The sequence below is a fragment of the Robbsia andropogonis genome (genome assembly GCF_000970345.1).
In the GTDB taxonomy this organism is placed as follows: domain Bacteria; phylum Pseudomonadota; class Gammaproteobacteria; order Burkholderiales; family Burkholderiaceae; genus Robbsia; species Robbsia andropogonis.
On record NZ_LAQU01000003.1, the window covers coordinates 230,560 to 339,306 of the forward strand.

Genomic DNA, 108,747 nt, shown 5'->3' on the forward strand with positions numbered 1-108,747 from the left:
ATCAACACTTCGTCCAGGATCACTAGCGCCCCATGCCGATGCGCGCAATCCGCGACATATTTCAGATAGCCAGGGGCGGGCTCGATGCACCCGGCGTTGGCGAGTACGGGCTCGATCAGCACCGCCGCCAAGTCGGCATTTTCCGCGAATAGACGATCGACATCGGCAAAATCATTATAGCGAAGCAGTGCCATGCCGTCGCGGACAGGACGCTCATCGCTTGCCATGACCGCATCCGCCGAGCCGGCATTCCCGAAAGCCACCTGGTCGTACCACCCGTCGTACCCCGCGGCGAATTTCGCGATGCCGGTTTTGCCCGTCGCAGCGCGCGCCGTACGGCACGCCAGATGTACCGCCTCGCTACCGGTATTGACAAAGATGACCTTGCTCAAAGGCCCCGTACATGCGGCCAGTGCCGCCGCCGCGTCCTCTTCCAAGGCATGTGCGAACGCGGGCATCATCATGCGTTGCTGGGTACGGGCGACCGCTTCCACGACTTCCGGCACGTTATGGCCCAACATCGTCGCGCCGAATCCCACGGCGGTGTCAATGTACCGATCCCCGCTGTCGGTCCACAGATACGGACCCGCGGCGCGGTCGATCAACATCGACTGATTACCGAATTGGGGCAATGCCCGTCCCGCGCTGGAAATACCACCAACCAGATGCCGCATTAAAAACCTCCCATCCGAAGCCATACGCACCATCAATATGCGATGCGCTTTTCGATTTAGCGTGGAGCCCCGTTCGCGATGAAGCCAGCCGCGCAAGGCCCACCTTAGTTCGTAAAAAAAGCGGGTAAATACCCGGTCAACGCGGGAATAAACACCACGAGCGCAATCGTGATCGCGGTGGCGATCCAAAACGGCACGAGCCGCTTCGACACAGCCGCGATACTCACTTTGGCAACGTTGCAGACGACGAAGATATTGGTACCAATCGGTGGCGTAAATAAACCCCAGCCCAGCGTCATCGTAAAAATCAAGCCAATCTGGTAAGGATCGAAGCCTGCAAGCTTCGCCACGGGAACAAGGATCGGCGCCATGATGATGAGCGCGGGCCCGAGATCCAACCAGAAGCCCATGATCTTCAGCACCAGCACAATGATGCCGATCGTGCCGTACGGTCCTGCATGCAGGCCGGTAATCCACGAGGCCACGGCTTGGGGAACTTGTTCGACCGTCAAGATCCATCCGAAGGGCGTGGCCGCGGCCATGATGATCATCACCGAACCAGTGGTGATGACCGTATCCCGGATGGCCGGATAGATATCCCGCCAGGAAAGCGCGCGATAGAACAGGCATCCGACCAATAAGGCATACACGACAGAGAGCGATGCCGCCTCGGTCGGTGTGGCAATGCCGCCAATGATGGCGCCCAGCACGGCGACGGGCATCAATAAAGCCGGAAACGCCTTGCCGATATCGCGAATCACGGCGCCGGTCACGAACGCATGGGTCGCACGTGGAAATCCGTTGCGCCGCCCCACGACGTAAGCCGTTACCATGAAAGCCAACGCCAGCAATATCCCAGGAAGAATGCCGGCCATGAAAAGACCGCCAATGGAGGTGTTGGTGATCACGCCATACAGAATCAGAATCACGCTGGGTGGCACGACGATACCCAACGTACCGGATGCGGCGGTGATGGCGGCGGAGAAATCGCGCGGATAGCCACGCCGCTCCATTTCCGGAATCATCACTTTCGCGACAGTACCGGTATCGGCCGTCGCGGAGCCTGTCAAACCACCATAAACAAGCGCCGTTACGACATTCACCAATCCAAGCCCACCGGTCAAACGACCAAGAAAGTGCTCTGCAATATGCATGATCCGCGTCGTCAGCCCTCCCCGATTCATCAGTTCACCGGCGAAAAGGAAGAGTGGGATAGCCGCAAGCGTTTGCGAATCCGCGCCACGGATGGTTTGCTGCGCAAACCAGGCCAGCGGCATGCCCAGATCGCCAAAGGTCAACGCGGCCAGACTGGCTCCGAACATCGACCAGACTATCGGCAGCCCGAGAATCAGCAATAGAAAAAATACCAGGAAAAGTATCGCGACCGTCATCAGCTATGGTGTCCGTCCGATGCCGTGGAAGAAAATGCGACGCGCCATTGTGCAAACAAACGCAGCAGCGCAAAGATTGCTAGCGCGATAGCAGATACCAGTAGCGCGGTAATCGTCACCCAGCCGGGCAATCCCAGCACCGACGTATGTACGCTCCCAGCACGTTGGCCAAAGGCGATGCCACTGGCCACCAGCCAAACACTGACCAGTAAGAGCATCAGTGCGCCGACAATGGCAAGACGACGTTGCCAACTTGCGCTGAACTGCGACAACACGCCATCGAAATGGACGTTCTGATTATTTTTCTCGGCAACGGCTGCACCGATGAATGTCACCCAGATAAAAGCAATGCCTGCCACCTCGAACGACCACTCGAAACCGGGCACATGAAAATATCGCGCGATCACGCCACACAGCGTCGAACCCAACGTGACGAGAAACGCGATCACGCCGATAACGGACAGCACGCGGTCAATTCCCCCGCCCGACTCGGGCGTCGGCCGCGCGGCAGGATCATCCGGCGAGATAATCGGCAAAGGATTGACGGGTACCAGCGCGCTATCTGGCGATGGGTTATTTTCCATTGGCATCGTGTTGTAGCGTGCTGATGAGCGCGCTGCCCCATGTCTTGGAAAACTGCGCATAGATCGGCAGCACGGCTTTCTGGAAGGCGGCGGTATCCACGTCGTTGAACTTGACGCCCTTGGCTTTCAGCGTAGCGTCCAGTTTCTGATAGCTCTGTTCAAGTTGTGCGCGATACCAGGCCGTTGTGTCGATCACGGCTTTATCAAGCGCCGCACGATCCGCCGCTGGCAATGCGTCGTACTTGTCTTTATTCATGTACCAGTAGTTTGCCGTCCAAACATAGTTCGACATGCTGACGTACTTGGCGACCTCATACCATTTCTCGTCTGAGTAGTCCCGCAGCTCCGGCTCGGCCCCATCCACCACACCTGACTGCAGTGAGGTGTACACCGTACCCAATGGCAGCGATTGCGCCAATGCGCCAAGTTGCTTGATCGTCGCCAGAATAACGGGATTCGCTGGCGTTCGAATTTTAAGACCCACCATATCGGCAGGCTTGTAGATAGGCCGCTTCGTGTTCGCGAACTGCCGGAAACCGGAATCCAGTGCGCCCAGCATTTGATAACCGCGCGGTGCGCCAATGCTCAAGAACGTCTTGCCAGCAGCACTGTCCAGATAGTGGTGTACTTGTGTGGCGTTTGAAAACAGGAAGGGTAAAGACAGCGCGTTCAACCGGGGATCAATTGCATCAACCGCCCCGCCAAGTCCGATGTCGATCGAGCCATTGCCCACACCGTCGGCAATGGCAACCTCATCCCCTAATTGCTCGCTCGGAAAGTCCTTGATGATCAAGGAACCGTGGGTGCTGTCCTTCACCTCCGCGGCAAATCTTTGAATGGCTTGATCGATCAGACTTCCAGGTACGGAAGCATGTGCGAGTCGAAGCGTCTGCGCCGCAACAACCGGCGATACGATGCTCACATTGGCACTGACGAATGCTGCAGTGCACATCAAACGCAGCAGACGCAACTTCGACGATTGGTGAAAAGACATCGCAACCTCTCCGGCAAACATATAGGAACGGGTAATATCGCGAAGTCTACTTTGTCAAAATCTAACACCTCACGACAAGTAGCTATCGTCCAACAACAAAATGTTATGCTTTCCACGCGCCCCGACGCGTGTGTTTAAGGCGCATGGATTCAGCTCCCTGTTTGCCCCGTGCTTTTTTGCCGCGTTCTTCAGCCGGACCTCTTGCCGCCATGCGCCACCTTGATACAGACGCCCTTGCAACCTTTATTGCCGTTCATGATTTGGGCGGATTCACGGTTGCCGCAAATCATCTTTTCAAGACGCAGGCTGCCGTCAGCCTGACCATACGGCGATTCGAAGAGCGGCTGGGCCAAACGCTCATCGACCGAACCCAGCGCGGCATTGTCTTGACCAAGGCCGGCGAAACGTTACTGACGTATGCGCGTCGGATACGTAAGTTGGAAGACGAAGCCTTGCGTGCCTTGCACAACCACCATGTTTCCGTGCCGGTACGGGTAGGAATGCCGGACGACTATCTGGAACGATTCAGCAACCAGGTGATTCGGCGCTTTGGCGGTGTGTCTGTCTTCCCACGCGTGGAAATCGTGTGTGACTTTTCCACTACGCTGGAAACGCTTCTCGCAGAAGGCGCGCTGGATCTCGCGATTGTCACCCGCGATGAAAAACACACCATCGGTGATTTTCTGTTCAGCGAGCCACGACATTGGTGTTGTGCCAACGGTTATTTCCCGGAGCGGCAGAAAACTATTCCGCTGGCGTTGTTCACGGAACAGTGCCGTGCCAGACCATTAATCCTGCGCGATCTGGATGCCGCGCAGGTGCCCTGGCACATTTCCTATACGGCGAGTCACTTGCCAGGCGTGCTGAGTGCGGTGCGGCTAGGGGGCGCATTGACCGCGCTTCCGGCGTCGGCGGTACCCAAGGACTTCCGTGTCTTGGGCGCGGATGACGGCTTACCCGTGCTCAGTGATATTGAGATGGCACTGGTCCACGCGCGGAGCGAACGTGCCGATCATGTCGGCGTTCAGGAAGTGGCGGCGTTTATCCATCAGGTCGCGCCGATCGTGATGGCCTCGGCTTGATTGTAGCGCTTCAACCAGATCGGTATTGAAACAGCACTAGGACCACATCAGACGATAATCTGGCGCAATGCGCGCTTCACCGCGACATAACCGATATGCTCCTGCTCCAAACGCAGGTAAACGCCAGGACGTAAGCGCTGATGGCGCAAGTCATCGTAAAGCCGTCCTTCTTCAAACGTCAATCGTTGCAAATCTGCCGTCAATGGCGAGGCCTCGACACCCCACGAGTCGGCATACGCATCGAACGTCAGGCGATCCATTAAGATCGAGGATACCGCGTGAAAATGGCGACGCAGCTGATTCAGGATTGCAAAACCATGGGTATCGATATCACCCCAATAATGCATGGCGCACCGATCCAACCAACGCGCTTGCGCCAAGGCATCCCACCTATATCCAGCGCCAAAGACCACGATACTCTCTGGCACAGGCGGAAAAATAAGTAAAAGTGAAAATATGCAACGACGCAGGCTCTTTCGTGAGCCTTTGTTAAAACCCGTGCGTCTGGTGGGGCGGATTGTTAGATTGGTTTCATGGACGAGTGGCATCTGGTCCTCGTCGGCCTTAACAAAAAAGGAGCCAATGCATGAAGAAGATCGTTGCTGCGGTCACCCTAGCCGCTTTGAGTGCCTTGCCGATTTTGGCCCGGGCGCAGTATGCACCGCCTCCTCCGGACGTCCCACCGCCGCCGCCACCCCATCATCGGCATTGGGAGCCGCCGCCACCGCCGCCTCCTGGATACGGGTATGAGCGCCGCGATGCGCCGGTTCCGCCGCCTCCCGGCTATTGATGTGACAATGTACATGCAGGATCTGTGGGCCTGAGCATTTACACAAGAACCATCTTGAAGAGGAGAGCACATGAAGAAGATGCTGATTGCCGTTGGTTTGGTAGCGGCGTGGATCGGCGCGCCGTTCGCCGCGTCTGCCCAGGACGCGCCGCCACCGCCGCACCACGCAAAGCCGCCGCCGCCTCCCCCGCCACCGCATCACCATCGGCCGCGCCATCGGAAACCGCCGCCGCCGCCTCCGCCCGGTCCGAATTCGTAATGCCTGGTGCACAGATCACGATCCGTGACCTGTGTGCAACGACACATTGATTTTGGAGAACACCGCATGAAAAAGATCCTCACCGTGCTGGGCTTGTCCATTGCTATCGGCGGCTTACCAATGCTTGCCGCGGCGCAAGACGCGCCTCCGCCCCCGCACAAATCGGCGCGACACAAGCCGGCGCCGCCGCCTCCGCATCATCACAAAAAAGCGCCACCGCCGGTAAACCCGTGATATAGCACGGACTCGTGGTGAAAAAGTAAGCATTGCATCAAAGCCTCTTTCATCACGATATCAATGTGGTCGCGCTGTCGAATTTCCAGTGACCGCAGACGATAGAAGGCAAGCCGGTTCGGATGCGTTGCCCATGCATCCGAACCGGCGATTTAGGCTATGCCGGCCGAACATCCGCCTGAAAACGTGCCGCCGACATCATTTTCCTTGATAATCCCGAGTCCATATCGGTTCATCTCGATGTCGACGATCATCCTGGGCCATCACTTCCCGCGGCCAACAAAGGCACGATCACATCGCTGATTGGCGTCGGCACGCCGTGCGTTTGCCCGACCCGGCGAATGATGTTGTTTCGGATGTCCCATTCGAGAGGACGCCCGGCCAGCCGGTCGGCCAGGATCGACGTCCCCAAGTCAGGAGGCGCGTTTCGGAACCCCTCCACCACTTCTTGCGCGGTTTGATCGCTTAACTTTGCACCTGCCGCTTGTGCAACCTCAAGGCATTCTCGTGCGTAAGCGAGCGCTAATGCCGCGATGTCTGGTCGAGAGAACATCCCGGCTCGCCTCCCAGTTAGAACCATCAAGCCAGCGACCGCGTTTTGCAGCAGCTTGCGCCACGCTACAGTCGGGAAGTCGGAAACCGCCTCGACAGCGCATCGTGTCCCATGCAACGCCGCACGTACGATCCCTGCTGCCGGATCGTCTGGCACAACCAGTCGCGGTGCATTCCTTAGCCATACAGATCCATCAGATTCGCGTTGCGCAGGGAACCAAACGACAGATGGCACGATGGGATTGCGAGGCAAACGCGCGTGAAAAAGCGTCGTCTGCTCCACACCATTTTGCAATACGCAGACAACTGTATCGGCGTGACACAATGCGGGAAGCCAAGCGGCAGCCGCGTCGATTTGCGTGGCTTTGACTGCAATGAAGACCAGATCAAATCGGGTCTTTACGTTTGCCGGATCGGTCAGCACAGGTCCGGGGATAACGACGCGTTCGCTGTCGAAGCGAAGGATCAACTGCTCATGGGCCGTGCGCCCGCAGATCACCGGCGTGCGTCCAACCTCGTGGAGCGCTGCCGCTACGGTGACGCCGATCGCCCCCGGGCCGACGAGTGCAATGCTAAGGTTTTCGGAAATTGTCATGGTCGTTATTCGTTCTTAGAGATCGTTTCAAAAAGACCGCCAGGGGGCTGTTAACCTTTTCGGCAAACTGTTAACCTTGGTCGTCTGAACAAGTGGAACCAAGGTCTTGAGCCACGCATGCGGCGCTCCCGCTTTCGGGCCAGGTTTTGGCGATACGGCCGGTGATCTTTGCATGTGCGGCAAACAGGGCCCCGAATTTATCGCACCACCGCCGTATTGATTCGTAGCTGACGATCACGTCTCGCTCGAGCAATAATTCTTCGATGTCGCGCAAGCGCAGCAAGAAGCGAAAGTACCAGCGCACCGCTAGGCTGATGATGGCAGGTGGGAAACGATGGCCGCGGTAAATAGACGAGGTTTTCATTTGTCAAGCTTACCCGAACGCCTCGACAACGTGACAATGCCCATCCGAAAGCGCCATTGACCGGAGAAGGTTTCCGAATGGTGCGCCGCCGACGCCGAGCGCGGTGACTGCCAGTCCTGTCCCGCCGATCTGGCGTGACTCTATCGATATCGCCATGGAGGGATCTCCGTATGTTGGATAGCGACCTCTTGATCGGTATCCGACATTGCGATCCAGAGGCCGACCGAGGCGCCGCAAAAGCGCCGAAAGGACTCGAAGTCGTCCGGCGTCATCGATTGGCTGGCTGCAGTTGCGCCCGCCTGCGTGCTACTGGTCAATCGGGCAACTTCATGAACTCGACGGTGTGCCCTTCAGGCCCGCGAACATAGACCACTCGCATTCCATTGGGCATGGTTTGCGGCGCGCCAAGTCGCATCCATCCTGCGTCCTCGACGCGGCGAAGCGTCTCGTCCAGATCCGAGACCGCGAAGGTCAGGTGTGCCGACCCGACGTCACAACTGCGAGGCTGGTGGATCTTGCGATCGACCGGTCCCCTGTACTCGAGCAATTCAATCTGATAGCCGTCCGGAGCGGTAACGATAGCGATTTCGATATCGGCACCGGGTACGCCAACGACGTTCTCGATCGAGGGACCTGCTCCAAGCGTCTTCCGTGCCGTGAACTCGAAGTCCAGTGCGCCGCACCAGAACGCAATTGCATCGTCAAGAGACGACACGGTGAGACCGGTGTGGACCGTGCGAAGCACGGTCGTCTTCTGTGTAGTTGACATGGTTCTACTCAAGCAATCAGTTGACCACCGCTCGCATCAAGCACGGTTCCCGTCAGATAACCGCACTGCATCGCGAAGATGTACGCGAGCGCAATTTCTTCAGGCCCGGCAATTCGCTTCAGCGGCACGACCGCCGCAATGCGCTGCACGAACTGCGACTTGAGCTCGGGTTGCATGGCATCGTAAGTGGTGGTTGCGGTAACTCCGGGTGCCACCACATTGATCCGCCGTGGAGCAAGCTCGCTGGCCAGTTGCCGCGCACAGGCCTCGATTGCGGCATTGACGGATGAAATCGCCGAATGGTTGGCCATGGTTCCGCGGCTCGCAACCCCGGAGGTCAGTGTGAGGGTACCGTCTTCTGCCAGGTGCGGAAGCGCCGCCTTGATGATTCGGTACTGGCTCAGATATTTGCCGTTGAAGTACTCGATGACCGCATCGAGACTCATCTTGTCTGCTGTGGTATCGATGCCCAGTCGCGCGGCCGACTCATGCACCGTGATCGCGACATGGTCAACCTTTCCAACGGCGTTGAAAAGCTCGACCAACGACGCTTCCGATTTTGCGTCGGTGGCCAGGTATGTCGCGCCGCGTAGCTCAGCGTTCACTGGCGTTTTGCCACGCGAGGCAATGAAGACCGATGCGCCAAGATCCTGGGCGATTCGCGCTACGTCGAAGCCGATACCGGCGCTACCACCGATGACGAGAACACGTTTGTCTTTAAGGCTGGTTGAGGTCACGGGGAAACTCCATGTTGATATTTACTGCGCTGTATAGCGCCCATTGGCGACGTACCAGTCGCGGGTGCTGAGCCTTGATTTGTCACCGTACCGCCGGACGATCGTCGCGAGCATTTCGTTGATATGCGCCGTACGTCCGGACAGATGCAACAGCCTGTATTCCTTACCAACCTCTGATGGTTCCGAGGCCAGAAGGGTTTTGTCGTCACAGTCCGGGCCGAACGTATTGGTACCGATTGCATGGGCATTCACCTCGAGGAACTCACCTCGCGAGATGGAGCGCAGGTGACTCACAAGCCTACGCCGTCAGTACTGTCAGCCAAGGCGATACCAAATCCGGCGACCCAAGCCCGTACCTCGTGTGCGGAATTGCCCGCTACCTGGCTGATGTAGTCGTCGTCGCTCTGCTCCAGCTCGGCCCAGCGCTGTCCGCTCACCCGTTCCAGGAATCGCCGATCCCATTCCGGGTTAAGAGGCTTCACGTCCGCATTCCCAGCGGCGAGGCGACGGGCTGCATCCATCAGGCGACGCAATCTCGCCTCGGTGAAGGGGCGCTCAAAAGCTGTATCAGACACGATGCTCCTTCGGGAGATTGGATTCGGCTCAGGACAAAGAGCCCACTTCGAAAGGGTGATATGTCCTTCCACAATAAATCAGCGCACGCACTCGAAAGGCCCGAATGCTTGTTGTCTGCCAAGGTCACGAGTAAGTGCCGGAGTAATCTGGCGCTCAGTGTGCGCGAGTCTGCGCTTGGCGGCCTACCTATTTTTCGGTACTGTGCACAGAGTGCACAGTACCGAAAAATGATGTCTGGCTAGACAAACGACGGAGACCCATGTTGGAAGCAGATTCTTCGACCTACAAGCAGGTGCAGGGTCTGTCCCGAGGGTTGGCGGTCCTGAAGGCGTTGAGCGACAGTTCTCATGGGCGAGCGCCTCTGGCTGACATCAGTGCGGCAACCGACTTGCACCGAACCACGGTACGTCGCCTGCTGGAAACCTTGCGGCTTGAGGGCTTTGTCGAACGCTCAACAGAAGACGGTATGTTTCAGTTGACCCTCAAGATAAAGCGCTTGGCTGACGGGTTTAGCGTCTACGACAAGGTGGCCGAAGCGGCCGAACCGATCCTTCGTGATCTCTCGGCAGAGGTGACCTGGCCCTGTGCGTTGGCTACGCCGGATGAGGACTGCATGGTGATCCGGCAGTCGACTCACAGCCAGAGCCCGCTGTCCTTTCATCGCGGCGCGCTTGGCCGCCGGCTGCCGATGTTGATGACCTCAATGGGCCGTGCATACCTTGCCTTCTCGAAGAAAACGACACGCGAGCACACCCTGTCTCTGATCGCTGCAAAATATGAGCAGGGGGAAGTCCCGATGATGTCTCTCGCGACGTTCCGACAGATATTGAACAAGACCCAGGCGGACGGCTATGGTTCTAACTATGGTGAATGGCAGGACGACAGGAAAGTAGCGGCAATCGCCGTTCCGGTGATGAGCAGACATGGTGCGGTAGTAGCTTGCGTGAACGTTGTCGCGATTACCCGCGCGTTGAAGCCAACGCAGTTGGGGGATCGATTCCTGGCGCCATTGCGAGCTGCGGCGGCCGCACTGGAGAGGGTCATTGAATAATGGAGAATCCGGTGTCGGGTCGTGTCAGATCGCCAACAACCTCGGGCCAATCCATCAAGCCATTCGACAAGCCAGCAGCCCAGTAACTCGAACGGGCCAGCCAATTTGTATTTTCTCGCCACTCATAAAAACTGGCGATTAAGCGCAATCGTGGTCATTGCTAGCGTCGCCCTGCGTGGCTTCGACGCGGTGTCCGGATAATTTGGCCCTTGTTTTTTGCACGATCGTGCGGCGCACCCCCGGTTGAGCCTGGAAACACATTACGCCAGCGAATGGGCGCGTGTTACAAGTGCGGGAGTTACGTGAGAGCCTGGAAAATGGCATTGTCACGTTGATGATGATTGAGCGAAAAAGAGGCGCTTCACGGCCATTGTTTAAAACGCAGACGGATTTTGGCCCTGGAGCGTCAAGTGATGCCACGATTCCAATCGGAGCGTAAGCTCGCGACGATGTTCGGCTGCACAAATCAGGTGTCGTTTCAGAGCAAAATGCTGTCGAATCGGGCCGAAATTCGAAAGGAAGCGCTGTGCTCGTCGCAAATCTCTTAAGAGACCGTTTCAAAAAGACCGCCAGGGGGCTGTTAACCTTTTCGGCAAGCTGTTAGCCTTGGTCGTCTGAACAACTGGAACCAAGGAGATGGGCGCACCGATAATAGTACGTCCCCTTTACGCGAGATAAAGTAGTTATACATGGCATGCAAAAATTGAACGGGTGTATGTTACACCGGCCACAATCGTTTCACATGTCATTGAATTTGTTGAATTTCGAGTGAATTCAACGAGGTATTTTGGTGGAGAGGAGGAGGATCGAACTCCCGACCTCCGCATTGCGAACGCGGCGCTCTCCCAGCTGAGCTACCCCCCCAAGCAAGCGATCAGTTTAGCACAACGCTTATCCATTTCAAGTAAGCGACGGGCGCGTAGCGCACCGCAAAATCAGCCGTTGGATACCCGTCATACAAACCTTCTCGCCAAGGCAATCAAGTCAATCCTCCCGGCGAACGGCCCATTGCCAATCACACGCCGTCCCTCTGGAACATCACTTACTCGGCGCCCCTTCCAGCACCCATTGCACGATCGTATGGGCATCGGCCTGACTCAGCCCAGGATGGGAAGGCATCGGCACCATACCCCACACCCCCGCCCCGCCCTTGATCACCTTGGTGACCAGTTTGTCCTCGGCCGAGGCATCGCCTTGATACTTCTTCGCGATGTCTTTGAAAGACGGCCCGACAAGCTTCCGATCGATAGCATGGCACCCCATGCACGAGTTCTCCATTGCCAACATCATCGCGGTACTGGCATTCGCTGCCGCCATCGCCGGCATCGCCGCCATCACCACAACCGCGGCGGCGATCCATTTCACAAGCATCTTCTTCATGGCCGACTGATTCTGAATTTATAGGGGACAACGGCACGGCGTGTGTCTCATGGCAAGATTGCCGTCACAATTACGTAACGGTAATCTTGCCAGGACGCGACTTCTTTTACGGTAACTTGGTCGACTTTGGATTACCCGCAACTGGAGAATGTGCGTCCCCCACTGGGGCCGGCGACTGTAGTTGCTCCGACGTCACACCGGCGCTCGGAATCGCCCCGGTGGTCACGCCCGCCGTATCGGCGTTGCTCACACCGGCACTCGGATCCCCGCCTGGGGTCGCTGACGTACTGTCCGGACTGGCGTTACGTTCCGGCGAGGTTGCCATGAACGCATCGTCGGTGGTCTTCGACGGCAATATGTATTGATACGTCTTCACCACCTGCACCACGCCCGGTACGCGGCTCGCGATATCCGCGGCGCGGGCACCCTCGGCCCGCGTGACCAACCCCATCAGATAAACGACCCCGCGCTCGGTCACCACCTTGAAATTATTCGCCGACAGATGCTTGTCCGCGATCAGGGATGACTTCACCTTGCTCGTGATGAATGTATCGTTCGAGCGCACGCTGACCGTGCTGGCCGGCTGCACCGACAGTTCGTTCACGATACTTTCGACATCGGCAACATTGCGAATAATGGCCGTCGCATAGTCCTTGGCCTCAGGCGTAGGCACTTCACCCACGACCAGTACGCGACGATTGAACACCGCGACGTCGACATGCGAACCTTGCGGCAAGTCACCGGCCAACTGGGCTGCCGACCGGATCTGGATTTCACGATCGTCGGCCTGCGTTCCCACCGTTCTACGGTCCGTTGCCACCAACGCGCCACCGCCAGCACCAGCCGCCGCGCCGATCAACAACAGCGGGCATCCCTGCAAAGTCGCGGCGATACCGAACGCGACGAACGCACTTGCCACCCCTCGAACCACCCATCCGCGTCTGCCGCGTGTTGCCGTCATCTGTGCATTACTCCCGTTTCGTTTGTGTATCCCATTGCCTGATGCCATCCGACACTACCGCGTCAGAACCCGCAGAATCACGCCTCGCCCAACAGCATCTCGTCAATACCGTCGCACAGGCAGTGGATCGTCAGCAAATGTATCTCGTGCACGCGGGCAAGCCGCTGCGTACTGACGCTCAGATGAATATCGGTGTCGCTCAACAAGTCCAGCATCGCGCCACCGTCGCAGCCGGTCAATGCCACCACCAGCATGCCACGCTCATGTGCCGCCACGACCGATGCCATCACGCTGTCCGCGTTACCGTCCGCACTGATCGCCAACAGCACGTCCCCCGGCTGCCCGAGCGCCTGCACCTGCTTGGCGAACAGTTGATCGATGTCGCTCAGCCCGCCCACCGTCTGCAGCAATGACGCACTGGTCGACAACGACAGCGCGGCCAGGCCGGGGCGCTCGCGCTCATAGCGGTCCACCAGTTGCCGCGCGAAATGGTCCGCCAGCGCGGCCGATCCGCCGTCACCGCACACCAGCACCTTATGGCTGTTGACCAGTGCTGTAAACAGTGTGTCGACGGCAGCGCAAATGCCGTGCGCCAACACGTCCAGCGCCGCCCGCTGCGCAGTCGCGCTTTCACTGAATTGATTCTGTATGCTTTCTATCGACATGCCGCCACAATTCCCGCATAGCACACGTGCGCGGTCCTGCTTCCGGCGGCAACGTTGACGTGTCCGGGCGACTTCCGCCACCCGCGCCATCACGTCCGCGCCCCCCTCGGATTCGAACCGTCGTATTCCGCAAGTCGCCGCGCCATGCATACGCGCCGCGCCCCGGGCATTCGCCGTGCGTTTCTTGTCCGATGCAACGTTGCATCGGTTATGTCCCGCGTCACGGGGATACGGCGCAGCATACTGCATGCATTCATGCCGCGCGCAGACCGAGCGCCAATTTTTACGAAACTTTGCGCGCTGTTTTGTATCAGCCCGTAACCAGGGGCGCCGCCCGCAGCTGTACGACCGCACCGGAAGCGCGCTGGAGAACACGCATCCGAACACGTCCCCCATCCCGCAGCCGCCGATACACACGCCCCGTGAGTGTACCGCACCTGTTCAATCAGTTTCGTCAAATGCGGCCGCCAGCCACTGCACCCGATCCGCATCGATTGCGACGACGTCGAAACGGCAGGGCGGCGTGCTGGTCGGCCAGCGCATCATCCACGCGGCGGCGGCACGCCGAATCCGCTGCCGCTTGCGCCAATCGATGCTGGCCGCCGCGCCGCCAAAACGCATGCTCGCCCGCGCACGTACCTCGACGAACACCACCTCGCCGCGCCGATCGTCGGCCATGATCAGGTCGATTTCACCACCGCACAGCCGGACGTTGCGGGCCAAGAGGCGTAGACCCCGGGCAGTCAAATGATCACACGCCCGTGTCTCGAACATTGTCCCGCGCGCCGTTTTCGACATCGGCACCTCGGTAGCGCCCGCGCGGGCCTTGGCGCGCGCCACGGCTGCAGCCTCCGCCTGCTTCAGCACCTCCGCCGCCGCCTCTGCCCTTGACAACCCGGCCACCGGCCCGGCTCTTGTGGATGCGGTCCCCTTGATCGCTGCCGTTACCGTTACCTCGATCGATTGCCCGCCCTTGTCGTCCATTCATCGCTCCCTGTCGAACCCACCGTCCGCCCGCAACGCCATGCGACAATACGCAGGCAATATCGCACTCGCGCCCACGCGCCCCACAGGAATCCACCCCGGTGCCCGATCTCCGCCAATCCGCTTCCCACCACCCCGCCCCACAAGAGACCGTCGGCGCGACAGCCCCCGGGACGGCTCACACACGCTCATCCGGCGACCCCGCGGCACCCACGAATACGACGGCACTCGGCGACTCGGCCGGAGGCGACGCCCAGCGTGCCGCTCCCACGCCGTCCGCGTCGCTGTCCGACGTGAGCCGCTTGGCGCAGGGCCAGGACTACCCCGCGCCGGCGCTGTATATCGTGGCGACGCCGATCGGCAATGCGGCCGACATCACTTTCCGCGCGCATTACCTGCTAGGACTGTGCGATCGCATTGCCGCAGAAGACACGCGCAACACGGGACAGCTACTGACCCGCTACGGCATCAGCAAACCGCTGATCCCCGCACACCAGCACAACGAGCACGAAGCAGCCGAACGCATCCTGTCCCATCTCGCGGCCGGGGAACGCGTGGCTTTCGTTTCGGATGCCGGCACCCCCGGCATCTCGGACCCCGGCGCCCGCCTCGTCGACGCGGCACGTGCCGCAGGCTATCCGATCGTGCCACTGCCCGGCCCCAGTGCGGCCATCACCGCGCTCAGTGCCGCCGGCGCCTGGGCGGAAACGTTCACCTTCATCGGGTTCCTGCCATCCAAGCCCAAACAACGCGCGACGGCCCTGCAAGCACTGGCTGGTCATATGCACGCCCTGGTTTGCTACGAAGCACCGCACCGCATTGACGACACGCTCGCTGCCGCCCGGGAAGCGCTGGGAGGCAACCGCCGCGTATTGATCGGCCGCGAACTGACAAAACTACATGAGAGCGTGCACCAGTGCACCCTGGCCGAAGGGCCGGAGTGGATCGCCGCCGATCCGAATCGACGTCGCGGCGAGTTCGTGCTGGTCATCGAAGGTGCCCCGGCGAGCGACGGCGCGACTGGCGTGGAGACACACGATCCATTACTGCGCGCACTGCTCGAGGCATTACCGGTCAGCGCCGCGGCGCGCGTTGCCGCCAAGATCACCGGCGCATCGCGGACCGCGTTATACACACGGGCGCTGTCCTGGGCCGGGGACGCGGGGGAAGACGAAGAAGAAAGAGACGAGGCAGCGGGCTCGGCCGGTTAAGTCACTGTGCACGCAAAAAAAGGTCCGTGATATCGCGAGCGATGCTGTTGCACCTCCCGCGGTATCACGGACCTTTGCGTTCCGGTATCCGACGCTACGCGATCAATTGTTCGATGCCAGTACCGATTGCGACAATGCCGCGCGCGCTTCGGATGGAGACATACCGATGATCTCCACATGCTGCGTGCCGCGATCGCGCATACCGAGCGCCTTTGCCGCCGCCGCCGACAGATCCAGTACGCGGCGCCCACTGAACGGGCCGCGATCGTTGATCTTGACGATTACCGCACGGTGGTTCTGCGTATTGACGACACGAACGTAGCTCATCAGCGGCAGGCTACGATGCGCCGCAGTGAATTCGTGCATGTCATAGCGTTCGCCGCTGGCCGTCCGGCGACCGTGGAACCGCATGCCATACCATGACGCATTGCCGCTTTGATGGAAATTCGACGTATCCGGAATGTCGGCCGTGATCGGTGCCGCGTGGGACAACGCGCCGTCGGTCTGCACCGTATCGTCGGACGCGGTGACCAGGTCTTCATCGTCGTCGTCGCTGTTCGCACGCTTCGCCGAATCGGCCAGGTCCGCTAATTGCTCTGCAATGGATGCCTGCTGGCCGGGCACGGCACAGTTGGGATGAGGGCGGCGTGCGGGCTGATCGACGGTGGAGACGCATGACGTCATCGCATATCGCGCTTTCATGCCTGCGGTCATCGGCGCCATCTTCATATCAGCCAGCGAACGGCGTAGCGAATCCGACAGCAGCGCGGCGCGCGTACCGGCGGCTGGCGCGGCAATCGCGGCATGATCCGTGCGAGTCGCATCCAGCCGGAGCGAATTCTGGCTGATCGTGTCGCCATCGTGCTGCGTGGCGCAACCGGCAACCAATAGGGTCACCAGCGTGCCCGCGGCGACCTGTACCCAAGGGGACATGCCGGCGCGGCGGGTCAGTCGTGCGTTCATAGACGTGCTGTTCACCTATGGCTGGACGGTCCGCGAAGCTAGGGCGGGACGTCCAGGGTGGCCGGCACGGCAACAGAAAACCGGGGCGATACGTCCGGAATAGGATGGACGAGACCGCCACGGCCAGCAAACGCACGACGCGCGCCACGAAGGAGCGCGCCGCAGACAAGACAATGCTTTACCAATGCGACGCAATGCGCCGGGAAGGCATGCCATGCACGTTCGACTTCTCTGCTGAAGCACCGGGAACGGCGCAATACCGTCTCCACCCGGTTAATTTCACGTCTGGCGCAACCGCATTCGGTCGTTATCACCAGACTCCAACGCGTTGTCTCCAGGGAAACCGCGGCGGCGCGGCCTACGCGACACTCGACTCCCCCTGGCGGCACGGACAACCGGCTGACGCAAACCGCGAACGAGCACCTTGAAAAGACGCATGCCGCACTCAGCCGCCGCCGCATCAGCGACAACGCTTGGCTCCCCCGGAGGACGTGCCTGGTAGGCACGATATCTCTCGCCGATCCTCAACAAGCATGCAACGATGCGACGAGTCCGGGCGGAACGTGTTGCACCAGCCCAAGGCCGGTACGGGATATTCATTGCCATCGGCAGTAGTGCTGGAGACCGAATCTGCCTAATGTCGCTAGGCTACAAACGCGACAGCAGGCCGAAACGGTATCCGTCTGCCCGACGGCAACTGATGCTTGGCTGACCACCATCCGGCACGCTCGTTCGCGCCGGATGCAGGACAAAAAGGAAACACGCACGCAGCGTGTGCACTGATTATACCCGATCTGCTTTTTCAGTCGCTTTTGGCCACTGATTCCGCTCTAATCTGGCAATTGTTACCCGCTTATTTGCCACAAATGCAGCAAAAATAGCAAAAATTTCCACAAATAACCGTTGTTTGTACCATTCTTCCCGCGTGCGCGCGGATATCGGGCCATTCTGGCAACGATCGAAGGCCCTACTTTAAGGCAGTCGGGTCAGGTCTCGTGTTGTCGTTACAATGATTTGCAGTTCCCGCTATTTTTGAAAGATGCGGTAAACCCCGCGGTCACTTTGAGAACCGCAACCGATGGAGCATTGCCGATGAGCGAAGAGATCTATGTCAGCACCGACGTGGAGGCGGACGGTCCCATTCCCGGCCCGCACTCGATGCTGAGCTTCGCGTCGGCCGCTTACACAGCCGATAAGCAACTGATCGCCACGTTTTCCGCGAACCTTGAGACCTTGCCCGGCGCCGACGCCCACCCGACGCAGGCGGCCTGGTGGAAAACCCAGCCGGATGCCTGGGCCGCGTGCCGGACCGATCTGCGCAAGCCCGAAGACGTCATGCCGGCCTATGTAGAATGGGTCGAAGCGCTGCCCGGAAAACCGGTATTCGTCGCATTCCCGGCGGGCTTCGACTTTACGTACATGTTTTGGTACATGATGCGCTTTGTGGATCGGTGCCCGTTTTCCTGGTCCGCACTCGACATCAAGACACTTGCGTTCGCGATGACCGGTCTGCCATTCCGGAAAAGCATCAAGCCGCGCTTTCCACGCCACTGGTTCGACGATCTGCCGCATACACATGTCGCGCTGGATGACGCGATAGAGCAAGGGGCGTTGTTCTGTAACATGCTGGCCGATCTGAGGAAGGACCGCGTGGCGCGTGAATTACGTGAGCCGCCCCTCGCCGACCCGCTGGATGCGCCTCGGGACGGGGATGGCCGCACCGGTCCGATTGCGCGATATTGAACCGTCGATCAACGACATCGCGTGATCCGCGACATCATCGGCGTCTCGCAGTGAGACCCCGCGATCCATCAAAGCGAGAGGGAGAAGCCTGATGGCCTCCGAGTACATCACGATCCAGTCGAAGGACAGCGGCCATTTCCGCGCCTATCTCGCGCTGCCGCCGCGCGGAATCGGCCCAGGCCTCGTACTCTGCCATGAAATCTTCGGCGCCAACGCCACCATGCGTGAACTGGCACACATCTACGCGGAAGAAGGCTATGTCGTGGCGGTCCCGGATCTGTACTGGCGCGAAGAGCCGGGACTCGAATTCGACTACACCAGTAGCGACTGGCAACACGCCTATCGTCTGGGCGAGGCGTTTGACTTCGACCTCGGCGTCGAGGACGTGGGCGCGACGCTGGATGCATTGCGTGAAAGACCGGAGGTGCGCACGGAGACCACCGCCTCGATGGCCGGACGCCGCGAGCGGCCCGATACCCCGGTCTCGGCACCGCGTGAACCGGGCCGCGGCCTCTTTGGTGGCGCCGGCGGAGTATTCTGGCGCGGACGACGCAGCGCCAAGGAGAGCGGGGGCGCGGGCCTGGGCAGCCGGGAGGGCCCCCATGATGCCGGACTGACAGGGCCGAGCGAACGAGAAGCGCCCGGCGGCTTGTCGGTGGTCGGCTTTTCGCTTGGAGGCCGTCTGGCCTATCTGGCGGCATGCCGGTTGGAAGGCGTAAGCTGCGGTGTGTCCTATTACGGGACCGGGATCGAAGACCATCTCGACGAAGCGAATCACCTGTCGGGGCGCTTGGTCGTCCATCTGCCCGAGAACGACAAATTCGTTCCGGAAACGGGGCGGGAAGCCATCGCGTCACATTTTGCGGAATCGCGAAATGTGGAGGTTTACCGCTACCCCCGTGCCGAGCGGGGCTTCGCACGACGCGGCACGGACTCCTACAATCGGCCGGCGGCAACGATTGCCTACCAGCGCACGCTCGGTGCGTTGAAACGTGAGATGGGGCCGTACTTCGATCTATCGCGCCTGTGGGATACCCACTTGATGCATACGATGGCCGATAAAAACGTCGATGCCATCATGAAGGGGCTGGTGGAGGCCCCCTATCTCAACCACGTGCCCACCCGGACCGGCGGTGCGGGCAAGGAAAAGGTGGCGGCGTTTTATCGCGACCATTTCATCGGCCAAATGCCGCCGGATACGCGTTTGCTGCCATTGTCACGGACGGTGGGAGCAACGCAACTGGTCGAGGAAGCCCTGCTGTCCTTCACCCATAGCAATGTGATCGACTGGCTGCTGCCCGGCGTCGCACCGACGCACCGCTATATCGAAATTCCCCTTGTCTGCGTTGCCACGTTTCGCGGCGAAAAGATTCATCGGCTGCAGACGTACTGGGATCAGGCGAGCGTGCTGGTGCAGATCGGCCGGATGACGGCCGATGCGCAGCCGGTGGCGGGCATCGAGTGCGCCCGGAAGATCGTCAACGAGGATCTGCCTTCCAACGAATTGATCGAGCGCACGCCGACGTGACGGCCATCAATGCCCCAGTATGGCGATACAGCCGGTTGCGACACCCAGCAGCGCGACGCCCACCGACATGATCCGCATCCAGCGCCGGCGCGTCAGCAGCGCGACCGCGGCCAGACCGATTGAAATCTGCACCGCCGTGGTCGCCTGCGCCCAACGATGATGCTGATGCATCAAGGCCTCGCTCTTCTCGTCGTCGAGCTTCACGACCTTCTCGATCGCTTCCGCGTTTGCGCGGATAGGCTGCTTTTCGGCACGGTATTTCTGCACATCGGACTCGAACTTTGCCTGCATCTGCGGATTCGTCGTCATCAGGGCCGCGCCCAGTTCGGCGAGATTTTGTTTCTCGCCCTTCGCCTGGTAATACGCCCACTGGTTCGCGGCTTCGGTCTTGCGGATCGCGGCTTCGTTCTTGAAATACAACGCCTGGTTTTCATTCGCGCCGCTTTGATACGAAAAAATCGCCCCAATGCTGGCGAGCACCGCCGTCATGACCGCCATCCATGCCGCGCCATTATCCGGCTCGTGCCCCCCGGCGTGCCCATGACCGGCGTGTTGGACCGCATGATCATGCGGCCCGTGAATCTCATACTCTTCAGACATGACGTTTTCGATGGAAAAAATGATGGCGGACCTCGTCCGGCCGCCCACTGCCGACACTGAGGTAGGCGGCGTCTTAAATGGGCTATCCGCATAATCTCAAAATTTCTGCCCGCACAACGCGCCGTGGCAAAAACCCGTTGACATCGATTTGACGGAAATTGTCGACCGCCCGTGCGAAACGGTCATGCGAACCGTTTCGCTTGCGCGGGCCGATACCACGATAAACTCGTTGCCGCCCAATCATTTGCACACCAGCATGCCAAGAAATAAAGCTATCGGGATCGTGATGCCTCACGCGATCGGAGATTCGATGTACCTGATGGTGCTGCTGCGGGCGCTGTTGCGGCAGGGCGACGATTTGACGCTGATCGGCGGCGTGATTTATCCCCTGCGGGCATGGTTCCCCGAGGTGCCTGTCGCGCGCTGGGTTCCGGACCCCTGTGACCACGCGGCACGCGAGGCGCTGCTGCGCGGCTTCGATCAGATCGTGCAGATGTTTCCGCGACCAATGGCGGACCGCTTGCTGGCCGACGACCCGCTGGTGGCTCCCCGCTTATTGCGGCTGGTCGACTTGCCCGGCTTCTATAATCGCGCGCATGTGCTGCACGCACTGATGGCGGCAGGAAGGCAGCATCTTGGTTTGCATGCCAGCGAAAGCGATGTGCCACTCGACAATGGCATGCGGCCACCGTCCCCGCTGCTGCATCGCGAGCACGACAAACGCGTGGTGATCCATCCGGTGGCGAGCAATACGTTCAAGACATGGGATGCCGCCAAATTCGTGCGTCTTGCGCATGGCCTGCGTCACCGTGGATTGCAGCCATGCCTCGCCGTACCACCCGACGAAGCGAGCGCATGGCATCAACGCGCACCGGGCATCGATGTCGTCGCTTTTGCCGCACTGCCGGATCTGGCGGCTTTCCTATACACGTCCGGCTGGTTTATTGGCAATGATTCGGGCATCGGCCATCTTGCCTCGGCACTCGACATCCCGACGGTGTCGGTGTTCCCACGCAAAGGTCTCGCGCAGCGCTGGCATCCGCGCCGTCATCGGCAAAACCCTACACGGGTTGCTATCCGGACAGAGGCCGGGGACCAGCCTGATGCCGATCGCGCTGGCAGTGCCGACGTCACCGCCAGCGACGCGCCTGGTGCCGGCAGCGGCAACGACACCCGCGCGCACCCGTATTCGAGGCAGGGTGCCTATAACGTCGTGGTCCTACCCATGCCGTTTCTGCCCATCACCAAATTGAAAGAACGGTATTGGCGCGGTCTGATGCCGGTATCCCGGGTCCTGGCGGCGTTCGATCGCCAACGGCGTACAATCGAAACCCCTGACGGACCACCATGAGTCGGCCCGCGCCGCGTGCGCGCACGGTGCCAACGCCCCACCGGCGCGCGGGGGCCGGCCGATCGACGCCACCGATCGCTTGCCCGGTCGACCGGTCCGCCGTGGTATTTCGCCTATTGTCCTGATGTCGTCATGAACGATTCACGCATGCCTTCCTCCGCTGCCCCGCACACCCCGCCCATCGATGCCGCGTCGCATCTCGCGGAACCGAACATCGGTTTTCTGACCTGCCTCGTCGACGCCCTGGGCAGCGATATCGTGACGACCGATCCTGCATTGCTGGAACCTTGGCAAAGCGACTGGCGTGGCCTCTACCGTGGCACGGCGCAAGCACTCGTCCGCCCACGCACGACGGCGGAAGTCTCCACCTGCCTGCGTCTGTGCAACGCGGCGCAGGTCCCGGTCGTGCCACGTGGCGGCAATACCGGCCTTTGCGGCGGGGCCACGCCGGAAAGCGCGGCCAAGGCCGGTGCGGGCGGTCGCCAGCTCAGCGTGATCCTAAGCCTGGACCGGATGAATGCCGTGCGCGGCGTGGATACGATCGCCAACGTCATCACGGCGGAGGCCGGCTGCATTCTGGCGGACCTGCAGCGCATTGCCTCGGAGGCCGAGCGCTTGTTGCCGTTAAGCCTGGCGGCCGAAGGCTCCTGCCAGCTCGGTGGTAACCTGTCGACGAATGCGGGTGGGGTCAACGTGGTCCGCTATGGGATGACGCGTGAACTGGTCCTCGGCGTGGAAGCGGTCCTGCCGAATGGCGAGATATTCGAAGGCCTGCGCACACTGCGCAAGGACAACACGGGCTATGACCTGAAACAGTTGCTGATCGGCGCCGAAGGCACCCTCGGCATCATCACGGCGGCGTCGCTGCGACTGTATCCACGCAATGGCGTTCGCACGGTGGTCCTGGCCGCGGTCGAGGCGCCACAACAGGCGCTGGACCTGTATTCACTGGTGTTCAAACGCTGTGGCCAGCGTGTCCAGGCGTTTGAATATTTCACGCACGCCTGCCTCGAACTGGTGCTGCGCGAGGTCGATGGCCTGCGCGCCCCCTTCAGTGAAGCCCATGATGGCTATGTGCTGCTCGAACTTGCCGATACCGCCGATGAAGGCGCGCTGATCGCATTGGTCGAGGATGTGGTCGGCCAGGCGTTGGAAGACGGCTTGTGCCGGGACGCCGCGATGTCCACCACGCTGGCGCAGTTGGCTGCGTTCTGGCGCTTGCGCGAGGAGATTTCGGAAGCGCAAAAGCGCGACGGTCCGCACCTGAAACATGATGTGTCGGTGCCCATCGAAGCGCTTCCCGCCTTCCTCGACGCAGTCGGCGCACGCCTGTCACACACGGTGCCCGACCTGCGTCTGTTCGTCTTCGGCCACTTTGGTGATGGCAATCTGCACTACAACGTGTCGCGACCGGCCGGTGCGCCGTCGGACTTCTTTACACAGGCAGCGCCGGCCGACTCGCCTGCCGACGCCGCCACAGGTAGCACCAACAGCACACGGCCGGATAGCAAAGGGGATCTCGTTACCGATGCCGTGCTCGACGAAGTGGCCCGTTTCAACGGCAGCATCAGTGCTGAACATGGGATCGGCCAATTGAAGCGGTCGCACTTCCTGCGGCACAAGTCGGCATTGGAACAGCGGCTCATGCGGGATATCAAGACGCTGTTCGACCCGAACGGCATCATGAACCCCGGCAAACTGCTGTAACGACTTTCTCGGACGATTTCGGCATCTGATACTTGACGTTTCATCTCCATCGATTAATATACGCATCGCGTACAGACGATCGGAGACCTTCATGAGCGTGCCGCAACAAACCTTCCTGCGCGATGCCATGCGCCGCCTGAACATGACGCGCGAGGCATTCGCCAGCCGTATCGGTGTTTCTCGTCGCGCGTTGGATACCTGGTTATTGCCGGCCGAATCGGCGGAGTCGCGCGGCATGCCGGAAATCGTCGAACGTTTCGTCAATGAAATCCTGACCCGGCCAGCCGATGGCCTGGCTGCGCAAAGCGCATACCCTGGACAGACCCCAGGTTGCCCGATCCAGTTCGAGGGGCGGCCGCAATTGCTGTCGGTCGATCAGTTCTCGCGCGACACCGTCGAGGACCTCTTCCGTCTCGCGGACATCATGCAACCCATCGCGCGCCGCCAGAAGATCAGCCGCGTGCTGGAAGGCGCCGTGCTGGGGAATTTGTTCTTCGAAGCCAGTACCCGAACCCGCGTCAGCTTCGGCGCTGCATTCGCCCGGCTGGGCGGCTCGGTATGCGACACGACCGGCTTCACGTTTTCGTCGATGGCAAAGGGCGAGTCGATCTATGACACCAGCCGGGTGATGGCGGGTTATGTCGACGCGATGGTGGTACGCCATCCGGAACGCGGCTCGGTGGAAGAGTTCGCGCGCGCAACCAACATTCCGGTGATCAATGCCGGAGATGGTCCCGGCGAGCATCCAAGCCAGGCGTTGCTGGATTTGTACACGATCCAGCGCGAGTTTTCGCGCATCGGGAAAATCGTGGATGGTGCGCACATCGCAATGGTCGGCGACTTGAAATACGGCCGCACCGTACACTCGCTGAGCAAGCTGCTGGCGCTATACAAGAATCTGCGCTTCACGCTGATCTCGCCGCAGACGCTGGAAATGCCAGCCTATATCGTCGAGAAACTGGGCCAACGCGATCACACCGTGGTGCAGACCAACAACTTGCGCGAGGGACTGCGTGGCGTTGATGTCGTGTACGCCACACGCATTCAAAAAGAGCGCTTCACCGACGAATCGTTCGAAGGTTATACACCGGACTTCCAGATCAATCAGGCACTGGTCGACGCCGTCTGCGGGCCGGATACCATGATCATGCACCCCCTGCCTCGCGATGGCCGGCCGGGCGCCAATGATCTGAGCACGGACCTGAATCATGATTCGCGTCTGGCGATCTTCCGTCAAACCGATAACGGCATCCCGGTACGGATGGCAATCTTCGCGACGTTGATGGGCGTGGAGAATCTGGTGGGACGGTCCATGCGCGATGCGAACTGGCAGTCGCCGCCGTATATCGGCGTGGACGACGCGGTGTTCCACGGCATCGACTGACGTACGGCACAGGCCGGTTCATACGGCACGCCGATCCAATGGACCGGCGGCGGCCTGATGTAAATGCGGATGCGACAGGGCGCCTCAGCTGTTCAAGCCCGCTTCTATCGATTCGCCGACAGCCAGGATCTCGGCATCCTGCCCGTGCAGGCCTGCCACCATCAGACCCACTGGTGCATCGTCATACGCCGGGGCCGGAATCGATAGCGCGCAACCATCGATGAAATTGATGATGCTCGGATTGCGCAGCGCGCGACCGTTCGCCGCGAAAAACGCCGCGTCCGACTTCAGGTCATCGATCTGCGGTGGCAGCATCGGCGCCGTCGGCATCAGGATCGCATCGTACCCCGCGAACGCCTGCGCCGCCTCGGCGATCACCGCCCGTCGCGCCGCCAGCAGATCGAGGTAGTCGGCGGCACTCGCCGTCTCACCAATGCGGATACGCGCTAAGACGCGTGCATCATAGGACGCCGCCCGCGTGGCCACCCAGTCGCGGTGATACCACCAGGCCTCTATCGGCGAAAAACCAAACTTGTTGATCGATGTCAGCCGGTCCAGTGCGTCAAAGCGCATATCCACCAAGTCCGCGCCGAGATTGCTCAAGCGCGCGAGCGCAGCTTCGAACGCCCGCTCGACCTCAGGCTCGACGCCTTCCATGACGACATTCGTTACGATCGCAAAACGACGACCCGCGATGTCCGCGGCGCGCGCCCCCGCATTGCCGCGCTTTTTCCCCGACGGGATGGGCTCCTGCAATGCCAGCGCGGCTGCCCGCTCGGGCGCACCAGCCAATACCTGATCGATAATCGCGCAGCATTGCACCGTGGGGGCAATCGCGCCAAACGAATCCAGTGTCATCGACAGCGGGATAGCGCCTTGCCCCGGAATGCGGTTCGCACTCGGCTTGAAGCCGGTCACACCACAGAACGCCGCCGGAATGCGCAGCGAGCCCCCCGTATCAGTGCCTAATCCATAGGCAGCCATCCCTTCCGCGACAGACACGGCCGCCCCGGAGGACGATCCGCCGGAAACGCGTCGCTCATGCGGACGCCAGGGCGATGCCGGTGAACCGAAGTGCGGATTCATGCCCAGCCCCGAAAAAGCGAACTCGCTCATGTTCGAGCGGCCGATCAACACGGCCCCGGCCGCACGCAGCCGCGAGACGACCTCCGCATCGCTCGTGGCCGGTGCCGCATCGGCCAACACCGCCGAACCGGCGCGTGTAGGCTGACCCGCAACGTCGAACAGGTCCTTGACCGATACGGGCAAGCCCGCGAGGGGCGACAGCAACCGACCGGCCTTGCGCTGCGTATCGATGGCATCGGCTTGCGCGCGGGCGCCGTCCGCATCCACGGAGACAAAGGCATGGGCACCGTTGCCGCCTGCGGCGGCAATGCGTTCCAAGGCGATTTCGGTCAGTGCGCGGCTCGTGGTGTCACCACGTGCAAGCGCATTTGCCAGTTCGGCAATAGGCGTCTTGGGATCGAAGGCGGTTGTCATTGAGTTTTCGTTCGGCAAATCAGAAATACGACGTCATCGGCAGCGCGGATGCCAGGATTCTCCCCATGGTAATCGAGATCCCAGACCATATCGGGAAGATTGGGCCAGACCATCGTGCCATCCACCGCGCCACATGATAGCAAGTCAGAACGGCAGATCGGTAGCGGCGTTGCATCGCGTGATCGCGCGCTGTCGAACCGTTGCTATCCGCTTAAAGGAGGGAGAGGCGTCGGAGCGGGGGCGTCCGTCATGCCTGAATGATTACGTCGGCGACCCAGGTGCCGAAGGCGACCACCATCCAAAGATTGGTCAGCAGCAACGCATCATCGCGACGGCGGTGCACCGATCTGCGCGCGTCGCTGACGCGACGAAAGAACGATGCGGGCAACAGGCAGGCGATGCCCGTCAACAAACGCGCGGCAAGTGATATCCAGGCAGCCATGGCAAGCATGTGCTCCATGCGACGCTCCGCGCGTTTGAAGCCCTCTCCATGAGGAGGGCTGGGTCAAATAAACAAGGCGTAGACCATGGATGCGCCTAGGACGAGCGCCGCGGCGAGCGCTACACGCCGCAGCAACATCAATAACCGCAGGCTACGTGGCGCCCAGTCGCCGAACGACCGCAACAACGGCGTGCCCGCCTCCTGCAGAACAAACGGCTCGCCGCGACGATGCGCGAAAGCCGCCATGCCAAACGAGTACATCGCGTACAGCAAGATCACCAGCACTGCCAAGCTCTGAACGTACTCCACGGCGCCCCCCGCTTGTTTTCCGGCAAATGCACGCCATGCCCCCATGCGCGGCATTTCCTCGGCCCGATTGTCGTGTGGTTCTTGCGTATTGCCGCGCAAACTACAGAAATCGATTATTTATTGATATGTCATTGATACAAAGGCGGAACGAATACGATTGCCATCCATACCACCAGCCCTGCCACTGCCGCCCACCGCAAGCCAATCAAGCGACGATATTGTCGCGGCGCCCATTCCCCAAAGCTGCGCCACTTCTTGCCGGCAAATTCCACATGCACATAGCGGCTATGTACAAAGTACATCCGCAACGCCGAGCACACCGAAACCACAACATAGGTCATTACGACCAAAGCCGCCAATCGCCCAATAACATCAATCATCACCGTTCTCCGTATTTAAATGTCATGACGGCAATGGCTATGTCCCACCCGAAAATGGTTCCCGGTTCGACCAGTATCTGGATATGCCGCGAGCGCACGGCGGCGCGTTGGCGGCAAGCATTCCCAACCCGTTACTCCTTGGCCATTTTCACGGCGCATACCCTGCCGTGCGGTCCGGTTTTCTCGCCCGTTGCCCATGCACGAAACACGATGCTTCTTGCTTAGGAACGCACTACCGCGAGGTGTTCCGAACTCTTTTCACGCAAAACCCAACAATGTCATCCGCACCGGAAAAAGGACCCGAGGCGATGGCGGATCATGTAATAAGACAGGGAATTATTCCCGATCAATCGTCCGCATAAGTTTAAAAATTCTATCAAATAGTTAATAATTGCCAACCGATAAATTGTAACGACTTCGATACACTTACAAATCAAAAGAAATGAATGACTAGTGCTTTTTGCTATGGCAAACCCCAGTACGTACCTGGGGAAGCGAGTTGATACATGCATTTGTTTCTACATTCGATCGTACCTTTGTACCAGTTAGTATTTTTGTCACGACCTGTATCAGCTGCAACAAATCATGTCCATGCGACAAATCGGTAATACCAAACCGTATTACATAGAAAAAGCCATGGGAATCGGCCGATTTTTCCGTAATTTCAGACGACATGTCTTACGCATATTGAATCGAAAGCACTTCTCTGGCATGAAATCTGCGCCGCACAAATGCATATACAAACGTTTGTTTTTGAAATGATGCGTTAGACGGGAAATGCCATCCGACCATCTCTGGATCGATAGAAGTTGTGTCGGCGCGCAACGTCGGGACATGACGTCGTACCAACTCGATCGGTATCGAAAACAGGAGCGGACGATATCCATGGTTTCTGCCCTCACGAAAGGCGGCCGACGGGACGATTCGTAACAGCGTCTTCCTGAAGATGCCGCTACCAGTGACCGGCGAAACGGGCCCTTCTCGAACCGTATCATCTGATGCTCGCATTGCTCCGCGACGGGAGCCAGCGCCTTCACGCCGCATTCTGTGATGGCCGATTGCCCTTCTGTCACTGGGCCGTCACACGGTGCCGCTTTTTTCGTGCGCCTGCTTACATTCGGTAAAAACCCCGATGCTGTTTCTTTGTTATATTTTTTTAAGACAAAGATATATCGACCCATCCGGGCGCATCGATGCCGCCGTGACACCGGATCCAACGGACAATTGACGATGCCTACTATGCCGAAGACACCAAACGCCCCGTCGGACGACGATCGCAAGAAAATATTGGTACTCGACCAGAGCGGCGTCATGGGCGGGGCCGAATTGTCACTGCTCGAAGTCTGCAAACGCGTGCGTGGCGCATGCGATGTCGTATTGTTCGCCGATGGTCCATTCCGCGAACGGCTTCAAGAAGTGGGCGTCAGCGTCTCGATCCTTGGTGACAGCACGCTGAACAATATGAAAAAGGAAGGCGGCCGCGCGTTGTCATTCGGCACCGTCAAGTCGGCATTGCGCCTTTCCTGGCAATTGGTCAAGCAGGCGCGTACGCGTCAGCTCGTGTACGCAAACACGCAAAAAGCCATGGTCATCGGTTCAGTGGTGGGTTTTCTTGCGCGTCGACCGGTGGTTTGGCATCTGCGCGACATCGTCTCGGCCGATCATTTCGGCCCTGACCGGCTGCGCGTGATTCAGTTGTGCTCGAAGCTGTTCCTGACGCATGTCATCGCCAATTCCAAAGCCTCCGCCGACGCCTGGCTCGGCTTGACGAAGCTGCCGCGCGACCGCGTCAGCGTGGTTTATAACGGCATCGATGCCGCGCCGTTCGATACCGTCGACGCCACGCCACGTGCGGAATTGCGCGCACGCTTCGACCTGCCCCCGGATGCGTTCCTGGTAGGAACGTTTAGCCGATTGGCACAATGGAAGGGGCAGCATGTGCTGCTTGACGCCGTGGCACGCACGCCGAATGCACACGCCGTGCTCGTGGGCGCCGCGCTGTTCGGTGAGGATGCGTACGAAGCCCAGTTAAAGGCACAAGCGCAACGTCTCGGCATTGCCGACCGTGTGCACTTCCTCGGTTTCCAGCGCGACGTACCGGCGCTGATGAGTGCGATGGACGTCATTGCGCATACCTCGATTGCACCGGAGCCTTTCGGCCGCGTGATCGTGGAAGCGATGTTGGCGCGGCGGCCGATCGTGGCGGCAGCGGCAGGAGGCGCACTCGAGATCATTACCCAAGGCCAGGACGGCATTCTGATAGAACCCAATCGCGCCGATCTGCTCGCGGAGCAGATCGAAAAGCTTCGCACGGCACCGGAACTGTCCCACGACCTGGTCGCTCGGGCCTACACCAGCGCACGCGCGCGATTTGATCCCGATGTGTATTGCCGGAATGTCATGAAAAAGCTGGAAGTGGTAGGAGGCTTTCTGCTCCCCGAAGACCCGTTGCCAGCGGCGACATCCATGGCCGCACAGGCGACCCATGCCGCGTCTGCGGCACAGTCGTCGCCATCGTCCTTCGCGACGGCGGGTGCCACGTTGCACGGCGCGACCTTTGCACCAAATGGCGGGCAGCCGGCGCGGCCAGCCACGCAAGCAGTCAATGCGGCCGGAACAGACACGACGCCGGTCAATGCGGGGAAGGCCGCTACTCGGCGATGATCGGACTCGCGCGATGGATACGGCGACCGCTGACGCAGCGACAGTGCGCCATCGTGCCGAGTCAGGCAGGCGCCTACAGCGCCATACACGGTGACGCCGGACCGGCCCCCCGCCCCGCCACCACGCACAAGCACACGACCACGGACGCCGCCCCGGCAAAGGTGGCCTCTGCAGGTTCCCGCATACCGTCGCTGGACGGTCTGCGCGCCATCTCGATCTGCCTTGTGCTGATTGGCCATTTCATGGGCACGGTGCACGCGGACGGCTCACTCATCCGCCTATTCACGCGGCTATTCGGTAACGATGGTTTCGGTGTGCTGGTGTTTTTCGTGATCAGCGGCTTCCTGATCACGCGTCTGCTGATCGCGGAAGACGATCGAGGCCATGTGTCGATGAGCGATTTCTATCGCCGTCGCTTCTTCCGCATTGCGCCCGTTGCATTGCTATATATCGCTGTCGTGGCGATCTTACGCATCGCCGATGTGATCGATATCACCTGGGCGTCCCTGTTGCGAGGCTTGTTTTTCCTCAAGGATTACGATTCGCTGTTTGCCGATGCGCGCTTGAAAGCGGGCAATTGGTTCGTAGGCCATATGTGGTCACTGAGCATCGAAGAACAGTTCTACCTGATCTGGCCATTTATTTTTCTTGCGTTGAACCGCCGCCATGCAAAGTGGTTCGCCCTCGCCGTCATCGTCACCGGCCCATTCATCCGGGTGGCGCAATATGCCGCGTTCGACCATCTGCATCTGTTCGTCTATTTCATGCTCCACACACGGATGGACAGCTTGATGATGGGATGTTTCATCGCACTCTGCTATCACGAGACGTGGTTCGAACGTGCGCTCGAAACCGCGTTCCGCTGGCGCCTGCCGATTGTGGCCATCGTCTACGCGTTCCTGATCTCGCCGTTCATCACCGCTTATCTGGGCGGTAAATACCAACTCACAGTGGGTTGGTCGCTGGAGAACCTGTGCGTGGCCATGATGCTGTTGTGGGTCGTGCGTCGCCCCGAGACGCCACTGGGGCGATTCCTGAACCTCCGATGGATAGCCGGGCTAGGCGCGTTGTCGTACAGCCTCTACATCTGGCAGCAGATGTTCCTAACCCCCAACAACCACACATGGAGTGGTCAGGCGCCGATCAACCTCATCGTGGTCTTTATCGTGGCGCTGTGTTCGTATCACGGGTTCGAGAAACCCATGATACGTCTCGGCCGTGCCCTGGGTCGCCGGCATCATGCGCCACAAGTCGCGCCAAATACGGTGGACAGGTAAAGAAAGAAGGCGCCACCACCAAGCGGTCGTGGCGCCTTCTTGCCGCGTCCAACGCGGCATCCTTCATCCATCCCATCAAGCGAACGTTTCCGCCTCGCCGAGCGTTTTGCCGGCCTGGTCCTTCGCCGCCAGCAACGGCGTGACGCCTTCCGGTAACGGCCATTTCACGCCCACGCTCGCATCGCTCCACAGCAGGCTGCGTTCGAATTCCGGGTACCAATAATCGGTCGTCTTGTATAGAAACTCGGCCGACTCCGACACCACGACAAAGCCGTGCGCGAAACCTTCCGGAACCCATAGCTGCCGCTTGTTCTCGGCCGACAGCGTAACGCCTGCCCACTTGCCGAAGGTCGGCGACCCCCGACGCATATCGACGGCAACGTCGAATACCTCGCCCGCCACCACCCTTACCAGCTTGCCTTGCGGATGCTGAATCTGGTAATGCAAGCCACGCAGCACATGCTGCGCCGACTTCGAATGATTGTCCTGGACGAACTGCACGTCACGCCCGATCGCCTCGACGAACTCGCGATGATTGAAGCTCTCGTAGAAAAAACCACGCGCATCACCGAACGACTTCGGCTCGATGATCTTGACGTCCGGGATCTCGGTCTGGGTTACGGTGATCGGCATATCAGAATTGCTCCGTCAGCAACGATTTGAGGTACTTGCCATAGGCGTTCTTCATCAACGGCTTGGCCAGCGCTTCGAGTTTGCCGGCGTCGATCCACTTCGCACGGAAGGCGATCTCCTCCGGACACGCGACCACCGTACCTTGCCGCTTCTGCAGCGTTGCGATAAACGCGCCGGCATCCAGCAAGGAGTCGTGCGTGCCCGTATCGAGCCAGGCAAAACCACGTCCCATGATCTGCACGTTCAGCTTGCCGTCGGCCAGGTAACGCGAGTTGACATCGGTGATTTCCAGCTCGCCACGCGGCGATGGTTTGATATCGGCTGCAATATCGCAGACTTGGTTATCGTAGAAATACAAGCCCGTCACCGCATAGTTCGACTTCGGATGCGTCGGCTTCTCTTCGATCGACAGCGCCTTGAATTGCTCGTCGAAAGCGACCACGCCGTAACGTTCCGGGTCGGTCACGCGATAGGCGAAAACCGTCGCGCCGTCGTCCTGCTTATTCGACGCCACCAATTGCTTGACCAGGTCGTGACCGTAGAAGATGTTGTCCCCCAGGATCAGCGCCGATGGGTCGTTGCCGATGAAATCCTTGCCGATGATGAACGCTTGCGCCAGGCCGTCCGGCGATGGCTGCACCGCATATTGCAGGTTCAGCCCCCACTGGCTGCCGTCGCCGAGCATGGACGCGAAACGCGGTGTGTCTTGCGGCGTCGAGATGATCAGGATGTCGCGGATGCCACCGAGCATCAGCGTCGACAACGGATAATAGATCATCGGTTTGTCGTAGACCGGCAGCAACTGCTTCGATACGACGTGCGTGATGGGGTGCAGCCGGGTACCCGAGCCGCCTGCCAGAATGATGCCTTTACGTGCCATCGCGGCCTCCTTGTGGGCGCTGTGTCGCTTCCGCGCGCCGCGTCTTCGATCGCGGCCGCGGTAGGTGTGGGGTTTCGCAGGGTGCTACTGCCTTACATGCGTGCGGGGCAAGGCGCCTTTACCAGACGCCCTGCCGCGATGTCACGACCGGACGGCGTAGTTCGTTTCCACCCAGTTCCGATACTCGCCGGACATCACGTTCTCGACCCACGGTTGATTGTCGAGATACCACCGTACGGTCGCTTCGATACCGGTCTCGAACGTCTGTGCCGGACGCCAGCCCAGCTCACGCTCGATCTTGCGTGCATCAATGGCATAACGGCGATCGTGCCCCGGACGATCCTTGACGAAGGTAACCTGATCCTTATATGAACCCGACGCCTTCGGCTTGATCTTGTCCAGCAACGTGCAGATCGTCTGGACAACATCCAGATTCGTCTTCTCGTTCCAGCCACCCACGTTGTACACCTCGCCCGGCGTGCCTTTCTCCACCACGGCACGGATTGCCGAACAATGATCGCCCACATACAGCCAGTCGCGGATGTTGCTGCCGTCACCGTAGATCGGCAGCGGCTTGCCGGCCAACGCGTTCGCGATGATCAGCGGGATCAGCTTCTCCGGGAACTGATACGGACCATAATTGTTCGAACAGTTCGTCGTCAACACGGGCATGCCGTACGTGTGATGGTAGGCCCGCACCAGATGATCGGAGCCTGCCTTCGAAGCCGAGTAAGGACTGTTCGGCTGGTACGGCGTGGTTTCGGTGAACGCCGGATCCGTCGGGCTTAACGAGCCATAGACTTCGTCGGTGGACACATGCAGGAAGCGGAAATCAGTCTTGGCATCGCCTTCCAGCGTGGACCAGTACGCACGTGCCGCTTCCAGGAGCGTGAACGTCCCGACGACATTGGTCTGAACGAACGCGCCGGGGCCGTGGATCGATCGATCCACGTGGCTTTCCGCAGCAAAATGCACGACCGCGCGCGGCCGGTGTTCGGCGAATAACGTGTCCAGCGCTTCGCGATTCAGGATATCCGTGTGCGAGAACACGTGCGCCGGATTGCCCTGCAGCGACGCCAAGGTCGCCGGATTACCCGCATAGGTCAACGCGTCGACGTTGACGATCGGTTCGCTGGAGGCCTTGAACCAGTCAAGGACGAAATTGGCGCCGATGAAGCCGGCTCCGCCGGTGACGAGAAGCATAGCGAATCCTTAATGTAAGGGCTTTAGGATATTCAAGAAAAAACCACGACCGCGGCGATGTCACGCATCGCACGCATTGCACTTTCAGGGCTCGGTGGCATGGTGCGCGGCAAACAGACAGACATACATGTCTTTCAGAAAAGCGCGTCCACCCAGCCCCGCTTGCTGCTTCGATCGATAGCCACGCGTCAGCACCATCGTGCCAACGCTCGCCAATCGCTGCCAACGCGGTACGGCGGCGCTATAGACTGCGGCGCGACGCGTGAGACTGGCGGACAACCGCCGATAATAGTCGGCGGCACGTTGCGCATTATCGCGCAATTCAGGCACTGTCACGGAGTCGAACACGGCCGCTCGTTGTGCCGAGCATTTGGCCATCAACAGATACTGCGCCTGGCCCGCCGATAATGTCCGCTTCATGTTTTCGCGTCGGTTGCGGGTCGCTGGCGCGCCAACGGTATTGGTCTCATGCTGCCGATAGAGCGCCAGCTTCTGCGGGACCGCAACCAGCCGTCCTAACGCGGTACCCATCGCCCAGGCCCATTCGTCATGTGACATCGTCTCGGTCGGCCAAGTATGGTCGGTGGGGCGCTCGGTCACGTCGAAGGCGGTAAAGACCACGCGACGGACCAGCGCACACATGCCGAATAGCAAGTACCAGGGATCGGGCTGCATCGCCTCGTACGTGCCTTCGTAGGCCCAATGCTTGGCGTTGGCGGCCGGCAACGGTGCCAGCGCCTGATTCACCACCTCCACATTATGCATGGCCACCATGACGGTTGGATCGTCGAACACCGGCGCCATTACCGCCAGCTTGTCCTCGGTCCACACGTCGTCCTGGTCGCAGAACGCGATAACCTCGCCGCGGCACAAGCTGATCGCCTTGAAGAAGTTGCCCCGATAGCCCAGCCGCGCGACATTTTTCTCATAACGCACCTCGAACGGCGCGGTTTCCGCGAACCGCGCGACCACGCCACCGGTCAGATCGTCCGGACTGTCATCGGTGACCACCACCTCGCGTGGCAACATCGTCTGCCGGGCGATGCTTTCAAGCTGCTCGAGAATGTACTGCTCGCCCTTGTACGCGGCCAACGCCACCGAAATGTCGGCGGTCTGCTTTAAGGTGTTCATTGCTTGGTCCATTGCATTCCCCTCAACCGGCGCCTCTTGCACGCCAACCCAGGCGACCCGCGATCTTCGACGTCACCGTGCGCAACCGCTCCTCGACATACCAGGCCCACACCAGCGAAATCACGGTCAACACCACCCCGGTTACCGCCGTCAGCACCAACGAATGCACGGTCAAATCCGCCACCACATAGGACACGATCAACAATGCAATGGCCGGGAGAATCTTCCGTACCATTTCCCAACTGGTTTTTGCCGCCCAGAACAGCAGCATCCCATCAATCAGCACGCGCAGGCTCCATGCAGTCGCGGCACCCGTCAGGCCGAAGTAGTGCGTGAACGCATACAGAATACCGAGGAACGGCAACAACTCGACCACGTGAAAAATCGCGATCACATTCGGCCTGCCCACTGCCTGCAGATAGGTGGACGGGATAAATGCCAGGCTGTTGATCCAGACACCCAACATGATGATCCGACCGATCGGGGCCGACGCCATCGCGAAATCCGGGTTGACCCATACCGACATGAACGGCTCCAGCACGAACAGTCCGAACACGACGCAAGGCGTCATGAACGCCGACAAGGCTTGCGCCGTCTGCACGAAAAAGCGCGCCGAATCCGTCTGCTGCAGCGCCGACATTCGCGGGAAAATCGTTCGTGCGACAACCCCGGGAATGATCCGCAAACGAATCGCCAACGTGTATGGCACGTTGTAATAGGCAACGGATTTCGTGCCGAGCAAACTGCCGATCAGGAAGCGATCAGACGACTCCAGCAGCGGACTGGCCAGGTTGGTCAACGTCACCCACGCGCCATACCCGAACAGTTCACGCCCGAGCTTCATGCTCGGCCGACCGCGCAACCGCAGCGGAAATTGAAAGATGTTCGTGATGAACAACAGCACGATGGCTGTCGACCCGGCAATGATTGTCGCCGGAATCATATAGTTCATCTTGACGCCGAAGGCAAACGACGCCGCCAGCGGCAAGGTCTGGAACAGGAAGGTATTGAACACCTGCACCCCGTTCAACACTCCGAATCGTTCGCGGCCCTCCAGGCAACCGGTCAAGGCACCGCTGATCGTCGTGACCGGCACCGATGCCGCGATCCACGGCATCACCGCCATCACTTCGCTCTTCAACTCCGGGTCTATCTTGAAAAACCGCACCATCAAGGTCTCGCCGAGGATATAAAGGACGACCGCCCCCACCAATCCGAACAGCGTGTTCAACAGCAGGGCCGTCCAGAAGACCGATTCGCGCTCCTTGTCGGTCGCGTCACCCAGCTTCGCGACCTGGTTCGCCGTTGCCCGCGACAAGCCAAAATCAAAGAACCCAAAATAGCCCTGCAACATCCAGACGATAGTCAGCAAGCCATAGCGGGCGCTGCCCACATGGTGCAGATACATTGGGACCGTGATCAACGAGACCGCGATGGGGAGCACGCTTCCCATCAAGTTGTACAGCGAGTTGCGTCTCAGATTCCCTGCCATGCTCTGTATTCTCCGGATGCCCGCGTGCGGCGCACGTCAGTCCTGTTTCCTCATTGCTGCGCCGGGCGCGCGTCCCCATCAGGGGCGTCAGGGGTGCCAGCGATACATCATTACCTTGCTACGCGCGTCTTCCTCGACAAACACCACATACTCGCCGTTCGCCCGCTTCGTCGCGCTGATCCCTTGTGTCAGGTCGACCCAGCCGGAGACGTTCCCCACGTCCGCGCCAGGTCCCATCGTTCCCACTTCCTTGCCGCTGCGCAGATCGAACACATGCACCTTCGCCGTCACCGATTCCGCGGTGAACAGGTAATCGCCCGCCACCGACATCGCGATGGTGGAGACCAGCGGCTTGGCCGCGGGGCTCCACGGCAAGTCGATGGTGAAACGCGCCTTGCGATTTCCTTTCGACCAGTTGTCGTACCGGGCGAACACGGTTCCCGCTTCCTTCCACAACTTCGGATCGGCTGGCTTGTCCGCCGTGTAGCCGGTCACATACAGCGTGTCACCGACGGCGTCGTACTGCACCCGCTGAATCCGCGTGAACGGTGCGGGGACAGCCACGTTCTGCGCGTGATCGTATTGATAGATCGGCGCGCCATGGGCATCCAGGCCGCCGTAGGCATAGCGCCGGACACCATCGGGCCCCATCGCCGCCCAGACGTCCCCTTTTTCGTCGATCCACCATCCGGCACAGCCGGCGCGGTCATTGCCGGGGTCACTCTGATATTCGTCGGCGCTGAAATGCCCGTCACCGTTCGCGTCGCGCCAGATCCAGCCGCCGCTCTTGCCGCCCGAGCCCTTGGCCGGCTGACCCGGTGGCGCACCGTTGTTGGCATGCCCACGGGAAATGACCGTGGCGGGCGTCGCGATGATGCCACCGTCCTGACCCAATCGATACACCGACAATTGCGACGAGTACATGTCCGTCAGCGCGAGGAAGGGCTTACCGCCGAGGCGCACCACTTCCATTGCGGTCATGAACGGATGCTTTGCCTGCAAGCGCGGGTCATCGGTGTACTTGAAACGGTCGACGGTGATGCCGTCGAAGCGCCCTTCCTTCCCGGACGGCCGGTCATAGTCCATCTCGTAACGCCCGGACTGCGTGTAGACGTGCGTCTGATCGTTGGGATCGGCTACCGCCACGTCGGCGAAGGTAAGCCCTTGCACCTGCCAGTTCTGCTTCTGCCACCCATTACCCGATGGCGCATAGCTTTGGAGTTGCGACCCCAGCGTTGCCGCACCGTCCGGTCCCCGGCCGTTCATCGACACATAGAGATTGCCTTTCGCATCAGTCGATACACCGGTCAAACCATTGAACCGCAACGGGCCGGCCTGCCCGGCCGGGGCGGACAGCATGCCGCCCTTCACGCCGACCGGTGCCATCGCCTCATACTTGCCGTCGTCTCCCTTCCCATAGACAAGAATCTGCTGGGCCGGGCCGTTGTCGGCCAACAGCAAGCGATGCTGCTGGTCCACGTGCAGATCCACCGGCTCGACGTCATCGGCCAGCGACGGGATGGTTGGCAACGGTTTCCCGTCGGCAGTGAAATGCAGCACCGTGGGATCACCCAGCACTTCCGGTGTCGGCGATGTCGCGTTCGGCGCTACACCACCCGACTCGCCATCACCTGCCGTCCTTTGTCGTGCCGCCAGCGCCATCATCCGTGGACGGCGCACGTGTGGCGGATTCGAGCCGGTCCACTGCTTGCCAGCCTCGGTGATAACCCAGACACTGTTGTCCGACGGATCAACGGCAATGCGCCCCGGACTATCGACATGCCACTCGCGCTGCTTCGCCATTGTCTCGGCATCCAGCGCGATAATCTTGTTGTCGGTTGCATCCGAGACAAACAGCGTTGATTCCGTTGCGGCAAGACCGGTGACGTTGCCGCTCTGATCCGTCGTCTCGCTGATCAAGGCAAAACTGTTCTGCATTGCGCTGAGCCGATTGCCACGACCAGTGGCAAACGCCGCACCGGTGTTCAATTGCCTTAGCGGACGACGCGTGACGCCGTACCAGAAATGTCCCTTCTGCGGAAAGTTGCCCAGCGTCGGCCCCGACCCCGGACTGCCGATGCCGGCGCCGGTGTAGAGATAGCGGCTGTTTCCGGCAATCGCGATACCGCCCGCATTACCCGATCCATGGGTATGGTCCCCACTCATCACGACGCGGCCATCGCGATAAGCGGTCACCTCTCTGCCACCCTCATCCCAGATCGTATTGGAATAGACCGTGCCATCCGGCGAGACATAGATCGAGGCGATATTGTTTTGCACCCAACCGTCGCGCCCCGGAAACGTATTGCCGATCCACGATGTCTTTACCTTCAACGTCCCGCCCGCGCCATCACCCGCCGCGGATTGCGAAAACGCGTTCGGCATGCCGCTGACCCCGAAGACGGTGGCCAAGGCCATGGACAGCAGGGTAGGCACGACAAAGCGCGTCGTCGACGCGCTCCGGCGAAGCGTGGTCGTGTGTTTCGGTGTCGGCAACGTCATAGACGGTTCTTCTCCATGCAGGCTGGCGCGGTGATTCGACGACGCATCAGCCGGTCGCCGAGTCGCCGGTTTCTTCAAATCCACCACCACGGTGTCACAACACGCAGCGTCTTGCGCAACATGAATTTGTAGCGGTTCTTGCCCGAGTGATATCCCTTCGCGTCGGCGCCGCGTACCCCGATCAATTCCGGGGTCGCACGCAAACGGCACGGTCCCTTGAAGCCGCGGGCATCCAGGCGGCGGCGGACAAGATGCTCGGCCACCACCAACCCATCGGGGCTATCGATCAGTTCGTGATAAACCTGATCAAGATACTGGTCCCAGCCCTGCGGCGTCCAGGCCACGAGATACAGATCCATCCAACCCTTCTTCGGATAGTCGCGATAGTTGCAATAGACCTTGAACTCATTCGGTGCACTGTCGATGATCTGACGCAGATTCGCGACGATATAGCGCCCGGTGATTTTCCATATGGCGGTTTGCGTTGGCGAGGTACCGCGAATGAAGCGTGAATTCTCCATAGCGTACTGGATAAGCTTGAACTCGCCATAGCCGCGGCCATTGGAGGGTGGAAAGTCGTTGCCGAAGAAACTCAGAAACTCGACATTGTCCTGCGCGCCGTGCTCGGCAACCACTTTCTGCAACTCGGTCAAGTCGGACCCCGAGTTCTCGCAGAACACCAGGCGCTCGTTCGACTTCATCTGCGACAAGTAGAACGACAATGCCTTCGCATATTCGCGCAGGCGCGCCTCGGGATCGATGTGCCGCAGGTTGTCGATGCCACGCAGCGGATTGATCGTCGCGGTCAACAACAAGATCTGTTCGTTATGCTTGTCTTTCATCGTCCCAATCCTTTTGCCAATGATGCAAACAGCGATAGCTGCTGCACCGCTATACGCTGCCAAGAGAAACGCTCGCATGTCTGCAGGGCTGCAAGATGGAGACGTTGCCAGAGCGCATCGTCCTCTATAAGCCGGGTGAATGCCGCCACGAGCTGCGCCGTGTTACGCGCCTCCACCAGCAAGCCATTCCGTTCATCGGAGATGTATTCGGTAGGCCCCGGTATTCGCGAGCAGACCGGCACCAGACCACTTGCCATTGCCTCCACGCCCACGAGGGAAAAGCCCTCGCTGATCGACGTCAGTCCCAGAATGCCATAACCATCCAATAACTCCGGCAACGCATGATTCTGATACCTCGGGATAACCGCTATTCGCGCATGAAGGGCAGCGGGGTAATCTTTCAGTATGCCGTCGATGCCGGTCTTGTCACCGGTGCCGATAAAAGCAATACGTATGTCTGGATAACGTTGCATCACCTGCAAGGTTGCCGCTTTGAAATACGTGATGCCTTTACGAAAAATATTACTGCCGATGAAGGCGATATGGCGCGGTGCCACGTCCTTCATTGCCGGATCGGTGGACGACGCGGCGCTATCCACGTGCATGGCGGTCGAAGTTACCGCCGCTTTCGTCTGCAATGCGGTAAGCGTTGCAGCGGCGCGTTGCACGAACACCGTGTCCACGCCATTTTCCACCAGAATCGCACGGTCGCGCCGCACGCCCAGTTTCGTGACGGCATACTCGCGATCGGCCTGATTCAGAAACAGCCCCGCATCCGCATGACGGAACGACATCGCGACTTCCCATAAGCGATATCCTCCATGATAGATAGGATACTTCCAGGATTTTTTCTGTTCGCCCTTTTTACAATTTTCAACAAATTGCTCGTGTACCACATGCTCCAGACCGTGACTGCGCGTGACGCTGACGGTGTGTTTGCGCCAGCCGAAACGCTTCAGCATATTGACGATCCAGCCATCACCGGACGAGAGGTCCAGCACCTCGTATTCCGGATGCCGCATCACATGAAACAGGACATGCCAGGGAAATAAAATCGCACCGAATCGCGAAGCATGTTTTCCCAGGCTATCGAACGTGAAGAGGTCGACCTCGTGACCTTGTTCGCGAAACGCCTCCGCGAGCTTCCAGGTGACGCCGGCAGCACCCGCATGCTTGTCCAGCGTGTGATGGATCGACATCAGGATTTTCATACCAATGCATCCGACGGATGGCTGGTCGCGGATCTACCGCCCCCTCCACCGTGGTTCGGCTCCTGTCCCGCAATCAATGATGCTTCCTTCGAGACGGATGCCCGCGTCGACGCCGCGTCGATCTCCGGCGCGTCCGGTGTCGAGGTTGCCGCGCGCATCATGGCGCTGCCCTCGGGAGCGCCATGGCCCTGCACGGCGGAACGTTGCAACACCACCGGCACACCCTGGCGTAATGCCGTGGCCGCCGCGCGCCGTGCGGCCCAGGCCTCTTCCACCGCGGCAGTGAACTGCGTACGGAAGGCATCGTTCGAGAACCGCAACGCGTTGTCGCGGCACACGTTCGGATCGAATCGTTCTCGATTGGTCTCGAAACGCTCGACCGCGGCCACGATGCTTTCGACCGATTGCTCATCGAAGAACACGCCGGTAGGCAATCGTGGCGCGGGCGCATCCAGATCGACCACGGTCTCCAACGCGCCGCCCTTGCCGAAAGCGATCACGGGCGTGCCTGACGCCTGCGCTTCCACCGGCGTGATACCAAAGTCCTCTTCCGCCGCGAAGACAAATGCTTGCGCACTGCCCATCTGACGCTTTAATTCGCTAAACGGTTGATATCCCATGACTTCGACATTCGGTCCGGCCTGTGCCCGTATTTTTTCGAGATCGGGACCATCACCAATGACTTTCAGCTTGCGTTGCGGCATCGCCGAGAATGCAGCGACGATCAGATCCATCTTCTTGTACGGGACCATTCGCGACGCCGTCAGGTAGAACGGTTCCTTGTCCGTCTGCAGCGAGAATGCATCGACATCGACAGGGGGATAAAGCACGTCGGCTTCTCGGCGATACACTTTCCAGATACGCCGGCGAATGAAATCGGAGTTGCAGAGGAAGTAGTCGACGCCATTGGCGGTACGGACATCCCAGTTGCGCATGTAGTGCAGGATTGCACGCGCGATCCAGCCGCTCTTCTTTTTATCGAGTCCACTCTCGCGCAGGTATTGATGCTGCAGATCCCACGCATAGCGAATCGGCGAATGCACATAGCTCAGGTGCACCTGATCCGGCCCGGTGATGACGCCTTTGGCAACCGCATAGCTGCTCGATACGATGACATCGTACGAGGACAGATCCAATTGCTCGATGGCAAGGGGCATCAACGGCAGGTATGCGCGGTACTTCGACTTCGACATCGGTAGATTCTGCACGAATGTCGTGGTCGCACGTTTTCCCTTGAGGAAACCGCGCTTCTCGTCGTCAAGGTGATCGACGGTACTGAAAATATCGGCGTCCGGAAAGCAGTTGATCATCTGCTCCAGCACTTTCTCGGCGCCGGCATATACCACCAGCCAGTCATGAATGATCGCGATCTTCAACGCGGCACCTCCGGCTGTTGCGTCGCATGAGGCGGATTGGTCGGCCCCGATACGTTGTCGCGCATCGCATCGGCCGCGCCCTGGCGCGTCGCGCGGAAGCGCGTCATGATGTGCTTGTCTCCACGCAGCCACTGCCGCACCAGTTGAACATATCCAGGCACGTCACGCGTGCCTACCAGGCGATACCACTGGCACACTTGCGGTCCACGGGGGCCGAAATGATCTAGCATGATCCGATGCAGGTTGTACGCCGCATTGGTCAACGCGACAACGCTGGGGGCGTTCCGTCCGTCTTCATCGAAGCGTTCGGCCGGGTAGTGATTGACTTGTACCTGCGGATCGTAAATCAGCTTCCATCCGGCGCGACGCACCGCCAGGCTCATCGCGAGGTCGTTATGCACCTGCGCGCCAGTGCCACGCAGACGACGGTCGAAACCGATCTCCTTGATGATCGCGGTGCGATAACTCATATTCGCGCCTTTGAGCACGTCCACCTCGCGTGCGGCACCGGCACCCAAATGATGATTGCCGATCACGCGTCCGGTGGGCTCCACCACCCCCACGCGCTCACGCGTACCGGTCATCGGCTGGCCTCGATGGTGGACCCAATCCCGTCCGCCCACCCCCCCGACCTTCGAATCCGCGGTGAAATGCCCGACAATGCGCGCAATCCAATCAGGATGCGGGGTAGCATCGTCGTCGGTGATGCAGGTGATGTCGAACTGGCTGGCTGCAAGACCGGCATTCAGCGCCGCTACCTGGCCTCCCACGTGCACATCGACGATGCGCAACGGGAAGGACTCGGGGAATGCGGTGCGGGCCACTGCATCTCGGGTCTCGTGATCGTCGGTACGCGCTACCACGAGCACCTCGTCCGCCGGTCGTTGTTGTGCCTGTAAAGCATTCAGGCACTTCAACAGGTCTGCCGGACGGCGATAACTGGGAACTAGGACCGTGACTTTCATAAAGGGTTCTCTCATTCTTGCGCGGACGCCGTTGCCGGCGTGCACCGCTTACGCAGCCGCGCGTTCATATACTTCGCGCGTGCGCCGGGCAATCACTTGTACGTCGAAATGCGTACGGGCATAGGTACGACATGCTTCACTGTCCGGAAGCGTCATTCGACCGCTCATCACATCGTCGATGGCCGTGGCGATGGCGCTGCTTCCGGTGGATGGCAGAACGAGATCCGGGGACAAACCACTGACCGCATCGGGCAATCCCCCCACGGGCGTTACCATTACCGGTGTACCGCACGCCAGGGACTCGATGGTGATGAGGCCGAAGCCCTCCAGCGCCACGGTCGGCACGATGCTCAAATTCGCCGATTGATACACCAGCGGCAGATCTGCATCGGGCACATAGCCGAGCAGTTTCAATTGTGCGCCGATCCCTTTCGACTCCGCCCGCGCCTTCAGTTCGTCGGACAAGGGACCCTTGCCGGCAATCACCAGCAACAGGTCGGGCCATTTCTCCCGCAATTGCGCCACGGCATCGACGAGATCCTCCAGCCCCATGCGCCGGACCAGGCGCCGGACCGCGACGATGATCGGACGATCGGTCGGCAGCCCCAGCTTCTCGCGCGCCTGCCGCTGCGTCAGTCCCGTTTCGTACGACTGCGTATGGATGCAACCCGGCACGATTTCGATCTTGTCGCGCGCCATCCCGTACTGTTCCTCCAACACCTTCGCAAACGCCCGCGACAGCACGATCTGCCGTTGCGTGCGCTTGTAGACGGATTTTTCGAGATGCGCCTTGATGCCGTGCGTCAGGCCGGTCGGGTTTTCGAAGCCACTTTCGCTGGCCCAGGGGCCGTGAAAGTGCATCACCGTGGGCGTGTCCGCCAGCGCCTTCATGCCAGGCATCGCATACAACGCAAAATGGATAGCAACGTTATCCGGCTTGAATGCCCGTACTTCCTCACGAATGGCGGTACGGCTCGCAAGCAGACGTCGCGCCAGCGACTCGTCCTTACCGGCGAAGCTGCGAACACGGCCACCGGTATCGCGTTCCGCCTGGCCATTGCCGGCCACTAGGCCATGCACGGTGACTCCCGCGTCCGGCAGGGCGTTGAACAACGTGTAGTACATGCGATCCAGGCCACCCGGTCTTTCCGGGAACCAGTGCATGCCAAGTTGAAGTGATTTCATCTGGACTCTCGATTCGTTACACGTCAGCCTTGGGTCAAGACCGACCGTTCAGTCCACGAATTCAGCCAGCCGTGGCCCCTACGGGGACGTACCCGCTCACACGGACACTGGTTGATTCGCCTGCTTGCAATCGCTACTCAGCGAGCGGGCTGAGGCTCGCCGCGCTGCTTCTCCGCCAGCGTGCGTTCATAGACGGCCAAATAGCGCTCGGCCATCGCCTGCCAGGAATTTCGCTTGACGGCTTCACGGCCTCTCACCCGCATGGCTTCGCGCAGCGACGGGTCGGCTTGTATCGTCTTCACTGCCCGAACCATGCCGTCGACGTCGTCGGGGTCCTGCAGTACCACGCCGGCATTGCCGAGCAATTCCGATGCACCGGCACGCGCCGAGGCGATCACCGGCAGGCCCGCGGCCATCGCCTCTGGAATCACCAACGCCCATGGGTCATAGCGCGACGGAAAGACAAACGCGTCACAGGAGGCCATCAACTGCGGCGTGGCCTTTACATGACCCAGGAAGTGGACACGATCGGCGATGCCGAGATCCTGCGCCATCTTCGGATGCACGCTGCCCCGCGCCTCTCCGCCCACCGCGAGTTCGATCTCCGGTGGCAGTTTCGCCAACGCCTTCAGCACCGTATCCAGGTTCTTGCGTGAATTCCGGATATCGCCGACAAACAGCAGCAGAAACTTGTCCTCCGGCAGCTTGAACCGGGCGCGGTCACGTGGCACGTCCGTAAAGCTCTCCACCGATGCGCCATTGAAGATCACATCCGCGCCCCCTTCGATACCGGCCTGCTTCAACTCATCGCCAACGCGCTTCGACACGGCGATGATCGTCCGTGCACGTTTCAATGCAACCCGTTCGAGGCACATGTTCAAGCGCGTATAGAAATACTGATAGGCCGAGCGCAGGCCACCGAATGGTGAAAACGGATAGAAGCCGCTGCGATACCAGCCGCGATGCACGAAGTGCACCGCGTTGACATCCGCGGCGGCCCACGTGATGAAGCCATTCACGTGCAGGATATCGAATTCACCTCGGTGCTTTCGGATGGCCTGCAAGCTGCGCCACGCGAACACCTGGTAGCGCAACATATAGGTCGGTAATGTGCCGTAGTCGATCTTGATCCAGGTCAGGTTCGGATGATCCGCGAAATCGGTCTTCAATTCCGCGGCGAACAGCAACACCTTCCAGCCGCGTGCCAGCGCGGCCCGGATCACTTCGAGGTTCACGCGCCCCTGTCCGTCGTTTTCCCGGATGACATGCTGGACGACCGCTAATCTCATATCGCCCCCTTTTTCCCGATAATGCGTTGATGCACACCGCCGATTGGTCGTGAACCGCGATTGACGATCACCCCGGTACCGGTACGCCGCACCGGTTCTGCGGGCGGCGTCGGTTCGCTACGCCGCGTCGTAACCGCGCGCGGTGCCGGGTTAGCAGAAGGCGGTGGCGCCGCGCGCTCCGCCGAAGCACCCGTGCGACGGCTTGCGTCGGGCGTTGGCGTACCGCCTTGGACGCCAACCTGCGGCAATGCCCGACGACGCTCGTAATACCGTGCCGCCATCAGCGGGATCGTCACGCCTGTCATGTACAACAGGCCGTCCAACGCAACCAGTGTATTAACGAAGACGAGCTGCGCCAACACGCCGATGGCAATCGCGTACCACACCATCACGAAACGGTCTTGCCGATACTTGATGGCGAGCCGCGTGGCCCGCGCCAGCGAACTGAACAGGCCGATCAGGAACAGCAACACACCGGGCCAACCCAGCGTGTAGGGCAACTCCATCACGCCGCTGTCGAACGATGCGGTCAGCGCGGCATTCCCATCACTGCCGCCGCTCAGCCGGGCGCCGGTGCCCACCGCGCCCATTCCTTGTCCGGCCACGTCGCCGAGCGCCGTGGAAAGAAAACTCGAATAAAACTGTGTCCGGGCCTCAAAGCTGTTGTCGCTGCTGATGTCGCCGACGGTGTTCACCCGCTTGCTCAACTGATCGGAAACCAGACTACTGGTGAAGACCGGAACCGACAACATCGCCACGATCAGTACACCGAAAATCACGCGAATCTTGGTCTTTGCGTCGAGCACCGTCAGCAACAGCAGGATCGACAACACCATGCCCCCCCAGGCCGAGCGCACCAGTGTCAAACCCAGGCAAATCACGCCAAGCGACGCGGTCAGCCAGCGCCACTTGTAGCCGGGCACCAGTGACAGCAACAATCCCGCCGAGATCATGCCGGCGAATGGGCCGGTCGAATTCAACGGTCCGAACATCCGTGACGCGAACGGCGCCGGATCGCCCAGCGAACTGGTCAGACCGGACAATGTCATCCACAGCGCATCCCATGGCGGCATGATCGCGTACTGGATCACGCCGTAGATACCCATGAAGATCGTGCCCGATAACCATGTACGCATCATCATCCGCTGGAACTGCGGAAAACGTTCGGATAACGAATACGCGTGCAAGGCCATCAAGATGGGATATAGCCATCCTGAAAAAGCATACGTCGCCGAAAATAAACCATTGGTGACAATACCCACCAGGAAACTGTAAATCGTGCCGGCGAGCATCAGTAAATACGGCAAGCCGCTCTTCGTACCCAGGAAACGACCGTGCCGCATCAGGCTAAACAGTGACAGCATCGCCACCGCCAGCGGCGCGACCTGGATCGGACTGGTGGGATTGAAGGTGCCATGGAAGAAGTCGGTCAATCGGCGTATTTCGGACGAGACGAACCACAACCACAAGGAATAACCGATGTAGTAGACCGGATAGCGCTTCAGAAACCAGGCGCCTATCCCCACCGACATCACGGGAAAGGCGAATTCGAGCAGCGTTCCCTGATGCGCGACGATCAGCAACAGCGTGATGACGATCTGCGCGACCGGGAGCGCCCAGAACTCCTTCGAACTGGTGCGGCGCGCGCCCCCCTGCCGCGTGACAGTGCCGGCCGCTTGCGCGGAACCGGCCGCGGGGCGCGGAGGCAGGGAGGAGGGAGAACTGAGCGAACTCATCGGCGCACTCAATGCGATTCGCTATCGTACTGATAGACGTAGTGGTAATTGCCGCCGCCGTACTTGCCGTACTTTGCAACGCGGCTCGGGATCGCATTGAAGATGGCGCCCACGACACGGCCACCGGACTGCGTCAGCTTCTTGATGGAACCGGACACCTCGCGCTCGGCATGCATGCCATGGCGGAACACGAGGAAGGAACTGCCGGCAAAGCTGCCGATGATCGTGGCATCGGTCACCGCCAGCACCGGTGGCGTGTCGATAATGACGATATCGTATGCGTTGCTCAACGTCTCAAAAACATTGCGCGTTTCCGGCGACATCAGCAACTCGGCAGGGTTGTCCGGAATCGCACCTGTCCAGATCGTGCTCAGGCCGGCGATATCGGTCTGGTTCACGACCTGCTCGACCGGCAGCGTCCCTGTCAACGCTTCGGACAAACCTGGGAAGCGAGGCTGATTGAAGTACTCGTTCAAATGACCACGGCGCATGTCGGCGTCCACCAGCAGCACGCGCTTGCCGGCTTCGGCAAGTAGCGTTGCGATGTTGACCGAGACAAAGCTCTTGCCGGTACCCGGCACGGGACCCGACATCGCCAGCAAGTTGTTCGGCGCATCGGCGAGCGCGAACTGCAACGAGGTGCGGAAGCTGCGCAACGATTCCACCGACGGATCCTTCGGCAGCGACTTCGCCAGAATCGCGCGGCGGCCGTCGCGAGCGCGCTTGTAGCTCTCGTCCCAGCGCACCTGCACCGCGTTCAGGGGCACTGCACCCATGACCGGCAATCCCATCGACCGTTCGATGACATCCGGATCCTCGATACCGCTAGACATCTGCTTGCGACCGAATACGAGCAAGGCCCCCAGAATGATCCCGAGGAACACCGATGCGGCAACAATCATCCCCTTCTTCGGTTTGATCGGCGTTGCCGGAGGCATGGCGCGATCCAGTATCCGCACATTCCCCGTCGTACCCGCGCGCTGGATCTGCAATTCCTGAACGCGGTTCAACAGCAGCACATAAATGTCTTCTGAAACCTTCGCATCCCGTTGCAGGCTCAATGCATTGGCCTCATCGATCGGCATGCTCTTGAAGCGCTCCTGGAACTTGTCGCGTGCCGCGGTGATCTGCGCGATCTGTTCCTCGATCGACTTTACGACCGGATGTTCGCGCGTGTAGCGCTGCAACAGGTCGGCTTCCTGCAACTTCAGCGTGTCGATCTGGCGTTCATAGTCGATCGCCCCCTGCAAGTAGACATTCGCTTCCTCGGACGGCTTGAACGTACCCGACTTTTGCTGGAAGGCGCTCAACCGCTGCTCGGCCGCCTGCAGCTCTGCCTTGCGGCCCGGCAGTTCTTCGTTCAGGAAGTTCAGCATCAGGCTGGCATCTTCCTGCTTGCGCTGTATGTGCTGCTTCAGGTACGAGTCCGCCACGGCGTTCGTCAGTGCCGTGATACGGTCCGGACTGGCACCGGTCATCGAAATCTGAATGACGCCGGTTTGCTTGCCTTGCTCCGCAACCGCCACACCGGCACCAAATCCCTCGATCGTTTCCAGTTCGTTCTGGCGCGTCACGGTGAAACGGCAACCCGGATTCGCAACCAGTTGCTTGATCAACATCGTTACGCCATTGCCATGCGCCGTCTGACCGACCGCGCCTTTCAGCAACAGATTGCCATTCGGGTCCCGCAGTTCATACGTATCGTTCTCACCCACCGTCAGCAACAGCGGCACGTTCTCCAGCTGCTGCGGCACCGTGATGTCATCGATGTCGACACTCTCACCGCCCCAGGCATACCCTTTCAGGCCGAACCAGGGACGCGACAGATGGCCTTTCCCGCCAAGCAGGTGCGCCAGCGAGCCGAGCACCGGGAACGTCTTTGGTTCAACGCCGAATTGCATCTTGAACTGATGCACGACCGGCCCGAGCACGTCACGGCTCTCGATCACCTGTATCTCGGCCGCCGTCGGCAGCGTCGTGCCGGACAGGCTGCTCAGGGCATTGGCTTGCTGCGCGAGCGGCGACGAGGTGTTGTCCGGTTGCTCGACCTGCACCAGGGCGTCCACCGAATAGATCGGCGTGGCGATCTCGACATAGACCAAGGCCGCGACGACGACAACGACGGTGATGCCAACGATCCACCAAATCTGCTCGATGAACAGACGGATCAGGTCTCCTAGTACGAGACCCTCCTGCTCGCCACCCTGGGCCGTCGGCCCGACATTATTAGCTGGGGTATTCAAATTCTCTCTGCCGGTCGATTCAACATTCCGCCCGTCCTGCATTGCAACGGGCCCCGAAGCGCGCATTCTCCAGCCGGTGGCAAGAAAATGCGCGAGGCATGATATGGGCATTACGCAAAGTAGTGCCACGGAACCGGCACCGAAACCACTGGTGCCAGTCTGCCAGACATTACTTCGACAACTGCTTCAGGTAGAACAGTGACGACAAGGTCGGCGTCACGAGACTCAAGACGCGGTTGAAACGTACGCCCTTCGCCGTGCCCACATAGACAACGTCCAGCGGATCCATCTGGAACTGCGACGCCAGCAACAACGAACCCGGCTGCGTCATGTCCAACTGGTAGATCTGCGGCTCGGTCGGGTTGTCCCGGCCGCCGCGGAACACGAACACCTCGCGCACGTTGGCCGCGGTATTGTCCACGCCCTGAGCGCCGGTGACGGCGTCGGCCAATGTCAGGCGTCCTTTGTTCATATACAGCGTTGTCGGTTTGATGACTTCACCAAGCACGAAGACGCGACTGTCGATCTGGTCCGGCACGTTCAATACATCACCGCCTTGCAACAGCACGTTCTGGGACACATCGCCCTTGTCGAGCAGTGCATAGGCGTTGATGATCGTCGTCTTGCCGTCACGAATCAACCGCACGCGTTGCAAGTCGCCCGTGTCGCTGGCACCGCCGGAACGCGCGATGGCGTCGGCCAACGTCAATGGACGGTCAGTGATCGGCAGCGTGCCGTTGGCCTTGAACTGGCCTGTCAACTGCACTTGCTGGCTGCGGTACGCCAGAATGCGGACAGTCACCTGCGGATGATTGATATAGCGCGACAGCGCGCCTTCCAGCGCTCTCTGTACCTGGTCGGTGGTCTTGTCACCTACCATCACCGTGCCCGCGTAAGGGAAGAAGATCGTGCCGTTCGGCTGCACGGTATAGCCGGTCGGATCGTTCTGCATGCCGCCACTCGCCGTTTGCGAGAACGGTGTCGCCAAGCTCGTGCCCCCGGTCGGACTGCTCATCGTCGAACCCAGCGAGCTACCGCCGGACATCGACAATTCAGGGTGATCCCAGACCGTGACCGCCAGAATGTCCTGTGGCTCGATTTTATATTCGTAATGCTTGGGCACGCCGACGGGAACACCCAACGTCGCATCAGCGGCCTTTGCCGCCTGTTTCTGTGCCAGTCCTTGCCGCAATACCACTTCAGGAGTGATGGGCTGCACCAGATAGGACTCGTCTTCCGTGTTGACGACGTTCGCCTTCGTCATGCTGGACGTGTCCAGGTAGCTACCTGGCGCCCACATGCAGCCACCTAACGTAGCCATTCCGAGACAAGAAATAAGCACTGCGCGACTTAGCATATTTTTTTGATCCAGTTTTCGACTGACTGCTCCACAAGTTCGGCACTGCCGCGATATACCGACTCTGCTTGTCTGTACGGGTCGTAGATTTCAACGTTGAGCCACTTGCCCAGCAAGTGCACCTTCCCACGGGAGGAGGGGTCCAGATCTGACACTTCCCGAATCTGCCGCTCTTCCATCACGAGCACCAATTGGGCGTCCTGCACCATTTCCGTGGTAATGCGGCGTGAGCGGTGCGCGCTCACATCGATGTCTCGCTCGGCGAGCAAGCGGGCCACCACGTGATCGGCCTCCTGGCCATCACGGGCATGCAGCCCCGCCGAATGCACGACGATCCCTCGCGTCCGGACCTGCTCGCTCGCTTGAAAGAGCGCCTCCGCCATGGGGCTTCGGCAAATGTTCGCATGGCAAACGATCAGTATCTTATTAAACATCGTCGGATCGTCTGAAGTTCAGGCCGTCTTTGGCGAGGACTGACCCTTCACACCAGATGCCGGTATGAAAGGGCGTCCGATCGCTTCATAGCGAAAGCCCAGTTCCGCCATTGACGCCGGCTCGTATAAATTGCGTCCGTCGAAAATCGCGCGCGCGTGCAGTTGCTTGATCAGCTTACCAAAGTCCGGACTTTTGAATGCGGTCCACTCTGTAACAATGATTAACGCGTCGGCGCCTTCGGTCGCATCGTATTGCGCATCCACGAATTCGAGGCGGGCCTGCGCATCGGCATTGCCTTCGAAATCAAGCGCGAACACGCGTTTGGCTTCTGTCTGCGCGACCGGATCATACGCTTTCACCTTCGCGCCACGCGACAGCAGCTCGGCCACCAGCGGGCGGCTTGGCGCCTCGCGCATGTCATCGGTGTTCGGCTTGAATGCCAAGCCCCAGACCGCGAACGTCTTGCCGCCCAAGTCCTCGCCGAAGTGTTTGGTCACCTTGTCCACCAGCACGCTCTTTTGCGCGTTGTTGACGGACTCCACCGCGTTCAGGATCTTCAGATCATGTCCGTATTCGGAACCGGTGCGAATCAGCGCCTGCACATCCTTCGGAAAACACGAGCCGCCGTATCCGGTACCCGCATACAGAAAGCTATAACCGATACGCGGATCAGAACCGATTCCACGACGAACCGCCTCGATGTCCGCACCGACTCTATCCGCCAGGTTCGCCATTTCGTTCATGAAAGAAATGCGCGTGGCCAACATCGCGTTCGCTGCATACTTCGTGAACTCCGCGGAACGCACATCCATATAACGGGTGCGTTCGTGGTTTCGATTGAACGGCGCATACAGGTTCTTCATCATTTCTCGCGCGCGCTCGCCCGTTGCGTCATCGTCGACGCCCAGCACGATCCGGTCGGGACGCATGAAGTCCTCCACCGCAGCGCCTTCCTTCAGGAACTCAGGATTCGAAACAACGGAAAAGCCGTATTTGCCGCCTTCGCTGTCGACACCGCGCGCGGCCAATGCCGCCCGAATGGTATCGGCCACCCGGCTTGCGGTGCCCACCGGCACCGTCGACTTGTCGACGATGACCTTGAAGCCTTCCATGTGTTCGCCGATCTTCTTGGCCGCGGCCAGCACATATTTCAAATCCGCCGAGCCATCTTCATCCGGCGGCGTACCTACCGCGATGAACTGCACGTCACCATGTGCCACGCTCGCCGCGACATCGGTTGAGAACTGCAGACGACCCGCGGCACGATTGCGCGCGATGATTTCCTTCAGTCCCGGCTCATGGATCGGGACACCACCATCGTTCAGGATCGCGATCTTGCGCGGGTCCACGTCAAGGCAGAAGACGTCATTGCCGATCTCCGCCAGGCAGGCGCCCGTGACCAAGCCTACGTAACCAGTGCCAATAATGGTGATTTTCATAATGTTTTATCTATCGTGTTGCGGTTATCAGGCAAGTGCATTCGACGAAGCTGCACAGGCAGCAAGGCGCTTCGCCAACGTCACCCGGATGGGCCGTTGAACGCTTTCAGGGTGCGCCATGAAAGACAACGACCCTCCGTTCTACATCAGTACGCGTTGCTGCCGATAAAGCCCTTGACGATTGTCAGCAGGACAATCTTCATATCGAACCAAAAGCTCCAGTGCTGAATATAGTACAGGTCGAATTTGACACGTGCCTCCATCTTCTCCACGCGATCCGTTTCACCGCGGAAGCCGTTGACCTGCGCCCACCCCGTAATACCGGGTTTGATCCGATACCGGTACATATATCCATCCACCTGGTCCTTATAGAGATCGTCATGGGCGATCGCATGCGGGCGCGGCCCCACCACGGACATTTCGCCGCGCAGCACATTGATGAACTGCGGCAGTTCGTCCAGGCTCGTTCGACGCAGGAACGCGCCCACCTTCGTAATCCGAGGGTCCACCTTTTTCGCCTGCGTGATGACCCCGGCCGCCTCGGTATGCACCTTCATCGAACGGAACTTATATATTTCGAACTCACGCCCGTCAACGCCCTTGCGCCACTGCTTGAAGAAAACCGGCCCACGCGACGATACCTTGACTGCAATAGCAATCGAAATCAGCAGCGGCGACAGCATCAACAGCACTACCGCGGCGAAAAGGCGGTCGAAGACCAGCTTCGGCAAGACCTGTAGTTCCGCCACTTCATTGCCGGTCAGGTTGATGGCAGGCAGACCAAGCAGATCGATGATCGAATGATTGAACAAGCTGAGACTGCGGACATCGGGGATGAATCGGATATTGACGAAGTCATTCCGAAACTCTCGCATGTACCGCATGATGTTGCGCTCCTCCGAAAGCGGCAATGCCAGCCAGATTTCGTGCACCCGACGCTGCCGCACCATGCGCACCAGTTCGTCGAAGCTCGACAGCACCGGCACGCCCGCGATCTGTTGCGGTGGTTGCAATGCCTCCGGCACGGTCGCATATGTGGCATCGATCGGCGTGAACTCCGCACTATAGATATCGCGTGAGGGATCTTCCTCCAGCACACACACCGCGCGGAAGCCTGCCTGCGGCGCTGTGCGAATGCGCGACAACACAGCCCGGCAATAACCGCCCGAACCGACGATTACCACCGCACGCTGGTTCAAGCCCTGGCGCCGGATGTTCTTCAGTAACGCATAGAAGAAGGACTTCGACAGCACAAGCAGGATGCCGCACGTCACTACCCACGCGCCCACCCATTCCCGGGATAGCGAATGCGTCCGTTGCAGGCCGAAGACCACTGCAAGGGCAAACACCATCACTACAAGCCACGCACAGATAACGCGAACCAGCAACTCGCCTATTTGCTTGCCGCGCCAGGACTGATAAATATTCAGCCCAGGAAACAGCAGTACCACGCCCAAACTGTTGAAGACCACCATGAAGTAGTCGACGTCCGACCACCGGTGGTGCGCCCCCCCACCAAAAACGAAATGCGTCCCGATGCCGCTCAACGCGACAACGAGTATATCGATCAGCCTGGCCATTAATGGAAGCATCTTTTCTTTCTCCTCCCAGGGGCTAAGAGCAATCCAACGCAGACGTGAATGTCGTTCCCGATGGATCGCATTGCCGCCCGCACCGTCGCCGGACCACCATCACCGGCCATTGGCATCCACGCCGGGTTGATACCAAAGGCTCTTCGGACTCCGCTCATCCGTCAGGTCATACAACTGGAACTGTCGATCAAGCTTCGCACCACCATCCCGTGTCAGCGGTTCCCAATTCAGGTTCGCCACACCACCGGTCGATCGACTGAGCAATGCATCGAACGGGATTTGCACATAAATACCCTTGTCAAAACTACCTTCTCCAAATTGCGCCGATGAGACGTTCGTCTTTGTTGCATAGGCGCCCATCAACACACCATTACGGAAGCGTCGCGATACATCCAGCGTCACGCCTTTATCCTTCGCCAAGTACTGGCCGACGCTGGCCTTGACTAGCACGTCGTGCCAACCTGTATCCCAATAAGCCGTCAGATGACCGGTGAAAGCTTTGTAATCGCGCATGCTGAAGTCCTGATTGAATGCGCGCTGCCTGACCTCATTGACGTCCACGCCCACCGCCAACGGGCTATTCGACGGACGATAGAGCCATTCGGCGCCGACCCCCGCATACATCGGCTCCAGCAGGCCGCCATAGACGCTGTAGTACTGGTTCGCCGTCAACTTGCCGACATGCGTCATCTGCAGGTAGGGGATCGTCAACCGGGACGTCGTCATGTACTCCCGCGCATACGTGCGGACCCGTGGCAGCGAACTGGGTGCGTCATACGTGAAGTTCGAATAGTTGTCGAACAGGCGGTAGCTGAGCCCGCCCGCGATCCACGTGTCCGATCGCAGCCGGAAGGCCGCATTCATCGTCGCGGAAATGCTGTACAACACAAAGCCATTCGGACCGCCCAGGGATTGGGAATAGCCCGGACCGAACGCGTAATAGAAGCGCTGGATCGGGGCCTTGTAAAGCGTTGGGCCTTCGTCCACCTGCGCGTTCGGTGGCGGCGCGCCTTCGAGAATCACCGGCGTCTGATCCGTGACCGGCACCGCCTGTGTCTTGCTTTGCACCCATGCCGTACGACGGACTGTGTAGGAGCGCATCGTCTGTCCGTGCACAACGGTAACGATCCGGAACGTATCGATATCGGCCGGCGCATCGCGATGCAGCACCGCCGAGATCTGATCCAGCAAACGGCGGCGATAGAAGGCCTGCGGACTGTCGAATACAATGACGAGTACATGACCATGCGACTGGATATCCAGCACTTTCCAACCGGTCTGGGCCTGGACGTCCGCCGCGGTCTTTTTCCAATCCGGCGGTGGCGCATCGGCGGCCGGGCGTTGTGGCTGCACCGGCAGCGACGGCACCTCGCTCAGCTTGCGGGTACCAAGGTTCGACAGGTTGCCGTGTAGCGTCGCGCCGAACATCAAACGATTGCCGCGCTCGAAACCCGCGCTTAAGTCGAGGTTGCGATTCAAGCGATACGTAAAACCAACATTGATCGGCAGTTTGGCGTGTGCGTTATATCCGAACGGTTCCTGCTTATAGTCATTGCCGTCGTACTCCAGCTTCAACACCAACGGAATGCTCGACAGCTGGTACTGAACGCCACCGAACAAAGAGGTACGGCCACGGAAGAATGAGTCACCGAGACCACCCGCTTCCGATGAACCCGAACCGGACCCATCCGGACGGGTGTTGAATTTACTGCTGAATATCGACAATGGATTGCTCAGGTTGCCGCGTCCGCCGATATAGCCCCACCCGAGTCCCAGCGACCAGTCAAAACCACCAGTACGCTTGCTGGCCACCAGATACTCACCAGAGAAAAGGCCGGTACCCCCAATATCCATCGCCCCGACGGAAAATTCCGGGATATACGCGGATTCCTTCCACAGCCGAACCTTCACATCGATCGATTTGTCCTTGTATGACTGGTCTCCGCTCAAAGCCTCCGCGCCGTACAAGTGATTCATGATGCTGGTGTAGCGGAACCCGAATTCGAACCAGTCGAGGGGGTGCAGCATCACATTTACACGCTGATACGGATTCACTTCGGTGAAACTGATCGACGCTTCACCGGCACGTCCCATCCGTGCGGACGGTGTCTGCAACAACCCTTCGCTGCCCCAATCATTGGCGGTGATTTGCAGGTCGGTCCCGCGGTCGTCGGCCCATCGGCTAGCCGCCGCCAGATTCGCTGCGCTGACGTTTGGCTTGATCAGTTCGTCCGGCGTCGCCGACTGCTTCAACGCCATGCTATTCGCCGTGACGGACGCCTCAGACGACGTCATCGGAGCAGCGGCACGCGCGTTATCGGCTTTGGGCACCGCATTCTGAGCAACCGTCGTCACCGCCACGGGCGCCGTACGGCGGTCATTGCCACTCGCCGAATTCACCGTATCCGCCTGGATCGATGCGCCGTTCAGCGCCGTCGCGTTCTCCGAGCCAATGACCGGGTCTACTGTCGACGACGTGGCGGCGGCAGGCGTACGTATGCCGGACGGCGGCTGTGTCGCGAGGAATTCAGCAATCTTGTCAGACACGCTTTCGGGCCAGCCACTACGGCGGCTGGGTGCCCAGATCCACGCACCGGGCGCGACGGTAACTTGTTTTTGTTCGTTCCAGATCGCGATGCCGGCCTTTGCAACGGTCCCGTCAGGCTGGGCTACCCAGGCGATTTCGGCGCGGATTCGCGGCGTGCAGGCACGTATGTAGTAGCTGGCTTCCGAATCCGGGTGATAGGGCACCGTGCAAACGTCACCATTTTCCAGGATCACGCTAACAGTATCGGGCCGTAACGGAATCGTCACCGTGTCACCCGGCGACAGCATCGGGTCGAGCGGCGGATTGACTTGCAGCCAGCGGCCATCGCCGGAAGGCACCGGCAGTCGGCCGGTAGGCTGCATGCCGGACAATCGCGCGTACAGGCCGTCACGGGTAGCTGCCTTGATGCGACGCGTGCCGGGACGATAACGAATCTGCGTGAGCAACGCGCGCCAGCGCGCCTCCTGGATCAATCGGTCTAGCGGACGCGTCCAAATCAGGGCGTGCGTGTACAGCGGCGCCGGTGCGGAACCGCCCGCGCCATTGCTGTCCAACCCCGCCTCTTCAATATGACGTTGCACGAGCCAATCACCCAGATATGTGGACTGATCAATCGTCGCCGATACTTGCGACCATGCCCGCATCGGCACACCGCAAAGCAACAGACACGACAATAGATACCGTGCGCTTTGGCCACGTGTACGTCGCACGCCACGTGCTCCATGCGCTCCCCGCGCCCCCCATTTATGCATCGACGCTTGCCCTTATGTTCAATTCGGCCAGCGCTGCCAGGAGAAGCACAGGCTCCTCGACAGACACTGCTCCCCATAAACCACTTCGCTGGTTTGTCCATCAAAACGCACCGCATAGCGCGACGCGGGCAACGCGTTTTCTCCCGACGATGTTTCACGGAACCAATGCAGCGACGGGTCCGGCACACCGTAGAAGCCGCTACGATGTGGTGCAGCAATGGGCGTAACCGTCAACTGGTCCATCAAGCCGAAGTGATAACCGGGCGACTCATCCCGCCGGCGCTGCAGCGTTGCGTCCGCGCCTATCGACTGCCAGTCGGGCTGCGCGGAAAGCCGCACGTCGGTCCATTCCACCGGCGTCCCACTTGCCGCCAATACACGGCCATTCTGCAAACGCAACACTTCGCCCGCACCGCTGTACCACACATCCACCGTACCGCCCGGCGCCGACTCCTGCGCACCGCGCGCCATCAGGAACGACTTGCCCTGCACCGTCACCAGCAGGTAGGCATACCCTTTGGTCAAGGGCGTACGCGCCACCGAGGCCTGCGAAGAACTGCGCTTGAACTTGATGTAATCCGAGACAGCGGTCACCGGCGCCGAACAGGCACCCAACAACACGGTCGCACAAACGAGAAGACGCGCAATCTGCATAGCTTGTTTTTCAACGCCCCGAGAATCCTGCTGCGCGAGCTCCCTGCCCACGCACGATGTGCCGCATGCACTGATAACAAAGGCTCCCACGCAGACAACGCGAGGAGCCCATGACATCTCAAAAAACTTTCAAACCGACGCGGCGATTTCGCCTCGCACGGCATGCCCTCCTCGCGATACCGGACGGTCAAGGCATGCGATGCGGACGTATTGCCGCCATACCCGAGCATGAAGGAGACAACCTTGTCTTCATGCGATTTGCAGTGCAGACAAAACGTGATCCTTACCCCGCACGCCCCTTCTACTCGGCAAAAGCCGGGCTGCCGCAACGCCAAGTCAGCTCGCCGGCATCTCGCTACGGACAGCATACGGAATCGATACCGCTGGAAAACGGCGCGCTTGGCGGCACATCGCGGTTCAGTCATGTCACGACGGCGTAATGCGCTACCGTCGCGTCGATAGACAACGCCGTTCGGTCCAACTGACCGCTCACAACGTTGCTCAGGCCTCGTTACCGCTGCCTGCTACCCCGACATGACCGAAAGACGGTCTGCGATCGGCAACATCAGCGGCAATCGTTGCCGCGCAGCGTGAGGACCGAACACATTCTAGTGGCGAAAAATCGTCGTCTCAACACCCAGCTTGTATCCAGACGTTTCGAAATCCCACTTTCCGATTATTACCTCGCCCTCGATTGACCGTTTTTACCATTCAATATCGCACGCCATTTTGAAATCCGCGAGACCAGTACGTGCGCCGTTTCGATGCCCCATATTGAAAGTCGACATCACCCTGTCATACGTACGCGTCACACCGTATCCCATTTCATCCAAATACCGGCCTTGGCATCTGTCGAATATCGCCCACATCCCTCGCCATACATCACCGGACCGAAGGCTGGCAACGTCATCGCCCTGGTTCGAAAGCCGCGCCGGACAATGGGCTAAGCGTCGAACATACGGTGCCGGGTCCTGCCATCGCGACATGACGCTAAAACATTAAAGCATGCTCTGGGTGAACGCGTACGCCTGCCCCGCGCAAACAACCGAAACCGGCGCATGCGTCATTAAATGGCAGACATCGCTAACGTAGGAATCCTCTGACAAGACAATGGTCATGGTGCCAATATCGCTGCCATAATGATCACGGTGATAGCATTGAAATACCCAATCGACACGCAGTTGGTCGCCAACCAAAAATAAAGAGCGATGCGCGCCCGGATGACCAATTCGTAAAAGTTGTTTTCTTCCCCAGCCGCGACAATATCCATCTGATAGCATGATGGGTCGCGTCTAATACATTATTTGCCGCCTCGCCCGCATGCGCGCCGGATCATCGGGACCGGTGCGGGCACGATCCGCACCGTATGGTGTTCGGCGGCGCAACGGCTTTGGAGCATTCATGAACCAGATTATCGATTCCGTCTCCGTGACCGCTCCGGCTGTCGGGGATACGACCAGCATTCAGCAGGTCATCCTCGCCGGCGGTTCCGGGTCGCGCTTATGGCCCCTGTCGCGCGAGCATTACCCGAAGCAATTGATCGGTTTGTTAGGAGAGCAGTCGCTGCTCGAATCGACATTGGGCCGGATCGACGGTCTTCGCACGACAAATCGCGTCGCAGCCGAGACATTGCTGGTGTGCGGAGAGGATCATCGGTTTCTGACCGCGGAACAACTTCGGGCGAACGGTCGCGCGGCGCGCATCATCCTCGAACCCATCGGGCGCAATACGGCCCCCGCATTGACCGTTGCGGCGCTTGCCGCGACGACCGATAACAATGATCCGGTCATGGTTGTGATGCCGGCGGATCATGCCGTGGCGGACCAGGACGCATTTGAAAAAGCGGTTGCCCGTGCAGCGGTATACGCACAGGAAGGAGCAGTAGTGGCGCTGGGCATCGTGCCGAATCGTGCGGAAACGGGCTATGGCTACATCAAGGCCGGCGCGAACGTCGGCGAGCACGGCGGCCATGCGCTCGAACGCTTTGTCGAAAAGCCACACCGTGAATTGGCCGAGCAGTACCTGGCCTCCGGTGAATATTGGTGGAACAGCGGCATCTTTATTGTTCGTGCCTCCACATGGCTGCGCGCGATTGCCGCCTATCAGCCGGAAATTCATGCAGCGGTGTCGGACGCGTTCGCACGCGGCAAGGACGATGGCGACTTCTATCGCTTGAATAAAACCGCCTTTACGGCGTGTCCGACGGATTCGATCGATTACGCAGTGATGGAACGGCTAGGCGACGATAGCGGCCTGACTGATATCAAGGCGGTGGTCGTGCCGTTGAACGCCGGATGGTCTGACGTTGGTTCCTGGGACGCGGTCTGGGACATATCGGAAAAGGACACGAACGGCAACGTCGCCCGGGGTCGCGTGATGTTCGAGGGCACGACGTCCACTTTTGCTCATTCCGATGGACGCCTGATTGCCTGCGTCGGCCTGACCGACACGATCGTGGTCGAAACGCCGGACGCCATCCTGGTTGCGGACAAGCAGCATGTGCAGCACGTCAAATCGATCGTCAATCAGTTGAAAAGCAACGGCGATCCGGAAGCGCAAAACCATCGCAAGGTTCATCGCCCGTGGGGTTATTACGATTCGATCGACATGGGCGGACGCTTTCAGGTCAAGCGGATCGTGGTCAACCCAGGGGCGAAGTTGTCACTGCAGATGCACTACCATCGCGCCGAACATTGGATTGTTGTAAGCGGCACGGCGGAAGTAACATGTGGTGACAATGTGATGTTGCTATCGGAAAATCAATCCACCTACATTCCGCTGGGTTACAAGCACCGCTTGGCCAATCCAGGCCGCGTGCCGCTCGAAATCATCGAAGTGCAATCCGGCTCGTATTTGGGCGAGGACGATATCGTTCGCTTCGATGACACCTACGGCCGTGCCTGAGCAGCGCGGAAAAAAGGGAGCTTTTTCTCACTAATAGAAACTCCCTCCCCGTTCACGTGGTAGCCTCTCCACGTTGCTGCCCACGCCCTCACGCCGGCAACGCCGAAATAAAGCGTGAGGCGAGGCGCATTTCACTACTTCTCGCCCCTACCCAGGGACGGCGCCGCAGGGTTACATCTATTTCATCCAGATACACTCTAATGCATCTTTGTGCGCATTAACCCCGAACAGTGTATTAATGTCGACATACCCAGAGATCGGGCACCGAATTTCAAAATTCGTCTTATTAAAGAGAACGTTTGATGCAATGACATGCAGCAATTAACATATGACGAAACAACAATCAGATTTCGGCCGATTTTTTAAATCGCTTGCGCGCCATTATGGCTTAATCAGACGTTCACTCGACATCAACTGATTTGATTCGTCGTAGTTTTATAGGCATGCGAGGACGCGCTGGCATTCATTTAGGTACATCTTAGTGGATTTATCGTCCAAAAATGAAATGATACGCATCACGCGCCCAAAAAATTACACAACGGCGATACGGCAAATCACGTGGAAAAATCAATCGGCATCCGGTGCAAATTGGCGTCCGCTACCGTATTACCAGTGAATGCCATGCCCAATACCGGACCGCCCCATGTCGCCCGGCAGGCGGCCTGGGGCCCATCTCACCACGCGGTACGTGATCGCGCGGTGTAATGCCTGGATCAGATCAAGAATCGTGTGCGATCTTCTGTAAATGCGATCCACTTTGGCGGTTTTCCACGGCCGGACCAGGTTGCGCCGGTTTCCGGATCGCGGTATTTCGGCGCAACGCTTGCACGTGTTGCTTGCTGTTTAGGCTGGCGGCCTGGCTTTCCGCCAAATCCGAGATCGGCCGCGGTAAGCTGAAAAAGCGCAATCTTCTTGAGTACGGTCTCCAGAGCACCCGCCCTGTCGCGCTCTTTCATCTCATTGATTAAACGATCCAACTCGTCCCGCTGGGCGGTCAATGCACCCAATGTATTGTCGGCTTCTTGCGCCATCGCACTCTCCTTTTACGAACGCTCATTCGTTGCCATGCGCACCACCTTTCTCATCAATAATCACATGATGTAGATGACCAATTTTTGGATTGCATGATCTGAAACTGAAACGCACTCGAATACTACATGAGAATGTTCCTTTCGATAAGAAGTCATTTATCGCTTCGTTTCAATTATGTAAACGTTCTTTTGCGAACCACCTTAAAATCGCCGCAAATGTTCATGTATTTTACTACGTCATGGCATCAAATGCCTGTATTGCCAGTATAGATAATCAGTAATAATTGCTTCCGAAGGAAATCGCGTTACGCCAACCTCATTTGAAAAATCTCCTGCCTACCTGATAGTTCACGTCACCGCTAGCAAGGTCGAACGGGTTCATACCGGGTCTCGCCAAATTTGGTAAGGTAAAAGATCGCTGCCCTTGTACGACGACAACGGACGATAAAAGGAGCAACACAATGAATGCATTCGACAAGACCACAGATGCACTGGCAGATGCCGCATCGGAAGGTGCCAAGACGGGCCGTCGGTTTAGCCGGCAGGTTGCCGCGGCTGGCGATGCGGCCGGGTCCGATATTCGCGCGCTGCTAAAAGACCTAGAATCCGCCCTGAAGGAAGGCAAGGATGACGACGTCGGCGCACTGCGATCGCGTTTGGAAGCACGTCTGGCTGACGCCAGAGCAACCTACGACGACGCGCAATATACGATTCGCCAAAAGTTGCAAGCGGCGGCAGAGACCACAGACGACTTCGTTCGGGGCCGGCCATGGGAAACCATTGGCGCAGCAGCAGGGATCGCATTCCTGCTTGGCGTGATCATCGGCCGCGGCTAGGCACTATTTCGCCGGCGAAAAAAAACATCGCGTAGCTTCGCGATGTTTTTTGGGTGTGCTGCTTGGCAGCGGCGGCACGCCGGGCCGGACAAAGAAGGCACACACTACCTTCCGTACCTTCCAGCAAGCTCAGTGCAGTGACCGCCCGGGATCAGCGAGCGGGCAGCCAATCTGACGCGGTATTAGGACGGCGCCTTCATCGACACGCTGTCGAGCAGCGTCTTCTTGCCAGCCTTGTAGTCGTACAGCGAGATCACCGGGTTTTGCACGTCCCCGTTCTTCGTGAACTGGATACGACCCAATACGCCGGTGTAATCCGTCGCGGGCATGGCCGCCAGGATCTTCGCCTTGTCGACCGAGTTGGCGCGCTTCATCGCGTCTACGATTACGTACACCGCGTCATACGTGAACGGCGCGTAGATCTGGATCGGCTGGCCGAAGCGGGCTTGATAGCGCTTCGCGAAATCCGCACCGCCAGGCATCTTTTCCAACGACATGCCGGCTTCCGAGCAGATCACGTTGTCGGTCGCATCGCCCGCCAGTTGCGACAGCTGCTCCGTACACACGCCGTCGCCGGCGAGGATTTTCGAGCGGATGGCCAATTGGCGTGCTTGCTTGGCGAACGGGCCGCCGGTAGCATCCATGCCGCCGAACATGATCACGTCCGGACGTTCTGACTTGATCTTCGTCAGAATGGCGCGGAAGTCTACAGCCTTGTCATTCGTGGCGTCGTGCGACAGCACCTTGATACCCAATGCCTTGGACTTCTTTTCGAACTCGTCCGCCAGACCTTGGCCATATGCCGTTGCGTCATCGACGATCGCCACGCTCTTGGCCTTCAACGTGGTCCCGGCGTACGTTGCCAGCGCCGGGCCTTGCTCGGCATCCGTTGCCACTACACGATAGGCTGTCTTGAAGCCTTGGCGCGTGTAGGTCGGATTCGTTGCTGACGGCGAGATCTGGACGATACCGGCGTCGCTATAGATCTTCGAGGCCGGGATTGTCGTGCCGGAGTTCAAGTGGCCCACCACGGCGACGACCTTGTCGTCCACCAGCTTCTGGGCCACTTGCGTGGCTTGACGCGGGTCACCCGCGTCGTCTTGTGCGTCCAATTGCAGCGTGATCTTCTGGCCACCAATCGTCAGGCCCTTCTTATTGATCTCTTCGATCGCGAGGCGAGCACCGTTCTCATTGTCTTTGCCCAAGTGCGCGATACCGCCTGTCAGCGGCGCGACGTGACCAATCTTAACGATTTCATCGGCGTTCGCCACACCGGCGCTAGCCGCAAAAGCCAGCGTTGCGGCGGCGAGGGGCAGCAATTTAAAAGACACATTACTCATTTAAAACGTCTCCGGTTTCCGGTTCAAGCAAAGTCAGCGCCGAATGATTGAGCGTGAGGCTGTTAAGGTCCTAAGCAGCATCTAAGACCGTGCGAGAGTGTACCGTTACAAAAAAAGTTGCCACCAATATTTGTTCTGAAGAAAAACTCTATTTGAATTTCTCTCAGAAATATGTCAGCACACTCCGTCGAGTGCGAGCGCCACTGCCGACCCGTCCACATGGCGAATCGCTCAGCTCCCGGATGTTATCTCATAAATGATGGCAAACCGACGTTTTCAACTTTGATGAAGAAGCATTTCGGCAATACAGTCGCCTGTATACACATCTTCTTGCGTCACCGGGCGATAAACGCGGCCACCATTGGTCGAGGTAATCCCGCCCGAGCGGCAGGAATGTTGGATGCGCTTAAAGTAAATGCGCTGATATATTTCTAAAATATGCTTACGGGCCGCACCGGAAAACGGCACGTACGCTTTGCGCGTGCATGGCGTGACGGACGACCATCCGCCAGATATCAGATACCAGGCTCTGATAGTAAGCGGTGTGGTGGCACGTCCGGTCGACAGCACTTGCGTGCAGTAGCGGAGGATTTCTCGCCTGCGCGCCCCATTCGGCGATTTGCCGGGCCGCGAGCCGTCAGCGCGCCACGATCTCCCGCGCACATCAGGTCAGACCGGCTTGAATGGCAAAGCGCAACAAGTCGATATCGGAAAGGAGGCCCAGCTTCAGCATGGCGGAACGCTTCTGGTTACTGACCGTCTTCGGGCTGCGGCCGACATAGGCGGCTACCTCCTTCAAAGAACGCCCGTTCGACAATAGTCGGACAATTTCCGTTTCGCGCGGTGACAGCCGCGCAAGCGACGGCCGGTTTTCCATCCAGACGCCCCGCTCGCCAAGCAACGCCGCATCGCCCCCCGCATCGGGAAAGTGGAGCAGCTCACCGTCCGTCTTCGCCGCGTCGCCGACGCCGTCATTTTCCGATGTGCCCGACCGAGTGGGTGCCCCAGCCTGCCCTGCAGCCCCCCGCGTCACCCACGTTGCCGACGTCCGCGGCGCCCGACGATCCTCGGTTGCCGGACCTGAACGTTCGGCCAGGCTGCACGCCGAGACGTCGCATCGCGTCCACTGACCGAGCGGCAACGTCTTGCCGGTGACACGATTGCTGATGCGCCGACCTTCCCGCCGAGCCTGCCCGGCTTGACCGCTTTCGGACCAAGCCACATTCCCGTTCGGCACGTTTTCCCGTGACGACAGGGCCATTGCGGCATACGTGGCGGCTAGCCTGCCCGGCACACGAGACGCAACCGGTTGGGCCGACATCGGCCCGGTCTCCAAGGTCGACCCAGATGCAACGGTGAGCATCGAGGAAGGCGCTACACACATGGCGCCGCTGGCGAGTACCAGAATCGCCTTCGTCAACACGTCGAGCGGGTCCCGCTTGCACAGGATCGCATCGACCCCCAACGCCAGCGCGGACTCCCGCAATCCCGCGCGATTGAGACTGGTATACAGAATTGTCCGAACGGACGGATGACTTACCCGAATTTGTCGCAGCAGGTACAATCCGTCCGGACTACCGCAATCCTCATCAGATATTAAGTAATCCATAACAAGTACATCGCAATGAATTGCACCTAATGCAGAAAACAATTCCTCGGGCGATCTCACACCTCCGACGAAGGTCATTGACTCAGAGCGACCGATGATGGCGCGTAATCCTTCTATCATTATCGGCTCATCATCGACCACCATTACCCGGATAGCGTCAGGCATGTCATGTCTCCTTCAGCATTCACTTATATAAGTCATCTTACTACGGGTCACTAAGCGAATGCACCCTATCCAATCGGACAAATGGTGTGCTGTCCAGCCGCCATGCGACGCCCCTCCTTCTATCCAAAGGTTCGCACCATGCCGTCATCGCCGATCCGCGCTCCCTTGAGGCCTACCCTTACGCAAGGCAATGTCCGGCACGCCCAGCGCGGCCCTTGCCAATCCGCTTCCTTACCTGCGCCGACGCCGGACGGCTACGGCCTCAACCACGGCGTGCCCGTGGACGACCTGCCGGCCTGGCATGCAACGGACACTCTGCCGCTGACGGCCGTCATCGCCCACGAGTTGCGCATGCCGATGCAAGGCTTGCTCGGCACATTGGAACTACTTAGCGAGACACCGCTTAACGCCCGTCAGCAAGCGCTTTTGCGCATCGGAACCGGTGCGGCGGTCGCGCTGGAACGCATTGCCAATGACGTACTTGACTTCACTAAACTTCGGACGGCGCAGCCTTCCATCGCAGCGGAACCGGTTGATCTGCGTCAAATGATAGAAGACGTGGCTGCATTGCTCGATGCGAAGGTCCCGCATCCCGGCGTCGTGGTGAAGACGCATGTCGACAATACAGTGGCCCCGTGGGTCTCAACGGACCCCATACGACTCAGGCAGCTTCTGCTCAACCTCGTCACCAATGCGTTGAAATTCACTGATGCCGGGCACGTTCTGATTCACGTCTCCCGTTCCACCTCGGGCTTGATGCCACCGCTCTCAAAGCAAGACGGATCAGCCGGTTTCGACACCAACACGCCGTACGTTTCGCCATGCGACGCAACATCCGCGTCGGATTCTGAATCAGTACTGGGACACACTTCCGGAATGCCGCGCGAGTCTGGCACACCATCGGCATACGCGACCGCGCCGCAAGCGATCACAATCGACGTAATTGATACGGGCATCGGCATTCCAGCGCAAGCCCTGGCGACCATATGCCGTCCGTTTGCACAGGTAGACGAACATCTCGCGCGAAACCCGGACGGCAGCGGCCTCGGCCTGGCGATTGCCAAACTGCTGGCCTCACGTCTGGGAGGGTCGCTAACGTTGACGAGCGAGGTGGGGGTGGGCACAACCGCACGCCTCGCCGCCTGCTGGCCGATTGCCAACGCCCCGAACAGCAGGGAGAGCAGCCAGCCCACCACGAAAAACGCCGCGTCGTCGACGCCACCCGCCGATGGCACCTGCCAGAGCGCAACGACTGCCGCCGCGCCGGCACCCGAAAGGGAACCGATGCACCAGCGGCGGCGCGCGAAAACGCCACCCAGCGTGCGGAACGTCAATGGTGCGTTGCATGGCGAGCGGTCGTCCGCACTGCAATCCTATCGCGCTCAGATATTGGTCGTCGATGATCATCCCACCACGCGCCTCGTTCTCGATGCGCAGCTCGGTGCGCTGGGTCATGGTGTCGCGACGGCGGAAAACGCCGATGCAGCGGTGGCATTACTACGGCAACGTCGCTTCGACCTGATGCTCACCGACTGCAAGATGCCAGGGCGTGACGGCCTGTCGTTAGCCGCCGCCTGGCGCCAGGTCGAAGTCTCGGGCGCATTGCCGATGCGCGTGATCGGCCTGACAGCCAATCCGCTTCCGGGCCAGGCAATGCAGCAATACGCGGCAGGATTCGACGAGTGTCTCGTCAAGCCGGTGACCTCCGAGGTGTTAAGCCGTTTGTGCGTCCGCGATTGGCATCCGCGGCACCCGTCGCTGGCCTCTCACCGCGCGCACGTGATCACGGACCAGGCATCGATATTCCAAGACGCGCGTGCGCGGCGACCCGATCACGCGCAACAAGCACCTCTCGATTTACAAAAGCTGCGCAACATATTCGGCAACGCCGTGACGTTGGATCGGGTATTGACGTCGTTCATTGCCGCCACGCTCGAAGACCTGCGCCTGATTGATACGGCGTTTATCCAGCAGCAGCCGGCACGGGCAAGTCAGCGCCCACTGCATCGGCTCACGGGTGGATTGCAGGTGCTGGGTTGCAGCCCATTGGCCAATCACGGAGCGGCATTGGAACACGCGATGACGACGGCATCGCGACGACGAGGACGCAGGCGTGTCACACCGTCGGAGATCGCAAAGGACACACTGCAAGAACGGCGGTTGTCCGATCGCCTTCGCGCTTTCAGTATCGACGTGGTGTTATGTCTAGACTGGGTCGCGCGACAGCGCTTACGCTGACGCGTACGATGACGATCGCGATGGGATGGCGCCGATGCATCTCACGCATCAAGGGCGTCAGACGTCGGCGCAATCGCCAATCGCCAATCGACATGACCGGCTAGTCCATCAACCTAAGCCGTGGAGTTGGGCCATCTGCGCCACATCAATCGCGCTCTCGCAGCACAGCTTGCGCAGCAGGTTCATCTTATGGACCGCTACGGTCTTCTGGCTGATCGACAGTTGTTGGGCAATCATTCGATTGCTGTTGCCCTTGGCAATCAGCATCGCCACCGACAGTTCACGGTTCGATAAGAGATCGAACGGATTGTCGCCATTTCCCGCGCCACCGCAAGGCTTTACGTGAAAGCCTTGCGCCACCAGGCCAATGGCGGCACCCACTTTTTCCATTGCCTCGAATTTATTCAAAAAACCCGCGATATGCATGGCGTTCAAGCGACAGGCGAACATTTCATAGCGCTTGGCCGTGTAGACGAAAATCTTCACCTCCGGATGCAATTGTTGAACGATTCGAATGAAGTCGACACCCGCCATATCCGGCAGATCCAGGTCGACAATGACAAGCTGAAACTTTTCCTCTTCAGACGTGTGGCGCACATCGGCCAATGCGGCACGTCCCTGCCGTGCCGTCATCACATGTTTGAGCTTTCCCGTCACGCCGGCCTTTCTGCATGCGACCTCGATCGCGGCGAATACACAAGGGTGGTCATCGACAACCAGCACATTGCATGGCGCCATCGTTCCCTCGACGCTCTCGGAAGGACTGCCCGTCATAATCTGTTTAGGTTGATCCACGCCTATCCCTTCGTTGTACCAATGAAGCATTGCTTGTTTGATGACACATTGCAACGCGTTGCGACATCACGCAACGTTTTTCATTCCCCGACGGCATTGTGCCTGCTTCCTGCGACGTGTCCCACCGTCGTTTCTTTATCTTCGGCCGGCCAACTCCGCGCTGCCGCAGGGATAAATACTTATCCAGAGTAAATACTCACTGTAAGGTTGAACTTTAGGACAAAGCGCCGCACTCCCCGCCGAAATAGGAATCGTCCGAAGTCGTGCCAGATCGCATCCTCGCCGCCCCTTGGCAGGACCTGGCCTACACGTCTCAGCGCACCATGGCACAATGCATTGGTCACTTCCCGGTCCGGCGCCCACCGTTCGGATGTTGCAATGCAGCGGCGCACTGCACGGCATGCTGTTCCCCTCGCCTATTGGCCTACCATGCACGCTTTACGTCCAACCACGCCGCACGGCGCCTCCCGCACCGCGCTCTTTCTCTTCGCCATGTCGTTGACATGGTCCGCATGGGCACAAGATCGGGATGCGCCGGTCCGCCGATACTCGCCGCCGGCGCGGGTTGCCTGGACGCTCACCGTACTCACCGACGGCAAGGTGGCGGACACGTTCTCAGGCAACACCGCCGTCGGTCAATCGGCAACGGTGACGCGTCAGTGGAACGTCAGCCATCCGGTAGGCTGTGAAGGCGCGCAAACTCGTCCGGTCGCCTTCGCACGAACAATCACGCTTTCGCCGCTCGGTGTGGATAGTCATCAGGTCATCGGCTTCTCGGTCGATACACAGGACACGATCGATGACAACACGCCTTTAACAGTCCGCTCCGATGGCTGTATATTGCCGCCGACACCACGGACCATCACGGCGCATCATCCAGAATGGGATATTGCGTCAGGCCAGTCTGATACGTGGACCATCGTGCCGAAACATCCCACGCTGGCCTACCAACTGGCCGCCCACGTCGCGGCATCGGCATCGGCATCGGCATCGGCATCGGCATCGGCATCGGCATCGGCATCGGCATCGGCATCGGCATCGGCATCGGCATCGGCATCGGCATCGGCAGCAGTATCGTCCTCCAGCGCGGCGTCCGGCCCGGTGCCGCGATAGCGAAAATCGCGCGCTGCGAGTAAGCTATTTCCATGAGAAATCCGCAAGCACTGGCACATGATGACTTCACCGCGGTGAGTTGGAACCTGCACAAGGGTCGCTCACCGCTTGGGCTGCAGGTCTGGAAACCGATGCGTGACTGGCTCGCCCGGAGTGGCGCGGATGCCTGCTTCCTTCAGGAAGCCATGGCAAAGCGCTTGCCCGCCGCGCTCGCACCCGCCGGATTTGGCGAACCCACTGAAGATCCGCCCGAGGCGTTATGGCATTGTCAGGCCACGGAGATTGCCGCATCGTTGCAGATGCAGGTGACGCTTGGTCCGAATGTTTTCAAACCATCGTGGCGACACGGGAATGCGATCTTATCGCCGCATCCACTGGATTTGAGTGGTCGCTGGGATATTTCCGCGCACCGCTTCGAGCGGCGCGGGCTGCTTGCCGCGCGCATGACCTACCAGGGCCAGATCATCACCTTGCTGTGTGCCCACCTGGCATTGACTCGCGCGGCGCGACTGCGTCAGATGCGGTGGATTGCCGCCTGGATTGCCACGGGCGCACCGCGTGGTCCGCTGATCCTCGCCGGCGACTTCAATGATTGGAAAAACGACTCGCCGGCCATTTTCGCGGAGGCGGGTTTGATCGAGGTCGCCGGTACGCTGGGCGTCAGTGGACGGACATTTCCGGCGTTTTCCCCAGCGCTGGCGCTCGACAAGATGTTCGTCCGCGGGTTGACGCCGGTCAGTTGGGTGGTCCCCGACCAGAAGGCGGCGTGGCTGTCGGATCACCTGCCCTACGTCGCGCGTCTTAGACTGGATCCGCCTTCTGCTGCGTAAAAGCCGCATATCGGGCGCCGCATCGCGGTTATTAGCTTATTTCCATGCAATCTCTGCCTCGCAAGCAGGTCATTTCTGCTCCACCTGGGCGCATCAGGTAAAATACCGAGCTATTTTTGTGGGACCGGGACAGGCCGGGTCGGCCCGCTCGCCCTTATTGCGCCGTCGTGCCTCTGGGTGGCGCCCTTTACGGACAAGAAATGAGTAATCTGAACCAGGAAACCGTCCTGAGCGTACATCATTGGACGGACACGCTCTTCAGTTTCAAATGCACCCGTGACCCGTCCTTCCGCTTTCTGAACGGCCAGTTCACGATGGTCGGGCTACCGGTCGAGGGCAAGCCCTTGCTCCGCGCATACAGCCTGGCAAGCGCAAATTACGAGGAGTCGCTCGAATTCTTGTCGATCAAGGTGCAAGATGGCCCCTTGACCTCGCGGCTGCAACACTTGCAAGCAGGCGACACGGTGATGATCGGCCGCAAGCCGACCGGCACGCTGATCGTCGATAACTTGCTGCCGGGCAAGACGCTGTGGCTGCTGTCCACCGGCACCGGGCTGGCCCCTTTCATGAGCGTGATCAAGGACCCTGACGTCTATGAACGCTATGACCGCATTGTGCTGACCCACACTTGCCGTTTCGAGCGCGAGTTGGCCTATCAGCAATACATTACCGAAACGCTGCCGTCCGATGAGCATTTCGGGGAGTTGATCCGCGACAAATTGACGTACTACCCCACCGTGACGCGTGAGACATTCCGCACGCAGGGCCGCATTACGGATCTGATCTCTTCGGGGAAGCTGTTCACGGACCTCGATCTGCCGCCGTTCTCGGTGGAAAACGACCGCCTTATGCTGTGCGGCAGCCCGCATATGCTGAAAGACACGCGCGCATTGCTGGATGCCGCAGGCTTGAAGGAAGGCAATCACTCCACACCTGGTCACTACGTGATCGAACGTGCGTTTGTTGATTGACGTCGCAACGCTGGCACGGGCCGTGCTGTGAGGATTGACGGGCTATCGCGTACTTTTCCGCACGCAGGGGAAACGTGAAGTCCGACGTGTCGGGTAAACGCCACGCCCGGCTTTGTAACAGTGCCGCCATCAAGTTGATCGAATGGCGTCATCATCAAGGCCGAGCCACCGTACTTTGATGGCTGTCGCACCCTGCTATATCGACGCAAGTCATTGACTTTGAAATGTTTCGCCCTGTAACAAGGCGAAATTGTTTGCAAAGTCGATCGCAGTTTCGGGACATGTGTCGATAATGGGAAACAAGGGACGAACGCGCAGGCACCACCCGTAGTGAAGCGCCACCGTCAATCGGGATCATGCCGCGTCGTTCGCCATCTCGGCGAACGGTGGCGGATTTCAAGACGCCAGACGTTTTTGCGGCGGACCGCTTTGAAGCGGCAAGCACGCGAAACGCACAGACCAGGAGTTATCCAGATGCGCATCGCTCAAATTGCACCGCTCTATGAAGCCGTTCCGCCGAAGTTTTACGGCGGCACCGAACGTGTCGTGTCCTACCTGACCGAGGCCTTGGTCCAGCAGGGACACGACGTCACCCTGTTCGCGAGCGGGGACTCGCAGACCAGCGCCAAGCACGAGGCGGTCTGGCCAAAGGCCTTGCGCCTTGATCCGGCGATCCGCGATTCGAATGCGCCGCATGCATTGCTGCTCGAGACAGTACGCCGCCGTGCGCACGAATTCGACGTGTTGCATTTCCACCTGGACTACGCACCGTTCGCGCTGTTCTCCCAAATGAATGTGCCGTTCGTCACGACGCTGCACGGCCGCCTCGACCTCGTCGAGTTGCAACCGGTATTCGATGCATTCCCCAAGGCGCCGGTCGTTTCCATTTCAGATTCGCAGCGTGCGCCGTTGCGCGCGAATTGGATGAATACCGTTTATCACGGTCTGCCCAGCGATCTGTTGACGCCGCGTCAGGACGTCGCGCCGGGCTACCTGGCATTCCTGGGCCGGATTTGCCCGGAAAAGCGTCCGGACACAGCGATCAAGATTGCCGCGCAGACGGGCATGAAGTTGAAGATAGCGGCAAAGGTCGACAAGGTTGACCAGGAATATTTCGAACGCGAGATCGAACCGTTGCTGTCGACAGCCGATGTCGAATTCATCGGTGAAATCAACGAAGCGCAAAAGCCGGCTTTCCTATCCGGCGCCAAGGCTTTGCTGCTGCCGATCGATTGGCCGGAACCGTTCGGCTTGGTCATGATCGAGGCAATGGCATGCGGTACGCCGGTGATCGCGTTCAATCGTGGCTCGGTGCCGGAAGTCATCGATCATGGCGTAACCGGGTTCATCGTGGAGGATATCTACGGTGCGGTTGCAGCGGTGGATCGTCTGAAGGAACTGCCGCGACGTGCGATCCGTGAGCGTTTCGAAGAACGTTTCACCGCTGACACCATGGCGAGCAACTACGTCGAGGTCTATGAACGCCTGATCAAGGCGCAGTCGATCCCGGCGCTGGAACAAGTCATCAAGGGTCAAGCCGCTTAAGCAGGACAACACGTCATGCTGCCTGCCGCGTGATGGCGCGCGACAGGCAGCAACGTGTCGGGGTCGTAAAGAAGCCAGCATCGTGTTCGAACCGCGCACCAAAGGTGGATAGGACGATGTCCAACGCCAGGGGTGCGGTTTCAATAAGATGTTGGCTTTTTTATTGCCCTCCGTCATGCGCACGTTGTGTGGTCGCAGGCGGCGACGCTGGCCTGTAAGCGTGCAAGCCGAGTCGCTGTCCGCCTTACGTCACGCTCAGCCGTTTTCGAGCATCCGCGTCAGCAGCCCTTCGAGCTGGGTCGCTTCTTCCTTCGAGAAACCTTGCAGCAGTTCGTTGTACACGCCAACGATCAACGGCAGGATCTCCGGGAACAGCGCCCGGCCGCGGTCCGTCAATTCCAGGCTGACCGACCGCCGATCATCGGTACTGCGCGTCCTGCGCACAATATCTTTCTTTTCGAGACGATCGATCAGGCGGGTCATCGCACCTGGATCGTAATCAAGTAACCGGGACAGCTCGGCTGGCGTCGACGCGGTACCCTCGGCCAACGTCACGACGACGCCCCATTGCGCGGCAGTGAGGTCCAGCGCCTCCAGACGCTCGCTTACGCGCTCGAGCAACAAATGCCGCACACGCGTCAGCAATCGCCCGACCGCGCGCTTGTAATCGAAATTCTCGACGGAATAGATGTCTGTCATAAGAGCCTTGAACACGCTGGACGGAGTGGACGGTAAGCTGATTTTTATTGCCATGTCGTTCATTGTCAATGACAAAGGTTGATCACCCGCCTATTTCCGCAAAGCAGTGCAGACAGATCAAATGGTCTGGTGTGCAAAACTGACAGTTTTTTGAAAGCTTTTCCGATTGCACCACTTTGCACTGGCGATGCCCAACAAATTGTGCTGGTGCCCCGGCTGCGACATGCGACGCCTCGCCTGCTACGACGGCATCGAACAGTAAGTATCCGAGCGATCGTTCGATTACGACGCACGAGACTGGCTGACATGCAGATGCGCTAGCGCCCAATCCATCGGCCGGAATGACGTCGAACCAATGCATGGAAGGTAAACACATGCGTTACAAAGCGTAAGAAAGCAGAATCTGGCATCGTCTTACATGCAGGTTGTGATGACCGGCCGACAGACCAGAACAAAAAGGTAGGTAATGATGAAGAACGACCTGGCCGCTTCGGCGGCCGCCACACTATCCAGAGGCGCGGCCCGCGGCGTCTGGCATGCATTCGGGAAGTCGCTGGCCGTCGTCGCATTGGCGGTCGTCGGCTTGACCGCATTCCATGCCGAGGCTGCCCCGGTGAATATCGGCATCAATGTGGGAACACCCGGCTATGTAGGCGGCCCCCCGCCGCCGCCGCCACCACCACCGCGTCGTTACCGTCGTCGGCATTGGCACCGTCCTCCCCCTCCGCCGCCACCGCCGCCGCATCGTTACCGGCACCGTGGTCCGCCGCCGCCGGGCTGGAACCGCTAAAGCACCTCAGGGCTGCTTGATCCAGCCTTGGGCCATCCGCAGCGCACCCGTAGCGGCATCGCCGACCGCGGGACGGAGCCGCGACCGATGACGGCTGGCCAGCGCATCCGCCAGCCAAGGAGCAACACTCCCCGCCAGCACCACCGGTAGCGTCATGCCCGGGTCAAGCGCATCGATCATGGCATCGACGTCAGCCGCGGCACGCATGCGAAGCGCCCGAACCGTCGGATGGTCCGGAAAGTCCACCAGCACCCGCATCAGGGACGCGTAATCGGTCTGATTCGCCGACGTCAGCCACGCTTGCAAACGGTCCCGCCCGCTCGCCAAGCCTGACGTGCCATGCGACGGCGCGTCCGCGTTCGGATCATTGGCCGCTGAGTGATGCGCCGGGCCGGCCTCAACTTTTGCGATAGGAGAGGCATCGGCATGGCACGGCGCGGCCGCAACGTTTCCAGTGCGCTCTGGCAACCCCATGGCGTCGATCAACGCCCGCGCCAACGCGTCGATCGGCACGCGGCCGTCGAGCGCCCGCTGCGCATAGCCTGCCGCCTGAAGGCCGAACCACGCGCCGCTCGCCTCATCACCCGCCGGAAAACCGAAGCCACCCACGGTACGCCAACCGTGTTCCGCGTCCATCGCACAACCGATGCTACCGGTCCCCAATGCAATCACGACACCGGCGATGATTTCGTCTTGCGCGTTGTCGTGCGCCCGTGTCGGCGCCTCGGCGCGACTCCGTGCCCGCCCACGGCCCTCTTGGCCGGGTTGCTTTCCAGATTCGCGACCCATCGTGCCATCGATCTTCGTTGTGTCAAGCGCATCGCCCCCGCCGCTGAGCGCGCCGACCCAGGTCGTGAACGCGTCACTGAATACCGACAACCCTCGTAACGGCGGCGCACTGGCGATAAACGCATCGCGCCAAGGCGCATGGTTGTCCCCCGCCAGACCACACGCCATGACGCAATCAGGCCACTGCCACGTAATCCCTGCGGTAGAGAAAGCGTCCGTACAGGCGCGCGTGATGGCGTCCCAGGCACGTTCGATACCAAGGCCAAGGCCAGAAGGACCGGCCGCACCGCGTAATGGCCAGGCAAGACCCACAGGCAGATCATATTGATCAACAACGCCTTTGCTGACGGGCACTCCGCCAGACACATCGGTCGGATGCGGGCTCACAAACGATCGCGCCGTGCCGGCCGGGGTCGCAGATGGCGCATACGGCGCGATCAGCACGCGCGTGCCGGAACCGCCACCATCCACACCGATGCAAAACCGTGCGGTCGCGTTCGCCACCGGTAAGCCGGATGGCCCGACGGACGAGACCGGGAGCACGGTCCCGCCGGACGCCCTGTAGTCGTTCGACATAGGTGATCCAGAGAAATGAAAAGACAATGGCATGCGGCTTGCATGACGGGAATGCCATCACCGGCTTACCGCGTGGCGGATTGTTTCGATAACACCAAGCTGGCCATGCCGCATCCGCGACATGGAAGGTTCGATCAGGGGAGTGCTTTAAATGAAGAAGACATTATCGGTCGCCGCATTCATTGCCGCAGCATGTGCCGTGGTCTCGACCGCTTCAGTTGCACAGAACATGCCACCACAGGACGCCGGGCCCGACCACCATGCGCCCGGCATGCGGTCCTCGCAGCCGGATCGTGGCGGCCCAGGCGCACGCCCGGAAATGCACCGGCCGCCGATGGCGCGCCCTGGCGGTCCGGGACCCGTCGATGCACGCGGTCCGGGACCCGCACCGATGGATGGCGGATGGCGCGAACGCGGGCGCCCACTGCCCCGCGAATATCGAGATCGTCAGTACGTCATCGACAATTATCGCGAGTATCAATTGCAACCGCCACCACGCGGTTACCATTGGGTCGGGGTGAACGGTGACTACTTGCTGGTTGCCATCGGTTCAGGCGTCATCCGGGACATCATCACAGGCCGTTGACCCGCGACGTGCCACTGTCGGCGATGCTGCGCGGCAGGGCACGCGTGACATCGTCGCGCTGTGCCGCGACCTGCGCCGCCGCCGGCTCAGCCGATGCCACCGCGATCTTCGATCGCGTTGCCTGCGCCAGCACAATGGCGGTGGACGGGTCGATCCCCTTCGTGAACGGATGCGGATACACACCGATCACCATCACGACCAACGCCATCGCGCCGAGCACGGTCATTTCACGCAAGCCCAGGTCCTTGAGTTTTGCAACGCGCTCGTTCGCCACCGGTCCGAAGATGATGCGCTTGTACATCCATAGCGTGTAGGCGGCGCTCAACACCATCGTCGATGCCGCGCCCACTCCGATCCAGAAGTTGTACTTGATCGCGCCCATGATGACCATGAACTCGCCGACAAAACCGGACGTGCCCGGCAAACCGACGTTTGCCATCGTGAACACCATCATGAAAACGGCGAAGCGCGGCATGGTATTGATCACACCGCCATAAGCCGTCATCGACTGCGTCTGCATCCGATCGCTCAGCACCCCCATGCAGAGGAACATCGCCCCCGAGACAAAACCATACGAGATCAACTGGACGATCGCCCCAACCACGCCGATCTGGCTGAATATGAACAGGCCAAGCGTGACGAGACCCATATGGGCGACCGACGAATAGGCAATGACCTTGCTCATGTCGGTCTGTGCCAGCGCGACCAGGCTGGCGTAGACCACGGCGATCAGCGACAGCGCGATCAGCAGTGGGGCGAAGAAGTGGCTGGCATCCGGGGTGATCGGCAGTGAAAAGCGCAAGAAGCCGTAGGCACCGAGCTTCAGCACGCTCATCATCACTGAGGCGCCAATCGGCGCTTCCATATGCGCGTCGGGCAGCCAGGTATGAACCGGCCACATCGGGACCTTGACCGCAAACGCCGCGAAGAAGGCCAGGAATATCCAGATTTGCTGCGACAGCGTCAACGGCATCGAGAACCAAGTCGCCATATCGAAGCTATGCGACACGTGATACAGATAGATCAGCGCGACCAGCATCGTCAGCGAGCCGATCAACGAGAAGAAGAAGAACTTGACCGCCGCATACACCCGGTTGGCACCACCCCAGCCGCCAATCAACAGATAGAACGGCACCAGTGTGGCCTCGAAGAACACAAAGAACAGCAGACCATCCTGCGAGGTAAATACCCCGATCAGGAAACCGGATAGCAGCAGGAATGCCGACAGGTATTGCGGCACTCGGATTTTCGACCGCCAGGAAGCCAGCACGATCACCACGGTCGTGAACGCGGTCAGCACCACCAGCCACAGAGAGATGCCGTCGATACCCAGGTGGTAGGTGCTATGCAACGCCGGCAGCCAGTTGGCCTGCTCGACGAATTGCTCGGCGCCGGACGTGGCGTCATAACCGAACACGAGCGGGACGGTCAGCAGCAACCCCAGGATCGCACCGGTCAGCGCCAGCCAGCGCGCTGGCGCCGGCCGCTTCGATGAGCCGACACACAGAATGGCGATGCCGAAAACGATGGGGACCCAGATGGCCAGGCTAAGCAGCGGAAATGATTGCATTGATCAACGAATTCGTTTTTAGCGCGGTGGGACGGTGGACGCTGGCAATGTGCGCGCTTGTCGGACATCGAGCAGGCGCCCGGTGTTAGACAGGAGCACGTCCCGCGTCGGCGTCAGGGCGCGTTCTGTGGCGCGCAAGCGACGCGCGCAGGCGTTCCCCGGGGCGCACCCGAAAACTGCGCCCAATTGTCGCAGCGAAACCTTGGCACCGCAATCGTTACCGCATCCACTCTCGCCGACGGCGCTGTATTTGGGTAAACGAGCATAACCGGTTCACCTTTTTTTTGCAGCACAAGCCCTTGGGCCGACAATACATTTTCAGACAACGGTGCCCATGCCGCTGCGTTTTCGCCGCGCCGGACAATAGTCCATTGCGCGAAATGGTACAAAGCATCCACGTTTTTTTATTGAATGGTGCGCGTATTCACACGGTTTTGACATCGATGTGATGGGGACGCGATTGGTAATTGCCCATTCGTATTGTTCTCATATACGATTTATCGGCAGGCCAAGATTTATCGGCAGGCCAAGACGGTACGCCGCCCGTGGACCCGAACTCGCCGGTCGAATTGATGATTAGAAAAATACCTTTCCCCCTTCAGTCCGGCTTTTCCGCTTCAAGCATGACCGATGACGGCATGTCGGGTGGCGACGGCGGTGGCTCGGGCGTGCCCGGTCAGCCGCCCGGTGTCCTGGCAGCCTCGTCCGGCTCCCATGCGCATTTGCCGCTTTACGCACAGATTCAACGCTTTATTCGCGGCGAGATAGCGAGTGGCCGCTTGAAAGAGGGCGACCAGATCCCCACCGAGGCCGCGTTATGCGAGCAGTTCAAGGCCGCACGCGCCACAGTCGCGCGTGCGGTGCAGCAGTTGGCCCTCGAAGGGTTGATCGTGCGCCGTGCGGGGAGCGGCAGTTTTGTCTCGATGCGCTCGATCAGTGCGCCACTGCAGTTGACGGAGGTGTCGTCGTTCGAGGATAAGCTGGCGCTGGAAGGTGCCAGCGTCAGTTATGAGGTACTGGGCTTCGTCACCCGCGCGGCGGGTGAGGAGCATGGCGCCCTGCTTAAATTGGATGCAACGGAGCGCGTGTTCGAATTGCGCCGCCTGCGCGTCATCGGCGATCAGCGGGCCAGCTTGGAGATCCGGATCATTCCCCCCGCCATTGGCGGTGCGATCACCGTGGAAATGCTGCATAGCCGGTCGATTCACCGGATTCTCGATGAACTGGGATCACCGGTCCGCCAAGTGGTGGGCAAGATCCGCGCATCCACTGCCACCCCGGACCTGGCCGCCCAGCTCGACGTGGCCCCGGGCAGCGCGCTGCTGATCCGCGATTACACATTGCGTGACGGCGCCGGGCGACCGCTGATCAGCGGCGAGTCCTATTACCGCGCCGAATTCCATATCGACTACATCGTCCAGCAGATCGCCTGAGGCGGATCGGCGTCAGGGCATCATGCAGGTGAACGAAGCCGCCACGTTCGGATTGCCCTTGCCGTTGAAATGCGGATAAGTCGGGTACCGACATAGGGGCCGGGTCCGGCCATTCGTGCCGCGGACGATATCCGCGCCCACCAGCGTTTCGGGTGCCTGACCGTTCGTCACCCAGTGATCCAGCGCGGTCAGTTCGTCGAACGCCGGGATGAACACGCCATTACCGTGCTGGAAGCCCGGCACCAGATAAAGGCGCAGGAAAGCGTCAACGATGGGTTGACCATATCGCGCCACCAACGTTTTATAGAATGCGACGGTTTCGTTAGGGCTGATCACCTCGTCCGCAAGACCGTGCATGATAATGATCTTTCCCCCGTGCGCGATGAACCCCGACAAGTCCGGGTTCATCGCGCCGACGACGTCGGACAGGGCCACCAATCGGTCCAGCCATCGGCCAGGGTGCGACACGTCGAAATGTAGCGTGTCGAACCTTACATCGCGCGTCACGAAGTATTTCATATAGCCATCCGCCTGCGCGAACAGATAGCCGTTGGCGTCAAAGCGCAATGGCCGCGTCAATCGCGGCGAACTACCTAGCCCCAGTCCACTGGTGAAGTCGACGCCGGCAAACACGTTGTAGCCATGATAGCGGGAGACGCCATACGCCAATGAATAGGGCAGCTTCAGGCCATTGCGCAATATCTGAAGCGTATGCATTTGCGCGGGCGTCGCGCAAAGTCGCGCACTGACCCAGTCGCGCTGCTGCGCCGGGCAGCGCAGGGCCGCGATGATCTGGCCTTCACGCTGCCGGCACGCAGCCACGTTCGAGACAATGCCATCACGCAAACCGTCCAGATCGTCACACTGCGACAGCACGATCTCACGGACCCGCCGCTGCAGTGCCGGTCCGACATAACCCGGAGGCCGCACGCCCGCGGTGTCATCGTCACGCGGCAGTTGGTTCGACGCACCGCCACCGTCGCCTCCGGCCGGCTTGCCGCCGTCCGTCTGCGGAGGCACCGGCACGGCATTGTTCCCATCCGTCTGGCCATACGCCGCTTGCCCCACCATCACCCCGATCAGGCGCACGCCGGAGAAGTTTAACGCCGGCGCGTTGGCGATGACGCCGTCATAGTCGTCGGGAAAACGTTGCACCACAGTCAGCGCTTCCCGCCCGCCCGTCGAGCCGCCAGCGAAGTATCGCTCCGATGGGGCACGACCATAGCCCAGCTTGATCAGCGCCGATGCCACGTCGTGCGTCTTCTTCAGATGCCCATAGCCGAAATTGATGACTGCCTCATCATTCGTCGCAAAATTTGCCAGGCTCGCATTCCCTACATGCCCGGAGTCCGAACCGTAGGTGGCGTAGCCTTGAAACAGCGGTGATGCGTAAGGCGCGAACGCGGTAGGTTCGGTACCGGTCACTAGCACGCCGCTATAACCGCCGCCGCCCATCTGCAACGAACGCCCGTTCCAGCGCAATGGCAGATTGACCTCGAACCGGATATCGGGCGTGGTCTCAAGCGTCGCGCGGATCACGCCAACGATCCGGCAATAGGCGCCGTTGCGATTCCCCTGGGCATCCGCGGCGATAAAAGCGGCGTCGTTGATCTGCGCCCCGCGCGTCGGCAAGTCGATCGCCGATGCAGGCACCATCATCTTGTCCAGGCCGTTACACCGAGCGATGAAATCCGATGTGGCGCGTGAGAGGCCCAGGCGCGTGCCCGTCGTGCGGCTGGCCTGTGCCGTTGGCTTTGCAAATCGATCGTCATCACCGGGCGCCACGACGGTCGGCGCTGCCGATGGCACAAGCGGCGCACTCGCCCTTGAAGACGGCACGATACCGGTGGCACCGGTTGCTGCCTCCGACACCGGCGAGATCATCATGGCCAGCACGAGTCCTGCAAATGCGCCGGCCAGCAATACGACACGTACGATGCCAAGATTGGCGCGCGTTCTGTATCTGGTACACACCGCACGTGCAATGACCTTTGACCGGCCGACCGGACCGGCGCGCATCCGTGCGGCAAGCGTGCGGAAAACCAGGGGGCGTTGCGCCGATAAGGCGCGGATAGGATCGTTCAGCACAGACTAGGGCAGTCGCGGAGCCGGTTAAGCGCACCGCATTCGAAAGTGGGCGTTGGAGAATTTCTCCATCCTCTCACATCAGAATGGCAGACGTCTGACTGTTGTGCGTGCGCCGCAACACTGCAAGCGATGCGTTCATCTGTTGCCCACCCACCCCGCGGTAACGGTCATAGGCTAACGTGTCGCACAAAATCGTCCGCGTCAGGTCCTCGCTGGCGACAGCAAGATCCGGATGCTCAAGCAGAAAGCGTCGTAGCGTGGAACCTACCGGCTTGCGCACCACCACCGTTCGCGTATGCAGACACGCCGCGAAAGTCGCATTAGATACAGACGCCGGAACATGCACTTAGGGATTAGGGATCATATCATTTGCATTCCTTATAAAAACACCCCCCCCCAGGCATTTGCCTATGTCATCAGATCAAGCACAGCGTTGCGCTGCTAACGTCTAGATCCGTTTAGAAGGAGTCACGGCTCACTCGTACGTCAGGCTCGTGCCTACACCATGTCATTTCACTTACCGTCTTGGACACAGCGATTCTGATGTATCGGCGGCGCGACTCACGTCATCGGCGTACACCGTCGAGTCGACGTGACACGGAGCACGTTCCGACCGACGATAAGAGACCATCGCATATCGCGCTGGCATGACAGGTCTGCGGCTACGCAGTCACTCGAGGCGATGCCATGACTTTCTCCCCTCTGACTCCCATGACGATGCAATCGATCCAGACATCGTTGGCTGCGCTATTGATCGCACACCCGCTCGATGCCGATGCGTTGATCGGTGCATTCGCCGGCGCCATACTGATTGTCACGGTATCACGCAGTCGATCCGTCGCGCGACGTGCCTGCCATGGTTTCGTATCCCTGGTGGCCGGCTACTTCAGCGCTGCGGAGATCATCGCACAGACGCCACTGACAAACGCAGGCATCGCTGCGTTCCTTGGCGCATCTACCGCCGTTGCCGTAACCCTGCGATTACGGAAGCGTCTCGACGGCGACGTTTTTCCACCTATTGCCCGTGGTAAATGACGCTTTAAAACACATGTAGGGGGCGGATTGCGATGTAATGGGTTCATCGTTCGCTTCGCATAATGCTGCCGACATAATTATTGATAAGTCAATTTAAAGATGCTTCTCGTTGAATGCGTTTCGTTTCGTGCTTAAGCGATTAAATAGCGCTAGTTAATTTAAACGGGGGTGCAATCGGTACAAATCGTCATCAAGCGCTACGCGTGGACGCAGGCACAAGATTTCCCATAGTTTTTTTGAGATGCACGCCAGGTAATTTTTAACAACCCCGCTTGATCATGTTGTGTTTGCACCGCATCGGCATATTACAGGTGCATTTCATTCAAGTTATACAAACGTTTGCCGCTATCAAAAATAACCGGCTGAAGTGGCCTGAGATGGCAACTGTATCGCCAATTGTAAATGCGCCAACCGCACTGTACTGAACGATGTCCACGAAATCCCTCTTCCAGTTCGCGCCCACGTTTCAATGCCTGCTGGGCTGTCTGGTAGCCACGGCCTTGCTTGTCCTGACGTTCGATGCAGCGGCCCAGGTTCCCTCCGCCTCGGACAACGCCGGTCTGACCGGCACAGCGGGTACGGCCGACTTCGGCGGCAAGTTGTTGCTGACCGGCGGGGTATCCCAGATAGAAGGCTCCGCCGGCGGCGGACTGACGCCATGGGCCGTCATCGGCGGTTATGGCACCGGAAGCCAGGTTGGCGGCAACGCGCACGCGACCTACGTCCATACGCAGGATTTCGCTATCAATAGTTATGGCGCGGAAATCGGCATCGCCAACCGGGTCGAATTGTCGATGGCCCACCAGCAACTGAACACCCGTTCCGCGGGCGCGGCGCTGGGCCTGGGCGCTGGCTATCGCATCAATATGGATACGTTCGGCGTCAAGGTGCGCGTCCTGGGCGATGCGGTCCTGGACCAGGACACGTGGGTGCCACAGATCGCTGTCGGCATGCAGTTCAAGCGCAACAACAACGGTGCACTGGTCAAGGCGCTGGGCGCCCGCAGCGATTCCGGCACCGACTTCTATGTCTCGGCGACCAAGCTGCTTCTCGCGCAAAGCCTGTTATTGAACGGCACATTACGTATGACGAAGGCCAATCAGTTCGGCATTCTGGGATTTGGCGGCGACAAATCCAATTCCTATAAAGCCGCTTTCGAAGCGTCCGCCGCCTATTTGCTGTCGAAATCCATTGCTGTGGGCGTGGAATACCGGATGAAGCCGAACAATTTGGGATTTGCGCGTGAGCAAGATGCCTACGATGCGTTTATTGCGTGGGCGCCAACCAAGTATTTCTCTCTGACATTTGCCTATGTCGACCTAGGCGATATTGCTACGTTTCGTCGCCAACGCGGCGTCTACGGCAGCGCCCAAGTAGGATTCTGACCATGCGCCGAGCCCCTGTTTCCGTTTCATCATCGCGTACGCACTCGCAACCGACACCACGCACCTTGCTCCTGATCGCGGCGACCACGTTTTTCGTCGCCACCGCGATGTTGTTCACTCACCCGGCAAAGGCAGCCGAAACGCTATACCAGCAGTTCGGTGGCGAAGCGAAGATGTCGAAGATCATCGATGATTTTTACGACAATCTGCTTGCGGACCCGCGCACGAAAGACTACTTCGAGGGCGTGTCGCTGACTCGCGTCAAAAAGCTCCTGGGTGAGCAATTCTGCATGTTGCTGGACGGTGGCTGCACCTATACCGGCCGGTCGATGAAGCAGACGCACGCAGGCGACGGCATCAACCGCGCAGCGTTCGACGCGACCATTGAAGACCTTCAGAAAGCGATGGACAAGCACGGTATTCCGTTCCGACTGCAAAACAAACTGCTCGCTAAACTGGCTCCGATGTACCGCGACATCCAGGATCGCGAGTAATTGTAAAGAATCCTCGCGCACGTCCGTTATCCGGAATGGGCGCGCTCAATCCTGGGCGAAACGCCCGGACGGACTGACCACTATGTGCCCGCTTCTTCGATCGCCGTTCCTGCTGACGTCATCGGCGCCGATGCATCGCGCCCTGCGTCATGTCGGCACCAGCTTGCTGACCACATCGCTGCTGCTCGTCGGCGCGATGGTGGGCATGCCGGCCATGGCGGCAACCGTATCGGTCAAGGTGGTAGACCAGAGCGGCGCCGCCGTTGATGATGCCGTGGTCTGGGCGATCCCGTCCGGCGACACGGTGCCGCCGACAACGTCGGGCACGGCCACCATCGACCAAGTCAAACGCAAATTCGTGCCGTTGATTTCGGTAGTGCAGACCGGCACGTCGGTCACTTTCCCGAACAAGGACGACTTCGAGCACGATGTGTACTCGTTCTCGGACGCGAAGAAGTTCGACCTGCATCTCTACCACGGATTGCATGCAAAACCTGTGGTGTTCGACAAGAGTGGCCTGGTGGTAATGGGCTGCAATATCCATGATCAGATGCTGGCCTATCTGATGGTGGTGGATACGCCGTATTTTGCGAAAACCGACAAAACCGGTAGCGCGCAATTGATGAAACTGCCGCAGGGCGCCTATACGCTGACAGTCTGGCACTACCAGATGACCGATCCGAATGGACGGGTCACGCAGCCGTTGACCGCCGGCGCGGCGAACACCACGAGCGCGGCCAGCATGCGCGTGGAATTGAAGCCGTCGTCGTGATGCGGCCCGCCCGGACCACCGGCGCAACGCCTGTCCCCGCCCCCGCCCGCCTGCCGGGGATGGCGCATGACGCGGACAGCGGCGCCGGGCTCGCGGCCGTCACGACGCCTAGCAGTGCAACGAGGCGCCTGCCATGTTGATTCGCATGCCATTCCATAGTCTTCGCGCCCGTATCGGGTTCACGATCGTATTGCTGATGCTGGCCGTACAGATTGCCGGTTTCCTGATCATCAGCTCGGTGATCCGGACGAACGCGTATGCCAATGCCAACGCGGAACTCGCGGTGGCCGAGCGTGTATTGCATGAAATCCTCGACGCCAACGGCGAACGACTGACGCAGGCCGCATCGGTCGTCTCGGATGACTTTGGCTTCCGCGCCGCCGTCGCGACACATGACGTCAGCACGATTGATTCGGCGCTAAAGAACCACGGCGACCGCATCCACGCAAAGCTCGCGATGCTGGCCGATACCAACGGCAAGCTGATCGCCGATACGGCCGGGCCGATTTTGCCCGGCGAGGTGTTTCCGTTTCCCGACATGATTCGGCAGGCCGCCCGGGAAGGTTCGGCCCGCATGATCGGCATGCTCAACGGACAGCTTTACCAGATCGTGGCCGTGCCGGTAAAGGCGCCGTTGACGATCGGTTATATCGGCATGGGCTTCGCGATCGACACCACCACCGCGAAAGAAATGGCGGCACTGCTCTCGCTGGACATCTCGTTCATGGCTCGCGACGGCAAAAAGAACTGGGAATCGCTTGCCTCGTCGCTCGACGAGCCGGGGGCGCAAGACGAACGGGGGCGCCGCTCCGACGCCACCCGGTGGGACGGCGGTGATCGCGACTATGTCAGCCGCCTGGTGCGCCTGAACGACACCGTTACAACCGCGCCGATGGCCGTGCTGCTGCAGCGTTCGCTGACGGATGCGCTACAGCCGTTCCGCCGTCTGCAAACCGCCCTGCTATTGATCACCGTCGTCGGCCTGGTGATGTCCGTACTCGGCAGCCTGTTGACGGCGAACAGCGTTACGAAGCCTATTGGCGCGCTGACGCGTTTCTCGCGCCGCGTGGGCCTCGGAGACTATTCAGAGCCGATCCAGATCCCGCATGACAGCGAGGTCGGCCAGTTGGCACAAGCTTTCAACACTATGCAGGAAGGTATTTCCGAACGCGAGCAGCGAATCACGGAACTGGCATACACGGACCGCCTTACGCGCCTGCCGAACCGCGCACGGTTTGCCGAGCGGCTGGATGACGCATTGCAGCCTGCACGCGCGATCGAACGCGCCCAGGCGCGGGCGGTGTCGGGCATCGCGCCGGAACACGGTGGCGAGGCGGCGGCGGAAACATCCACTATCGAGGCGTTGCCCCCTTTCAGCCTCATGGTGATGGATCTGGATCGATTCAAGTACGTCAACGATACATTGGGCCATCATATCGGCGACGAGTTGTTGCGCGAAGCAGCCGATCGTCTGCGCGGCGCGCTCGCGCCCTACACCAACATGGTCGCCCGGCTGGGTGGCGACGAATTCGCGATCCTTCTGCCCGACACCGATAGCGACGCCGCGATCCGCGTGGCCGACCTTACCTTGAAAACACTCGAGCAGCCGATTTACATCGAGCATCAGTTCGTCGACGTGGGTGCCAGCATTGGCATTGCCACCTTTCCGAAAGACGGCACCGACGCCAGTGTGCTGCTGCGCCGCGCGGATATCGCGATGTATGTCGCGAAACGCGGCAACCTGGGTCGCATGGCCTTCGATGACAAATACGATAAGAACCGTGCGGATCGTCTCTCGTTGATGAGCGAGTTGCGTCAGGCCGTGGAACAGAACGAGCTGATGCTGTTTTATCAACCAAAGGTCGATCTGGCCACGTCCGAGGTGAAGTACGTCGAGGCCTTGGTACGATGGGAGCATCCGGTTCGCGGCTTCGTACCGCCAGACCAGTTCATTCCGTTTGCCGAACAAACGGGTTACATCAAGGCAATCACCAACTGGGTCATCGATCGTGCGGTGGCGCAATGCGCGGAATGGCTGTCGCGCGACGTCGAATTGGCCATCTCCGTCAACGTGTCCGCGCGCGACTTGATCCATAGCGCGTTGCCGGCCAAGATGGCCACGGTACTCGCGAAGTACAAGGTTCCGCCCCACCTGGTATGGCTGGAAATCACCGAAAGCGCGATCATCGACGATCCCGCGCACGCGATTGCCACGTTGGACAAGTTGTATGCGCTGGGCATTCGCCTGTCGATTGACGACTTTGGCACCGGGTATTCGTCGCTCGCATATCTGAAACGCATGCCGGTGCATGAGCTGAAGATCGATCGCACTTTCGTGATGGGGATGGCCGAGCATGTGAGCGACAAAACCATCGTGCGCTCGACCATCGACCTTGGCCATAACATGGGATTGAAGGTGGTGGCAGAAGGCGTCGAAAACGTCGAGGTGATGAACCAGTTGCGTGAGTTGAATTGCGACTTGGCTCAGGGCTATCATCTGAGTCGCCCCCTGCCTCCAGAACGGCTGGAAGTCTGGCTGGCGGAATGGGATGCGAAGCTGAAAGCGGAGGCAGTCGTGGCCGCCGCAGTCCAGGCCGCCAGCAATGCGACGTCGACGCAGCACGTCGCATCCGCGCACGCCATCGCGCATCGGGGCGCCGGCAATGCCGCCATGGCTGGCGTGCCCCGACCAGACGTCGATAAGACCTGAACGGTCACCCGCGGGCAGGATCAGGGGCAGCGTACTTCGTTCGTCGGGCGCCAACGCAGAATTGGCGCTATCGATAGCAGAATTCGTCGTTGGATTTGCCAGGCAAGAGCAGCTAGGATCGGCGGTCAAAATGACCATTCCGATCCTCACGCATCAGACACGCTCCCGCCAGATGAAACGACACGCCAAAGCCGATCCCAAGACGGTGCCCTCCCTTTCAGCGGACCCGCAGCGCCGCGCGTTAACGTCGTTTTTGCTGGCATCGTGTGCAGCCTTCGCGTTGCCCATGGAAAAAGCGTTCGCGCAGACCGCGTCGCACACGTTCCGCATTGGCTACCAGAAGGCAGCCAGCACGCTGGTCTTGCTTCGTGCAAACGGCAATCTCGAAAAAGCGCTCGCTCCCGCCGGCGTTACCGTCAAGTGGGTGGAATTTCCCGCGGGACCGCAGCTGCTCGAAGGATTGAATGTCGGCGCGATCGACTTCGGCTACGTGGGCGAAGCCCCTCCCGTTTTCGCTCAGGCCGCCGGTGCCGATTTCGTCTATACCGCATATGAAGTGCCCACGCCTCAGGCCGAAGGTATCCTGGTGGCAAAAGACGCGGCAATTACCAATGTTGCGCAGTTGAAAGGCCGCAAAATCGCGTTCAACAAGGGATCAGACGTCCATTGGTTCATCGTCGCACTACTGCAAAAACACGGGCTGACATATCGCGACATCCAGCCGGTGTACCTCGCACCCGCGGATGCACGAGCGGCATTGACTTCGGGTTCCGTGGACGCATGGGCCATCTGGGACCCGTTTCTCGCCGCGGCGGAACAGCAAAGTGGGGCGCGCTTGCTGGTTGATGGTCGAGGCGTTGTCAGCCATCACCAGTTCTTCCTGACCGCACGGCCTTATGCAAAGGCCCACGACGACATCGTCAAGCTGACGCTGAATCAATTATCCGCTGCGGGCCAGCAGATATTGGCCGATACGCGCGCCGCGGCGCTAGCCTTGTCACCGCTGCAAGGATTACCGCCGGAGATCATCGAGGCGGGGCTGAAACACTATGCTCATGTCTACAAGCCGATCGATGCGCCCGTGCTGGTGGAACAGCAACGTATCGCCGACGCCTTTTATGCGCTCAAACTGATCCCGCGTCCGATCCGGGTGCGCGACGCCACGCTGGTGAACGTCTGATGGCGGAAACCGAGCTATCGCGCCGCCTCGGGCCACTACACGCAGGCCAGCGTCCCAATGCCGATAAAGGCATTGACGGCGCGCACGCAGGCAAGGTTCACGTCGGGGAAAAATCGTCCCGGTTGTCTTCGCGACCTTACGGTCGGCGTCTCGTTCATGCGATGTATCGAACGGCGCCGTGGCTCGTTCCCCTGCTTTTACTGGCGTTATGGGAGCTCGCTTCGCGTAGCGGACATCTGTCCTCACGGGTGCTTCCGGAACCGCTCGCGGTCGGGCGCGCGGCGTTGGCATTATCTCGGTCGGGCGAGCTATGGACCGACCTGGAAGCCAGTACCGTGCGGGCCCTGTCAGGCCTCGCGATCGGTGGTATTTTGGGACTCGCGTTTGGCCTCGCGAATGGCCTCTCGCGCCTGTCTGAATTGCTGACCGATACCACGCTGCAGATGGTGCGCAATATCCCGCCTTTGGCGATGATTCCACTGGTGATCCTGTGGTTCGGCATCGATGAAAGCGCCAAGCTGTTCCTGGTCGCCATCGGCGTATTCTTCCCGATCTACATCAATACCTTCCATGGCATACGCACCGTGGATCGGGCATTGATCGAGATGGCGAAAAGCTATGACTTGCAAGGTTGGCCACTGATTCGCGATGTCATTCTCCCTGGCGCATTACCGTCCATTCTCGTTGGCGTGCGGTTCGCGCTGGGCTTGATGTGGGTGATGCTGATCGTCGCGGAAACCGTATCCGCGCAATCCGGTATCGGCTATATGACGATGAACGCACGGGAATTCCTCCAGACCGATATCGTCCTGGTTGGTATTCTGTTGTACGCCATCCTTGGCAAGCTCGCGGACCTGTTTGCAAAAGCGTTGGAACACTGGCTCTTGAAGTGGCACCCCGAACACCAGAAACGTGGGGTGAAACGATGAGCGTCACCTTGGCTGGGAGCCAACCGGTCACCGACGTCGACGCGGCATCCGCCGCCGTGGATATCAGACGCCTGTCGAAGCATTACGGTGAACAGCATGTGTTGCGACATATCGACTTGCAGGTGCGAGAAGGCGAATTCGTCGCGATCGTCGGCCGCAGCGGTTGTGGCAAGAGCACCTTGCTGAGGACCATCGCGGGCCTCGACGAACCTGACTCCGGCTATCTGTCCGTTGATCGCGCCAGCCTGCGCTTGATGTTTCAGGATGCGCGTCTACTGCCATGGAAAAACGTGCTGGACAATGTCGCGATCGGATTAGGCAAGGATGGCGCCGACAAGGCACGATCCGCCCTGCGAGCGGTCGGCCTGTCGGATCGCGCAGCGGAGTGGCCGGCGGTGCTTTCCGGCGGGCAAAGACAACGCGTGGCATTGGCGCGCGCGTTGGTCCGTCGACCGCGCGTGCTGTTGTTGGACGAGCCGCTTGGCGCGCTCGACGCGTTGACGCGCATCGAAATGCATTCGTTGATCGAGACGCTGTGGCAATCTCAGAAATTCACCGCACTGCTCGTCACGCATGACGTGCAGGAGGCCGTTGCATTGGCGGATCGCGTCATCATGATCGAAGCCGGGCAGATCGTGATGGATCAGCGGGTGGACCTCCCTCGGCCGCGTCAACGGGGCGATGAAACTTTTGCACGTATCGAGGCTGCGGTGCTGCGTCGCGTGCTGGCACGGTAGGGTATCGCGCCGCCGTGTCCCGGCACATATACGTTCATCACGCAGTCTCGCAACATCGATTGGTGGCGGCCCCTGCCTTAGCAGCAAGAGTCATCACGCGATTTACGGCCTACTTGACGCAATGACGACGATGGCGATTCACCGAACGTGCGCTTGTACTCCATCGCAAATCGGCCAAGGTGAGAAAACCCCCATTTCAATGCAACATCGGTGACCGATCGCGGCTCGCCGTGCTTGCCACGCAGTTCGTCACGGACTTGCTGGAGACGCGCCTGGCGCACCCAGACCATCGGGCTGACGCCATGGCGATTCCTGAATCCGGCAAACAACGTGCTGGCGCTGACGCCGGAAAACTCAGCAAGTTGCTCGATCGTCAGCGGCTCATGCAAATGCGCCCGAATATATTCCTCGACACGTTTGACGTAAAACGGCGCCAACGGCCGGTGGGACGCACGTATGCCGTCCCGCGCATTATTGGCCTGCCCATAGATCAGTGCATTGAGAATCGTCGATTCGAATTGTTCGTAGGCCAACGGATTCCGTAACGGATGCGCGGGATCGCCAAGCGCATCCGCCAGCAGGCGTAGTAACGGCAACAAGCATAGCGCGGACGGCGAGGTCATCTCGAACGACGGATCGAACTCCACGACGCGCCGTCCCTCGCCGCCGAAATGGCTGGCGCAGTGCCGCTCGAGCGCATCGCGCTCGATGCGCAGCACGACTTGCGGACAATGCCGCCATCGCATCCGCAACGGCAGCGTGGGCGAAACGAAAGACGCGACATGCGGCGATGAGTCGAAATATTTATCGCCGCATTCGATCACCGCACCGCCCTGCAGGGGCATTTGCAACAGGAAGAAACTGCCGAGTCGTTCTGGATCGATCGTTACATCGGCGCCGTAATCGAGCAGGTTCAGTGTCAGATTGCCGTATTGCGCACGATGCATCCGGCTAACGAAGCGCTCGGAGCGCCCTGCAAACGCGAGCTTGTGCGGCTTGAATACGGCGCCCACGCGCTCGCGCACTTCGTCAAAATCGCCTGACTCCAACAGCAGGCTGCTTTCATTGAAGCAAGCCGCACCGGCCAGCGAGGGGACGACGGAAAAAGGCGTCATCGAAGTTCTCCAGGACCATCCATTTTGCACCTGCCCTGTGCGCGATACCCCAATCCCGTGCAGCCATCCCGAGAAAGTGGATAGCCGCGTGGAGGATTCGGATAGTGGCATCGCTTCCGTGCTCTATAAAAGCCGAAAACGCAAGAACCAGGCCATCACGCAATCGATTTGCACTCTAAGCCACCGGTATTCGAGCGGCCACCCTCCTTTACCCGTACCCGCTTCTTTTTCGTTATTTCCGTACGCTTGGCGGCCTTACACCACAACTCGCGCTCGTATCGCCTTTGTCGTTTTCCGGAGTCCGTGGATATCCGCCGGATAAAGCGGATAGAACCGTTTATTTAGGCATCGAACACTAGTCTCGACATCAAACGAGAGTAGAAACCGCCATGAAAGGAAGATACATCGATATTCCCGCACGAAACGGCGGCACATTTCGCGCGTATCTGGCATGCCCGGCGCAAGGCAAGGGTCCGGGGATCGTGCTGTGCCATGAGATTTTCGGCGTCAACGCCACGATGCGGGAGTTGGCGGACTACTATGCGGAGGAAGGCTACACCGTCCTCGTTCCCGACTTGTTCTGGCGCGCGGAACCCGGCATCGAACTGGGTTACACGGAGGCGGATTTCGCGCGCGCGCTCGATCTCTATAGCCACTACGACGAAGACCTCGGCGTCGCGGATATCGACGCCGCGCTCACCGTGCTCCGCGCCCTGCCGGAATGCGTCGGTGAGACTGGCGTATTGGGATTCTGCCTTGGCGGCAAACTCGCTTATCTGTGCGCATGCCGTCTCCCGGTTGCGTGCGCGGTCAGTTACTACGGCGTCGGCATCGAAAACGCGCTGGTGGAAGCCGCGGACATCAAGGGGCGCCTTGTACTGAATATCCCCGAACGAGACAGCTTCTGCCCGCCCGAGGCACAGGCGCGTATTGCCACCGCGCTAGCGGGCAAGAAAAACATCGAAGTGTATGTCTATCCGCGCGTGGATCACGGCTTTGCCCGTAAAGGTGGCAACCATTTCAACAAGCCCGCCTCGATGATGGCGCATGAGCGCGCGATTGCCGCATTCCGTAAAACGATGGGGCCGCACTATGATCTTTCAGCACTGTGGGAAGCACACCTGCTACATGAATTCGCCACGCGTGATGTCGATGCCACCATGGCAACGATGGTCAGCGAGCCGTATGTGAACCATATTCCAACGCTGACTGGTGGTGTTGGCCATACGGAACTCGCACGTTTCTATCGCCATCATTTCGTCCATGCCAATCCGCCCGATACCGAGATGACGCCGATCTCGCGCACGATTGGTGCGACACAAATAGTGGACGAAATGATATTCCGCTTCACGCACACGACCGAGATCGACTGGATGCTGCCTGGCGTTGCCCCTACGGGCAAGCGTGTCGAGATCGCGCTGCTCGCGATCGTCAAGTTTCGTGGCGACAAGCTCTATCACGAGCATATCTATTGGGATCAGGCCAGCGTGCTGGTGCAGATCGGGCTGCTCGACCCGAACGGCCTCCCGACCACCGGTGTGGATACCGCGCGCAAATTGCTAGATGAAACCGTGCCGTCGAATAGATTGATGCAGCGCTGGCGGCACAGCGAACCGGCAAACGATGCACGACGCTGATCTTCACATCCTGGAGCACATCATGACGCATTCACTTGCAGGAAAGGTCGCCATCGTTACCGGTGGTGCCACACTGATCGGCGCAGCCGTCGCAAAAGACCTGGCGATGGCCGGCGCGAAAATAGCGGTTCTCGATATCGACGCCAACAATGGTGCGTTGCTTGGCGAAGCACTTGGCGTCGACGACGTCTTTATCGAGACGGACATCACGGACGATCGCGCCGTTGCCGATGCCGTGGAGGAAACAGTCAGGCGTTTCGGTGGCATCGACATCATCGTCAATCTGGCCTGCAGTTATAACGATGACGGCTTTCGGGCCACGCGCAAGGATTGGCTTTCCGCGTTCGACGTGAATGTCATTTCGGCGGTCATGCTGGTCAAAGCGGCACATCCACATATGCTCAAGCGCGGCGGTGGCGCCGTTGTCAACTTCAGCTCGATATCGGCAGGGTGCGCGCAAACGGGCCGGTGGCTCTATCCAACCTCGAAAGCCGCCATCAAAGCACTCACTCGCAGCATGGCAATGGATCTTGCACCGGACGGCATCCGTGTCAATTCGGTCTCGCCGGGCTGGACCTGGTCCCGCGTGATGGATCAGTTGACGCACGGTGATCGCGCCAAAACCAATCGCGTGGCAGCGCCCTACCATTTGCTCGGTCGCGTGGGCGACCCTGCGGAAGTCGCGCATGTCGTGACGTTTCTCTGTTCAGACGCGGCGAGCTTCGTCACCGGTGCCGACTACGCCGTGGATGGTGGTTATTCCACCATGGGCCCGGAGCAAGCCGTTGCGGCCATCCCGAAATTAGCCGAATAGCCCGCGTAAGTCGGGGGTCCCCATCAATCGTTTCAGATCGAGTTCACTATCATGAGAAAAATCGCCATCGTTGGTGCCGGACAGGCCGGACTGCAGCTCGCGCTTGCATTGCTCGACCACGGGTACGAGATCACGCTTGCGACCAATCGCACGGCGGAGGAAATCCGCACTGGCAAGATCATGTCGAGTCAGTGCATGTTCGACTCGGCACTGCAAATCGAGCGCGACCTCAATTTGAATTGGTGGGGCGATTCCTGCCCCACGATCGACGGGATCGGGTTCACCGTACCGCATCCGGAAAACTTCGGTGCAACGTTGATTAACTGGGCCTCCCCGCTGTCGAAGCCTGCGCAGTCGGTGGATCAACGCGTCAAGATGTCGGGATGGCTGGAAGCGGTGGCGCAACGCGGTGCCGACGTGCGGATCTGCGACGTGGGTATCCCGGAAATGGAGCAGCTCGCACACACCCACGATATGGTATTGCTCGCCGCCGGCAAAGGCGAGATCGTCAACCGGCTGGGCCGCAACGCCGAGCGTAGTCCGTTCGACAAACCGCAGCGAGCGCTGGCGCTGACGTATGTGACCGGGATGACACCAACCACACCGTATTCGCGCGTGCGCTTCAATCTGATTCCGGGGGTTGGTGAGTACTTCGTCTTTCCCGCGCTGACGACCACCGGACCGTGCGAAATCATGGTGTTCGAAGGTATCCCAGGTGGCCCGATGGACTGCTGGGCGGACGTGAAGTCGCCGGAGCACCATCTCGAAACCAGCTTGGCCATCCTCCGCCGTTTCCTGCCATGGGAAGCCGAACGTTGTGCGAATGTTGCCTTGTCCGACCACAACGGCGTACTGGCCGGACGCTTCGCGCCGACCGTCCGCAATCCCTGCCTCACATTGCCATCAGGCAAGACCGTACTGGGTCTCGGCGACGCAGTAGTCGTCAACGACCCGATTACCGGCCAAGGGGCGAACAACGCGGCTAAATGCGCCAAGGTCTACCTGGCCGCCATCGTCGAACGGGCCGACGCGGCGTTCGACGAGCACTGGATGCAACAGACTTTCGACCGCTACTGGTCATACGCGAAATCGGTCGTCGATTGGACCAACTCGCTTCTGACTCCGGCGCCGCCGCACATTCTTACCTTGCTCCAGAGCGCCGCCAAGGCACCCATGCTTGCATCGCGCATTGCCAACGGCTTCGACGATCCTCGCACATTCGCACCATGGTGGTTTGACGCGCGGGCCTGCTCGGCAATGCTCAGAGAGTACGCCGCCTGAACGAACCGACAGAACTAGGAGAACAGCATGTCCCGTCCTTCCGATACCACTTCGCGGGCCAGCCCGACACCTGCGGCCGTGCCGTCGAACGACATCGCGACCGCGATGCGTGCGCTACGCAATGCATTCGGTCAGTATCCCACCGGCATTACTGTCATCACCGCAACGGCGCAGGACGGACGGAAGATCGGCTTGACCGCGAATTCCTTCGCCTCGCTCTCACTCGATCCACCACTGGTGCTGTGGAGTCTGGGCAAAACATCGCCCAGCCGCGACGACTTTGCTGGTGCCGGATATTTCGCCATCAACGTGCTGACACAAGCGCAAATCGCCTTATCACGCCAGTTCTCCCAACCCTCTCCGGACAAGTACGCCGGGGTGGAATATCGGGAAAGCATGGGTGGCACGATGGTACTGAACGACTGCAGTGCCTGCTTTATCTGTCGCAACGTCACGCAATACGACGGCGGAGATCATCTTATCTTCATTGGCCAAGTCGAGCATTTCGAAGCGAAAGGCCATGCTCCACTCGTTTTTCATTTGGGTCAATACCGCATCGTCGCCAATCATCCGAATGTTCTATAAGTCTTTAATTATGTAATACTTATTATAATAGGTGATGCAATGAAACGCCTTTTTCCCCGCACGCTTTTGTCCTGCTCCGTCCTGTTCAACTTGCTCTGCTCAGCGACCGTTCTGGCCAGCGACCTTCCCACCGTCAACCTTGGCTTCACCAGCTTTCTTGACGGAGCACCGCCCGCCGGGCCCGGATGGTACGGCACGCAATATCTGGAGTACTACACCGCGTCTCGCGTCAACGATAATGCGGGAAATAAAGTGGGGTTGCCGAAGCAGAACATCGATATCTTCGCGGGCTTGACGCAATTGGTGTATCTGTCGCGCTTCAAATTCGCCGGTGCACAACCCGGTATCGATGTACTGCTGCCATGGGTCGCATCGGCGCACACCGACGATGGTCTCGGCAACGTCGCGTTGAACAGCCGCCCCGGCTTTGGTGACCTGCTCTTTGGGCCCTTTATTCAATTCAATCCGGTGATGGGCGCAAACGGACCCCGTTTTGTTCAGCGTTTCGAGTTCCAGATCATTGCGCCTACCGGAGCCTATGATCCAAGCAAGGCAGTCAATCCCGGTAGCGGCTTCTGGTCGCTGGATCCTTACTGGGCCGCCACCCTCTGGTTGACCCCTAAGTGGAGCATTTCATGGCGGCTGCACTATCTGTGGAACGCGAAAAACAACCGCCCGTTGCAAAGCCTGGGCAACGATGTGGATACATCGCAGGCCGGGCAGGCATTACACGCAAACTTCGCCACCGAGTATGCGGTCATGCCTAACTTGCGAATCGGGCTCAATGGCTATTGGCTAAGGCAGATTACGGATTTGAAGGTGAACGGCCAGAACGTATCTGGACAACGTGAGGCTGTCTGGGCAATCGGCCCAGGCGTTATGTACAGCTTCTCCAAACATGATCACGTTATGTTCAATGCGTATTTCGAAGCGAATGCACGCAACCGCCCGGAAGGTAGCCGGGTGGTACTTCGCTACGTGCACCACTTTCAGTGAAGCGCCGCTAATAAGGGATAGTCGTACGGCTCGATTGCGTTTGCTCGGCACATCAGCATCAGACTGTAAGCATCGCACCGGACGTGGCACCGGCCGCCATATCGCTGAACGACCGGGCCTGCTGCACTGTGCAGAAGGGACCGATGTCGCGCTTACATTGAAAATGGGGCCCGCCATGAGTTCGAAACGGTGACGTTTATTGCCGCCATGCCCCGTGTTCAACCTCAACGTCACGCTCCGCTGCTGCCAACGCTTTTGTCAAATTCTCGGCATCAAGACGGATGCAATAGGCCGGCTTCGCGCGTTCAAAGCGCCAACTGTCCTTCAGGCTACCGGCATCAACGCAATCGAATCCCATCTGATCAAGAAGATCTGCGACTGTTGCTTTCGCGCCGATATCGTCGCCGGCAATCGGGAGGGCGCGCCTGTCGGATGCGCCAGCAGGTCTGCCGTCTTCTTCCAGATCCTTCGCGAGAATGGCATTGAATGTCTTCACGACCTTGGCACTCGCGAAATGCTTTGCCGTCATTTCGCTAGTAGTCGTTTCATGTCGGTCAAGCGGAGCAATATTGCCGTCGCGGTCCGGGTAGTAATTGTTCGCATCCATCAAAATTTTTCCCGCAAGTAGCTGTGGTGCAATCGATGTGTATGCACTGAACGGGATGGCAAGCAGCACGATGTTACCAAAGGATGCGGCCTCTTCCACCGTGCCAACCTGGCAGCCGATACCACTCGGGATGCTACTCAATGACTTTGGCCCACGCGAGTTACTGACCATCACGTCATGTCCCGCCGCCAGGCTCAATTTTGCAACAGCGCGTCCAATGAATCCGGCGCCAATAATGCCTATTTTCATATGTGTATCTCTCTCTAGAGTGCGAGCCTGCAGGCAGGTTCAAACTGATTCCGCATATGCAGGTCGTGGCCATGAGCCTTTTCGCCTACGCAACTCATGGTAGATTGACTGCCATATGAAGATAAATAGAGATGTAGTTGTTACATTCGCCATTGGGAGCGTCGAATGCTCGACCGACTGACCAGCATGGCCGTTTTCGTCAAGGCGTCTGACACCGGCTCGTTCGCAGCGGCAGCAAGCGCCCTGCGTCTTTCACCGCAAATGGTTGCCAAGCACGTCAGTACATTGGAAGACCGCCTTGGGGCAAAGCTTCTAAACCGAACGACAAGAAGGCAAAGCCTTACCGAAATAGGCGCAATGTACTATGAGAAGTGCCAACTCATATTGGCCGAAGCCGAGGAGGCTGACTCCTTAGCCGCCGTTCAGAAAGGAACGCCGCGCGGCCGTCTCCGTGTCACCGCACCGGTAACCTTTGGCGCCCACAGTATTGCGCCACTGGTGGCCGCCTATTTGCAAATGCACCCGGAAGTGACCGTGGAATTAGAGCTCACGGACCGTCTGGTCGACATCGTAGAGGATGGCGTCGAGATGGCGTTCCGTATCGGCGCGGCGCCGCCTCCCGGGCTTATCGCGCGACCGTTGGCACCCTATCAACTGATTGTTTGTGCTTCGTCCGCGTATTTGGAAAAACACGGGGTGCCGCGCACGCCATCAGACCTCGAACAACACGAGTGCCTCGGATATTCATTTCATTCCCGTTCCGTGGAAAATCTATGGCGCTTCAGGAAAGACGGTATTTCCCATACAGTCAATGTGCGAAGCAGAATGTTCGTTAATGATGGCGTGTCCCTATTGAACGCTGCCCGAAAAGGCTTCGGTATCGTCATGGGCGGCAGGGATCTCATCCATGAATCGATGTCTAGAGGTGAGGTGACGCAAATATTGCCCGACTATGAAGCACCGCTTCGCCCAATACATCTGTTATTTTCCCCCGACAAACGGCAAACACCAAAGCTTCGCTCTTTCATTGACACGGCGATGCGTACGCTCGGTTAGAGCGCTGATGGAAAGCCGCTCCATCGTAGATCCCGTTATTCGAACAGGTGACAAAAAGGCATCACAAGTCGGTTGCTCATGGGTATTGGCGTGAATGCCTGCACTGGCCAAAAAGGCATCCTCGACAGACGGCCGGATTTCGGCCAGGATGGTCGTTCCCAAAGGTTTATAGCGTGTGCGCTTACAGTATTGTTACTGCCGTTCGCCGAACTTTCGGATCGGATCAGCTTCGCGCCAAATGAAGGCGGATTGAAACAGACAAGCCACTATAGATTCGCTCAACACCCGGATGTCTTGATTAAACGTCTTGGCTAGCGCCGTTTTCTGATTTGTGTTGAGCGTAGGGGGTGCCGATCATCGCAGCCGTCACACCCATCGCGCCTTTTTCGACAACAGCTAAAAACGTATTTTTTGCCATCTCCACGTCTTCGCTGCGCCGATATGCAGCATGCGCTTGAGTGAAGGCGACGCTCCAGGTTGTTAATAACAGATTAGCAGCGAGCTGGGCGTCAGGATCGTCAGACGGTCGGTCAACCGCGAGCGCCAGCGACTCGCTTAAAGCGCGAGCCACTTCATCTCGTATCGCCCGCGCCCGCGCCTTGAGTGCTTCGCTAGCCGCTACCGTCTCGACGAAGCGCCGGCTCCCCTCAAAAAAACGGATATAGGGTGCGTCGTTCTCAATCAACCTATGCGCCAATAGTCGCAATGCCTCGATGGGCGCTAAGCCCGATCTACAAGTTCGCACCGCGTCCAGGATCACCTCGCGAGCCTCTTCCTCCTGATCAAAGAACATGTCCTCTTTACGGGCGAAGTGGTTAAACACAGTCATGCGCCCCACATCGGCGGCCTCCGCAATGTCGTCCACAGTAACGTTGTCAAAGCCACGCTCGAAGAATAGCTTTGTCGCCGCGTCCGAAATGTTCTGACGCATGGCCAATCGCTTGCGAGTTCTTCTATCTAGCTGATCTTCCATGCCTGCTCGATGCTGTCCTTGTGGTGGAGCAAGTATATCATTTAGCTTGTGCACAAATATATACTAAGTATATTATTGGATTGGATATAAAATTTAATTGTCACGGGAATCCGATATGACGCCTCCAGAAAATGCGATAAAGCAGGCGAGAACCACTGCCCGCACCCGCGTGCTTGTCTCAGGCGCAAGTTTCGCCGGGCTTGCGAGCGCTTTTTGGATGAGCAGGTTGGGCTATGACGTCACGGTGGTCGAGATCGCCAAGCAACTGAGAAAAGGCGGTACGCCTGTAGACCTCGAAGGAGAGGCCATCGACGTCCTCACGCGCATGGGCATCATCGACAACGTTCGCGCCAAAGCCCTTCCTCCCCGCACGTTCCAATTTAAGAACGCTGACGACACCGAGGTCGGCAAGATGCTTGCGCAACCGGCTTCGGATGACGCGAAGTACGAAATCCATCGCGACGACCTGCTGGAGATTCTGTTGGAAAGCGTCGCGCATCAAGTCGAGATCGTGTTCGGACGATCGATTGCGCAGATTACAGAGGGACCCAATGGCGTGGCGGTAAGGTTCGTCGATGGGGCTTATGGCGACTATGCGCTGCTGTTAGGTTGCGATGGAAACCGCTCCAATACGCGGCGGCTTGCATTCGGCCAGACAAATGATTTCTCGCATTTCATGGGCGGCTACTTTGCCATCAAGGTTGTCCCCACGACGGATTTACTTCCCGCGAACGTATCGCAAATTTTCAGCGTGCCTGGACAAACGGCGATCCTGAATGGCTATGATGATCGAACCGATATTGCACTTGCCTTTCGAAGCGACGAAGAAATCGAGTACGACCATCGTAATCGCGCTCAACAGCGCGGCATGCTTCACGACCATTTCGACGGGCTCGGTTGGAAAGTATCTGACATACTGGAACATCTGGACGCCGACGATGACTTCTATTTTGACAAGATAAACCAGATCAGGATGCCGCTCTGGTCTAAAGGGCGTGTTGTGCTAGTGGGCGACGCAGGATATTGCGTCTCACCAGTAGCCGGCATGGGAGGCTCTTTGGCGATCGTCGGCGCGGCCCGACTTGGGGATGCCCTACGCAATCATGGAAAAGACCACGTGGCCGCCTTTCATGAATACCACGACAAGCTGCACGGCTTTGTGGACGAGATCCAGGAAAAAGCTGTCAATTTTGGTATGGCGATCATGTTCCCCTCTGACGAGGCAGAGATAGCCGAGCGTAACCGTGCAATTGGTTCCGGAGTAATCGATTTGTAAACGACTACTTGAATGGCTGCACAAGGTCGTAATGCGGCTGTTACGTAAAAACGTTGCCGAGATCCGCAGAATGATCGCTTGCTTGCTGTTTTTGGTCCCTACGTCCATGCCCCCGCAATAGACGACAAGGCCAAAACCTGGTTTTGCAGGCATCAGTCCTCAGCAAGCCAAGCCGCCAAAGCCCCCGCCGCTCGTGGCCCTACTTCTCAAAAAGTACCCCATGTACAACATTACTTCTCGAAACGAGCGCTCGTTGCTAGCCTTGCTCGCCATCACGCAGTTCACCGTCATCATGGACTTCATGGTGATGATGCCGCTTGGCACCCAGATCATGCGCACCTTCGGCATTAGCCCAACCGGCTTCGCCACAGCTGTCTCGGTGTACTCCTGGTGTTCGGGTTTATCCGGCCTGTTCGCGGCAACCTATATAGACCGCTTCGATCGACGCAAACTGCTGCTCTTCATTTACGCGCTTTTCGCGCTGTCGAATTTGGCCTGTGCGATGTCGCCAAGTTTCTCCGTACTGCTGTTGGCGCGAGCGTTCGCCGGTGTTACGGGCGGCGTGTTAGGTTCGGTCGTCATGGCCATCGTGGGTGATGTGATTCCGCCTGCGCGTCGCGGTACAGCCATGGGAACGATCATGATGGCGTTTTCTCTGGCAAGCGTTGCGGGTGTACCGGCGGGCGTATTATTGGGCGCCCACTTCGGTTGGGCTGCGCCGTTTTTCCTGCTCACAGTACTTTCTGTATTGGCCTGCGTAGGGGGGGCACGGATCGTCCCTGTGCTGAACGCGCACCTGAATCAGGTTCAACCAACGTTGTCGCAGGTGTTACCTGCGCTATGGCATATCTTTGCGAATCCGCGCCATCTCGTGGCCTTCGTCTTGACGTTTTTCTCGATGGCGTCGCAAATGGTGGTCATCCCCTTCATCGCGCCAGTGTTGGTGGCCAATCATGGTATTGCGCCCGCTATGCTTTCCTGGATTTATATGGTGGGCGGGGCCGCAACTTTCTTTACATCGCGCCTGATTGGCAAACTCGTCGATACGTGTGGCAGCCAGCGCGTATTCCGCATCATGGCCATGCTTGCGCTGATTCCCGTTTTTGGCATGACCCATTTGCCAAACTTATCGTTCGCTTTTTTATTAGCGTTTTTTTCATTCTTCATGGTGATCATGTCTGGACGGATGACCCCGTTGCAGGCACTGATGACCAAGGTGCCGGACCCGATGCATAGGGGTGCCTTTCTGAGTGTAAATAGTGCTATTCAGGCTTTGGGCGTGGGGTGCGGTGCCTGGTTAGGCGGCCTGTTTCTGTCGACGAATGCCAGCGGCGCCATCGAAGGCTATCAACATAACGGCTGGGTGGCGATGGTCGGGCTTGTCTTTGCTGTGTTCTGGATACGCCGGGTCAAAACGACGGAGGTGGGCGGGATGTCCGCCGCGCCCTCCCCTGGAACGCCGGCGTGAAACGCGCTGTCCGCAGTCGCTCTCGTGCTTATATTAAAACGCATTCGAGCGACAAACTAACAGCTCTCAACAGGGTGGTGACATGCGGAATAATCGACTCCGCCAGCCAAGGCGCTACAACTTGCACCACTATCAGATGCTGCTCAAGGCTCAAACAAAAGGGCAATGTCTTCCGGCTCCGAGCTGCAAGCGTTTGGCATCAGCATACATGCTATCAGCAAGCATTATTCAATTCCGCATTGCACATTTTTGATACAGCCCGCCTTGCGTTCCATCGATATCAAAGCGACGGATGCAGGTCACGCACGGGGCTGACCGCTTCAAGTAGCGATGCGACGTGCAGGATGGTGGATTCGGCCTGCCACGCCCCCACAACTTGCACATTGATTGGCATTCCTTCTTTGCTTGTCCCGAATCGCATTGCCAAACCGGGCAAGCCCGTCACGTTGAGCGGAACCGTTGCGCCTTGAAGGTAAGTGGCATCAACAGTCTGGCCGTCGATGACAAAGCGGTCCACGCCATGTTTATGCGCTGGAATGGGCAGTGCATGAGTGATGAGCGCGTCGTACCGCGTGAAATAGTCTGCAAACCCGTCACGCAAGCGCTCTGCCGCTTGTTCAGCCTCGATATAGTCCGCCATCGATGTCTCCTGCAATGAGAGCATGGTCTTCGCCATTTTATACAGCTCGTCGTCACCCCGACCAGCAGTGGCTGCCGCAAACGCAGGCTTCATCTCCATGACGTGGAGCTTGTTGAACACATCGAGAGCGAAATCGCGTTCGAGCGCCGGAATACCGACCGGCTCGACAAAAACGCCTTGTCCCCTCAGCGCTTCGGCTGCGGCTTTTACGGTCGCGGCGACCTCGGCATCAACCGGGCCGAATCCCGGTCCGACCATCCAGCCGACTCGCAGCGGACGCACAGGGGGATGGTCTATTCCTGCATCTAATCGAACCATACTGCTGGAAAAAGCATCCTTGCCGTCCGGACCGCGCAATAGCGAATAAGCGAGCGCGATATCACGCACCGATCGCGCCATCGGCCCCACATGCCAGAAGCGGCGCGGTGCACGCGGCCAGATGCCAGTCATCGGCACGCTGCCATGCGTGGCCTTCATGGATGTGATGCCAGTCTGCGCGGCCGGGCCACGCACCGAGATAGCGAGGTCCGTGCCCAAGCCCAGCGGCGACATACCCGCCGCAATTGCCGCCGATTCCCCACCGCTGGAACCGCCGGGTGTCCGGGATAGATCCCAAGGATTGTTGGATCGGCCGGAGAGCAGATTGTCGCTCTCGATCCAATAAGAAAACTCGGGAAGATTTGTTTTTGCCAACAGAATACCGCCGGCTTGCTTCATCCGAGCCACACTCGTGGCATCGACATCCGGGCGGCGGCCTTTGAAGATCGGGGAGCCACGCTGGGTCAATACCCCTGCTGTATCAATTGAATCTTTCACGCTGAACGGCACACCGTGCAACGGCCCCAATGGCCTCCCCTCCAGAACGGCCGCTTCCGCGGCTTTCGCGTGACGTAGTGCGTCGTCCGCAATCGTCACGATCGCATTCACTTTTGGATCAACCGCCTCGATCCGGTCCAGATGCGCCTGCACCACTTCAACGGGCGAAACTTCCTTTGTGCGAATGAGCTCAGCCAGCGCGCTGGCATCTTTGAAAAATAAGTCGGTCTTCATCGGGAAACCTCCAAAGGATAGAAAGATAAATGACGAAACATCAAACTACCTAACGTTCGTTAGGCAAACTTTAGGCGTTATACTTCTTCTCGTCAATCCTTTTTCACGACGGCGGCATATGAAGAACCCGGTGCATGCAAGCGCGACATCGCGCGAAAAAATTCTTGCTGCGGCTACTAAAATTGCGCAAGCGCACGGCTATGGCGGACTCAATATGCGGGTCCTGGCCGAAGACCTTGGTATCAAAGCGGCGAGCCTTTACTACCACTTTCCAAGCAAGGCGGACCTTGCCGCGAACGTCGCTAAGCGGTATTGGGAAGAATCGGCAGCATGGTTGGAGGCGTTGTCATTGGGGACAGCAACTCCCCGGGAGTGTCTGCATCGATACCCGGAGACGTTCCGTAAATCGCTGGAGTGCGATAACCGCATTTGTCTTTGCAGTTTCATGACCGCCGAGTACGACGATCTCCCCGAAGCGGTGAAGGTCGAAGTCCTTGCCTTTACCGAAGTGAATGTCGCCTGGCTGAAAAACACCCTTATCCAGGGAGAAATGGTGGATGTGGCGGACGCGGAAAACCGCGCTAGGGCGATTTTCGCGGCGGTCTCCGGCGCACAATTGATGGCGCGCGGCCGAGCGGATATCGCGCTTTTCGACGCATTGCTAAACAGCTATCGCACAGCAGGACTTATCCCTGAATAACAGACGCACTTAGGTTTCAGCGATAAGAAGGTGCGGGCTGGAAGGGGGTCGTATTTTTCGTGTTCAAGGCAGGTTGAAAATCACTCGGACAGCCGAACGCAACGATTCGCGTAGAAGATAGCGGATTGGTTCACGACCGCTGCGCCGTGTTTGGGCTTCGCATGGTCGCGCGCCGTCGATGCGAAAATGCGAGAATCGCCTGGAATAGGATTCGGCTACCCGTCACTCGCTCATTTACCACTTGCTAGCCAACAAATGACAACGACAGAACACACTGTTGCGCCGGTCAGCCTTTTCCCGGTTGAAAGACTGGCCTCGTTCGCTGATGGCAATGCAGGAGGCAATCCCCTGGTGGATTGATTCGCGAGGCGCTACCAGATGCTGACACCATGCAGGCAATTGCAGCAGAGGTAGGCTATTCCGAAAAGGCATTCGCGATGCCACTCACCGGTGCCTGGCGGGTACAGTCACCCTGCGCAGGGGGATTACCGTTAGAGACTAATGCCCGGGGCAGGTCAGTCGTTTCGAGACAGGGTCAGAGCGCTTTAAAAGGACGGTTTCGGTTTTTTCTCTAACGGCGTTGAGTGGCTCGCTGCGCGAGTCATGCGCGGCTCCGTTGGCCGTTATGCCTTGTGGGAGTTCTCGGAAAAGTAGTCAATCACAAAGTCACGACCTCGAGTCGCATAGACGAAATATACGAGCTGAGTTTTCTCCGGATGCAACTCTAACTGACACCACGCGATACGAGCTTTACGATCAGCCAGTAACGACCGAGACGCCGCTTCGCTTTCACAATGGCAGATGACGTCATCCGCATAGCATTCAACCGCCTATCAAATTTCAAGCTGTCAGCCAGAGCAGCCATAGCGCAACTCGTTAAGAATCGTGATGGAGCATCAAAGACGGCTAAGTCGGTTAGCCGTTCTGTTGCCCTAAACTTGCAAAAAAATTACATTAATATTTTTTACTATTACGTAATTATTCGTAATATGTAATGTTATGAAATATAAAGCATACGAGTTATTCTCCCAAATCAAAAATCCAATAATTCCCGCTTCATCTTGAGGTTTAAGTTGAAAAAAATAATATTTATCTTTTCAATGATTTTTAATTTTTTTTATTCTTGGCAGTTGATTTATCTACGTGCTGGACAAAAATAAAATACAACATACACACTATCCCACCAAAAGAAGGCGCTCTTTTAGTCCTAACTTGTTCAGTTGTGATTGCTGCATCAATAGTTTTTTCCGTAATATCTTTAATGAAAGCATACGGAAAATATGACCGCATTAATAATGTTCGAGTTGTATCAAAATTCGTATTTTATACATTTTTATTGGGCATAATACTTTGCCTAACAATTCCGTTTCTTATCAGCGGCGCGTACTGCAAGTAAAAACTATCTCTTTTAGGAAATCTTGTGGCATCTACTCTTATAAGATGACAATTCATAATAAAGCCTTTGATTCCTCTGAAAAGTGCTAACGGGAGCTTCGCTCTTGACGAGTATTTTGCTCGATGTCGTAACCGTGTTGTATAAATTCGGCACGCGGACATTCAACAGATATCCACGGAGTGTCTGCTCAAGCGTCGACTACAAAAAGCGCCGTCTCGCTGCCTAGTGGACAACGATGGTGACCGAGATCGACCGTCATGCGGCGCCTACCACGGAAACCTGCCAGACATTTGAGCGGCGGCAACTTAAGGGCCGTCATCGAGTGTTCCAGTTGTAGTTTTGGGTTTGCCTTAGGCGAATAAGCCTTCTCAGATGCTTTCTTTGGTTTCAGCGATAAGAAGGTGCGGGCTGGAAGGGGGTTGTATTTTTCGCGTTCAAGGCAGGTTGCAAATCGCTCGGGCAGCCGAACGCAACGATCCGAGTAGAAGATAGCGGATTGGTTCACGATCGCCGTCCCGTGTTTGGGCTTCGCATGGTCGCGCGCCGTCGATGCGAAAATGCGAGAATCGCCTGGAATAGGATTCGACC

The 108,747-nt window shown here is 59.2% G+C and carries 96 protein-coding genes, 1 tRNA gene and 4 pseudogenes (1 of these 101 only partly in view); 42 read left to right on the plus strand and 59 right to left on the minus strand.

Features of this window, described 5'->3' with window-relative positions; all coding sequences use genetic code 11:
* From WM40_RS04695 to WM40_RS04710, 4 genes are all read right to left on the minus strand, one after another.
* Nucleotides 1–674, minus strand: the 5' portion of a protein-coding gene (locus WM40_RS04695; RefSeq protein WP_024903569.1) for an aminotransferase class III-fold pyridoxal phosphate-dependent enzyme. 556 nt of this gene lie to the left of the window's left edge; the window shows 674 of its 1,230 coding nt (coding positions 1–674); it begins with the start codon at nt 672–674; the stop codon falls past the left edge of the window.
* Between the two features lie 104 nt (nt 675–778).
* Nucleotides 779–2,065 (minus strand): TRAP transporter large permease, encoded by a 1,287-nt coding sequence (locus WM40_RS04700; protein ID WP_024903570.1) that lies wholly within the window; start codon nt 2,063–2,065, stop codon nt 779–781.
* Nucleotides 2,065–2,649 (minus strand): TRAP transporter small permease, encoded by a 585-nt coding sequence (locus tag WM40_RS04705; RefSeq protein ID WP_024903571.1) that lies wholly within the window; start codon nt 2,647–2,649, stop codon nt 2,065–2,067. Before WM40_RS04705 ends, WM40_RS04700 begins: the two co-directional genes overlap by 1 nt.
* The gene (locus WM40_RS04710) at nt 2,639–3,643 is read right to left on the minus strand and encodes a TRAP transporter substrate-binding protein (protein ID WP_024903572.1); all 1,005 of its coding nucleotides are present in this window, start codon (nt 3,641–3,643) and stop codon (nt 2,639–2,641) included. Before WM40_RS04710 ends, WM40_RS04705 begins: the two co-directional genes overlap by 11 nt.
* 209 nt (nt 3,644–3,852) lie before the next feature.
* Between WM40_RS04710 and WM40_RS04715 the strand changes: the two genes are divergently transcribed.
* On the plus strand, nt 3,853–4,725 hold the full coding sequence (locus tag WM40_RS04715) for a LysR family transcriptional regulator (RefSeq protein WP_024903573.1): 873 nt from the start codon (nt 3,853–3,855) through the stop codon (nt 4,723–4,725).
* A 47-nt stretch (nt 4,726–4,772) separates the two neighbouring features.
* Here WM40_RS04715 and WM40_RS04720 read toward each other — a convergent pair whose 3' ends face one another.
* The gene (locus tag WM40_RS04720) at nt 4,773–5,273 is read right to left on the minus strand and encodes a DUF2220 domain-containing protein (protein ID WP_082102431.1); all 501 of its coding nucleotides are present in this window, start codon (nt 5,271–5,273) and stop codon (nt 4,773–4,775) included.
* Between the two features lie 38 nt (nt 5,274–5,311).
* Between WM40_RS04720 and WM40_RS29920 the strand changes: the two genes are divergently transcribed.
* The 3 genes from WM40_RS29920 (at nt 5,312) to WM40_RS29925 (ending at nt 6,008) form a co-directional block, all read left to right on the plus strand.
* Nucleotides 5,312–5,515 carry a hypothetical protein gene (locus WM40_RS29920; protein ID WP_081764929.1) on the plus strand — a complete coding sequence of 68 codons (204 nt, stop codon included), beginning with the start codon at nt 5,312–5,314 and terminating at the stop codon, nt 5,513–5,515.
* Between the two features lie 70 nt (nt 5,516–5,585).
* Nucleotides 5,586–5,774, plus strand: a complete 189-nt coding sequence (locus WM40_RS04725; protein WP_024903575.1) for a hypothetical protein — start codon at nt 5,586–5,588, stop codon at nt 5,772–5,774.
* 66 nt (nt 5,775–5,840) lie between these two features.
* Complete coding sequence (locus WM40_RS29925) at nt 5,841–6,008, plus strand: hypothetical protein (protein WP_157685026.1); 168 nt, start codon at nt 5,841–5,843, stop codon at nt 6,006–6,008.
* A 250-nt stretch (nt 6,009–6,258) separates the two neighbouring features.
* Here WM40_RS29925 and WM40_RS04730 read toward each other — a convergent pair whose 3' ends face one another.
* From WM40_RS04730 to WM40_RS04755, 7 genes and pseudogenes are all read right to left on the minus strand, one after another.
* The gene (locus WM40_RS04730; protein ID WP_046152274.1) at nt 6,259–7,155 is read right to left on the minus strand and encodes an oxidoreductase; all 897 of its coding nucleotides are present in this window, start codon (nt 7,153–7,155) and stop codon (nt 6,259–6,261) included.
* A gap of 178 nt (nt 7,156–7,333) precedes the next feature.
* Nucleotides 7,334–7,519 (minus strand): annotated as a pseudogene (locus tag WM40_RS04735) (IS6 family transposase); the annotation flags it as partial.
* Nucleotides 7,520–7,528: 9 nt separating this feature from the next.
* Nucleotides 7,529–7,675, minus strand: a complete 147-nt coding sequence (locus tag WM40_RS29930; RefSeq protein ID WP_157685707.1) for a hypothetical protein — start codon at nt 7,673–7,675, stop codon at nt 7,529–7,531.
* A 157-nt stretch (nt 7,676–7,832) separates the two neighbouring features.
* On the minus strand, nt 7,833–8,288 hold the full coding sequence (locus WM40_RS04740) for a VOC family protein (protein ID WP_046152275.1): 456 nt from the start codon (nt 8,286–8,288) through the stop codon (nt 7,833–7,835).
* An 8-nt stretch (nt 8,289–8,296) separates the two neighbouring features.
* Nucleotides 8,297–9,025 carry an SDR family oxidoreductase gene (locus WM40_RS04745; RefSeq protein ID WP_046152276.1) on the minus strand — a complete coding sequence of 243 codons (729 nt, stop codon included), beginning with the start codon at nt 9,023–9,025 and terminating at the stop codon, nt 8,297–8,299.
* Between the two features lie 21 nt (nt 9,026–9,046).
* A complete protein-coding gene (locus tag WM40_RS04750) occupies nt 9,047–9,319 on the minus strand; it encodes a hypothetical protein (RefSeq protein ID WP_046152277.1) in 273 nt (90 codons plus the stop codon).
* Entirely contained in the window at nt 9,316–9,600 is a 285-nt protein-coding gene (locus tag WM40_RS04755; protein WP_046152278.1) for a class III extradiol ring-cleavage dioxygenase family protein, read from the minus strand. The genes WM40_RS04750 and WM40_RS04755 overlap by 4 nt, the downstream gene beginning before the upstream one ends.
* Before the next feature lie 263 nt (nt 9,601–9,863).
* Between WM40_RS04755 and WM40_RS04760 the strand changes: the two genes are divergently transcribed.
* Nucleotides 9,864–10,652: a DNA-binding transcriptional regulator gene (locus WM40_RS04760; protein ID WP_157685708.1), complete on the plus strand. Its 789-nt coding sequence runs from the start codon at nt 9,864–9,866 to the stop codon at nt 10,650–10,652.
* A 374-nt stretch (nt 10,653–11,026) separates the two neighbouring features.
* Here the strand turns inward: WM40_RS04760 and WM40_RS32745 are convergent.
* From WM40_RS32745 to WM40_RS32040, 6 genes and pseudogenes are all read right to left on the minus strand, one after another.
* Nucleotides 11,027–11,197, minus strand: a pseudogene (locus WM40_RS32745) (IS6 family transposase); the annotation flags it as partial.
* A gap of 243 nt (nt 11,198–11,440) precedes the next feature.
* Nucleotides 11,441–11,516, minus strand: a tRNA-Ala gene (locus WM40_RS04765).
* 174 nt (nt 11,517–11,690) lie between these two features.
* Nucleotides 11,691–12,032: a c-type cytochrome gene (locus WM40_RS04770; RefSeq protein ID WP_096349151.1), complete on the minus strand. Its 342-nt coding sequence runs from the start codon at nt 12,030–12,032 to the stop codon at nt 11,691–11,693.
* A gap of 106 nt (nt 12,033–12,138) precedes the next feature.
* Nucleotides 12,139–12,993, minus strand: a complete 855-nt coding sequence (locus WM40_RS04775; protein WP_046152333.1) for a BON domain-containing protein — start codon at nt 12,991–12,993, stop codon at nt 12,139–12,141.
* A 77-nt stretch (nt 12,994–13,070) separates the two neighbouring features.
* A complete protein-coding gene (locus WM40_RS04780) occupies nt 13,071–13,658 on the minus strand; it encodes an SIS domain-containing protein (RefSeq protein WP_024903585.1) in 588 nt (195 codons plus the stop codon).
* A gap of 441 nt (nt 13,659–14,099) precedes the next feature.
* Nucleotides 14,100–14,456 carry a YraN family protein gene (locus tag WM40_RS32040; protein ID WP_024903586.1) on the minus strand — a complete coding sequence of 119 codons (357 nt, stop codon included), beginning with the start codon at nt 14,454–14,456 and terminating at the stop codon, nt 14,100–14,102.
* Between the two features lie 470 nt (nt 14,457–14,926).
* On the opposite strand from WM40_RS32040, the gene rsmI reads away from it, so the two are divergent.
* Nucleotides 14,927–15,853, plus strand: coding sequence for a 16S rRNA (cytidine(1402)-2'-O)-methyltransferase (gene rsmI / locus WM40_RS04790; protein WP_024903587.1), 927 nt, complete (start codon nt 14,927–14,929; stop codon nt 15,851–15,853).
* Nucleotides 15,854–15,955: 102 nt separating this feature from the next.
* On the opposite strand, the gene WM40_RS04795 is transcribed toward rsmI, so the two are convergent.
* On the minus strand, nt 15,956–16,537 hold the full coding sequence (locus WM40_RS04795; RefSeq protein WP_046152334.1) for a septal ring lytic transglycosylase RlpA family protein: 582 nt from the start codon (nt 16,535–16,537) through the stop codon (nt 15,956–15,958).
* A gap of 383 nt (nt 16,538–16,920) precedes the next feature.
* Here WM40_RS04795 and WM40_RS04800 point away from each other — a divergent pair, with 383 nt between their 5' ends.
* The 3 genes from WM40_RS04800 to WM40_RS04810 all read left to right on the plus strand — a co-directional run bounded on the left by WM40_RS04800 (nt 16,921) and on the right by WM40_RS04810 (nt 20,087).
* The gene (locus tag WM40_RS04800) at nt 16,921–17,244 is read left to right on the plus strand and encodes a hypothetical protein (RefSeq protein WP_024903589.1); all 324 of its coding nucleotides are present in this window, start codon (nt 16,921–16,923) and stop codon (nt 17,242–17,244) included.
* 664 nt (nt 17,245–17,908) lie between these two features.
* Nucleotides 17,909–18,559, plus strand: a complete 651-nt coding sequence (locus WM40_RS04805) for a 3'-5' exonuclease family protein (RefSeq protein WP_024903590.1) — start codon at nt 17,909–17,911, stop codon at nt 18,557–18,559.
* Between the two features lie 91 nt (nt 18,560–18,650).
* Nucleotides 18,651–20,087 carry a dienelactone hydrolase family protein gene (locus WM40_RS04810; protein WP_024903591.1) on the plus strand — a complete coding sequence of 479 codons (1,437 nt, stop codon included), beginning with the start codon at nt 18,651–18,653 and terminating at the stop codon, nt 20,085–20,087.
* Between the two features lie 6 nt (nt 20,088–20,093).
* Here WM40_RS04810 and WM40_RS04815 read toward each other — a convergent pair whose 3' ends face one another.
* Nucleotides 20,094–20,687, minus strand: a complete 594-nt coding sequence (locus WM40_RS04815; RefSeq protein WP_024903592.1) for a DUF4337 domain-containing protein — start codon at nt 20,685–20,687, stop codon at nt 20,094–20,096.
* 286 nt (nt 20,688–20,973) lie between these two features.
* Between WM40_RS04815 and WM40_RS04820 the strand changes: the two genes are divergently transcribed.
* From WM40_RS04820 to WM40_RS04830, 3 genes are all read left to right on the plus strand, one after another.
* Nucleotides 20,974–22,038, plus strand: coding sequence for a glycosyltransferase family 9 protein (locus WM40_RS04820; RefSeq protein ID WP_157685709.1), 1,065 nt, complete (start codon nt 20,974–20,976; stop codon nt 22,036–22,038).
* A 147-nt stretch (nt 22,039–22,185) separates the two neighbouring features.
* Nucleotides 22,186–23,745 (plus strand): FAD-binding oxidoreductase, encoded by a 1,560-nt coding sequence (locus WM40_RS04825; protein ID WP_081764934.1) that lies wholly within the window; start codon nt 22,186–22,188, stop codon nt 23,743–23,745.
* Between the two features lie 91 nt (nt 23,746–23,836).
* Nucleotides 23,837–25,129 carry an aspartate carbamoyltransferase gene (locus WM40_RS04830; protein WP_024903595.1) on the plus strand — a complete coding sequence of 431 codons (1,293 nt, stop codon included), beginning with the start codon at nt 23,837–23,839 and terminating at the stop codon, nt 25,127–25,129.
* 84 nt (nt 25,130–25,213) lie between these two features.
* Here WM40_RS04830 and WM40_RS04835 read toward each other — a convergent pair whose 3' ends face one another.
* The 4 genes from WM40_RS04835 to WM40_RS04850 all read right to left on the minus strand — a co-directional run bounded on the left by WM40_RS04835 (nt 25,214) and on the right by WM40_RS04850 (nt 27,760).
* The gene (locus WM40_RS04835; protein ID WP_024903596.1) at nt 25,214–26,629 is read right to left on the minus strand and encodes an amidase; all 1,416 of its coding nucleotides are present in this window, start codon (nt 26,627–26,629) and stop codon (nt 25,214–25,216) included.
* 247 nt (nt 26,630–26,876) lie between these two features.
* Complete coding sequence (locus WM40_RS04840) at nt 26,877–27,089, minus strand: hypothetical protein (RefSeq protein WP_024903597.1); 213 nt, start codon at nt 27,087–27,089, stop codon at nt 26,877–26,879.
* Nucleotides 27,090–27,134: 45 nt separating this feature from the next.
* Nucleotides 27,135–27,425 carry a hypothetical protein gene (locus WM40_RS04845; protein ID WP_157685031.1) on the minus strand — a complete coding sequence of 97 codons (291 nt, stop codon included), beginning with the start codon at nt 27,423–27,425 and terminating at the stop codon, nt 27,135–27,137.
* Nucleotides 27,426–27,508: 83 nt separating this feature from the next.
* A complete protein-coding gene (locus WM40_RS04850) occupies nt 27,509–27,760 on the minus strand; it encodes a hypothetical protein (protein ID WP_024903599.1) in 252 nt (83 codons plus the stop codon).
* Nucleotides 27,761–28,990: 1,230 nt separating this feature from the next.
* Between WM40_RS04850 and WM40_RS04860 the strand changes: the two genes are divergently transcribed.
* Entirely contained in the window at nt 28,991–30,424 is a 1,434-nt protein-coding gene (locus WM40_RS04860) for a glycosyltransferase family 4 protein (protein ID WP_236693386.1), read from the plus strand.
* Nucleotides 30,425–30,477: 53 nt separating this feature from the next.
* Nucleotides 30,478–31,701 (plus strand): acyltransferase family protein, encoded by a 1,224-nt coding sequence (locus WM40_RS04865; protein ID WP_157685710.1) that lies wholly within the window; start codon nt 30,478–30,480, stop codon nt 31,699–31,701.
* Nucleotides 31,702–31,776: 75 nt separating this feature from the next.
* Here the strand turns inward: WM40_RS04865 and rfbC are convergent, their stop codons facing one another.
* From rfbC to WM40_RS04965, 20 genes and pseudogenes are all read right to left on the minus strand, one after another.
* A complete protein-coding gene (rfbC, locus tag WM40_RS04870; RefSeq protein ID WP_046152280.1) occupies nt 31,777–32,334 on the minus strand; it encodes a dTDP-4-dehydrorhamnose 3,5-epimerase in 558 nt (185 codons plus the stop codon).
* A 1-nt stretch (nt 32,335) separates the two neighbouring features.
* A complete protein-coding gene (gene rfbA, locus WM40_RS04875; RefSeq protein WP_024903604.1) occupies nt 32,336–33,214 on the minus strand; it encodes a glucose-1-phosphate thymidylyltransferase RfbA in 879 nt (292 codons plus the stop codon).
* A 141-nt stretch (nt 33,215–33,355) separates the two neighbouring features.
* Nucleotides 33,356–34,417 carry a dTDP-glucose 4,6-dehydratase gene (gene rfbB, locus WM40_RS04880; protein WP_024903605.1) on the minus strand — a complete coding sequence of 354 codons (1,062 nt, stop codon included), beginning with the start codon at nt 34,415–34,417 and terminating at the stop codon, nt 33,356–33,358.
* 84 nt (nt 34,418–34,501) lie between these two features.
* A complete protein-coding gene (locus WM40_RS27680; protein WP_157685711.1) occupies nt 34,502–35,548 on the minus strand; it encodes a glycosyltransferase in 1,047 nt (348 codons plus the stop codon).
* A gap of 22 nt (nt 35,549–35,570) precedes the next feature.
* On the minus strand, nt 35,571–37,040 hold the full coding sequence (locus WM40_RS04890) for a flippase (protein ID WP_052738169.1): 1,470 nt from the start codon (nt 37,038–37,040) through the stop codon (nt 35,571–35,573).
* Nucleotides 37,041–37,127: 87 nt separating this feature from the next.
* Complete coding sequence (locus WM40_RS04895; RefSeq protein ID WP_052738170.1) at nt 37,128–39,542, minus strand: NHL repeat-containing protein; 2,415 nt, start codon at nt 39,540–39,542, stop codon at nt 37,128–37,130.
* Between the two features lie 74 nt (nt 39,543–39,616).
* Nucleotides 39,617–40,384 (minus strand): hypothetical protein, encoded by a 768-nt coding sequence (locus WM40_RS04900; protein WP_024903609.1) that lies wholly within the window; start codon nt 40,382–40,384, stop codon nt 39,617–39,619.
* Complete coding sequence (locus WM40_RS04905) at nt 40,381–41,595, minus strand: glycosyltransferase family 4 protein (RefSeq protein WP_046152281.1); 1,215 nt, start codon at nt 41,593–41,595, stop codon at nt 40,381–40,383. The genes WM40_RS04900 and WM40_RS04905 overlap by 4 nt, the downstream gene beginning before the upstream one ends.
* Before the next feature lie 185 nt (nt 41,596–41,780).
* Nucleotides 41,781–42,974 (minus strand): annotated as a pseudogene (locus tag WM40_RS04910) (glycosyltransferase family 4 protein); the annotation flags it as partial.
* A complete protein-coding gene (locus WM40_RS04915) occupies nt 42,968–43,936 on the minus strand; it encodes a glycosyltransferase family 2 protein (protein WP_024903612.1) in 969 nt (322 codons plus the stop codon). The gene WM40_RS04915 and the pseudogene WM40_RS04910, both read right to left, overlap by 7 nt.
* A 48-nt stretch (nt 43,937–43,984) precedes the next feature.
* The gene (locus WM40_RS04920; RefSeq protein ID WP_046152282.1) at nt 43,985–45,121 is read right to left on the minus strand and encodes a glycosyltransferase family 4 protein; all 1,137 of its coding nucleotides are present in this window, start codon (nt 45,119–45,121) and stop codon (nt 43,985–43,987) included.
* A gap of 137 nt (nt 45,122–45,258) precedes the next feature.
* Entirely contained in the window at nt 45,259–46,410 is a 1,152-nt protein-coding gene (locus WM40_RS04925; RefSeq protein WP_024903614.1) for a glycosyltransferase family 4 protein, read from the minus strand.
* Complete coding sequence (locus tag WM40_RS04930) at nt 46,407–48,146, minus strand: hypothetical protein (protein ID WP_024903615.1); 1,740 nt, start codon at nt 48,144–48,146, stop codon at nt 46,407–46,409. The genes WM40_RS04925 and WM40_RS04930 overlap by 4 nt, the downstream gene beginning before the upstream one ends.
* Nucleotides 48,147–48,154: 8 nt before the next feature.
* Entirely contained in the window at nt 48,155–50,389 is a 2,235-nt protein-coding gene (locus WM40_RS04935; protein ID WP_046152340.1) for a polysaccharide biosynthesis tyrosine autokinase, read from the minus strand.
* Between the two features lie 169 nt (nt 50,390–50,558).
* The gene (locus WM40_RS04940) at nt 50,559–51,746 is read right to left on the minus strand and encodes a polysaccharide biosynthesis/export family protein (RefSeq protein WP_024903617.1); all 1,188 of its coding nucleotides are present in this window, start codon (nt 51,744–51,746) and stop codon (nt 50,559–50,561) included.
* The gene (locus tag WM40_RS04945; RefSeq protein ID WP_024903618.1) at nt 51,740–52,180 is read right to left on the minus strand and encodes a low molecular weight protein-tyrosine-phosphatase; all 441 of its coding nucleotides are present in this window, start codon (nt 52,178–52,180) and stop codon (nt 51,740–51,742) included. Before WM40_RS04945 ends, WM40_RS04940 begins: the two co-directional genes overlap by 7 nt.
* Nucleotides 52,181–52,198: 18 nt before the next feature.
* Nucleotides 52,199–53,620, minus strand: coding sequence for a UDP-glucose dehydrogenase family protein (locus tag WM40_RS04950; protein ID WP_024903619.1), 1,422 nt, complete (start codon nt 53,618–53,620; stop codon nt 52,199–52,201).
* A 146-nt stretch (nt 53,621–53,766) separates the two neighbouring features.
* Nucleotides 53,767–55,212, minus strand: coding sequence for an undecaprenyl-phosphate glucose phosphotransferase (locus WM40_RS04955; RefSeq protein WP_024903620.1), 1,446 nt, complete (start codon nt 55,210–55,212; stop codon nt 53,767–53,769).
* Nucleotides 55,213–55,311: 99 nt separating this feature from the next.
* On the minus strand, nt 55,312–58,470 hold the full coding sequence (locus tag WM40_RS27685; protein WP_162199035.1) for a YjbH domain-containing protein: 3,159 nt from the start codon (nt 58,468–58,470) through the stop codon (nt 55,312–55,314).
* Between the two features lie 60 nt (nt 58,471–58,530).
* Nucleotides 58,531–59,166 carry a hypothetical protein gene (locus WM40_RS04965; protein ID WP_024903622.1) on the minus strand — a complete coding sequence of 212 codons (636 nt, stop codon included), beginning with the start codon at nt 59,164–59,166 and terminating at the stop codon, nt 58,531–58,533.
* Nucleotides 59,167–59,276: 110 nt separating this feature from the next.
* Between WM40_RS04965 and WM40_RS04970 the strand changes: the two genes are divergently transcribed.
* Nucleotides 59,277–59,606 (plus strand): hypothetical protein, encoded by a 330-nt coding sequence (locus WM40_RS04970; RefSeq protein ID WP_024903623.1) that lies wholly within the window; start codon nt 59,277–59,279, stop codon nt 59,604–59,606.
* A gap of 558 nt (nt 59,607–60,164) precedes the next feature.
* On the opposite strand, the gene WM40_RS29935 is transcribed toward WM40_RS04970, so the two are convergent.
* Nucleotides 60,165–60,446, minus strand: coding sequence for a hypothetical protein (locus tag WM40_RS29935; protein WP_157685037.1), 282 nt, complete (start codon nt 60,444–60,446; stop codon nt 60,165–60,167).
* Nucleotides 60,447–60,567: 121 nt separating this feature from the next.
* Here WM40_RS29935 and WM40_RS04980 point away from each other — a divergent pair, with 121 nt between their 5' ends.
* A complete protein-coding gene (locus WM40_RS04980; RefSeq protein ID WP_024903624.1) occupies nt 60,568–62,070 on the plus strand; it encodes a mannose-1-phosphate guanylyltransferase/mannose-6-phosphate isomerase in 1,503 nt (500 codons plus the stop codon).
* 713 nt (nt 62,071–62,783) lie between these two features.
* On the opposite strand, the gene WM40_RS04985 is transcribed toward WM40_RS04980, so the two are convergent.
* Nucleotides 62,784–63,101: an H-NS histone family protein gene (locus WM40_RS04985; RefSeq protein ID WP_036009994.1), complete on the minus strand. Its 318-nt coding sequence runs from the start codon at nt 63,099–63,101 to the stop codon at nt 62,784–62,786.
* Between the two features lie 461 nt (nt 63,102–63,562).
* On the opposite strand from WM40_RS04985, the gene WM40_RS04990 reads away from it, so the two are divergent.
* Nucleotides 63,563–63,937, plus strand: a complete 375-nt coding sequence (locus WM40_RS04990; RefSeq protein WP_024903625.1) for an ElaB/YgaM/YqjD family protein — start codon at nt 63,563–63,565, stop codon at nt 63,935–63,937.
* Between the two features lie 182 nt (nt 63,938–64,119).
* Here WM40_RS04990 and WM40_RS04995 read toward each other — a convergent pair whose 3' ends face one another.
* A complete protein-coding gene (locus WM40_RS04995; RefSeq protein ID WP_024903626.1) occupies nt 64,120–65,277 on the minus strand; it encodes a branched-chain amino acid ABC transporter substrate-binding protein in 1,158 nt (385 codons plus the stop codon).
* Nucleotides 65,278–65,941: 664 nt separating this feature from the next.
* Entirely contained in the window at nt 65,942–67,051 is a 1,110-nt protein-coding gene (locus WM40_RS05005) for a response regulator transcription factor (RefSeq protein ID WP_081764938.1), read from the minus strand.
* 138 nt (nt 67,052–67,189) lie between these two features.
* On the opposite strand from WM40_RS05005, the gene WM40_RS05010 reads away from it, so the two are divergent.
* Nucleotides 67,190–69,289, plus strand: a complete 2,100-nt coding sequence (locus WM40_RS05010) for an ATP-binding protein (RefSeq protein ID WP_024903628.1) — start codon at nt 67,190–67,192, stop codon at nt 69,287–69,289.
* Nucleotides 69,290–69,397: 108 nt separating this feature from the next.
* Here the strand turns inward: WM40_RS05010 and WM40_RS27690 are convergent, their stop codons facing one another.
* The gene (locus WM40_RS27690; RefSeq protein WP_162199036.1) at nt 69,398–70,084 is read right to left on the minus strand and encodes a LuxR C-terminal-related transcriptional regulator; all 687 of its coding nucleotides are present in this window, start codon (nt 70,082–70,084) and stop codon (nt 69,398–69,400) included.
* A 378-nt stretch (nt 70,085–70,462) separates the two neighbouring features.
* Here WM40_RS27690 and WM40_RS30590 point away from each other — a divergent pair, with 378 nt between their 5' ends.
* From WM40_RS30590 to WM40_RS05035, 4 genes are all read left to right on the plus strand, one after another.
* Nucleotides 70,463–71,197, plus strand: a complete 735-nt coding sequence (locus tag WM40_RS30590) for a hypothetical protein (RefSeq protein ID WP_052738172.1) — start codon at nt 70,463–70,465, stop codon at nt 71,195–71,197.
* Between the two features lie 32 nt (nt 71,198–71,229).
* Nucleotides 71,230–72,027: an endonuclease/exonuclease/phosphatase family protein gene (locus WM40_RS05025; protein WP_024905914.1), complete on the plus strand. Its 798-nt coding sequence runs from the start codon at nt 71,230–71,232 to the stop codon at nt 72,025–72,027.
* A 200-nt stretch (nt 72,028–72,227) separates the two neighbouring features.
* The gene (locus WM40_RS05030; protein ID WP_024905915.1) at nt 72,228–72,998 is read left to right on the plus strand and encodes a ferredoxin--NADP reductase; all 771 of its coding nucleotides are present in this window, start codon (nt 72,228–72,230) and stop codon (nt 72,996–72,998) included.
* Nucleotides 72,999–73,472: 474 nt separating this feature from the next.
* Nucleotides 73,473–74,543, plus strand: a complete 1,071-nt coding sequence (locus WM40_RS05035; RefSeq protein ID WP_024905916.1) for a glycosyltransferase family 4 protein — start codon at nt 73,473–73,475, stop codon at nt 74,541–74,543.
* 255 nt (nt 74,544–74,798) lie between these two features.
* Here WM40_RS05035 and WM40_RS05040 read toward each other — a convergent pair whose 3' ends face one another.
* The gene (locus tag WM40_RS05040; RefSeq protein ID WP_036013235.1) at nt 74,799–75,242 is read right to left on the minus strand and encodes a MarR family winged helix-turn-helix transcriptional regulator; all 444 of its coding nucleotides are present in this window, start codon (nt 75,240–75,242) and stop codon (nt 74,799–74,801) included.
* Between the two features lie 469 nt (nt 75,243–75,711).
* Between WM40_RS05040 and WM40_RS28570 the strand changes: the two genes are divergently transcribed.
* Entirely contained in the window at nt 75,712–76,032 is a 321-nt protein-coding gene (locus tag WM40_RS28570) for a hypothetical protein (protein ID WP_236693387.1), read from the plus strand.
* Nucleotides 76,033–76,500: 468 nt separating this feature from the next.
* Here the strand turns inward: WM40_RS28570 and WM40_RS31160 are convergent.
* A pseudogene (locus WM40_RS31160) lies at nt 76,501–76,755 on the minus strand (hypothetical protein); the annotation flags it as partial.
* A gap of 793 nt (nt 76,756–77,548) precedes the next feature.
* Here WM40_RS31160 and WM40_RS28575 point away from each other — a divergent pair.
* On the plus strand, nt 77,549–77,983 hold the full coding sequence (locus tag WM40_RS28575) for an RcnB family protein (RefSeq protein ID WP_046152289.1): 435 nt from the start codon (nt 77,549–77,551) through the stop codon (nt 77,981–77,983).
* Here the strand turns inward: WM40_RS28575 and WM40_RS05065 are convergent.
* Nucleotides 77,970–79,553, minus strand: coding sequence for a complex I subunit 4 family protein (locus WM40_RS05065; protein WP_024905920.1), 1,584 nt, complete (start codon nt 79,551–79,553; stop codon nt 77,970–77,972). The genes WM40_RS28575 and WM40_RS05065 overlap by 14 nt on opposite strands.
* 623 nt (nt 79,554–80,176) lie before the next feature.
* Here WM40_RS05065 and WM40_RS05075 point away from each other — a divergent pair.
* A complete protein-coding gene (locus WM40_RS05075) occupies nt 80,177–80,986 on the plus strand; it encodes a GntR family transcriptional regulator (protein ID WP_046152290.1) in 810 nt (269 codons plus the stop codon).
* 12 nt (nt 80,987–80,998) lie between these two features.
* Here WM40_RS05075 and WM40_RS31165 read toward each other — a convergent pair whose 3' ends face one another.
* Together WM40_RS31165 and WM40_RS05085 are read right to left on the minus strand one after the other, a co-directional pair.
* Nucleotides 80,999–82,645 (minus strand): tannase/feruloyl esterase family alpha/beta hydrolase, encoded by a 1,647-nt coding sequence (locus WM40_RS31165; protein WP_236693394.1) that lies wholly within the window; start codon nt 82,643–82,645, stop codon nt 80,999–81,001.
* Between the two features lie 502 nt (nt 82,646–83,147).
* On the minus strand, nt 83,148–83,354 hold the full coding sequence (locus WM40_RS05085; RefSeq protein ID WP_157685714.1) for a hypothetical protein: 207 nt from the start codon (nt 83,352–83,354) through the stop codon (nt 83,148–83,150).
* 407 nt (nt 83,355–83,761) lie between these two features.
* Between WM40_RS05085 and WM40_RS05090 the strand changes: the two genes are divergently transcribed.
* The 8 genes from WM40_RS05090 to WM40_RS05125 all read left to right on the plus strand — a co-directional run bounded on the left by WM40_RS05090 (nt 83,762) and on the right by WM40_RS05125 (nt 92,316).
* Entirely contained in the window at nt 83,762–84,109 is a 348-nt protein-coding gene (locus tag WM40_RS05090; protein ID WP_081765216.1) for a putative holin, read from the plus strand.
* Nucleotides 84,110–84,537: 428 nt separating this feature from the next.
* Entirely contained in the window at nt 84,538–85,494 is a 957-nt protein-coding gene (locus WM40_RS05095) for a DUF3034 family protein (protein ID WP_024905926.1), read from the plus strand.
* Between the two features lie 2 nt (nt 85,495–85,496).
* Nucleotides 85,497–85,988 (plus strand): group I truncated hemoglobin, encoded by a 492-nt coding sequence (locus WM40_RS05100; protein WP_236693388.1) that lies wholly within the window; start codon nt 85,497–85,499, stop codon nt 85,986–85,988.
* An 82-nt stretch (nt 85,989–86,070) separates the two neighbouring features.
* Nucleotides 86,071–86,760: a methylamine utilization protein gene (locus WM40_RS05105; protein WP_024905928.1), complete on the plus strand. Its 690-nt coding sequence runs from the start codon at nt 86,071–86,073 to the stop codon at nt 86,758–86,760.
* A gap of 133 nt (nt 86,761–86,893) precedes the next feature.
* Nucleotides 86,894–89,470, plus strand: a complete 2,577-nt coding sequence (locus WM40_RS05110; protein WP_236693389.1) for a bifunctional diguanylate cyclase/phosphodiesterase — start codon at nt 86,894–86,896, stop codon at nt 89,468–89,470.
* A 172-nt stretch (nt 89,471–89,642) separates the two neighbouring features.
* Complete coding sequence (locus WM40_RS05115; protein ID WP_046152348.1) at nt 89,643–90,650, plus strand: sulfonate ABC transporter substrate-binding protein; 1,008 nt, start codon at nt 89,643–89,645, stop codon at nt 90,648–90,650.
* 161 nt (nt 90,651–90,811) lie between these two features.
* On the plus strand, nt 90,812–91,579 hold the full coding sequence (ssuC, locus tag WM40_RS05120; protein WP_046152349.1) for an aliphatic sulfonate ABC transporter permease SsuC: 768 nt from the start codon (nt 90,812–90,814) through the stop codon (nt 91,577–91,579).
* Complete coding sequence (locus WM40_RS05125; protein WP_046152350.1) at nt 91,576–92,316, plus strand: ATP-binding cassette domain-containing protein; 741 nt, start codon at nt 91,576–91,578, stop codon at nt 92,314–92,316. Before ssuC ends, WM40_RS05125 begins: the two co-directional genes overlap by 4 nt.
* Nucleotides 92,317–92,393: 77 nt before the next feature.
* Here the strand turns inward: WM40_RS05125 and WM40_RS05130 are convergent, their stop codons facing one another.
* A complete protein-coding gene (locus tag WM40_RS05130; RefSeq protein WP_024905932.1) occupies nt 92,394–93,431 on the minus strand; it encodes an AraC family transcriptional regulator in 1,038 nt (345 codons plus the stop codon).
* Between the two features lie 389 nt (nt 93,432–93,820).
* Here WM40_RS05130 and WM40_RS05135 point away from each other — a divergent pair, with 389 nt between their 5' ends.
* The 5 genes from WM40_RS05135 to WM40_RS05155 all read left to right on the plus strand — a co-directional run bounded on the left by WM40_RS05135 (nt 93,821) and on the right by WM40_RS05155 (nt 98,744).
* Nucleotides 93,821–95,068, plus strand: coding sequence for a dienelactone hydrolase family protein (locus tag WM40_RS05135; protein WP_024905933.1), 1,248 nt, complete (start codon nt 93,821–93,823; stop codon nt 95,066–95,068).
* A gap of 22 nt (nt 95,069–95,090) precedes the next feature.
* Nucleotides 95,091–95,882: an SDR family oxidoreductase gene (locus WM40_RS05140; RefSeq protein WP_024905934.1), complete on the plus strand. Its 792-nt coding sequence runs from the start codon at nt 95,091–95,093 to the stop codon at nt 95,880–95,882.
* A gap of 51 nt (nt 95,883–95,933) precedes the next feature.
* Nucleotides 95,934–97,163, plus strand: coding sequence for a styrene monooxygenase/indole monooxygenase family protein (locus WM40_RS05145; protein ID WP_036013241.1), 1,230 nt, complete (start codon nt 95,934–95,936; stop codon nt 97,161–97,163).
* A gap of 105 nt (nt 97,164–97,268) precedes the next feature.
* On the plus strand, nt 97,269–97,748 hold the full coding sequence (locus tag WM40_RS05150; protein WP_046152351.1) for a flavin reductase family protein: 480 nt from the start codon (nt 97,269–97,271) through the stop codon (nt 97,746–97,748).
* Between the two features lie 39 nt (nt 97,749–97,787).
* A complete protein-coding gene (locus tag WM40_RS05155; RefSeq protein ID WP_024905936.1) occupies nt 97,788–98,744 on the plus strand; it encodes a SphA family protein in 957 nt (318 codons plus the stop codon).
* Nucleotides 98,745–98,940: 196 nt separating this feature from the next.
* Here the strand turns inward: WM40_RS05155 and WM40_RS05160 are convergent, their stop codons facing one another.
* A complete protein-coding gene (locus tag WM40_RS05160; RefSeq protein ID WP_024905937.1) occupies nt 98,941–99,600 on the minus strand; it encodes an NADPH-dependent F420 reductase in 660 nt (219 codons plus the stop codon).
* A 165-nt stretch (nt 99,601–99,765) separates the two neighbouring features.
* Between WM40_RS05160 and WM40_RS05165 the strand changes: the two genes are divergently transcribed.
* Nucleotides 99,766–100,656 (plus strand): LysR substrate-binding domain-containing protein, encoded by an 891-nt coding sequence (locus WM40_RS05165; protein ID WP_046152291.1) that lies wholly within the window; start codon nt 99,766–99,768, stop codon nt 100,654–100,656.
* A gap of 298 nt (nt 100,657–100,954) precedes the next feature.
* Here the strand turns inward: WM40_RS05165 and WM40_RS05170 are convergent, their stop codons facing one another.
* A complete protein-coding gene (locus WM40_RS05170; protein WP_046152292.1) occupies nt 100,955–101,629 on the minus strand; it encodes a TetR/AcrR family transcriptional regulator in 675 nt (224 codons plus the stop codon).
* 115 nt (nt 101,630–101,744) lie between these two features.
* Between WM40_RS05170 and WM40_RS05175 the strand changes: the two genes are divergently transcribed.
* Nucleotides 101,745–102,905 (plus strand): FAD-dependent monooxygenase, encoded by a 1,161-nt coding sequence (locus tag WM40_RS05175; protein WP_046152293.1) that lies wholly within the window; start codon nt 101,745–101,747, stop codon nt 102,903–102,905.
* Between the two features lie 220 nt (nt 102,906–103,125).
* Nucleotides 103,126–104,373, plus strand: a complete 1,248-nt coding sequence (locus WM40_RS05180; protein ID WP_036013247.1) for an MFS transporter — start codon at nt 103,126–103,128, stop codon at nt 104,371–104,373.
* A gap of 280 nt (nt 104,374–104,653) precedes the next feature.
* Here the strand turns inward: WM40_RS05180 and WM40_RS05185 are convergent, their stop codons facing one another.
* Nucleotides 104,654–106,063 carry an amidase gene (locus WM40_RS05185; protein ID WP_046152294.1) on the minus strand — a complete coding sequence of 470 codons (1,410 nt, stop codon included), beginning with the start codon at nt 106,061–106,063 and terminating at the stop codon, nt 104,654–104,656.
* A gap of 118 nt (nt 106,064–106,181) precedes the next feature.
* Between WM40_RS05185 and WM40_RS05190 the strand changes: the two genes are divergently transcribed.
* Complete coding sequence (locus WM40_RS05190) at nt 106,182–106,763, plus strand: TetR/AcrR family transcriptional regulator (protein WP_024905942.1); 582 nt, start codon at nt 106,182–106,184, stop codon at nt 106,761–106,763.
* 1,583 nt (nt 106,764–108,346) lie between these two features.
* Here the strand turns inward: WM40_RS05190 and WM40_RS29950 are convergent.
* A partial coding sequence (locus tag WM40_RS29950; RefSeq protein WP_162199037.1) for a hypothetical protein occupies nt 108,347–108,747 on the minus strand: 401 nt, incomplete at its 5' end.

Excerpts from the sequence above, each read along its gene's own strand:
- WM40_RS04810 (WP_024903591.1), top strand. The coding sequence starts at position 18,651 with ATGGCCTCCGAGTACATCACGATCCAGTCGAAGGACAGCGGCCATTTC.
- WM40_RS05065 (WP_024905920.1), bottom strand. The coding sequence starts at position 79,553 with ATGCAATCATTTCCGCTGCTTAGCCTGGCCATCTGGGTCCCCATCGTT.
- WM40_RS05175 (WP_046152293.1), top strand. The coding sequence starts at position 101,745 with ATGACGCCTCCAGAAAATGCGATAAAGCAGGCGAGAACCACTGCCCGC.
- WM40_RS04715 (WP_024903573.1), top strand. The coding sequence starts at position 3,853 with ATGCGCCACCTTGATACAGACGCCCTTGCAACCTTTATTGCCGTTCAT.
- rfbA (WP_024903604.1), bottom strand. The coding sequence starts at position 33,214 with ATGGCACGTAAAGGCATCATTCTGGCAGGCGGCTCGGGTACCCGGCTG.
- rfbB (WP_024903605.1), bottom strand. The coding sequence starts at position 34,417 with ATGCTTCTCGTCACCGGCGGAGCCGGCTTCATCGGCGCCAATTTCGTC.
- WM40_RS05035 (WP_024905916.1), top strand. The coding sequence starts at position 73,473 with ATGCGCATCGCTCAAATTGCACCGCTCTATGAAGCCGTTCCGCCGAAG.
- WM40_RS05030 (WP_024905915.1), top strand. The coding sequence starts at position 72,228 with ATGAGTAATCTGAACCAGGAAACCGTCCTGAGCGTACATCATTGGACG.
- WM40_RS04925 (WP_024903614.1), bottom strand. The coding sequence starts at position 46,410 with ATGAGATTAGCGGTCGTCCAGCATGTCATCCGGGAAAACGACGGACAG.
- WM40_RS05180 (WP_036013247.1), top strand. The coding sequence starts at position 103,126 with ATGTACAACATTACTTCTCGAAACGAGCGCTCGTTGCTAGCCTTGCTC.
- WM40_RS04890 (WP_052738169.1), bottom strand. The coding sequence starts at position 37,040 with ATGGCAGGGAATCTGAGACGCAACTCGCTGTACAACTTGATGGGAAGC.
- WM40_RS32040 (WP_024903586.1), bottom strand. The coding sequence starts at position 14,456 with ATGTCGAAAACGGCGCGCGGGACAATGTTCGAGACACGGGCGTGTGAT.
- WM40_RS05150 (WP_046152351.1), top strand. The coding sequence starts at position 97,269 with ATGCGTGCGCTACGCAATGCATTCGGTCAGTATCCCACCGGCATTACT.
- WM40_RS31165 (WP_236693394.1), bottom strand. The coding sequence starts at position 82,645 with ATGATGGTGCCTGCATCGGCGATCGACTTGCCGACGCGCGGGGCGCAG.
- WM40_RS04895 (WP_052738170.1), bottom strand. The coding sequence starts at position 39,542 with ATGACGTTGCCGACACCGAAACACACGACCACGCTTCGCCGGAGCGCG.
- WM40_RS04800 (WP_024903589.1), top strand. The coding sequence starts at position 16,921 with ATGGACGAGACCGCCACGGCCAGCAAACGCACGACGCGCGCCACGAAG.
- WM40_RS05185 (WP_046152294.1), bottom strand. The coding sequence starts at position 106,063 with ATGAAGACCGACTTATTTTTCAAAGATGCCAGCGCGCTGGCTGAGCTC.
- WM40_RS04830 (WP_024903595.1), top strand. The coding sequence starts at position 23,837 with ATGAGCGTGCCGCAACAAACCTTCCTGCGCGATGCCATGCGCCGCCTG.
- WM40_RS04860 (WP_236693386.1), top strand. The coding sequence starts at position 28,991 with ATGCCTACTATGCCGAAGACACCAAACGCCCCGTCGGACGACGATCGC.
- WM40_RS04950 (WP_024903619.1), bottom strand. The coding sequence starts at position 53,620 with ATGAAAATCACCATTATTGGCACTGGTTACGTAGGCTTGGTCACGGGC.
- WM40_RS04915 (WP_024903612.1), bottom strand. The coding sequence starts at position 43,936 with ATGAAAGTCACGGTCCTAGTTCCCAGTTATCGCCGTCCGGCAGACCTG.
- WM40_RS04820 (WP_157685709.1), top strand. The coding sequence starts at position 20,974 with ATGCCTCACGCGATCGGAGATTCGATGTACCTGATGGTGCTGCTGCGG.
- WM40_RS04795 (WP_046152334.1), bottom strand. The coding sequence starts at position 16,537 with ATGACGTCATGCGTCTCCACCGTCGATCAGCCCGCACGCCGCCCTCAT.
- WM40_RS28575 (WP_046152289.1), top strand. The coding sequence starts at position 77,549 with ATGAAGAAGACATTATCGGTCGCCGCATTCATTGCCGCAGCATGTGCC.
- WM40_RS04965 (WP_024903622.1), bottom strand. The coding sequence starts at position 59,166 with ATGCAGATTGCGCGTCTTCTCGTTTGTGCGACCGTGTTGTTGGGTGCC.
- WM40_RS05105 (WP_024905928.1), top strand. The coding sequence starts at position 86,071 with ATGTGCCCGCTTCTTCGATCGCCGTTCCTGCTGACGTCATCGGCGCCG.
- WM40_RS04940 (WP_024903617.1), bottom strand. The coding sequence starts at position 51,746 with ATGCTAAGTCGCGCAGTGCTTATTTCTTGTCTCGGAATGGCTACGTTA.
- WM40_RS29930 (WP_157685707.1), bottom strand. The coding sequence starts at position 7,675 with ATGGCGATATCGATAGAGTCACGCCAGATCGGCGGGACAGGACTGGCA.
- rfbC (WP_046152280.1), bottom strand. The coding sequence starts at position 32,334 with ATGCCGATCACCGTAACCCAGACCGAGATCCCGGACGTCAAGATCATC.
- WM40_RS05170 (WP_046152292.1), bottom strand. The coding sequence starts at position 101,629 with ATGGAAGATCAGCTAGATAGAAGAACTCGCAAGCGATTGGCCATGCGT.
- WM40_RS30590 (WP_052738172.1), top strand. The coding sequence starts at position 70,463 with ATGCAGCGGCGCACTGCACGGCATGCTGTTCCCCTCGCCTATTGGCCT.
- WM40_RS04710 (WP_024903572.1), bottom strand. The coding sequence starts at position 3,643 with ATGTCTTTTCACCAATCGTCGAAGTTGCGTCTGCTGCGTTTGATGTGC.
- WM40_RS04705 (WP_024903571.1), bottom strand. The coding sequence starts at position 2,649 with ATGGAAAATAACCCATCGCCAGATAGCGCGCTGGTACCCGTCAATCCT.
- WM40_RS05135 (WP_024905933.1), top strand. The coding sequence starts at position 93,821 with ATGAAAGGAAGATACATCGATATTCCCGCACGAAACGGCGGCACATTT.
- WM40_RS29925 (WP_157685026.1), top strand. The coding sequence starts at position 5,841 with ATGAAAAAGATCCTCACCGTGCTGGGCTTGTCCATTGCTATCGGCGGC.
- WM40_RS04995 (WP_024903626.1), bottom strand. The coding sequence starts at position 65,277 with ATGAGTAATGTGTCTTTTAAATTGCTGCCCCTCGCCGCCGCAACGCTG.
- ssuC (WP_046152349.1), top strand. The coding sequence starts at position 90,812 with ATGTATCGAACGGCGCCGTGGCTCGTTCCCCTGCTTTTACTGGCGTTA.
- WM40_RS04850 (WP_024903599.1), bottom strand. The coding sequence starts at position 27,760 with ATGATTGATGTTATTGGGCGATTGGCGGCTTTGGTCGTAATGACCTAT.
- WM40_RS05090 (WP_081765216.1), top strand. The coding sequence starts at position 83,762 with ATGACTTTCTCCCCTCTGACTCCCATGACGATGCAATCGATCCAGACA.
- WM40_RS04740 (WP_046152275.1), bottom strand. The coding sequence starts at position 8,288 with ATGTCAACTACACAGAAGACGACCGTGCTTCGCACGGTCCACACCGGT.
- WM40_RS05095 (WP_024905926.1), top strand. The coding sequence starts at position 84,538 with ATGTCCACGAAATCCCTCTTCCAGTTCGCGCCCACGTTTCAATGCCTG.
- WM40_RS05040 (WP_036013235.1), bottom strand. The coding sequence starts at position 75,242 with ATGACAGACATCTATTCCGTCGAGAATTTCGATTACAAGCGCGCGGTC.
- WM40_RS04985 (WP_036009994.1), bottom strand. The coding sequence starts at position 63,101 with ATGGCGCAAGAAGCCGACAATACATTGGGTGCATTGACCGCCCAGCGG.
- WM40_RS04775 (WP_046152333.1), bottom strand. The coding sequence starts at position 12,993 with ATGACGGCAACACGCGGCAGACGCGGATGGGTGGTTCGAGGGGTGGCA.
- WM40_RS29920 (WP_081764929.1), top strand. The coding sequence starts at position 5,312 with ATGAAGAAGATCGTTGCTGCGGTCACCCTAGCCGCTTTGAGTGCCTTG.
- WM40_RS05025 (WP_024905914.1), top strand. The coding sequence starts at position 71,230 with ATGAGAAATCCGCAAGCACTGGCACATGATGACTTCACCGCGGTGAGT.
- WM40_RS05100 (WP_236693388.1), top strand. The coding sequence starts at position 85,497 with ATGCGCCGAGCCCCTGTTTCCGTTTCATCATCGCGTACGCACTCGCAA.
- WM40_RS04720 (WP_082102431.1), bottom strand. The coding sequence starts at position 5,273 with ATGCCACTCGTCCATGAAACCAATCTAACAATCCGCCCCACCAGACGC.
- WM40_RS28570 (WP_236693387.1), top strand. The coding sequence starts at position 75,712 with ATGAAGAACGACCTGGCCGCTTCGGCGGCCGCCACACTATCCAGAGGC.
- WM40_RS04730 (WP_046152274.1), bottom strand. The coding sequence starts at position 7,155 with ATGACAATTTCCGAAAACCTTAGCATTGCACTCGTCGGCCCGGGGGCG.
- WM40_RS05160 (WP_024905937.1), bottom strand. The coding sequence starts at position 99,600 with ATGAAAATAGGCATTATTGGCGCCGGATTCATTGGACGCGCTGTTGCA.
- WM40_RS04990 (WP_024903625.1), top strand. The coding sequence starts at position 63,563 with ATGAATGCATTCGACAAGACCACAGATGCACTGGCAGATGCCGCATCG.
- WM40_RS04900 (WP_024903609.1), bottom strand. The coding sequence starts at position 40,384 with ATGAAAGACAAGCATAACGAACAGATCTTGTTGTTGACCGCGACGATC.
- WM40_RS05110 (WP_236693389.1), top strand. The coding sequence starts at position 86,894 with ATGTTGATTCGCATGCCATTCCATAGTCTTCGCGCCCGTATCGGGTTC.
- WM40_RS05005 (WP_081764938.1), bottom strand. The coding sequence starts at position 67,051 with ATGCCTGACGCTATCCGGGTAATGGTGGTCGATGATGAGCCGATAATG.
- WM40_RS05130 (WP_024905932.1), bottom strand. The coding sequence starts at position 93,431 with ATGACGCCTTTTTCCGTCGTCCCCTCGCTGGCCGGTGCGGCTTGCTTC.
- WM40_RS04970 (WP_024903623.1), top strand. The coding sequence starts at position 59,277 with ATGACATCTCAAAAAACTTTCAAACCGACGCGGCGATTTCGCCTCGCA.
- WM40_RS05190 (WP_024905942.1), top strand. The coding sequence starts at position 106,182 with ATGAAGAACCCGGTGCATGCAAGCGCGACATCGCGCGAAAAAATTCTT.
- WM40_RS05145 (WP_036013241.1), top strand. The coding sequence starts at position 95,934 with ATGAGAAAAATCGCCATCGTTGGTGCCGGACAGGCCGGACTGCAGCTC.
- WM40_RS04770 (WP_096349151.1), bottom strand. The coding sequence starts at position 12,032 with ATGAAGAAGATGCTTGTGAAATGGATCGCCGCCGCGGTTGTGGTGATG.
- WM40_RS04845 (WP_157685031.1), bottom strand. The coding sequence starts at position 27,425 with ATGGGGGCATGGCGTGCATTTGCCGGAAAACAAGCGGGGGGCGCCGTG.
- WM40_RS04835 (WP_024903596.1), bottom strand. The coding sequence starts at position 26,629 with ATGACAACCGCCTTCGATCCCAAGACGCCTATTGCCGAACTGGCAAAT.
- WM40_RS05140 (WP_024905934.1), top strand. The coding sequence starts at position 95,091 with ATGACGCATTCACTTGCAGGAAAGGTCGCCATCGTTACCGGTGGTGCC.
- WM40_RS04805 (WP_024903590.1), top strand. The coding sequence starts at position 17,909 with ATGAGCGAAGAGATCTATGTCAGCACCGACGTGGAGGCGGACGGTCCC.
- WM40_RS04955 (WP_024903620.1), bottom strand. The coding sequence starts at position 55,212 with ATGCTTCCATTAATGGCCAGGCTGATCGATATACTCGTTGTCGCGTTG.
- WM40_RS05115 (WP_046152348.1), top strand. The coding sequence starts at position 89,643 with ATGAAACGACACGCCAAAGCCGATCCCAAGACGGTGCCCTCCCTTTCA.
- WM40_RS04780 (WP_024903585.1), bottom strand. The coding sequence starts at position 13,658 with ATGTCGATAGAAAGCATACAGAATCAATTCAGTGAAAGCGCGACTGCG.
- WM40_RS05010 (WP_024903628.1), top strand. The coding sequence starts at position 67,190 with ATGCCGTCATCGCCGATCCGCGCTCCCTTGAGGCCTACCCTTACGCAA.
- WM40_RS04700 (WP_024903570.1), bottom strand. The coding sequence starts at position 2,065 with ATGACGGTCGCGATACTTTTCCTGGTATTTTTTCTATTGCTGATTCTC.
- WM40_RS04725 (WP_024903575.1), top strand. The coding sequence starts at position 5,586 with ATGAAGAAGATGCTGATTGCCGTTGGTTTGGTAGCGGCGTGGATCGGC.
- WM40_RS04930 (WP_024903615.1), bottom strand. The coding sequence starts at position 48,146 with ATGAGTTCGCTCAGTTCTCCCTCCTCCCTGCCTCCGCGCCCCGCGGCC.
- WM40_RS05165 (WP_046152291.1), top strand. The coding sequence starts at position 99,766 with ATGCTCGACCGACTGACCAGCATGGCCGTTTTCGTCAAGGCGTCTGAC.
- WM40_RS04980 (WP_024903624.1), top strand. The coding sequence starts at position 60,568 with ATGAACCAGATTATCGATTCCGTCTCCGTGACCGCTCCGGCTGTCGGG.
- WM40_RS04945 (WP_024903618.1), bottom strand. The coding sequence starts at position 52,180 with ATGTTTAATAAGATACTGATCGTTTGCCATGCGAACATTTGCCGAAGC.
- WM40_RS04825 (WP_081764934.1), top strand. The coding sequence starts at position 22,186 with ATGCCTTCCTCCGCTGCCCCGCACACCCCGCCCATCGATGCCGCGTCG.
- WM40_RS04920 (WP_046152282.1), bottom strand. The coding sequence starts at position 45,121 with ATGAAATCACTTCAACTTGGCATGCACTGGTTCCCGGAAAGACCGGGT.
- WM40_RS04905 (WP_046152281.1), bottom strand. The coding sequence starts at position 41,595 with ATGAAAATCCTGATGTCGATCCATCACACGCTGGACAAGCATGCGGGT.
- WM40_RS27680 (WP_157685711.1), bottom strand. The coding sequence starts at position 35,548 with ATGAACACCTTAAAGCAGACCGCCGACATTTCGGTGGCGTTGGCCGCG.
- WM40_RS29935 (WP_157685037.1), bottom strand. The coding sequence starts at position 60,446 with ATGCTATCAGATGGATATTGTCGCGGCTGGGGAAGAAAACAACTTTTA.
- WM40_RS05155 (WP_024905936.1), top strand. The coding sequence starts at position 97,788 with ATGAAACGCCTTTTTCCCCGCACGCTTTTGTCCTGCTCCGTCCTGTTC.
- WM40_RS04815 (WP_024903592.1), bottom strand. The coding sequence starts at position 20,687 with ATGTCTGAAGAGTATGAGATTCACGGGCCGCATGATCATGCGGTCCAA.
- WM40_RS05075 (WP_046152290.1), top strand. The coding sequence starts at position 80,177 with ATGACCGATGACGGCATGTCGGGTGGCGACGGCGGTGGCTCGGGCGTG.
- WM40_RS05125 (WP_046152350.1), top strand. The coding sequence starts at position 91,576 with ATGAGCGTCACCTTGGCTGGGAGCCAACCGGTCACCGACGTCGACGCG.
- WM40_RS04840 (WP_024903597.1), bottom strand. The coding sequence starts at position 27,089 with ATGGAGCACATGCTTGCCATGGCTGCCTGGATATCACTTGCCGCGCGT.